The organism is Plantibacter sp. T3 (assembly GCF_902506515.1).
Classification (GTDB): Bacteria; Actinomycetota; Actinomycetes; order Actinomycetales; family Microbacteriaceae; genus Plantibacter; species Plantibacter auratus.
This window is the reverse complement of sequence record NZ_LR733286.1, coordinates 3781163-3896505: the sequence shown is the minus strand read 5'-3', so window position 1 is coordinate 3896505 and position 115343 is coordinate 3781163. Positions and strand designations below refer to the sequence as shown.

General features: G+C 70.3%; 94 protein-coding genes, 1 tRNA gene and 1 other RNA gene (1 of these 96 cut by a window edge). 62 read left to right on the top strand and 34 right to left on the bottom strand.

Going from position 1 to position 115343, the window contains the following annotated elements:
• The 4 genes from GV015_RS18235 to GV015_RS18220 all read left to right on the top strand — a co-directional run.
• Nucleotides 1-746, top strand: the 3' portion of a protein-coding gene (locus tag GV015_RS18235; protein WP_064295706.1) for a cystathionine beta-synthase. 619 nt of this gene lie to the left of the window's left edge; only the last 746 of its 1365 coding nucleotides appear in the window; its start codon lies off the left edge, out of view; it ends in the stop codon at nucleotides 744-746.
• A gap of 133 nt (nucleotides 747-879) precedes the next feature.
• Nucleotides 880-2058, top strand: a complete 1179-nt coding sequence (locus tag GV015_RS18230) for a cystathionine gamma-synthase (protein ID WP_137243873.1) — start codon at nucleotides 880-882, stop codon at nucleotides 2056-2058.
• Nucleotides 2059-2217: 159 nt separating this feature from the next.
• Nucleotides 2218-3723 (top strand): MFS transporter, encoded by a 1506-nt coding sequence (locus GV015_RS18225; RefSeq protein WP_236555537.1) that lies wholly within the window; start codon nucleotides 2218-2220, stop codon nucleotides 3721-3723.
• Nucleotides 3724-4005: 282 nt separating this feature from the next.
• Entirely contained in the window at nucleotides 4006-4893 is an 888-nt protein-coding gene (locus tag GV015_RS18220; protein ID WP_085512710.1) for a DarT ssDNA thymidine ADP-ribosyltransferase family protein, read from the top strand.
• Nucleotides 4894-5189: 296 nt separating this feature from the next.
• On the opposite strand, the gene GV015_RS18215 is transcribed toward GV015_RS18220, so the two are convergent.
• The 4 genes from GV015_RS18215 to GV015_RS18200 form a co-directional block, all read right to left on the bottom strand.
• On the bottom strand, nucleotides 5190-6239 hold the full coding sequence (locus tag GV015_RS18215; RefSeq protein ID WP_085512707.1) for a LacI family DNA-binding transcriptional regulator: 1050 nt from the start codon (nucleotides 6237-6239) through the stop codon (nucleotides 5190-5192).
• Nucleotides 6240-6298: 59 nt separating this feature from the next.
• Nucleotides 6299-7177, bottom strand: coding sequence for a sugar phosphate isomerase/epimerase (locus tag GV015_RS18210; RefSeq protein ID WP_236555536.1), 879 nt, complete (start codon nucleotides 7175-7177; stop codon nucleotides 6299-6301).
• A gap of 74 nt (nucleotides 7178-7251) precedes the next feature.
• Complete coding sequence (locus tag GV015_RS18205) at nucleotides 7252-8439, bottom strand: dihydrodipicolinate synthase family protein (protein WP_159879883.1); 1188 nt, start codon at nucleotides 8437-8439, stop codon at nucleotides 7252-7254.
• Nucleotides 8436-9605: a Gfo/Idh/MocA family protein gene (locus GV015_RS18200; RefSeq protein WP_124770000.1), complete on the bottom strand. Its 1170-nt coding sequence runs from the start codon at nucleotides 9603-9605 to the stop codon at nucleotides 8436-8438. Before GV015_RS18200 ends, GV015_RS18205 begins: the two co-directional genes overlap by 4 nt.
• A gap of 358 nt (nucleotides 9606-9963) precedes the next feature.
• On the opposite strand from GV015_RS18200, the gene GV015_RS18195 reads away from it, so the two are divergent.
• The 6 genes from GV015_RS18195 (at nucleotide 9964) to GV015_RS18170 (ending at nucleotide 17220) form a co-directional block, all read left to right on the top strand.
• Nucleotides 9964-10920, top strand: coding sequence for a carbohydrate ABC transporter permease (locus GV015_RS18195; RefSeq protein WP_371416579.1), 957 nt, complete (start codon nucleotides 9964-9966; stop codon nucleotides 10918-10920).
• The gene (locus tag GV015_RS18190; protein WP_079706749.1) at nucleotides 10913-11839 is read left to right on the top strand and encodes a carbohydrate ABC transporter permease; all 927 of its coding nucleotides are present in this window, start codon (nucleotides 10913-10915) and stop codon (nucleotides 11837-11839) included. Before GV015_RS18195 ends, GV015_RS18190 begins: the two co-directional genes overlap by 8 nt.
• Before the next feature lie 103 nt (nucleotides 11840-11942).
• Nucleotides 11943-13256, top strand: coding sequence for an ABC transporter substrate-binding protein (locus tag GV015_RS18185; RefSeq protein WP_124767322.1), 1314 nt, complete (start codon nucleotides 11943-11945; stop codon nucleotides 13254-13256).
• Nucleotides 13257-13349: 93 nt separating this feature from the next.
• Entirely contained in the window at nucleotides 13350-14360 is a 1011-nt protein-coding gene (locus GV015_RS18180; RefSeq protein WP_159879879.1) for a PmoA family protein, read from the top strand.
• Complete coding sequence (locus GV015_RS18175; protein WP_159879877.1) at nucleotides 14357-15718, top strand: Gfo/Idh/MocA family protein; 1362 nt, start codon at nucleotides 14357-14359, stop codon at nucleotides 15716-15718. The genes GV015_RS18180 and GV015_RS18175 overlap by 4 nt, the downstream gene beginning before the upstream one ends.
• A gap of 269 nt (nucleotides 15719-15987) precedes the next feature.
• On the top strand, nucleotides 15988-17220 hold the full coding sequence (locus tag GV015_RS18170) for a dienelactone hydrolase family protein (RefSeq protein ID WP_159879875.1): 1233 nt from the start codon (nucleotides 15988-15990) through the stop codon (nucleotides 17218-17220).
• Between the two features lie 493 nt (nucleotides 17221-17713).
• On the opposite strand, the gene GV015_RS18165 is transcribed toward GV015_RS18170, so the two are convergent.
• The 4 genes from GV015_RS18165 to GV015_RS18150 all read right to left on the bottom strand — a co-directional run bounded on the left by GV015_RS18165 (nucleotide 17714) and on the right by GV015_RS18150 (nucleotide 22537).
• Nucleotides 17714-19444: an aldehyde dehydrogenase (NADP(+)) gene (locus tag GV015_RS18165; protein ID WP_159879873.1), complete on the bottom strand. Its 1731-nt coding sequence runs from the start codon at nucleotides 19442-19444 to the stop codon at nucleotides 17714-17716.
• Nucleotides 19445-19515: 71 nt separating this feature from the next.
• Complete coding sequence (locus tag GV015_RS18160) at nucleotides 19516-20610, bottom strand: mandelate racemase/muconate lactonizing enzyme family protein (protein WP_159879871.1); 1095 nt, start codon at nucleotides 20608-20610, stop codon at nucleotides 19516-19518.
• Between the two features lie 2 nt (nucleotides 20611-20612).
• A complete protein-coding gene (locus tag GV015_RS18155) occupies nucleotides 20613-21554 on the bottom strand; it encodes a 5-dehydro-4-deoxyglucarate dehydratase (RefSeq protein ID WP_124769998.1) in 942 nt (313 codons plus the stop codon).
• A 14-nt stretch (nucleotides 21555-21568) separates the two neighbouring features.
• A complete protein-coding gene (locus GV015_RS18150; protein ID WP_159879869.1) occupies nucleotides 21569-22537 on the bottom strand; it encodes an NAD(P)-dependent oxidoreductase in 969 nt (322 codons plus the stop codon).
• 126 nt (nucleotides 22538-22663) lie between these two features.
• Here GV015_RS18150 and GV015_RS18145 point away from each other — a divergent pair, with 126 nt between their 5' ends.
• From GV015_RS18145 to GV015_RS18130, 4 genes are read left to right on the top strand one after another with little or no spacing between them, the layout of a single operon-like run.
• A complete protein-coding gene (locus GV015_RS18145) occupies nucleotides 22664-24685 on the top strand; it encodes a DUF6807 family protein (protein WP_159879867.1) in 2022 nt (673 codons plus the stop codon).
• Nucleotides 24682-25851, top strand: a complete 1170-nt coding sequence (locus GV015_RS18140) for a Gfo/Idh/MocA family protein (RefSeq protein ID WP_159879865.1) — start codon at nucleotides 24682-24684, stop codon at nucleotides 25849-25851. Before GV015_RS18145 ends, GV015_RS18140 begins: the two co-directional genes overlap by 4 nt.
• The gene (locus GV015_RS18135) at nucleotides 25848-26900 is read left to right on the top strand and encodes a Xaa-Pro peptidase family protein (RefSeq protein WP_236555535.1); all 1053 of its coding nucleotides are present in this window, start codon (nucleotides 25848-25850) and stop codon (nucleotides 26898-26900) included. Before GV015_RS18140 ends, GV015_RS18135 begins: the two co-directional genes overlap by 4 nt.
• A gap of 4 nt (nucleotides 26901-26904) precedes the next feature.
• On the top strand, nucleotides 26905-28017 hold the full coding sequence (locus GV015_RS18130) for a glycerate kinase (protein WP_159879863.1): 1113 nt from the start codon (nucleotides 26905-26907) through the stop codon (nucleotides 28015-28017).
• A gap of 25 nt (nucleotides 28018-28042) precedes the next feature.
• Here GV015_RS18130 and GV015_RS18125 read toward each other — a convergent pair whose 3' ends face one another.
• The 3 genes from GV015_RS18125 to xylA all read right to left on the bottom strand — a co-directional run bounded on the left by GV015_RS18125 (nucleotide 28043) and on the right by xylA (nucleotide 32227).
• Complete coding sequence (locus GV015_RS18125; protein ID WP_159879861.1) at nucleotides 28043-29086, bottom strand: NADPH:quinone reductase; 1044 nt, start codon at nucleotides 29084-29086, stop codon at nucleotides 28043-28045.
• A 387-nt stretch (nucleotides 29087-29473) separates the two neighbouring features.
• A complete protein-coding gene (xylB, locus tag GV015_RS18120; protein WP_159879859.1) occupies nucleotides 29474-30907 on the bottom strand; it encodes a xylulokinase in 1434 nt (477 codons plus the stop codon).
• A 129-nt stretch (nucleotides 30908-31036) separates the two neighbouring features.
• A complete protein-coding gene (gene xylA / locus GV015_RS18115; protein ID WP_159879857.1) occupies nucleotides 31037-32227 on the bottom strand; it encodes a xylose isomerase in 1191 nt (396 codons plus the stop codon).
• A gap of 187 nt (nucleotides 32228-32414) precedes the next feature.
• Here xylA and GV015_RS18110 point away from each other — a divergent pair, with 187 nt between their 5' ends.
• The 8 genes from GV015_RS18110 to GV015_RS18075 all read left to right on the top strand — a co-directional run bounded on the left by GV015_RS18110 (nucleotide 32415) and on the right by GV015_RS18075 (nucleotide 40843).
• Nucleotides 32415-33461 (top strand): LacI family DNA-binding transcriptional regulator, encoded by a 1047-nt coding sequence (locus tag GV015_RS18110; RefSeq protein WP_079706765.1) that lies wholly within the window; start codon nucleotides 32415-32417, stop codon nucleotides 33459-33461.
• Between the two features lie 219 nt (nucleotides 33462-33680).
• Nucleotides 33681-34871 (top strand): Gfo/Idh/MocA family protein, encoded by a 1191-nt coding sequence (locus GV015_RS18105; RefSeq protein ID WP_236555534.1) that lies wholly within the window; start codon nucleotides 33681-33683, stop codon nucleotides 34869-34871.
• A 50-nt stretch (nucleotides 34872-34921) separates the two neighbouring features.
• Complete coding sequence (locus GV015_RS18100) at nucleotides 34922-36232, top strand: extracellular solute-binding protein (protein WP_159879855.1); 1311 nt, start codon at nucleotides 34922-34924, stop codon at nucleotides 36230-36232.
• A gap of 7 nt (nucleotides 36233-36239) precedes the next feature.
• Complete coding sequence (locus tag GV015_RS18095) at nucleotides 36240-37166, top strand: carbohydrate ABC transporter permease (protein ID WP_071258845.1); 927 nt, start codon at nucleotides 36240-36242, stop codon at nucleotides 37164-37166.
• Nucleotides 37166-38119, top strand: a complete 954-nt coding sequence (locus GV015_RS18090) for a carbohydrate ABC transporter permease (RefSeq protein ID WP_159879853.1) — start codon at nucleotides 37166-37168, stop codon at nucleotides 38117-38119. The genes GV015_RS18095 and GV015_RS18090 overlap by 1 nt, the downstream gene beginning before the upstream one ends.
• A 49-nt stretch (nucleotides 38120-38168) precedes the next feature.
• Entirely contained in the window at nucleotides 38169-38864 is a 696-nt protein-coding gene (locus tag GV015_RS18085) for a ThuA domain-containing protein (protein WP_064295003.1), read from the top strand.
• Between the two features lie 82 nt (nucleotides 38865-38946).
• On the top strand, nucleotides 38947-40059 hold the full coding sequence (locus GV015_RS18080) for a Gfo/Idh/MocA family protein (protein WP_159879851.1): 1113 nt from the start codon (nucleotides 38947-38949) through the stop codon (nucleotides 40057-40059).
• 139 nt (nucleotides 40060-40198) lie between these two features.
• Nucleotides 40199-40843, top strand: coding sequence for a hypothetical protein (locus tag GV015_RS18075; protein ID WP_159879849.1), 645 nt, complete (start codon nucleotides 40199-40201; stop codon nucleotides 40841-40843).
• 6 nt (nucleotides 40844-40849) lie between these two features.
• Here the strand turns inward: GV015_RS18075 and GV015_RS18070 are convergent, their stop codons facing one another.
• On the bottom strand, nucleotides 40850-41353 hold the full coding sequence (locus tag GV015_RS18070) for a metallophosphoesterase (protein ID WP_159879847.1): 504 nt from the start codon (nucleotides 41351-41353) through the stop codon (nucleotides 40850-40852).
• A gap of 219 nt (nucleotides 41354-41572) precedes the next feature.
• Here GV015_RS18070 and GV015_RS18060 point away from each other — a divergent pair, with 219 nt between their 5' ends.
• Nucleotides 41573-42184: a hypothetical protein gene (locus tag GV015_RS18060; RefSeq protein ID WP_064295001.1), complete on the top strand. Its 612-nt coding sequence runs from the start codon at nucleotides 41573-41575 to the stop codon at nucleotides 42182-42184.
• A 137-nt stretch (nucleotides 42185-42321) separates the two neighbouring features.
• Here GV015_RS18060 and GV015_RS18055 read toward each other — a convergent pair whose 3' ends face one another.
• Entirely contained in the window at nucleotides 42322-42759 is a 438-nt protein-coding gene (locus GV015_RS18055; protein ID WP_159879843.1) for a GNAT family N-acetyltransferase, read from the bottom strand.
• Between the two features lie 90 nt (nucleotides 42760-42849).
• Here GV015_RS18055 and GV015_RS18050 point away from each other — a divergent pair, with 90 nt between their 5' ends.
• Entirely contained in the window at nucleotides 42850-44046 is a 1197-nt protein-coding gene (locus tag GV015_RS18050) for an ROK family protein (RefSeq protein ID WP_236555533.1), read from the top strand.
• Between the two features lie 227 nt (nucleotides 44047-44273).
• Here the strand turns inward: GV015_RS18050 and GV015_RS18045 are convergent, their stop codons facing one another.
• Nucleotides 44274-45293: a LacI family DNA-binding transcriptional regulator gene (locus GV015_RS18045; RefSeq protein WP_064294998.1), complete on the bottom strand. Its 1020-nt coding sequence runs from the start codon at nucleotides 45291-45293 to the stop codon at nucleotides 44274-44276.
• Between the two features lie 134 nt (nucleotides 45294-45427).
• On the opposite strand from GV015_RS18045, the gene GV015_RS18040 reads away from it, so the two are divergent.
• From GV015_RS18040 to GV015_RS17995, 10 genes are all read left to right on the top strand, one after another.
• A complete protein-coding gene (locus tag GV015_RS18040; RefSeq protein WP_085512643.1) occupies nucleotides 45428-46447 on the top strand; it encodes a serine hydrolase in 1020 nt (339 codons plus the stop codon).
• Between the two features lie 265 nt (nucleotides 46448-46712).
• Nucleotides 46713-46853, top strand: coding sequence for a hypothetical protein (locus GV015_RS18035; protein ID WP_158596666.1), 141 nt, complete (start codon nucleotides 46713-46715; stop codon nucleotides 46851-46853).
• Between the two features lie 107 nt (nucleotides 46854-46960).
• Nucleotides 46961-48073, top strand: a complete 1113-nt coding sequence (gene chvE, locus GV015_RS18030) for a multiple monosaccharide ABC transporter substrate-binding protein (protein WP_079706775.1) — start codon at nucleotides 46961-46963, stop codon at nucleotides 48071-48073.
• A gap of 137 nt (nucleotides 48074-48210) precedes the next feature.
• Nucleotides 48211-49719, top strand: coding sequence for a multiple monosaccharide ABC transporter ATP-binding protein (gene mmsA, locus GV015_RS18025; protein WP_064295024.1), 1509 nt, complete (start codon nucleotides 48211-48213; stop codon nucleotides 49717-49719).
• A gap of 32 nt (nucleotides 49720-49751) precedes the next feature.
• Nucleotides 49752-51005 (top strand): multiple monosaccharide ABC transporter permease, encoded by a 1254-nt coding sequence (gene mmsB / locus GV015_RS18020; protein WP_085512640.1) that lies wholly within the window; start codon nucleotides 49752-49754, stop codon nucleotides 51003-51005.
• A 41-nt stretch (nucleotides 51006-51046) separates the two neighbouring features.
• The gene (locus GV015_RS18015; RefSeq protein WP_159879841.1) at nucleotides 51047-52783 is read left to right on the top strand and encodes a hypothetical protein; all 1737 of its coding nucleotides are present in this window, start codon (nucleotides 51047-51049) and stop codon (nucleotides 52781-52783) included.
• 233 nt (nucleotides 52784-53016) lie between these two features.
• Nucleotides 53017-54714, top strand: a complete 1698-nt coding sequence (araB, locus tag GV015_RS18010) for a ribulokinase (RefSeq protein WP_371416587.1) — start codon at nucleotides 53017-53019, stop codon at nucleotides 54712-54714.
• Nucleotides 54711-55418, top strand: coding sequence for an L-ribulose-5-phosphate 4-epimerase (locus tag GV015_RS18005; protein WP_159879837.1), 708 nt, complete (start codon nucleotides 54711-54713; stop codon nucleotides 55416-55418). The genes araB and GV015_RS18005 overlap by 4 nt, the downstream gene beginning before the upstream one ends.
• Before the next feature lie 122 nt (nucleotides 55419-55540).
• On the top strand, nucleotides 55541-57058 hold the full coding sequence (gene araA, locus GV015_RS18000; RefSeq protein ID WP_159879835.1) for an L-arabinose isomerase: 1518 nt from the start codon (nucleotides 55541-55543) through the stop codon (nucleotides 57056-57058).
• 150 nt (nucleotides 57059-57208) lie between these two features.
• Nucleotides 57209-57529 (top strand): hypothetical protein, encoded by a 321-nt coding sequence (locus GV015_RS17995; protein WP_159879833.1) that lies wholly within the window; start codon nucleotides 57209-57211, stop codon nucleotides 57527-57529.
• Nucleotides 57530-57559: 30 nt separating this feature from the next.
• Here GV015_RS17995 and GV015_RS17990 read toward each other — a convergent pair whose 3' ends face one another.
• The 5 genes from GV015_RS17990 to GV015_RS17970 all read right to left on the bottom strand — a co-directional run bounded on the left by GV015_RS17990 (nucleotide 57560) and on the right by GV015_RS17970 (nucleotide 63137).
• The gene (locus tag GV015_RS17990; protein ID WP_159879831.1) at nucleotides 57560-58624 is read right to left on the bottom strand and encodes a hypothetical protein; all 1065 of its coding nucleotides are present in this window, start codon (nucleotides 58622-58624) and stop codon (nucleotides 57560-57562) included.
• A 64-nt stretch (nucleotides 58625-58688) separates the two neighbouring features.
• On the bottom strand, nucleotides 58689-60005 hold the full coding sequence (locus GV015_RS17985) for an alpha-L-fucosidase (RefSeq protein WP_236555532.1): 1317 nt from the start codon (nucleotides 60003-60005) through the stop codon (nucleotides 58689-58691).
• A complete protein-coding gene (locus tag GV015_RS17980; RefSeq protein WP_159879827.1) occupies nucleotides 60002-60880 on the bottom strand; it encodes a carbohydrate ABC transporter permease in 879 nt (292 codons plus the stop codon). Before GV015_RS17980 ends, GV015_RS17985 begins: the two co-directional genes overlap by 4 nt.
• Nucleotides 60877-61788, bottom strand: coding sequence for a carbohydrate ABC transporter permease (locus GV015_RS17975; protein ID WP_159879825.1), 912 nt, complete (start codon nucleotides 61786-61788; stop codon nucleotides 60877-60879). The genes GV015_RS17980 and GV015_RS17975 overlap by 4 nt, the downstream gene beginning before the upstream one ends.
• Nucleotides 61785-63137: an extracellular solute-binding protein gene (locus tag GV015_RS17970; protein ID WP_159879823.1), complete on the bottom strand. Its 1353-nt coding sequence runs from the start codon at nucleotides 63135-63137 to the stop codon at nucleotides 61785-61787. The genes GV015_RS17975 and GV015_RS17970 overlap by 4 nt, the downstream gene beginning before the upstream one ends.
• A gap of 225 nt (nucleotides 63138-63362) precedes the next feature.
• Here GV015_RS17970 and GV015_RS17965 point away from each other — a divergent pair, with 225 nt between their 5' ends.
• Nucleotides 63363-64343 (top strand): cyclase family protein, encoded by a 981-nt coding sequence (locus tag GV015_RS17965; RefSeq protein ID WP_159879821.1) that lies wholly within the window; start codon nucleotides 63363-63365, stop codon nucleotides 64341-64343.
• A 55-nt stretch (nucleotides 64344-64398) separates the two neighbouring features.
• Here the strand turns inward: GV015_RS17965 and GV015_RS17960 are convergent, their stop codons facing one another.
• Together GV015_RS17960 and GV015_RS17955 are read right to left on the bottom strand one after the other, a co-directional pair.
• Nucleotides 64399-67281 (bottom strand): hypothetical protein, encoded by a 2883-nt coding sequence (locus GV015_RS17960; protein ID WP_159879819.1) that lies wholly within the window; start codon nucleotides 67279-67281, stop codon nucleotides 64399-64401.
• A complete protein-coding gene (locus tag GV015_RS17955) occupies nucleotides 67278-69167 on the bottom strand; it encodes an HSP90 family protein (RefSeq protein WP_159879817.1) in 1890 nt (629 codons plus the stop codon). Before GV015_RS17955 ends, GV015_RS17960 begins: the two co-directional genes overlap by 4 nt.
• Nucleotides 69168-69495: 328 nt before the next feature.
• Between GV015_RS17955 and GV015_RS17950 the strand changes: the two genes are divergently transcribed.
• Nucleotides 69496-70737: a multidrug effflux MFS transporter gene (locus GV015_RS17950; protein WP_236555530.1), complete on the top strand. Its 1242-nt coding sequence runs from the start codon at nucleotides 69496-69498 to the stop codon at nucleotides 70735-70737.
• A gap of 22 nt (nucleotides 70738-70759) precedes the next feature.
• Here GV015_RS17950 and GV015_RS17945 read toward each other — a convergent pair whose 3' ends face one another.
• Nucleotides 70760-71182 carry a YchJ family protein gene (locus GV015_RS17945; RefSeq protein ID WP_159879815.1) on the bottom strand — a complete coding sequence of 141 codons (423 nt, stop codon included), beginning with the start codon at nucleotides 71180-71182 and terminating at the stop codon, nucleotides 70760-70762.
• A 152-nt stretch (nucleotides 71183-71334) separates the two neighbouring features.
• Between GV015_RS17945 and GV015_RS17940 the strand changes: the two genes are divergently transcribed.
• The 13 genes from GV015_RS17940 to GV015_RS17880 all read left to right on the top strand — a co-directional run bounded on the left by GV015_RS17940 (nucleotide 71335) and on the right by GV015_RS17880 (nucleotide 87684).
• Nucleotides 71335-72120, top strand: coding sequence for a phosphatase PAP2 family protein (locus tag GV015_RS17940; protein ID WP_236555529.1), 786 nt, complete (start codon nucleotides 71335-71337; stop codon nucleotides 72118-72120).
• Between the two features lie 102 nt (nucleotides 72121-72222).
• Nucleotides 72223-73275, top strand: a complete 1053-nt coding sequence (locus tag GV015_RS17935; protein WP_159879813.1) for a LacI family DNA-binding transcriptional regulator — start codon at nucleotides 72223-72225, stop codon at nucleotides 73273-73275.
• Between the two features lie 43 nt (nucleotides 73276-73318).
• Nucleotides 73319-74341, top strand: coding sequence for a LacI family DNA-binding transcriptional regulator (locus GV015_RS17930; RefSeq protein ID WP_159879811.1), 1023 nt, complete (start codon nucleotides 73319-73321; stop codon nucleotides 74339-74341).
• A 130-nt stretch (nucleotides 74342-74471) separates the two neighbouring features.
• Nucleotides 74472-75809: an extracellular solute-binding protein gene (locus tag GV015_RS17925; protein ID WP_159879809.1), complete on the top strand. Its 1338-nt coding sequence runs from the start codon at nucleotides 74472-74474 to the stop codon at nucleotides 75807-75809.
• Nucleotides 75810-75905: 96 nt separating this feature from the next.
• Nucleotides 75906-76862, top strand: a complete 957-nt coding sequence (locus GV015_RS17920; protein ID WP_159879807.1) for a carbohydrate ABC transporter permease — start codon at nucleotides 75906-75908, stop codon at nucleotides 76860-76862.
• Entirely contained in the window at nucleotides 76862-77782 is a 921-nt protein-coding gene (locus GV015_RS17915) for a carbohydrate ABC transporter permease (RefSeq protein ID WP_138945098.1), read from the top strand. Before GV015_RS17920 ends, GV015_RS17915 begins: the two co-directional genes overlap by 1 nt.
• A 145-nt stretch (nucleotides 77783-77927) precedes the next feature.
• Nucleotides 77928-79436, top strand: a complete 1509-nt coding sequence (locus tag GV015_RS17910; RefSeq protein ID WP_159879805.1) for an alpha-N-arabinofuranosidase — start codon at nucleotides 77928-77930, stop codon at nucleotides 79434-79436.
• Between the two features lie 209 nt (nucleotides 79437-79645).
• Entirely contained in the window at nucleotides 79646-80239 is a 594-nt protein-coding gene (locus tag GV015_RS17905) for a TetR/AcrR family transcriptional regulator (RefSeq protein ID WP_159879803.1), read from the top strand.
• A 304-nt stretch (nucleotides 80240-80543) separates the two neighbouring features.
• Nucleotides 80544-81905 (top strand): MFS transporter, encoded by a 1362-nt coding sequence (locus GV015_RS17900; protein WP_159879801.1) that lies wholly within the window; start codon nucleotides 80544-80546, stop codon nucleotides 81903-81905.
• An 88-nt stretch (nucleotides 81906-81993) separates the two neighbouring features.
• Nucleotides 81994-82836, top strand: a complete 843-nt coding sequence (locus GV015_RS17895) for a sugar phosphate isomerase/epimerase (protein ID WP_159879799.1) — start codon at nucleotides 81994-81996, stop codon at nucleotides 82834-82836.
• Entirely contained in the window at nucleotides 82836-83999 is a 1164-nt protein-coding gene (locus GV015_RS17890) for a Gfo/Idh/MocA family protein (protein ID WP_159879797.1), read from the top strand. Before GV015_RS17895 ends, GV015_RS17890 begins: the two co-directional genes overlap by 1 nt.
• Before the next feature lie 102 nt (nucleotides 84000-84101).
• Nucleotides 84102-85613 carry a cryptochrome/photolyase family protein gene (locus tag GV015_RS17885; protein WP_159879795.1) on the top strand — a complete coding sequence of 504 codons (1512 nt, stop codon included), beginning with the start codon at nucleotides 84102-84104 and terminating at the stop codon, nucleotides 85611-85613.
• 67 nt (nucleotides 85614-85680) lie between these two features.
• The gene (locus GV015_RS17880) at nucleotides 85681-87684 is read left to right on the top strand and encodes a helicase HerA-like domain-containing protein (RefSeq protein ID WP_159879793.1); all 2004 of its coding nucleotides are present in this window, start codon (nucleotides 85681-85683) and stop codon (nucleotides 87682-87684) included.
• Between the two features lie 98 nt (nucleotides 87685-87782).
• Here the strand turns inward: GV015_RS17880 and GV015_RS17875 are convergent, their stop codons facing one another.
• Nucleotides 87783-88658 carry an aminoglycoside phosphotransferase family protein gene (locus tag GV015_RS17875; RefSeq protein WP_236555528.1) on the bottom strand — a complete coding sequence of 292 codons (876 nt, stop codon included), beginning with the start codon at nucleotides 88656-88658 and terminating at the stop codon, nucleotides 87783-87785.
• 464 nt (nucleotides 88659-89122) lie between these two features.
• Here GV015_RS17875 and GV015_RS17870 point away from each other — a divergent pair, with 464 nt between their 5' ends.
• On the top strand, nucleotides 89123-89725 hold the full coding sequence (locus GV015_RS17870; protein WP_159879791.1) for an N-acetyltransferase: 603 nt from the start codon (nucleotides 89123-89125) through the stop codon (nucleotides 89723-89725).
• Nucleotides 89726-89813: 88 nt separating this feature from the next.
• Here GV015_RS17870 and GV015_RS17865 read toward each other — a convergent pair whose 3' ends face one another.
• Nucleotides 89814-90347, bottom strand: a complete 534-nt coding sequence (locus tag GV015_RS17865) for a hypothetical protein (protein ID WP_159879789.1) — start codon at nucleotides 90345-90347, stop codon at nucleotides 89814-89816.
• 179 nt (nucleotides 90348-90526) lie between these two features.
• Here GV015_RS17865 and GV015_RS17860 point away from each other — a divergent pair, with 179 nt between their 5' ends.
• The 5 genes from GV015_RS17860 (at nucleotide 90527) to GV015_RS17840 (ending at nucleotide 95811) form a co-directional block, all read left to right on the top strand.
• Nucleotides 90527-91195, top strand: a complete 669-nt coding sequence (locus GV015_RS17860) for a GntR family transcriptional regulator (protein WP_159879787.1) — start codon at nucleotides 90527-90529, stop codon at nucleotides 91193-91195.
• 66 nt (nucleotides 91196-91261) lie between these two features.
• Nucleotides 91262-92272: a 1-aminocyclopropane-1-carboxylate deaminase gene (locus tag GV015_RS17855; RefSeq protein WP_079706802.1), complete on the top strand. Its 1011-nt coding sequence runs from the start codon at nucleotides 91262-91264 to the stop codon at nucleotides 92270-92272.
• A gap of 328 nt (nucleotides 92273-92600) precedes the next feature.
• A complete protein-coding gene (locus tag GV015_RS17850; RefSeq protein ID WP_236555527.1) occupies nucleotides 92601-93623 on the top strand; it encodes an acyl-CoA dehydrogenase in 1023 nt (340 codons plus the stop codon).
• Complete coding sequence (locus GV015_RS17845) at nucleotides 93623-95083, top strand: bifunctional PIG-L family deacetylase/class I SAM-dependent methyltransferase (protein ID WP_159879785.1); 1461 nt, start codon at nucleotides 93623-93625, stop codon at nucleotides 95081-95083. The genes GV015_RS17850 and GV015_RS17845 overlap by 1 nt, the downstream gene beginning before the upstream one ends.
• A gap of 23 nt (nucleotides 95084-95106) precedes the next feature.
• The gene (locus GV015_RS17840) at nucleotides 95107-95811 is read left to right on the top strand and encodes a glycosyltransferase family 2 protein (protein WP_236555526.1); all 705 of its coding nucleotides are present in this window, start codon (nucleotides 95107-95109) and stop codon (nucleotides 95809-95811) included.
• Here the strand turns inward: GV015_RS17840 and GV015_RS17835 are convergent.
• Entirely contained in the window at nucleotides 95796-96560 is a 765-nt protein-coding gene (locus GV015_RS17835) for a DeoR/GlpR family DNA-binding transcription regulator (RefSeq protein WP_159879781.1), read from the bottom strand. The genes GV015_RS17840 and GV015_RS17835 overlap by 16 nt on opposite strands.
• A 56-nt stretch (nucleotides 96561-96616) precedes the next feature.
• On the opposite strand from GV015_RS17835, the gene GV015_RS17830 reads away from it, so the two are divergent.
• Together GV015_RS17830 and GV015_RS17825 are read left to right on the top strand one after the other, a co-directional pair.
• Entirely contained in the window at nucleotides 96617-96976 is a 360-nt protein-coding gene (locus tag GV015_RS17830; protein WP_159879779.1) for a DUF4406 domain-containing protein, read from the top strand.
• Nucleotides 96977-97022: 46 nt separating this feature from the next.
• A complete protein-coding gene (locus tag GV015_RS17825) occupies nucleotides 97023-97523 on the top strand; it encodes a GNAT family N-acetyltransferase (protein ID WP_159879777.1) in 501 nt (166 codons plus the stop codon).
• Nucleotides 97524-97732: 209 nt separating this feature from the next.
• Here GV015_RS17825 and GV015_RS17820 read toward each other — a convergent pair whose 3' ends face one another.
• The 8 genes from GV015_RS17820 to GV015_RS17785 all read right to left on the bottom strand — a co-directional run bounded on the left by GV015_RS17820 (nucleotide 97733) and on the right by GV015_RS17785 (nucleotide 107084).
• Nucleotides 97733-99247, bottom strand: coding sequence for an MATE family efflux transporter (locus GV015_RS17820; protein WP_159879775.1), 1515 nt, complete (start codon nucleotides 99245-99247; stop codon nucleotides 97733-97735).
• Between the two features lie 234 nt (nucleotides 99248-99481).
• Nucleotides 99482-99925: a MarR family winged helix-turn-helix transcriptional regulator gene (locus tag GV015_RS17815; protein WP_159879773.1), complete on the bottom strand. Its 444-nt coding sequence runs from the start codon at nucleotides 99923-99925 to the stop codon at nucleotides 99482-99484.
• Between the two features lie 277 nt (nucleotides 99926-100202).
• A tRNA-Ser gene (locus GV015_RS17810) sits at nucleotides 100203-100290 on the bottom strand.
• Between the two features lie 143 nt (nucleotides 100291-100433).
• Entirely contained in the window at nucleotides 100434-102923 is a 2490-nt protein-coding gene (locus GV015_RS17805; RefSeq protein ID WP_159879771.1) for a DUF3488 and transglutaminase-like domain-containing protein, read from the bottom strand.
• Nucleotides 102910-104295 (bottom strand): DUF58 domain-containing protein, encoded by a 1386-nt coding sequence (locus tag GV015_RS17800; RefSeq protein WP_159879769.1) that lies wholly within the window; start codon nucleotides 104293-104295, stop codon nucleotides 102910-102912. The genes GV015_RS17805 and GV015_RS17800 overlap by 14 nt, the downstream gene beginning before the upstream one ends.
• A 62-nt stretch (nucleotides 104296-104357) precedes the next feature.
• The gene (locus GV015_RS17795; protein WP_159879767.1) at nucleotides 104358-105401 is read right to left on the bottom strand and encodes a MoxR family ATPase; all 1044 of its coding nucleotides are present in this window, start codon (nucleotides 105399-105401) and stop codon (nucleotides 104358-104360) included.
• The gene (locus GV015_RS17790; RefSeq protein WP_159879765.1) at nucleotides 105398-106027 is read right to left on the bottom strand and encodes a hypothetical protein; all 630 of its coding nucleotides are present in this window, start codon (nucleotides 106025-106027) and stop codon (nucleotides 105398-105400) included. The genes GV015_RS17795 and GV015_RS17790 overlap by 4 nt, the downstream gene beginning before the upstream one ends.
• A gap of 406 nt (nucleotides 106028-106433) precedes the next feature.
• Complete coding sequence (locus GV015_RS17785; protein WP_159879763.1) at nucleotides 106434-107084, bottom strand: SDR family oxidoreductase; 651 nt, start codon at nucleotides 107082-107084, stop codon at nucleotides 106434-106436.
• A 154-nt stretch (nucleotides 107085-107238) separates the two neighbouring features.
• Between GV015_RS17785 and ffs the strand changes: the two genes are divergently transcribed.
• From ffs to GV015_RS17765, 4 genes are all read left to right on the top strand, one after another.
• An RNA gene (gene ffs, locus GV015_RS17780) (signal recognition particle sRNA small type) lies at nucleotides 107239-107335 on the top strand.
• Between the two features lie 191 nt (nucleotides 107336-107526).
• A complete protein-coding gene (pta, locus tag GV015_RS17775) occupies nucleotides 107527-109695 on the top strand; it encodes a phosphate acetyltransferase (protein ID WP_159879761.1) in 2169 nt (722 codons plus the stop codon).
• Nucleotides 109696-109707: 12 nt separating this feature from the next.
• A complete protein-coding gene (locus GV015_RS17770; protein ID WP_159879759.1) occupies nucleotides 109708-110931 on the top strand; it encodes an acetate/propionate family kinase in 1224 nt (407 codons plus the stop codon).
• A 509-nt stretch (nucleotides 110932-111440) separates the two neighbouring features.
• Entirely contained in the window at nucleotides 111441-112541 is a 1101-nt protein-coding gene (locus GV015_RS17765) for a hypothetical protein (protein WP_159879757.1), read from the top strand.
• Nucleotides 112542-113096: 555 nt separating this feature from the next.
• On the opposite strand, the gene GV015_RS17760 is transcribed toward GV015_RS17765, so the two are convergent.
• On the bottom strand, nucleotides 113097-114695 hold the full coding sequence (locus GV015_RS17760; protein ID WP_159879755.1) for an HNH endonuclease signature motif containing protein: 1599 nt from the start codon (nucleotides 114693-114695) through the stop codon (nucleotides 113097-113099).
• Between the two features lie 152 nt (nucleotides 114696-114847).
• On the opposite strand from GV015_RS17760, the gene GV015_RS17755 reads away from it, so the two are divergent.
• Nucleotides 114848-115201: a hypothetical protein gene (locus GV015_RS17755; protein ID WP_159879753.1), complete on the top strand. Its 354-nt coding sequence runs from the start codon at nucleotides 114848-114850 to the stop codon at nucleotides 115199-115201.
• Nucleotides 115202-115343: the final 142 nt, after the last annotated feature.

Genomic DNA, 115343 nt, shown 5'->3' with positions numbered 1-115343 from the left:
ACCCGGAGGGCTCGGTCTACTCGGGCGGCACCGGTCGCCCGTACCTCGTCGAGGGTGTCGGCGAGGACTTCTGGCCGACCGCATACGACCCCTCCATCCCCGACGAGATCATCGCCGTCACCGACGCCGAGTCGTTCGCGATGACGCGTCGCCTCGCCCGTGAGGAGGGACTGCTCGTGGGCGGCTCCAGCGGCATGGCGGTCCAGGCCGCTCTCGTCGCGGCGCGCGACCTCCCGGCGTCGGCCGTGGTCGTCGTCCTCCTGCCCGACGGCGGGCGCGGCTACCTCGGCAAGATCTTCAACGACTCCTGGCTGCAGTCCTACGGCTTCAGCGAGGTCGCCGACGACCGCACGGTGGGCGACATCCTCCGTGGCAAGGGCTCGGAGATGCCGGACCTCGTGCACGTGCACCCGAGCGACACCGTCCGCGACGTCGTCGACATCATGACCGAGTACGGCGTCTCGCAGCTCCCGGTGCTGAGCGCCGAGCCGCCCGTGGTGATGGGCGAGGTCGTCGGTGCGATCGACGAGGCCAGCCTCATGGACGCCGTCTTCAGCGGCGCGGCCAAGATGAACGACGCCGCGAGCGCGTTCGTCGGCGACCCGCTGCCGCTCATCGGTCTCGGTGAGTCCATCCCGGCGGCGCGCGCGGCACTCGGTTCCGCCCCGGCGTTCCTCGTCACCGACGGTGGCAAGCCGATCGGCGTCATCACGCGGCACGACCTCCTCACCTACCTGGCGGGTTGAGCGTGGGCGGCATGCAGGTCGTGTGGGCGGAGTCCGGGCGATGTCCCGACCACGCCCGACCCCGGTGACCGGGCCAGTCCGACCGGTCGCCCACCCCGACACCTCCCCGAATCCTGAACCGAAAGAGTCACCCATGAGCAAGCACGACCACGGCTTCGCCACCCGCAGCATCCACGCCGGACAGGAGTTCGACCCCACCACCGGGGCGATCATCCCGCCGATCTACCAGACGTCGACCTTCGTCCAGGACGGCGTCGGCGGGCTCCGCGGCGGCTACGAGTACAGCCGCTCCGCCAACCCGACCCGCACGGCGCTCGAGACGCAGCTCGCCGCGCTCGAGGGTGCGAAGCACGGCTTCTCCTTCGCCTCCGGCCTCGCCGCCGAGGACGCGCTCATCCGCACGGCCCTCCGCCCCGGCGACCACATCGTCATCGGCAACGACGTCTACGGCGGTACTTACCGGCTGATCAACCGGGTGCACGGCGCCTGGGGCATCGAGCACACGGTCGTGGACCTCGGCGACCTCGCGGCCGTCGAAGCGGCGATCATCCCGGGCCGCACGAAGCTGCTGTGGGTCGAGACGCCGAGCAACCCGCTCATGAAGATCAGCGACATCGCGGCACTCGCGGCCCTCGCGCACCGCCACGAGGTGCTCTCCGTCGTGGACAACACCTTCGCCTCGCCGGCGCTGCAGCAGCCGCTCTCGCTCGGGGCCGACATCGTCGTGCACTCGACGACCAAGTACCTCGGCGGTCACTCCGACGTCCTCGGTGGCGCCGTCATCATGAACGACGACGAGCTCGCCGAGCAGCTCGGCTTCGTGCAGTTCGCCGCCGGCGCGGTCTCGGCCCCGCTCGACGCGTGGCTCACGACCCGCGGCATCAAGACCCTCGCGGTGCGCATGCGCCAGCACAGCGCGAACGCGCAGGCGATCGCAGAGTTCCTCGACGGCCACGCCGCCGTCGAGCGCGTCTACTACCCGGGCCTCGAGAGCCACCCCGGTCACGAGCTCGCCGCCCGCCAGATGTCCGGGTTCGGCGGCATGCTGTCGCTCGCGCTCGTCGGTGGCCCGGCTGCAGCCACGCGCCTCGTCGAGAAGACGAAACTCTTCGCGCTCGCCGAGTCGCTCGGCGGCGTCGAGTCGCTCATCGGCCTGCCGGCGCAGATGACGCACGCCTCGGTGAAGGGCACGGAGCTGGCGGTCCCCGAGAACGTCGTCCGGCTGTCGGTCGGCATCGAGGACGTCGCCGACCTCATCGCCGACCTCGACCGCGCGCTCGCGAAGGTCCTGAAGGCGAGCGCCAAGCACTAGCGGGCGGTCCCGGCTCGTTCGCAATTCAGGAAGGCTGCGGCGCGTCCTGCGCCGAACCCGTCGATCGGCGACGGCGCGCCGGGCACGTCCTGAATGGTGAACGGGCAGGGGTTCGTCAGCGCTTGACCTCAAGTCACGTTGAGGTTCTAGGCTCGGATCGTGACCACAGCGACGACCCCCGAGCCCGTGACCGGAGCCGACACGACGCCCCGCGACCGTGGGATCTTCAGCCGCCGGTTCGTCCTCGTCACCATCGGTGCGTGCGCGCTCGTGTTCCTCGGCGCCTTCGAGTCCCTCGCCGTCACGACGATCATGCCGCTCGTGAGCGGGGAACTCGGCGGCGAGCAGCTCTACGCGCTCGCCTTCGCCGGCCCGCTCGCGGTCAGTGTCATCGGCATGGTCGCCGCGGGCTCGGTCGCCGACCGCATCGGTCCGGTCCAGCCGCTGCTCGCGTCAGTCGTCCTGTTCCTCATCGGTCTCCTCCTGGCCGGAACCGCGACCACCATGTGGGCCGTCGTCGCCGGACGCCTCGTCCAGAGCCTCGGTTCGGGAGCGATGACCGTCGCCCTGTACGTCCTCGTCGCCCGCATCTACCCACCGGCCCTGCACCCGCGGATCTTCGCAGGGTTCGCGGCCGCCTGGGTGGTCCCCTCCCTGATCGGGCCGTTCCTCGCCGGGGTGGTCGCCGAGCGGTTCAGCTGGCACTGGGTCTTCCTCGGGGTCGTCGGCCTCGTGGTCGTCGCGACGCTCCTCCTCCTGCCGGCCCTCCGGATGCTGCGCGCCTCCGCAACCGAACGCGCGGAGCGGCAGGCCGCCGAGGAGGAGTCGGCGAAGGAGAGCGGCGAGGTGGCCACCGTCGCGCGCACGGGCGCGGAGCTGCGTCGACTCGGGTGGGCGGTGCTCGTCGCGGCGGCGGTCCTCGCGGTCAACCTCTCGACGGAGTTCTCGGGATGGACCGCCTGGGCGCTCCCGGTCGTCGGTGCCGTGGTCGCGATCCTCGCCCTCCGCCCCCTGATTCCGCTCGGCACGCTCACCGCACGCCGCGGGCTCCCGACGGTCATCCTGGTGCGCGGACTGACCTCCGCCGCGTTCTTCGGCGCCGAGGTGTACGTGCCGTACCTGCTGACCCGCGAGCACGGGCTCACGCCGGCGCTCGCCGGACTCGCGCTCACCGGTGGGGCGATCGCGTGGTCGCTGTCGTCCTGGTTGCAGGGGCGCCTCGGGGACCGGCTGTCGAATGCGAACGCCGTGCAGATCGGGTCGTCACTCGTCACGGTCGCCGTCGCGATCGCCCTGTCGGCCGCCCTCGTCGGCCTGCCGCCGGTGGTGCCGATCGTCGCCTGGGTGGTGAGCGGCGGCGGCATGGGCCTCATGTTCCCGCGCCTCAGCGTCATGACGCTCGCCTACTCCGACGAGCGCTCGCAGGGGTTCAACAGCGCGGCGATGTCGATCGGCGACGCGATCGGCGGTGCTCTCGCCCTCGCGGCGACCGGGCTGGCGTTCACGGCACTCGACGGCTCCCGTATGTTCGCCGGGCTGGGCTGGATCGCTCCCGGCGGGGTCGCGTTCGCCGGATGCTTCGCGATCGCCCTGGTCGCCGGTGTCGTGGCGGTCGTCGTCGCGCGTCGGGTGAGCCGACCAGCGGAGCCAGGCGCGACCGGGTGAGCCGAGACGCCGTCGCCTGGGTAGTGCTGCGGTGCGTGGGGGGTAGCGTCGCCCACGCATCGCTGCAGTGTCCAGGCGGCGTCGGCTCCGTCACACCGTGCGCACCCGGGTCGGGCCCTCATCGCTCGATCCGGCGCAGCAGCCACGCGCGGAACCGACCTCACTCAGGTGCCCGCGTGCACGAGGGGTGCGGAAGCCGCGTACCCTTGATGCGTACGTCTCGGCTCGTCCCCCCAGTGACCCGCTCCTCGTGTCTCGGAGCCGGACTGCAGAAGGACTCTCTTGAGCGACGAATGCAAACACGGTTTCGACAACGGACTCTGCGCGACCTGCTTCCCGCCGCCGCCCCGCGAGGTGCCGGTCGCTGAACCACCCGCTCCCAAGGTCCGTCGGTCGACGGTCGCTCCCTCGCTCCGCGAGCCGGCCCCGACCCGCGTGCGGACCGCGGCCACCACGAAGACGGTGACGAAGGCGGCGGCAGCGCTGCCCGTGGTGCGCGTCGGCGAGCAGCGGCTGTACCACGTCACCCACATCCGCAACCTCGAGCGCATCCTCGAGACCGGTAGCATCCTGCCGGTGGCGTCACCGGCGCTCCCCGACGGGCCGGTCGTCGACATCGCCGCCGCGAGCCACCGCGAGGCGCGACGCACGATGGTGCTCGCCGGCACCGACGACCTCACGCCCGCCGACTTCGTCCCGTTCTTCCTGACCCCGGACGCCGACCTCTGGGCGGGCATCCGCGCGGGCGAGCACGACGTCCGTCTGTCCGCCGAGGCGTTCGCGTCATCGGTCAACGACTACGTCGTGCTCGTCACCACGATCGACGGCGCAGCCGTACACCCGGGCGAGTTCGACGCCGACACCGGCCGGCCCTCCCGCGCGCGGGTCGTGGTCGCCGACGGTGACGCCTCCCACGTGCTCACGAGCATCGGCGCGAACGCGATGACCGCCGACCGCATGGTGCAGCGCTTCGCGACCGACGAGGACCCCGCGGCCCTCCGACGCGCGGAGGTGCTCGTCGCCGACGCCGTGCCGTTCGACCGCGTCACCGTGATCGGTGTCGCGACGGTCAACGTCCGTGAGCACGTCAAGCGACTCGTCGCCGGCGCCGGCCACCGCACCAAGGTCGCCGCCTACACGCCGTGGTTCCAGGAGCACGTCGCCGAGTAGCAGCTGTCTCGCGTTCACAACTCCTGCTGGACGGCACCGGAACCCGGCTGCCGGCGCGGTGTCAGGCGGCCTTGCCGCCCTCAGCAGGAGTTGTGCGCGGGAACGAGTGCGCACCTCGGCTGTGTGGAGGTGAACGCGTCCCCTTCCGAGGACACCAGGCTCAGGGCGTGCTGCTGTCCGCAACTCCTGCTGCATGGCCCCAGGGCCACTGAGCCGGACGCTGCACACCCCGATCGGGGCGAGCTGCAGGAGTTGTGCCCCGGTGAACGCCCCGGGGGAGGAGACGGACTGGCGAGTCAGGCGCGCGGCGGCGTGCTCTCGCGGAGGAGGACCGTCGCGCCGACGGGCTCCGTCGTCGTGCTGTCCGTCGCCGGGTCGAGCGCCAGCCGCACGGCGTGCTCACCGACCGCCTCGAGCGGCACGGCGACCGTGGTGAGCGCCGGGGTGACGTCGCGGGAGGTCGCGATGTCGTCGTAGCCGGCGACCGCGAGGTCCTCGGGAAGGCGGAGTCCGGCCGCGCGGAACGCCGACATCGCCCCGATCGCCATCACATCGTTGACGGCGAAGACCAGGTCGACGTCGTCGAGTCCCAGCTGCAGGAGTTCGGCGGCACCCTGGCGCCCGCCGTCGCGGGTGAACTCGGCCCGGACGATCCTCGACGGATGGATCGCGATGCCGTGCTCGGCCAAACCCTCCGCGAACCCGCTCACCCGCTCGCGGGAGGTCAGCAGGCGGTCGTCTCCGGCGATGACGGCGAAGCGGCGGTACCCGGCACCGACGAGTTCCCGGGCCAGCTCGCGGGCACCGGTCGCGTTGCCGAGCTGCACCGTGGCGAACGGGAGCGTCCGCTGCGAGACGAGGACGACGCGTCCGCCCGTCGACTCGTAGGCCGCGAGCTCATCCGACAGCCGGTGCTCCGACGCGACCCCGTCCCAGCGACTGCCCGTCAGGATGATGGCGCGTGGCCGCTGCCCGCGGAGCACCCGCACGAGTTCGAGTTCACGCTCGTGGTCGCGGTGCGTGACGGCCATGGTCGTGGCGATGCGCTGCTCGTCGGCCGCGCGGATGGCCCCGGCCGCGATGGACGAGAAGTACGGGTCGGCGATGTCGCTCACGAGGAGCGAGATCGTCGACGACAGGCCCTTCGCGACCGCCTGGGCCGACAGGTTCGGCGTGTAGTTCAGCCGGAGCGCGGCGTCGAGGACCCGCCGACGGAACGTCTCGTTGACCGTCCGGGTGCTCCCGTTGAGCGCGCGCGACGCGGTGGCGAGGGAGACCCCCGCCTCACGGGCGACGTCGTGCAGCGTCGGTGGGACCGGCGTCGCCCGGTGCTCGTCGACCGACATGGCGCTCCTTCGTACTGGCGGCTGCTGAGACACACTCTGCCACAGGGCGGCCGCGGCGATCAGGGGTGGTGGATCGCGTCGTCGTGGTCGATGTGCGGGACGACCGTCGCCTGGAACGCGTCGACGGTGCGATCCACCACCTGCTGGAACGGGCTGTCCCAGATGTCCTGGTTGAAGAGCTCGACCTCGATGTCGCCGGTGTACCCCGCCGCCTCGACGGCACGGGTGAGCGAGCCGAAGTCGACGACGCCGTCGCCCGGATAGTGCCGGGAGAGGAGGACGTCCGCGGCGAGCGGCGTCGCCCAGTCGCACGCCTGGTAGCTGGAGATCCGACCGGTCGCGCCCGCGCGGGCGATCTGCTCGAGCACCTGCGGGTCCCACCAGATGTGGAAGGTGTCGACGACCACTCCGACGGCCTCCGGAGCGAACTGCTCGGCGATGTCGAGGGCCTGACCGAGCGTCGAGACGACCGCGCGGTCCGAGGCGTACATCGGATGCAACGGCTCGATGGCGAGCTGCACGCCGGACTCGAGCGCGTGGTCGGTGAGTTCACCGATCGCGTCTCGGACGAGTTCGCGGGCGCCGATGAGGTCACGGGATCCGGCCGGGAGGCCGCCGACCACGAGGACGAGGGCCGGTGCGCCGAGGGCGGCGGCCTCGTCGATCGCGGTCCGGTTGTCGTCGATCGACCTCCGGCGAGCCGGCCCCTCGGGCATGGTGAAGAAGCCACCACGGCACAGGCTCGAGACACGCAGGCCGCTGTCCGTGAGGAGGCTCGCCGAGGCTGCGACGCCGTACTCCTGAACCGGCTCGCGCCAGGCGCCGAAGCTCGTGACACCGGCCGCGGTGACGGCTGTGACCGCCTCCGGGAGGGTGGCGTACTTGATCGTGGCCTGGTTGACCGAGAGTCGCGGGTGCGGGGTGAGGTGGCCGCTCACCGCTCCCTGAGCTTGTCCCGCCGCTCCCTGAGCTTGTCCCGCCGGTCCCTGAGCCTGTCGAAGGGCGGTGGCGCTCATCGGGTTCCTCCCGCAGTGGTCAGCGTGCCGACGACACCGGCCGTGCGCAGCAGGCCCGTCCAGCGTTCGGCGGCGAGCTCCGGGTGCTCGAGTGCGCCGGCCGCGTCGGCGAGGCGCACGATCTCCGACAGGTGCGGCAGGCTCCGGGCAGCGTGCAAGCCGCCGACCATCGAGAACGCCGGCTGGTGGTCGTTCAACCAGCTGAGGAAGGCGATGCCCGTCTTGTAGAAGTAGGTCGGCGCGGCGAAGATCTGCCGCGACAGGGCCTCGGTCGGTCGGAGGATCCGCTCGTAGGCGGCCGGGTCGCCGGCGTCGAGCGCCTGGATCGCGGCGGACGCGGCCGGAGCGATCGCGGTGAACGCACCGAGCAGGGCGTCGGAGTGTCCGACCGTGTCTCCGGCGATGAGGTCGACGTAGTTGAAGTCGTCCCCGGTGAACATCGTCGTGCCGGCCGGGAGGCGACGTCGGACGGCGATCTCCGCGTCGGCGTCGAGGAGGCTCATCTTGACCCCGGCGACGTGGTCGACGTGGTCGGTCATGATGCGCAGCAGGGTATCCGAGGCCTCGGCGACGTCGCTTGCGCCGAAGTAGCCCTCCAGGCTCGGGTCGAACGCCGTGCCGAGCCAGTGCAGGACCACGGGCGACTGCGCGGCCGACAGGACCCGGTCGTAGACGCGACGGTAGTCGTCGGCGGACTGCGCGGCCCTCGCCAGGTGTCGGCTGGCCATGAGCACGGTCCCGGCGCCCGCGTCCTCGGCGAACGCGAGTTGTTCGAGGTAGGCGTCGGCGACCGCGTCGAGCGAGACGGTCTCGTCGGCGAGGTGGTCGGTGTTGACGCCGACGACGAGCGCGCCGCCGACGGAGGCGGCCTCGGCGGCGCTCCGGGTGATCAGCTCGCGCGTGGCGGCGGTGTCGAGCCCCATGTTCCGCTGGGCGGTGTCCATCGCGTCCGCGACGCCGAGGCCGTACGACCACACGTGGTGGCGGTAGGCGAGCGTCGCGTCCCAGTCGAGCTCGGCGGGCGCGCCCGGCACGTTGTCGCCCCAGGCCGTCGGGACGACGTGTGCCGCGGCGTAGGCGGTGCGGCTCGCCAGGGGCGTGGTCGGGCGCTCGGCCACGACGGGCTCGCGGAGCTCCTGCGCGGTGACCGTGCCGTCGGTCGAGAGCAGCGGGACGGACGTCATCGTGCGACCGAGGCCTCGAGCGACGCCAGCTCCTCGTCCGCGCCGGCGACGTCGCCCGCGCTTCCGAGCGTCACCTCGGGCAGGTCGAGGCGGCGACCGGTGCGCGAGCTCTCGAGGCCGAGCTCCGCGAGCAGGACGCCGCGCGCGCCGGCGAGCAGGTCGTACTCGTAGGGGCCGTCCTCGACGACGTGGAGGAGGAACTCCTCCCACTGCGTCTTGAACCCGTTCTCGAACACGTCGTTCGTCGGCACGTCCTGCCAGTCGCCCGCGTAGTCGTGGTCGTCGGCGAGGTCGGGGTTCCACACCGGCTTCGGGGTGACGTTCCGCGGCTGCACCTTGCAGCCGAAGAGGCCGGCGACGGCGGAGCCATGCGTGCCGTCGACCTGGAACTGCACGAGCTCGTCGCGGTCGACGCGCACCGTCCAGCTGGAGTTGAGCTGGGCGATGACGCCGCCCTCGAGCTCGAAGACCCCGTAGGCGGCGTCGTCGGCGGTGGCCGCGTAGGCCTCGCCCCGTTCGTCGAAGCGCTCGGGGATGTGCGTCGTCGCCTTCGCGTACACCGACTCGACCCGACCGAAGAGGTTCTCGAGCACGTAGCTCCAGTGCGGGAACATGTCGACGACGATGCCGCCGCCGTCCTCGGCCCGGTAGTTCCAGCTCGGGCGTTGCGCCGGCTGCCAGTCGCCCTCGAACACCCAGTAGCCGAACTCGCCACGGACGGAGAGGATCCGACCGAAGAAGCCCGAGTCGATGAGGCGCTTGAGCTTGCGCAGCCCCGGCAGGTAGAGCTTGTCGTGCACGACGCCGTTCTTCACGCCCGCCTCGGCGGCGAGGCGTGCGAGTTCCAGCGCCTCCTCGAAGGTCTCCGCCGTCGGCTTCTCGGTGTAGATGGTCTTGCCGGCCGCGATCGCCTTGCGCAGCGCGGTGGCGCGGGCCTTCGTGACGAGGAAGTCGGCGTAGATGTCCCAGCGGGGGTCGGCGAGGACCGCGTCGAGGTCGGTCGAGGTGTGCTCGATGCCATGACGCGTGGCGAGCTCGTCGAGGGTCGCCTGGTTGCGGCCGACGAGGATCAACTCGATCTGGCGTCGGGTGCCGTCGGACAGCTGCACACCGCCCTGCTCCTGGATGGCCAGCAGCGAGCGCACGAGGTGCTGCCGGTAGCCCATGCGCCCGGTGGCGCCGTTGACGATGATCCCGATGGTCTGCTCTGACACGGTGGCTCTTCCTCTGGTTCGTGTTCCGGTCCCGGCGGCCGCGGGCCATCCGGAAAGCGTTTACCGGGTCACTGTAGAACGGCGCGCGCGGTCAAGGCAAGCGTTCGAACCGATTCGGTCGCAGGTGATCACAGATCGGACACGGATGCGGATTGAATCGTTGCATCGTCCGACGGGGCCGTGATAGAACTTGATGCAGCTCAGCCGGGAAACGCTTTCCGGGAAGTCATCAACGACGATCGACAAGGAGGTCCGACGTGGTCCGTGCAACTCCAGGAGCGCCCAGGACGACACTCGCGAGGGGTGTTCGGTGAGCGCGCTCGGCGAGCTCCGCAAGCTCAGCGCCGGCAAGCGCCCGCAGACGGCGGCCGAGAAGGCCTTCATCAAGAAGGACAACCGCCGCGACAACAAGGCCGCCTACCTGTTCCTCCTCCCGTGGCTCATCGGACTCGCCGTCATCACCGTCGGCCCGATGGTCGCCTCGCTCGCGCTGTCCTTCACGAAGTACAACCTGCTGCAGGCGCCGAAGTTCATCGGCCTGGACAACTTCATCCGCATGGTGGGCGATGAGCGCCTCCACAACTCGCTCGGCGTCACCTTCGTGTACGTCTTCGTGTCGGTGCCGCTCCAGCTCGCCGCGGCACTGGCCCTGGCCGCTCTGCTCGACCGCGGTCTCCGCGGCCTCGCGATCTACCGGTCCGTGTACTACCTGCCGTCGCTCCTCGGCTCCTCCGTCGCCATCGCGGTGCTGTGGAAGCAGGTGTTCGGCGGCGAAGGCCTCGTGAACCAGTTCATCGCGATCTTCGGGATCGAGGGACGCAGCTGGATCGCCGACCCGTCGACCGCCCTCTCCACGCTCATCACGCTCAACGTGTGGACCTTCGGCGCACCGATGGTGATCTTCCTCGCCGGTCTCCGCCAGATCCCCGTCATGTACCACGAGGCGGCGCAGATGGACGGCGCGACGAAGTGGCAGCGCTTCACCAAGATCACCCTGCCGCTGCTCACGCCGATCATCTTCTTCAACCTCGTGCTGCAGATCATCCATGCGTTCCAGGCCTTCACGCAGGCCTTCATCGTGTCGGGCGGAACGGGCGGCCCGGCCGACTCGACGCTGTTCTACACGCTGTACCTCTACAACCGCGGATTCTCGAACTTCGACATGGGCTACGCCTCGGCCATGGCCTGGTTCCTGCTCCTCATCATCGGAGTCTTCACCGCGATCAACTTCTGGGCCTCGAAATACTGGGTGAACTACGATGACTGACACGCTGACCACACGGTCCATCACGACGGACAGCAAGAACCGCAGTCGCGAGGCCAAGGAGGCCGAACGCCAGTACCGCCGCGCTCGTGGGTGGTCGCCCTGGAAGTCGGTCCTGAAGCACATCGGCCTGATCCTCGTCGGCTTCATCATGCTCTACCCGGTGATCTGGCTCGTCGTCTCCTCGCTCCGCCCGACGGAGGAGATCTTCCGGAACCCCGGCATCGTCCTCGACAGCTTCGAGGTGAGCAACTACAGCGAGGGCTGGAACACCCTCTCCGAGCCGTTCCACGTGTTCCTGCTGAACTCCGTGCTCATCGTCCTCGGCTGCATCGTCGGCAACCTCGTGTCCTGCTCGATGGCCGCCTACGCCTTCGCCCGACTGAAGTTCAGCGGCAAGCGCTGGTGGTTCGCGGCGATGCTCATGACGCTCATGCTGCCGATCCACGTCATCATCGTGCCGCAGTACATCATGTTCTCCCAGCTCGGCTTCGTGAACACGTACCTGCCGCTGATCCTGCCGAAGATCCTCGCGACCGACGCGTTCTTCGTGTTCCTCATGGTGCAGTTCATCCGCGGCATCCCGAAGGAACTCGACGAGGCGGCGCGCATCGACGGCTGCGGTCACGCCCGCATCTTCGGGGTCATCATCCTGCCGCTCATGGTGCCGGCGCTCGCGACGACCGCCATCTTCACCTTCATCTGGACCTGGAACGACTTCTTCAGTCAGCTCCTGTACCTGACGAAACCGGAGATGTACACGGTGCCGCTCGCCCTCCGGGCGTTCATGGACGCGCAATCCTCCACCTCGTGGGGGCCGATGTTCGCGATGAGTGTCGTCTCGCTCCTGCCGATCTTCCTCGTCTTCCTGTTCGGTCAGCGGTTCCTGTTGAAGGGCATCGCGACGACCGGCGGCAAGTGAAGCCCGACCCACCGACCAGCACCACCGAAGCACCCGCACCAGACCCAGCACCACCGGATCCAGCAGCTCCGGATCCGGATCGATCGATTCGAAAGGGAACAGCATGAGCATCAGCAAGCACGGCAGAGCCGCCGGCTTCATCGCGACGGGAGCCGTCGCGGCCCTCCTCCTCGCCGGCTGCAGTGCCGGGGGCGACGCCGCCACCGAACTGTCCGACGAGCCCGTCACCCTCCGCTTCACCTGGTGGGGCAACGACGCCCGTACGGCGGCCACCCAGGAGGTCATCGCGGCCTTCGAGAAGGAGTATCCGAACATCACCATCGAGCCGCAGTTCACGGACTGGGCCGGCTACTGGGACAAGCTCGCCACCGAGACGGCGGCGAACGACACCCCCGACATCATCCAGATGGACGAGAAGTACATCGCCACCTACGGCGACCGGGGCGCGCTCCTCGACCTGAACACGGTCACCGACCAGCTCGACCTCGGTGACTTCCCCAAGGAGACGCTGACGTCCGGCACGGTCAACGACTCGCTCTACGGCGTCCCCTCGGGCATCACGAGCTACTCCTTCGTCGTGAACCCCGACCTGCTCGCCTCGGCCGGCATCGAGATGCCCGATGACGAGACCTGGACGTGGGACGACTTCACCGAGCTGAGCGAGCAGGTCTCGGCAGCCGGTGGCGGATCGATCTACGGCTTCCAGCCCTTCGGCTTCGAGGACGGCGGCCTGAACAACTGGGCCCGTCAGCACGGCGACGAGCTGTACAACGACAAGGGCGAGGTGTCCATCAAGCCGGAGACCCTGTCCTCCTGGTGGACCTACCTCCTCGACCTCGTGAACGCGGGAGCGACGCCGTCGCCCTCCGCGATCATCGAGAAGCAGGCCGGTGGGCTCGCCGAGTCCTTCACCGCGACCAACTCGGCCGCGTTCGCCCCCTGGTGGAACAGCCAGCTGACGGCCCTGACCGAGGCGAGCGGGTCGCCGCTCGAGCTCCTGCGGGTGCCGACGGTGGACGGCGGCGCCGATGGTTCCGCCTACTACAAGCCGTCGATGTACTGGTCGGCGTCCGCCCGGACCGAGCACCCCGCCGAGGCGGCGCTGTTCATCGACTTCCTCGCCAACAGCGAGACCGCGGCCGACTCGCTCCTCACCGAGCGCGGCGTCCCGGCCAACACGAAGATCCGCGAATACATCACGCCGAAGCTGGCCGAGACCGACCAGGCGGTCGTCGAGTTCCTCGACGGGCTCGCCGACGACATCGGTGAGCCGCCGACCGTCACGCCTGCCGGTGGCAGCGCGATCGAGGCGCTCGTCAAGCAGTACACCGAGCAGGTCCTCTTCGGGAAGAACACGCCCGACCAGGCCGCCGAGGGGTTCATCAAGGACCTCAAGGCCGCGGTCGCAGCCGGCTGATCCGGCCACAGCCTCTCGACCGGCTCGGGAACGACGTCCGTTCCCGAGCCGGTCGATCGGTAGCTCCACCACCGCTTCATCCGAGGGGATCCCGTGACCACCGACCACCGCCCCCGTCCGACCGGTCTCGCGCTGACGCACGAGGTCGGTTCGGCCATCACCGTGCACTTCGACGGGATCGACATCCTGCGGTACACCTACCGTCCGGACACGGTCCAGCGCGAGTCGCCGAAGCCGTACCTCCATCCGGTGCGGACGGCCGGTGGCGCACTCGTGACGCTGACCAGACCGCACGACCACGTCTGGCACACCGGGATCGCCTGGGCCCTCCCTCACGTCGGTGATGACAACTTCTGGGGCGGCCCGACCTTCACCGGGACCGCCTACGAACAACTCGCGAACAACGGTCGCTCCGAGCACGTCGCGGTCACGGACGCCCGTGCCGACCCGGGCGAGGTGCGGTTCGCGCACACGCTCAGGTGGATCACGGAGGACGGTCGGCACCTCGTCGACGAGGAGCGCGCGCTCACCGTGCGACCGGCCGCCGGCGACTGGACGCTGACCTTCGAGACCCGGATGCGCAACGTCTCCGGCCGGGACCTGTCGATCGGATCGCCCACGACGAAGGGGCGGGAGAACGCCGGCTACGGAGGGCTCTTCTGGCGCGGCCCGCGATCCTTCACCGGCGGCACCCTGCACACCCCCGACGGGAGCGGCGGTGAGGAGCTCCGCGGCACCCGCCACGCGTGGATGGGGTTCACCGGCCTCCACGACGGAACGGCCGCGGCGTCGAGCATCGTCATCGTCGACGACGTGCGGAACCCGGCGCACCCGCCGCAGTGGTTCGCGCGCACCGAGGAGTTCGCCGGCCTCTGCCCGGCCCCGTTCTTCAGTGAGGAACTGCCCTTCGGAGCCGGCGAGACCCTCGAGTTCCGCTACGCCGTCGTCGTCGCCGACGGTCCAGCCGGGGACGGCCGGGCCGCGGCGCTCGCCGCATCAGGTCGAGACGCGCTCGAACGGGCGCGTTCTGGCCGTGCCGATCACCACGACAGCGCGCCGACCACAGCGCCCGCCGCACCGACCCGGAAGGACCCACACGCATGACCACGACCCGCGAACGCTACGCCCTCATCGGCACCGGACACCGCTCGCAGATGTACCTCGACGCCATCGTCGGCCCGCACGCCGACGTCGCCGAGCTCGTCGCCTGGAGCGACAGCAACCCCGGCCGGCTCGACCACTACGAGGCGGTCCTCGCCGAGCAGGGTGTCGCGCTGCCGGCCCGATACGGCCCGGACGACGTCGAGCGGCTCATCGCCGAGCAACGCGTCGACCGGGTGATCGTGACGACCCCCGACTTCACGCACGCCGAGATCGTCTCACGCGCGCTCCTCGCCGGTGCCGACGTCGTCGTCGAGAAGCCGCTCACCATCGACCGTGAGGGCGTCGAGCGCATTGCAGCGGCCGTCGCCGAGAGCGGCCGGAACGTCGTGACGACCTTCAACTACCGCTACAGCCCGCGGAACTCGGAGCTGCGCCGCATCGTGCAGGACGGTGGGATCGGACGGGTGACGAGCGTGCACTTCGAGTGGGTGCTCGACACCGTGCACGGCGCCGACTACTTCCGTCGCTGGCACCGCGAGAAGGAGCACTCCGGCGGGCTCCTCATCCACAAGGCGTCGCATCACTTCGACCTCGTCAACTGGTGGATCGGGGCTCGGCCGGCCTCCGTCTACGCCACCGGAGGACTCCGCTTCTACGGTGACGCCAACGCGGCCGAGCGCGGGCTCGCGGCGCGTCCGGGGCGTGGATCGGTGCCGGACGACGCCGAGGCGGCGGTTCGCGGGCGTTCGACCGACCCGTTCGCCCTCGACCTGCGTGACGACCCGCGGCTCGAGTCGCTCTACCTGCGGGCCGAGCAGCACGACGGGTACCTGCGCGACCGCGACGTCTTCTCGCCCGGGATCGACATCGAGGACAACCTGTCCGTCCTCGTCGAGTACGACGGTGGCGCCTCGCTCAGCTACTCCCTGAACGCCCACGCGCCGTGGGAGGGGTATCGCGTCGCCATCAACGGGACGGAGGGCAGGGTCGAGCTCGAGGTCGTGGAGCGCGCCGCCGTGCTCGTGGGGGCCGACGGGCGCGTCGTCCTCGACCCGAGCCTGAGCGGCGACGGCGAGACCGCGGACGGCGCCGCGTCCGTCGCGCCGGTGCGCTCGCGCGGGGAACGCCTCGTGCTGCAACGCCATTGGGAGGACGCCCGCGAGATCGAGATCCCCGAGGGCGTCGGCGGACACGGCGGCGGCGACGCGTTCCTGCTGCGGCACCTCTTCGAGCGCGTCACCGAGGACGAACTGGGACGGCCTGCCGGCTACGATGACGGCGTCCGGGCGATCTCGGTCGGCATCGCCGGGAACGAGTCGCTGCTGACCGGGCGTCCGGTCGCGACGATCGCGCCGTGAGCTCCGGCCCGGATGCCGGCGCCGGCGCTGACTCGGACGTCGGGTCGACCCCGGCCACTGAGCCGGTGACCGAGCCCGCCCAGATCACCGAGTCTGTCCCGGCCGGTGAGACTGTTCCGGTCGCTGAGCCCGTCCCGGTCGCCGAGCCTGTTCCTGTCACCGAGCCTGTCGAGGTGCGGTCCCGGACAGGGTCAGTCCCGGCCCCGGATGCTGCCTTGCGGGACGGTCCCGTACCGGTCGGCGTCCCGGTCGCTAGCCACGTCCCGGTCGTGGACCATGTCCCGGTCACCGAGCCCGTCGGGGTGCGGTCCCGACCGGTCACACCTTCACCTGCGCGCGAATCCCGTCTGCGGGCGCTCGCCGCTCGCTTCCGCGCATCCCCGCACCAGAGCAACCCGGGCGACCGGTCGCTCGGCAGGACGCGCACGCGCCTCGACGAGATCCTCGGTGTCCTCCCGCGACCGGCGCAGACCGAGCCGCCCGAGGAGCTCGGCAGCTGGACCCGCGACGGCGTCGACGGGGTCGAACTCCGCTGGTCGACCGGGTTCGGCGCGTCAACGTCGGCGTGGCTCCTACGGCCGGCCGGCGAGACCGGCGTGCTCCCGGGTGCGCTGGCCCTGCACGACCACGGTGGGTTCACGCGCGTCGGGCGGGAGAAACTCGCGGACGGACCCGATGGTGTCCCCGCCACGTCGACCGTCACGCGCGAGGAGCTGCAGGCGTTCCGTGACCGTTACTACGGAGGCCGCGCCGTCGCGTCCGACCTCGCGCGCGACGGGTTCGCCGTGCTCGTCCACGATGTGTTCGGGTGGGGCTCCCGACGGATCCCGGACGAGGCCGTCGCCGAACGCTTCCATCGGACCGTCGACTTGCAGCTCGCCGGCCGTCGGGCTGCGTCGGTGCAGCGCGGGGAGGAGGCTACAGCGGTGTCGCCCGGGCAGCGGTCCGAGCTCCTCGCGGCGGCCAACGAGCCGCAGCTCGCGAAGGAGCTGGGCGTCCTGGGCACCTCGCTCGCTGGTCTCGTCCTCCGCGACGACCTCATCGCGCTCGACCAGCTGGCGGCCGCGCCCGGGGTCCGTTCCGGAGCCGTCGCGTGCTTCGGTCTCTCCGGTGGCGGCGCCCGGGCCGTTCTGCTCGCAGCCATGGACGACCGGATCCGTGCTGCCGGCGTGGTCGCGATGATGTCGACGTTCGACGGTGTGCTCGACGGGCACGCCGATCAGCACTCGTGGTCGTTCCTCTCACCGGGGCTGTCGCGGGTCGGTGACTGGCCGGAGCTCGCATCCCTGCGCCCCCGCTTGCCGCTGCTCGTCCAGTACGCCGAGCGCGACGAGCTCTTCGAGCCGGCGGGCATGCGTGAAGCGCACGCGATCCTCACGGAGCGGTACCGGGTCGGCGCCGAGCACTCGGCCTACACGGGCACCTTCCACGACGAACCGCACAGTTGGTCGGCACCGATGCAGGCCGAGCTGCGTGCCTGGCTCGCCGCCACCCTCGCCTGACTCGCCCTGGTCCCGTCCCCAACTCAGGAGATGTCCGGTGTGTCGTGCCCGGGCTGGAGCGGCGCGCCGGGGGAGTCCTGAGTTGGGGACTGTGGTCACGGTGTTCGCAACTCAGGACGGCTGCGGTGTGTCGGGCACGGGGCGGGTGCTGTGGCGCACGGCGCGCCGGGTGCGTCCTGAGTTGTGAACGTAGGCGGTGGAGTGTCCCCAATTCAGGAGACATCCGGTGTGTCGCGTCGCGGTTGCGGCGGCACGCCGGGGGAGTCCTGAGTTGGGGACGGTGGTCGCGGTGTTCGCAATTCAGGATGGTTGCGGTGTGTTGGGCCCGGGGCGGGTGCTGTGGCGCACGGCGCGCCGGGTGCGTCCTGAGTTGTGAACAGGGGTGGGTGTGGTTGGTCGGGGTGTCCCCAACTCAGGAGACCTCGGGTGTGTCGCGTCGCGGTTGCGGTGGCGCGCCGGGGGAGTCCTGAGTTGGGGACGGACCGGACGGTGGTCAGGCGCGGGCTGCGGCGGGGAGTTCGAGGACGCCGTCGACGCGGCGGGGGAGACGGAGTGGGTTCGCCTCGTGCAGGGCCTCGGGGAGCACACGCTCGGGTGCGTCCTGGTAGACGATCGGACGTTGGAAGCGGCGCACCGCCGACGCGCCCACCGAGGTGTGGAGCGAGGTCGTCGCCGGCCACGGTCCGCCGTGGTGCTGCGCCCAGCCCACCGCGACACCCGTCGGCCAGCCACCGAAGAGCACCCGGCCGGCGATCGGCTCGAGCCGTGACACGAGACCAGTGATGTCCTCACCGGGCGCCGCGTGCACGGTCGCCGTGAGCGCGCCACCGACCTCGGCCAGGACCGCGTGCAGCTCGGCATCGTCGGCGACCTCGATGACGAGCGTCGCCGGCCCGAAGATCTCCTCGAGCAGGACTTCTGGCGCGTCGAGCACCGTCGCGGCGGTGGTCGCGAGGACGGTCGGAACGCCAAAATCCGCAGCCGCCGTCTGGCCGCCGAGGAGCGTCCGCACCCCGGGATGGCCGGCGGCGCGAGCGGTGCCCGCGGCATACGCCTCGGCGATGCCCGGCGTGAGCATGCGCCCGGCGACGGCGTCGGACGCCGCCTGAGCGACGAGCTCGGCGAACCCGCTGCCGCTCGGTACGAGGACGAGACCAGGGTTCGTGCAGAACTGCCCCACACCGAGCGTGAACGACGCCGCCAGCCCACGCGCGAGGTCCGCCGCCGCCTCGCCCTGCAGTGCGGCCGCGGTGATGACGACCGGGTTCGTGCTGCCGAGCTCGCCGTAGAACGGGATCGGGGCCGGCCGCTGCGACGCCAGGTCGAACAGTGCGCGCCCGCCGGCGAGTGAGCCCGTGAACCCGACCGCGGTGATCGCAGGATGCTGCACGAGGGCGGTGCCCTGCTCGCGACCCTCGACGAGCGCGAACGTGCCGTCCGGGGCGCCGGCCGAGCGCAACGCATCGACCACGATCGCCGCGGTCAGCCGGGAGAGTCGCGGGTGGGCGGAGTGCGCTTTGACGATGACCGGACATCCGGCCGCCAGCGCCGACGCCGTGTCGCCGCCGGCGACCGAGAACGCGAACGGGAAGTTCGACGCGCTGAAGACCGCCACCGGTCCCGTCGGCCGGAGCATCCGTCGCAGCTCCGGCTTGGGCGGGGTGGCGGAGGCGTCGGCGTGGTCGATGACGACCTCGAGGAAGGCCCCGTCGCGGAGGACGGCGGCGAACAGTCGCAGCTGGCCTGTCGTCCGCGCGACCTCGCCAGTGAGGCGCGTGGTTCCGAGGTGGGACTCCTCGTCGGCGAGTGCGACGAGCTCGTCGACCCGGGCGTCGAGGGCGTCGGCGACGGCCTCGAGCCAGGCGGCCCGGGTCGAGGGCACCGTGGATGCGAGCTCGGAGGAGGCCGCGGCTGCTGCCGCGGCGACGTCGTCGACGGTCGGAACGGCGGCACGTCCGGCGCCGGACGCGGCGTCGCCAGCGTGACCTGCGGGCGTGACGGTGCCGCCGCCGGGGCCCACGCTGCTGCTGCTTCCGTTGCCGTTGCCGCGGCCGTCGGTACCGTTGTCGTTGCCGTCGTTGCCGTCGTTGCCGTCGTTGCCGTCGTTGCCGTCGTTGCCGTCGGTGTCGTCGATACGGCCGCCGACGCCGTTCGGGTCGTCGGTGCGCGCCCTGGCGGGGGTGGTGTGGTCGATCGTGCCGGTGCTGTGGTCGGTGTCGTGCATGGTGATGGCTCCTCGAGGATGCGGATGCGGCAGGTGATGATTTGGGCGTCTGGTCGGCCGATCAGACAACGTCAGTGGGCGTTGATAACGGTCTCGGTGATCCGGTCGCGGATCACGAAGCCGAGGCCGGGGCGCTGCTCGACCTGCACCAGGCCCTCCGCGATGGTGACCGGCCCGGGCGGGTCGATGGCGCCGATCGCGACGAAGCCCGCGTCCTCGACATCCTCGACCTCGGTGCGCTGCGGGAGGGCGAGGGCGAGCTGTCCGGAGAGGTCGGGGAGCAGGTGCGGCGCGAGCGTCAGCCCGGCGTCGTCGACGAGCGCGGCGATCGCGAGGAAGGGGGTGATGCCACCGACGCGGACCACGTTCGGTTGCAGGACGTCGGCGACGCCACGGTCGACGAGGTCGCGGAACCGGTGGATCGTGTGCACGTTCTCGCCCAGAGCGATCGGGATGTCGGTCGCCTGACGCAGCCGTTCGTATCCCGCGGTGTCGTCGGAGCGCAGCGGCTCCTCGATCCAGGCCGGGGCGACGACACCGAGCCGTTCCAGGGAGGAGACCGCTTGGTCGACGTCCCAGCGCTGGTTCGCGTCGATCATGAGCCGGCGGTCCGGTCCGAGCAGTTCGCGCACCATCGTCACGCGGTCGACGTCCTCGGCGAGGTCGGGCTTGCCGACCTTGATCTTGACGGCGTCGTAGCCCGCCGCGATCCACCGCTCGACCTGCGCGGCGAGCGAGGCGGCGTCGAGGTGGAGGTTCACCCCGCTGCCGTACGCCCGGACCGTGTCGCGTCGACGGCCGAGGAGGTCGGAGAGCCCGAGCCCGGCCCGTCGTCCACGGAGGTCCCAGAGCGCGGTGTCGAGCCCGGCAAGCGCGATCGTCGTGATCCCGCCGCCACCGGCCTCGTGCAGATGCGCCCACAACCGGGGCCACAGCGCTTCGGGGTCGGTCGTCGATCCGACGGCGGCGGCGGAGATGTCGTCGTCGAGCAACGCCCGGACGGCCGTGGCTCCGATGGTCGGCGTCCACGTGAAGCCCGACCCGGTCGCCCCCTCGTCGTCGACGACGTCCACGCGGATGAGATGCAGCCACGGGGCTTCGGGCACCCACGGGCGCGGCATGGCGAACCGGCCGAGCGAGGTGGTGATGGAGGCGATCCGGGTCATCGTCAGCGCCCTGCGGCCAGCGTCGCGTGCTCGGCGACGAGGTCGGCACCGGTTGCGAGGAGTGCCTCCAGGCGGTCGGTCTGCTCGGGGGTCGGATCGACGAAGGGCGACCGCACGGAACCGACCGGCAGGCCGCCGAGCCGGACGCCGGCCTTGATGAGCGACACGGCGAAGCCGGGGGTCTCGTCGCGGAGGGCGACCAGCGGCCGGTAGAACTCGCGGAGCAGGCGCTCGCGCAGCGGTTCGTCGTGCTCGGTGTACGCGCGGTAGAACAGCGTCGCGAGCTCGGGCAGCATGGCGAAGACGGCCGAGGAGTAGAGCGGGATGCCGATGCCGCGGTAGGCGGCCTGCGTGAGCTCGGCGGTGAGGAGGCCGTTGAAGAAGGCGAAGTCATCGCGTCCCTCCTCGTGCACCGCCAGCACGATGTCCTGGGCGGCCGCGACGTCGCCGACGCCGTCCTTGAAACCGACGACCTGCGGGTTGCGGGCGAGGTGGCGCATCGTCGCCGTCGTGTACCGGGCGTTGTTCCGGTGGTAGACGATCGCCGGGAGGCTCGTCGCCGAGAGGACGTCCTCGACGTACGCCTGCAGACCGGCCGCCGGCCCGGAGACGAGGTATGGGGGCATGAGCAGGATCGCGTCGGCTCCCGCCTCTTCGGCCGCCACCGCGAGTTCCTTGGCGGTCGCCACGCCTCCTCCGGCGCCACCGATGACCGGGACGGCGCCGTCGACGACCTCGACGGTCCGTCGGACGACGCGGGCGGCCTCCGACGGCGACATCGCGTGCAGCTCGCCGGTGCCGCAGGCGGGGAACACCCCACCGGGCCGGTGTTCGAGTCGCGACTCGAGGTGGGTGCCGAGGAGCCCAAGGTCGACCTCGCCCGCGGCGTCGAAGGGGGTGATCGGGAAGTACAGGACGCCGTCGAAGGCGAGCGGTGCTGGCATGGTGGAGGTCCTCGTCATCGTGGGGCTGGGGCTGGAACAGGAGTGGTGGCCGGCCGGCCGGTGTCGGCGGCGAGCAGATCGGTGAGCCGGGCCGCCTCGGCGGGGCTGAGTGCGGACCGCCAGTCGTGCTCCGGGCGCCACCCGAGGTGGGCGGTCGCCTTCGCGCTGCTGAAGGCGGCGGCTCGATCGACGAGTCCGTCGGCGAATCCGGCGGTGCTCGGGACCTGCGCGGGCAGCAGGGTGGACAGGGGTGCGAGGGCCAGGGCGTCGTCGGCGCCGACGAAGTACACCTCGCCGGAGTGTCGGGCTTCGGCACGATCGATCCAGGCGGCGACGAACCGGCCGGCGTCACGCGCGTCCACGTAGTTGTAGAGGGAGACGGCCGCGAGCGCGGGATCGGCGAGCCGGTCGACGATGGTGTGCCCCTGCTGCGTCGGCGCGCCCTCCCACTCCTCCGGGGAGACGACGAAGCACGGCCGGAACGCACCGGTCACGACGGCGTCGCCGTGGGCTCGGGCGAGCATCGCGACCGTCGACTCGATCGCGACCTTCGACAGCGCGTAGGCGTTCCACGGGGCGACCCGGTGCTCCTCGGTGATGGGGAGCGCCTCGGGCGTCCACCCGTGCGGGGCGCCGTAGCCGATGACGGTCGGGCTGCTCGCGGCCAGCAGCCTGGTCGCCCCGGCGGCGATCCCGGCGGTGAGGGCGGTGAAGGCGAGCGTCTGGTTGGTCGCCAGGATGACGTGCTCCGGCGCGCTGAACGGCACCGCGATCGCCGCCAGGTGCACGACGGCGTCGGGCCGCAGGGTGGCGAAGAGCTCGTGGGTCGCATCGTGGTCGAGGAGGTCTGCGGTCCGGCCCTCGACGCCGGGGAGTCCGGGGTCGGTCCGATCGACGGAGACGACCTCGTGGCCTGCTTGGGCGAGGGCGCTCGCGACGCTCCGCCCGAGTCGTCCTGCACCGCCGGTGACGATGATGCGCATCGGTGTCCTCTCTGACCACGTCCGGGTCGACCGGGTCGACCACGCAAACTGGGAAACCGGTTTCTCAGAGCGAGCCTATAGGATGATTGAGAACGGCACCACCCGTGACGAGTTGAACGAGGACGTATGAGCAACCGGTTCCCCAGTGCTGGCCCGACGCCGACGATCTCGGACGTCGCCGTGGAGGCGGGCGTCTCGAAGGCCACCGTGTCGCGGGTGCTCAACGGGAAGGCGACCGTCGACGCGGCGATCGCCGACCGCGTCCTCGCCGCGGTGGACGCACTCGGCTACCGCCCGAGCATGCTCGCCCGAAGCCTGTCGCTCGGCCGCACGAACACCATCGGGGTCGTCGTGCCCGACCTCGAGAACCCGATGTTCCAGGAGATCCTGCGCGGGGTCACCCGGGCCGCGGCGGCCGACGGCTACCGCGTCCTCGTGACCGACACCGAGGAGGACCCGACCGACGAGGCGGCGGCGGCCCGCGAAGCCCGCCGTCGCTGCGACGCGATCGTCCTCTGCTCACCCCGTCTGGCCGAGCCGGAGCTTCGAGCGCTGCTCGCCGAACTCCACCCGGTCGTGCTCGTCAACCGCGAGCTCGCCGACTCGCCCGTGCCGTCGGTGTCCATCGACTACGCCAGCGGCATGGAGCAGGTGCTCGCCGAGCTGCACGCGCTCGGGCACCGGCGCATCCTGTACCTCGCGGGTCCCACCGCGAGTCAGGGCGATCGCCTCCGACGGGTCGGCATCGCCCGCGCGTGCTCGGACCACGACGACCTCTCCGTCGACATCGTGACGGCCGGATCAGCGCTGGTGGACGGCGCGACGGTCGTCGACACGGTGGTGCAGCACGACGCGACCGCCGTGGTCGCCTTCAACGACCTCGTCGCCCTCGGGCTCGTCTCGGCGCTCCGCGGTGCCGGTGTGTCCGTCCCCTCGGCGCTCAGCGTGGTCGGCTTCGACGACATCCCGTTCGCGGCGTTCGCGGTGCCGGCGCTCAGCACGGTGTCCGTCCCGCGACGCGAGCTCGGCGCCGAGGCGTGGACCAGACTGCGCGACACGATCGGCGGTGCGGAGGGTGGACACCCGCTCGTCTTCCGGCCCCGGTTCGTCGCCAGGGAGAGCGCCGCCGCCCGCCCGGCCGCGAGTCCGCCCGTCTGGCGTGGAACCGACCACCCCATTTCACCGGAGCTGACCGCCCGGCTCGGCGACCGCGAGGTCCTCGTCCTCCACGACGGCAGCGGCCTCGAACCGACAGACGCCCCGCGACCGTTCGCACACCCCGTCACGTCGCTCGGCGGGACCGTCGTCACGGAATCCGCTCCCGAGGACCACCCCCACCATGTCGGACTCTCGATGGCCGTCGCCGACGTCGACGGCGTCTCCTACTGGGGCGGTCGCACCTACGTCGCCGGGCAGGGGTCGACGATGCTCGACAACCACGGTGTCCAGCGCGTCACCGAGACCGAGGTGGACGCCGGTGTGCTGCGTCAGTGGCTCGACTGGATCGGACGCGACGGGACGACGCAGCTGAGGGAGTCGCGCCGCACGGTCGTCGAGGAGTTCGCCGTGCCTGGCGTCGGGAGCGGGAGGTCGGCGCTCCGCGTCGCCGTCTCCAGTGTCTTCCGGACGACGGGATCGACGGTGACGATCGGATCGCCGGCCACCAACGGCCGCGAAGGTGCCGGCTACGGCGGATGGTTCTGGCGGTTGCCCGCGGACGCCCACCGGTCCGTCCTCAGCGCTGACGGACCGGGGGAGTCGACCGCGCACGGCTCGCGTGCGGCCTGGGTCGCCTTCGTCCTCGACGCCGACGGGAGCGCTGACACACAGACTGGCGACACCACCGGGCCCGCCCCGACGCCGCCTCGACGCCCCACCACGGTCCTGTTCCGACAGCCCGCAGCGAACGCCTTCCCCTGGTTCGTCCGCGCGGCCGAGTACCCGGGTATCGGGGTCTCGCTCGCCGCGACCAGCCGCACCACCATCACCGCCGACACCCCGCTCGTCACCGGTCTGGAGGCGGTCGTCGTCGACGGCGCTCTGGACGCGCAGCAGGCGGACGCCATCCACCGCGCGCTCCTCACCGCCGAGGAACGCAGCACCGAACCGCGCAGTACTGAACCGCGCAGCACAGGGAGTGACGCATGACCAGCACCGAGCACGCCACCGCCACCACCGCCCCGACCGTCGTGGTCGTCGGGATCCACGGCCATGGCGCCAGCCACGTGGCGGCAGCCAGGGCGCTCGCCGCGACCGGCGCGATCCGTCTCGTCGGACTCGTCGACCGGACCTTCACCGAGGAGGACCGCGCTGCCGGGGACGCGCCGCTCCGCGACTCGCTGGAGGAGTGCTTCGCCGCCGGGCGGGTGGACGTGGTCATCCTCTCGACCCCGATCCACACGCACCTGGACCTCGCCGTCGCCGCCCTCGAGCACGGCGCCGACGTGCTGCTCGAGAAGCCGCCGGTCACCTCGAACGACGAACTCGACCGGCTGCAGGCCACCGCCGCCCGGACCGGCGGGCTCGTCCAGGTCGGGTTCCAGAGCCTCGGATCGCACGCGATCGGTGAGATCGCCGAGGTCGTCGCCGGCGGGGAGATCGGGGCCGTGACGGCGCTCGAGGCGAGGGGCACCTGGGTCCGCACCGTCGGCTACTGGACGCGTGCCGCGTGGTCGGGCAGGCGCACGCTCGACGGCACACCCGTCGTGGACGGCGTCGTCACCAACCCCTTCGCGCACGCGGTCCAGACCATGCTCCGACTCGGCGGCACGACCGACCGCGCGGCGATCGCCACCATCGACCTCGACCAGTACCGGGCGAACGACATCGAGGCCGATGACACCTCGGTCGTCCGCATCACCCCACAGCGCGGTCCGATCATGACCGCGGCGCTCACCCTGTGCGCGCAGGAGACGACCGACCCGGTGGTCACGGTCCGCGGGGAGCTCGGCTCGATCCGGTTCCACTACACACGCGACGAGGTCGAGCTGGTCGTCGACGGCGTCACCCTGCGACGCTGGACGACGGGCCGGACCGACCTGCTCCCCGACCTCCTCCGCGCGCGCGAGGCGGTCCGGGCTGGTGAGGATGCCGCACTCGTCAGCTCCCTGGCCGACGCGTCCGCCTTCACCGCCGTCCTCGACGCGGTCCGGTCGGCCCCAGCGCCACACCGCATCCCCGCTGATCTCGTCGAGTGGCTCGGGGCGGGCGACGAGCGCCGCCCCGTCATTCCGAGGATCGAGGAGCTCGTCGCGGAAGCGGCCGCCACCGGCAGCACCTTCGCCGAGCTCGGGACCGATTGGGCCCGGCGATGAACCACGAGCGGCCCGGTCCGGACGAGGACGACCGCCGTCGCAAACACGCCCGACTCGCGTCGCTCCTGGAGGCCCGCGGAGCAGGCACGATCGTGCTGCGGTCCGCCGCAGCGGTCAGCTGGTACCTCGACGGCTCGCGCGTCCACGTGAGCCTCGCGGCCGACCCGATCGTCGCGGTCGTGGTCTCGCCGGGCGACGCGTGGCTCGTCGCGACCTCCAACGAGGTAGACCGGCTGCAGGCCGAGGAGCTGCCCGACATCCGCGTTCGGACGGTGCCGTGGCACACGCCGATCGACGCGGTGCTGCCGAGTGGGGACGGGGTGCTGCAGGAGGCCGACATCGCCGCCGAGCTGCGCGCCGCACGTGCGTCGCTCCTCCCGGCCGAACTCGCGCGCTTCCGTTCGCTCGGGCGGGAGACGACGTCGGCGCTCGAGACGCTCGTCGACGAGCTCGACCCCGCCCGGACGGAACGCGCGGTCGCTGCGGACCTCGCCGGGCGCCTCGTCGCAGCCGGTATCGACCCGCTCGTCCTCCTCGTCGCCGGGGAGGGCAGACTCGCCCACCGGCACCCGCTGCCGACCGAGGGGCGACTCGGTTCCCGGGCGATGCTCGTCGCCTGCGGCCGCCGCGACGGGCTCATCGTGAACCTCACGCGGTGGTTCGACGAGGGCGGCACCCCGGCGGAGCCGTTCGCCACGGACATGCAGCGCATCCGCGCCGTCGAACGCGCCTATCTCGACGCCACCGTGCCAGGTGCTTCGCTCGCCGACATCCTCCGCACGGGGAGTGCGGCCTACGCCGAGCAGGGCTTCGACGCCGACGAGTGGACGAGGCACCATCAGGGCGGTGCGGCCGGCTACGCGGGACGCGATCCGCGCGCCACGCCTGAGGCGACCGACGTCGTCCAGCTCTGGCAAGCCTTCGCCTGGAACCCGACCGCCCCCGGCGTGAAGGTCGAGGACACCGTCGTGGTCACGCCGGACGGTGTCGAGGTGCTCACGACGAGCACGGCCTCGACCCACCCGACCCCGTCCACCGTGGGAGGCTGAAGACATGACCCGGCACATCGTGATCGCACCGGACTCGTTCAAGGGCACGGCGACCGCCGCGGAGGTCGCCGAGGCGATCGCCGACGGGTGGCGGACCATTCGGCCCGACGATCTCCTGCACTCGCTCCCCATGGCCGACGGCGGCGAGGGCACGCTCGACGCCTTCGCGGCCGCCGTGCCCGGGGCGCGTCGGCACCCGATCACGGTCACCGGCCCGGTCGGCGACCCGGTGGACGCCGAGTGGCTCGAGCTGCCCGACGGTTCGGCGGTCGTGGAGCTCGCCCAGACGAGCGGGCTGACCCTGCTCGACCCCCTGCAGCCGTTCGCGGCGCACACCGTCGGCTTCGGTGAGGCCATCGCGGCCGCCCTGGACCACGGTGCGCGACGCCTCCTGCTCGCGATCGGGGGAAGCTCCAGCACGGACGGTGGAGCCGGGCTGCTCACCGCGCTCGGAGCGCGGCTGGTGGACGCCGACGGTGGACCGGTGGCGCCCGGCAACGCCGGACTCGCGACGCTCCGCGACATCGACACCGCCGGACTCCGCGCGCTGCCGCCGGACGGCGCGGTCATCCTCAGCGACGTGACCAACCCGCTGCTCGGCGACCGCGGTGCCGCTGCGGTCTTCGGCCCGCAGAAGGGCGCGACCACCGCCGACGTCGCGGTCCTCGACACCAACCTGGCCCGGTTCGTGAGCCGCGCTGCGGAGGTTTTCGGGACGGACCGTGCGGAACGCGCCGCGGCCGAACCCGGTGCCGGTGCCGCGGGCGGTGCGGGCTACGGCCTCCTGCTGTGGGGCGCCACCGCCACTTCGGGCGCGCGCGGTGTCGGCGAGGCGATCGCCCTCCCGGAAGCGGCCGCCACGGCGTCGATCGTGATCACGGGCGAGGGCCGCTTCGACGACCAGACGGCCGACGGCAAGGTCGCCTCCTGGGTCGCCGGGCTCGCGGCGGACCGGACCATGCTCGTCGCCGGGGCGATCCAGGCGCCCACCGAGGGGATCTTCCTCGCGGCGGCATCGCTCACGGCGCTGGCCGGCGGTGTCGAGGCGGCGATGGCCGAACCGCTCGTCCACCTGCGTGCGGCAGGGGCGGCACTGGCCACCCGGTACCGCCCCTGATCAGGTCACGTCGACGCGCCGGCGGTCATGCCGTGACGTCGATGAGGACCTTCCCGACCGTGTCGTCCTCGACGGCGGCGTGGGCCGCAGCCGTCTCAGCGAGCGGGAACACCGTCAGCGCTAGACCGTGGTCTTCGCCGACGGCGAGCGCGCCGTCCTCGATCGCTGCGGTGATGTCCTCGGCCGCGGCGTGGAGCGCAGCGTCACCGACCGTGTAGAGCAGCATGAACTGGAGCCGCGTGTTGAGCCCCATGTGCGGACGGATGTCGAGCGTGATCTGGTCACCGCCGTTGTTGGCGTAGCTGACGACCGTGCCGCGCGGGGCGAGGACCGCCTGGTCGAGGGGGAGGTTCTGCGCGATCGCGACCTCCACGACGAGGTCGACGCCGTCGGGTGCCACCTCGCGGATCGCCGCGGCGGTGTCGCCCTCGCGGTAGTTCACGACGTGGTGTGCTCCCGCGGCGGTCGCGAGGCGGGCCTTCTCGTCGCTGCTGATGGTGGTGATGACCGTCGCGCCGGCCCAGCGGGCGAGCTGGATCGCGGCGTTGCCGACGGCGCCGGCACCACCCTGGACGAGGACCGTCCGGCCGTCGAGGGCACCGGGGGAGAGCCGGGCCGGGCCGTCCTGCGCGACGGTGAGGGCGCGGTGCGCGGTCATCGCGGGGACACCGAGGCTGGCACCGAGTTCGAATGACGCGGCGTCGGGCAGGGGGACCACACGGGAGACGGGCTGCACCGTGAACTCCTGGGCCGTGCCCAGCGGGCTCTCGTGCGCCGCGAGGTACACCCAGACGCGGTCGCCGACGGCGAAGGTGGTTGTGGACACCGCGTCGCCGGCGGCCGGGCCGACCGCCTCGATCACGCCGGCGCCGTCGAGGTTCGGGACGACCTGGGGGAAGGGCATGCCACCCGAGGGGCCGCCGCCGCGCCTGGTCTTCCAGTCGGTCGGGTTGACGCCGGAGAACGCGAGCTTGATGCGGACCTCGCCGGGGCCGGGCTCGGGGAGCTCGCGCTCGACGAGGCGGAGGACGGACGGGTCACCGTTGGTGGAGTAGACGATCGATCGCATACCGGGGCCAACGTCTCCGCCGCGCGGAAGATTCCGCGGTGGCACTTCGACAGGCTCAGTGACCGGGAGGGGTTCGCTCAGTGACCGGGAGGGTTCGGCCCACCGACCGGGGAGGGGATACCCGTTCCCTGAGCTTGTCGAAGGGCCCCCGGGGTGACGTTGCGTCTCGGGAGGCTTCTGCGTGTGGCACTTCGACAGGCTCAGTGACCGGAGGATGTTCGCTCAGTGACCGGAGGATGTTCGCTCAGTGACCGGGTGGTGCTCGGTGACGGGGGAAGGGATGCCCGTTCCCTGAGCTTGTCGAAGGGCCCCCGGGGAGCGTTGTAGGTCGGGAGGCTCCGGTGTGTGGCACTTCGACAGGCTCAGTGACCGGCGACCGGTGCCGCCTCAGGCTCGGGCGGCGTACTGCTCCCGCGCGATCCCGGACGCGTCCGCAGCGAGAGTGTCCGCATGGTCGGTGCCGTCGCCGGCCCCCACTGCAGCCCACGCCGGGCGAGTGCCGCTGAGCGCCCAGGCCGCCTGGACGGCTGCGCCGTCCGCCACATACTCCCCGGGTGCCGGCACGACGACCGGCACGCCGAAGACCTCGCGAGCGATCGCCTGCACCGCCGGGTTCTGCGCCGCACCACCGATGAGGAGCACGCGCTCCGCCGTGACGCCCTGCGCGAGCACCGCGTCGAGGCCGTCGGCGAGTCCGCAGAGCAGCCCCTCGATCGCCGCTCGGGCGAGGCCCTCGCGCGTCGTCGACTCCAGGGTCATGCCGAAGAGGGTCGCCGTCGCGTCCGGCCGGTTCGGGGTGCGCTCGCCCTCGAAGTACGGCTGGAGCACGAGTCCCCGTGCCCCGGCCGGGGCCTCGAGCGCGAGTCGACCGAGTTCCGTGTGGTCGACGCCGAGCAGCGCGGCCACCGCGTCGAGGATCCGAGCGGCGTTGAGCGTCGCGATGAGCGGCAGGAACGCGCCGTCGGCCGAGGCGAACCCGGCGACGGTGCCCGAGCTGTCGCGGACCACGGCCGGCGTCACGGCGAACACCGTCCCGCTCGTGCCGATCGACACGACGACGTCGCCGGCCGTCGCCCCGAGCCCGAGGGCGGCTCCCGCGTTGTCGCCGGCGCCCGCCCCGATGACGGTGTCCGGCCCGATGAGGCCGCCGTCGACACCGGTCCCGGCGGGCTCCTCCGGCGCGAGCACGCGCGGGAGGATCGCATCGTGGCCGAGCGCTGCCACGAGCAGCTCGCGGTCGTACTCGCCGTCGGTGGGGGACCAGTACCCGGTGCCGGAGGCGTCGGAGCGGTCGGTCGTCAGCTCGGCGAGGTCCGCGCCGAGCGGGCTCTCGTCGGCCGGACCGAAGCCGCGCAGACGCCACGTCAGCCAGTCGTGGGGGAGTGCGACGGCGGCGACCTCGGCGGCGTTCTCGGGTTCGGTGTCGCGCAGCCAGCGCAGCTTCGTGATCGTGAAGGAGGCGACGGGGACGCACCCGGTCCGCTGGGCGAGTTCCGCAGCGCCGAACTCCGTGATGAGGTCAGACGCGGCCTGCGCGCTCCGGGTGTCGTTCCAGAGGAGTGCCGGACGGATGACGCGTCCGTCGACGTCGAGCGCGACCATGCCGTGCTGCTGGGCCGCGACCGACACCGCGGCGACATCGGCCAACCCGCCGGCGGCGGCGGCCGCCTCCTGCAGCGCCTGCCACCACGCGGCCGGGTCGACCTCGGTGCCGGCGGGGTGCGCCGCGCGTCCTTCGCGGACGAGCGCTCCGGTCTCGGCGTCGCGGATGACGACCTTGCAGCTCTGGGTGGACGAATCGATGCCGGCGACGAGCGTCATCGCTCTCCCTGTTCTCGGTGGTGGGCGGTCGGGTGACCGCCGGGTCTGCTGTGGGGTGGAACGCGGAACGGCGTTCCGCCCCCGATCCTCTCGGATCAGGAGACGGAACGCCAGGTTCGCAGGTGTCGGTTAGCGCGCACCCATGAGGTGGTCGACCGCCAGCTGCTGCAGGCGGACGAACCCGAAGCCCTTGCCGCCGAAGTAGGCGGCGGCGTCGAAGTCCTCGTACGACGAGCGGTCGGCGAGCAACTGCTCGACGGTCTCGCCGGGGTTGAGCGTCGGCTCGCGCAGCTCGGGCACGCGGGCGGCGGCCAGCGCCTCCTGCACCTCGGGGTCGGCGCGGAACGCCTCGGCGCGCTCCTTGAGCAGCAGGTACATGCGCATGTTGGCGGCTGCGGAGTCCCACACGCCCGTGATGTCCTCGGTGCGGCTCGGCTTGTAGTCGAAGTGACGCGGGCCGTCGTACGCGGGGCCGCCGTTCACGCCACCGTGCTCGAGGAGGTCGACGAGCGAGAACGCGTTCTGCAGGTCGCCGTGACCGAAGACGAGGTCCTGGTCGTACTTGATGCCCCGCTGGCCGTTGAGGTCGATGTGGTAGAGCTTGCCCTGGTAGAGCGCCTGGGCGATGCCGGCGGTGAAGTTGAGGCCCGCCATCTGCTCGTGGCCGACCTCGGGGTTGATGCCGACGAGCTCCGGGCGCTCGAGGGTCTCGATGAACGCCATCGCGTGGCCGAGCGTCGGGAGCAGGATGTCGCCGCGGGGCTCGTTGGGCTTCGGCTCGATCGCGAAGCGGATGTCGTAACCCTTGTCGGTCACGTAGTCACCGAGGAGGTTGACGGCCTCGCGGTAACGCTCGAGGGCCGCCTGCACGTCCTTCGCGGAGTCGTACTCGGCGCCCTCGCGGCCGCCCCACATGACGAAGGTCTTGGCGCCGAGCTCGGCGGCGAGGTCGAGGTTGCGGAGCACCTTGCGGAGGGCGAAGCGGCGGACGGCGCGATCATTCGAGGTGAAGCCGCCGTCCTTGAAGACGGGGGCGCTGAACAGGTTGGTGGTCACCATCGGCACGATCACGCCGGTGTCGGCGAGCGCCTGCTTGAGACGGTCGATCTGCTTCTGGCGTTCGGCGTCGGTCGAGCCGAAGGCGAAGAGGTCATCGTCGTGGAAGGTGAGGCCGTAGGCGCCGAGGTCGTTCAGGCGGGTGACGGCCTCGACCACGTCGAGGTCGGGGCGGGTGGGGCCACCGAACGGGTCGGTCCCGTTGTAGCCGATCGTCCAGAGGCCGAAAGAGAACCGATCGGCTTTGGTGGGGGTGAGGCTCATGCGTGCAGTCCTTCAACGTCGTTGGTGAGCGGATGATTTGTTGTTAACCACAACTTATGGTCGAGACTAGCAGATCGTCGGCCGCGCGTCACCGGTCGAGTGTCGCGAAATATTTCGTTAGCATGGGCAGAACTTCTCGCTGCAGAGACGGCCGTCCGGCCCGACGGAGCGGGATCGGAGGACTCGGATGAGCGACGACCCCGCGGCGCAGACCGCTGGACACGGTGCCGGTGGCGGGCGCGCGACCCTGTCGCGCATCGCCAGGGAGGCCTCCGTGTCGGTGTCGACCGCCTCGAAGGTGCTCAACGGGCGACCGGGGGTGTCGCCGGACACCCGGGAGATCGTCGAGCGACTCCTGGACCGCCACGGCTACAGTCGCCGCGGTGCCGAGCTCGCGCAAGGTTCGCTCATCGAGCTCGTCTTCGAGTACATCGACAGCTCCTGGTCGCTCGAGATCATCCGCGGTGTCGAGAAGGTCGCGCGTCAGCACGGCATGAGCGTCACCCTCACCGAGACGGGTGCCCGGCGGTCGACCGGCGAGGGTTGGGTCGAGAGCATCATCTCGCGGAAGCCGGTCGGGGTCATCCTCGTGTTCTCGGACATCGACCCGGCGTACCGGCGCCAGCTCCACACGCGCAACATCCCGGTCGTCGTGGTCGACCCGGCGGGGGACCCTGGCCCGGAGGTCGCCGCCATCGGCTCCACGAACTGGTCCGGCGGGATGGCCGCGACGCGCCACCTCATCGAGCTCGGACACCGCAGGATCGGGCTGATCTCGGGTCCGCAGGACCTCATGTGTTCGCGGGCGCGGGTCTCGGGCTACCGGTCCGCGCTCGAGGAGGCCGGGATCCCGCTCGACGAGACCATCCTGCGGCGCGGTGAGTTCATCCCGGAGGCCGGACGCGTCCTGGCGCTCGAACTGCTGCAGCTCGAGGACCGACCGACTGCGATCTTCGCCGGCAACGACATGCAGGCGTTCGGCGTCTACGAGGCGGCGCGCTCGCTCGGGATCTCGATCCCGGAGCAGCTGTCGGTCGTCGGGTACGACGACGTCCCGCCGGCCAAGTGGGTCGGCCCGGCCCTCACAACCATCCGGCAGCCGCTCATCGAGATGGCCGAGGAGGCGACCCGCCTGGTGCTGAAGCTCCGGTCCGAGACGGTCGACAACATCCGCCTCGACCTCGCCACCTCCCTCGTCGTCCGGGGTTCGACCGCAGCCCCGCCCACCCCGTAGCCCGCGAACTGTCACTCGCTGCTAGTCCGAGCGGCGGGGACCGTGCCGGAGTGACAGTTCGCGGGCAGGGGTGGGGGGTGCGGGCTCGTGCGAAAAGTTTCCAATGCGGGAGAGGGAAGTTGCGGGGAGACAGGCGGCGGGGCTAGCTTCAGGGCACCGCAGCGAAGCGATCCGGAACCCCGGGGCCGCAGCTGCGCGAGCATCTCGGGAGCGTTGCACATGGCGGGAAGCGGACGGCCGGAACTCCGGGTCGCGATGATCGGATACGGCTTCATGGGAGCCGCACACTCGCAGGCCTGGCGCACCGCACCGCGCTTCTTCGACCTCGACGCGGAACCGGTCATGGCGACGATCGTCGGCCGCAACGCCGAGGCACTCGAGGCAGCCCGCGTGAAGTTCGGCTGGGAGTCGGCCTCGACGGACTGGCGGAGCGTCATCGCCGACCCGTCCATCGACATCGTCGACGTCTGCACGCCCGGCTCCTCGCACGTCGAGATCGCGATCGCCGCCCTCGAAGCCGGCAAGCACGTCCTCTGCGAGAAGCCGCTCGCCAACAGCGTCGAGGAGGCGGAGCTGATGGTCGCCGCGGCCGAGGCGGCGAGGGCCCGCGGCGTCCGCTCCATGGTCGGCTTCAGCTACCGTCGCGTGCCCGCCATCGGGTATGCCCGTCAGCTCATCGCGGAGGGCGCGCTCGGGGACGTCCGCCAGATCCGCGCGCTCTACCTCCAGGACTGGCTGAGCGACGCCGAGGGTCCGATGACCTGGCGCCTCGACAAGGACCAGGCCGGTTCCGGCTCGCTCGGCGACATCGGCGCGCACGCCATCGACCTCGTGCAGCACCTGACCGGCGCCCGACTCGACACCGTCAGCGGGACGCTCGCGACCTTCGTCACCGAGCGACCGCTCCTCGGCGAGACCGTCGGCCTGAGCGGGACCGCCTCGGACGAACGCGGCGCGGTCACCGTCGACGACGCCGCCTGGTTCACCGCGAAGCTCACGGGCGGACTCGCGGACGGCGCCATCGGTGCCTTCGAAGCCACCCGCTACGCGACCGGCCGGAAGAACGCGCTCCGCATCGAGCTGAGCGGCTCCCGCGGAGCCATCGCCTTCGACCTCGAGCGGATGAACGAGCTCGAGGTGTACGACGCCACCGCTCCCGCCGGCAAGCAGGGCTTCACGCGCATCGTCGTGACCGAGCCGGAGCACCCGTACATGACCGCCTGGTGGCCGACCGGCCACGGGATCGGCTACGAGCACCCGTTCTCCCACCAGGTGCGGGACCTCGTCCAGGGCATCACCGGCGGCACCGATCCCGAACCGTCCTTCGCCGAAGGCCTGCAGGTCCAGCGGGTCCTGCGCGCCGTCGAGTCGAGCGCCGCGAACGGCAGCGCCTGGACGCCCACCGACTGACCCGACCACATCGCACCATCAGCAGCAGCACCCACCAAGGAGAGAACGCAATGACGCTTCGTACTTCATCCCGCCGACGGACCCGACTGGCCGCAGTCGCCCTCGGCGTCTCGGCCCTCATGCTCGGCGCGACCGCCTGCTCCAGCGGCGGTGGCGCCCCGAGTGGCAGCGCCACCCTCTGGGGCCTCACCGGCACCGACGAGGACACCGTCCTCGGCCCGTCGCTCAAGGAGTGGAACGGCGCCAACGCCGACGGCCAGGTCGCCGCGACCTACTTCCAGAACGACGCTTACAAGACCAAGATCCGCACGGCCGTCGGCGCGGGCAGCGCCCCGACCATCATCTACAGCTGGGCGGGCGGCACCCTGAACTCCTACGTGGACGCCGGCAAGGTCGCCGACATCACCTCGGAGACCGCGGACGCCAAGGGCAAGTTCCTCGAGTCCGTCTGGAACCAGGGCGTCATCGACGACAAGGTCTACGCGGTGCCGATGAACGCCACCACGCCGATCATGTTCTATTACAACAAGGACGTCCTGAAGGCCGCCGGCGTCGAGGTCCCGACGAACTTCGACGAGATCATCGACGCCATCCCCAAGCTCAAGGCCGCAGGCGTGGCCCCGTTCTCGCTCGCCGGTGCGTCCAAGTGGCCGTCGCTCATGTGGGAGGAGTACCTCGTCGACCGCGTCGCCGGCCCCGAGGCCTTCAACAAGATCATGGCCGGTGAAGCCGACGCGTGGAGCGACCCCGGCATCATCGAGGCGAACGAGAAGATCCAGGAGCTCGTGAAGGCCGGCGCGTTCGTCGACGGCTACGCCTCGGTCACCGCCGACAGCAACGCCGACGTCGCCCTGCTCTACACGGGCAAGGCCGCGATGATGCTCCAGGGCGCCTGGGTCATGACGACCTTCAAGCAGCAGGCGGCCGAGTTCGCCGAGAAGGGGCTCGGCTACACGACCTTCCCCGCCGTCACCGGTGGCAAGGGCGACCCGTCGAACATCGTCGGCAACCCGTCCGGGTACTTCTCCATCTCCGCCTCGGCGACGAAGGAGCAGAAGGCCAGCGCGCTGAAGTACCTCACCGAGGGCGTCTTCGACAAGGGCTACATCGACCGCATGGTGAAGGCCGGCCAGGTGCCGCCCATCACCGACATCGACGCGGAGATCGCGGACGCCGGCGGCGACTTCGGCACGACCGTCTACGACCTGACGAAGAACGCCAAGAACTTCCAGATGTCGTGGGACCAGGCGCTCCCGCCCGCACAGGCGACCGCGTTGCTGACGAACCTCGACCAGCTGTTCAACCTGCAGATCACCCCGCAGGAGTTCTCCGACAACATGAACAAGACGATCGGACAGTGATCTCCCGATGACCGTCACCCGTCCATTGAACGGGGCCCGAGGGGCCGGTGCGGCAGCGATGCGCCGCCGCACCGGCCCCAGCGGCTGGATGGTCGCGCCGGCGCTGGGCTTCTTCCTCGTCTTCGCGATCATCCCGCTCATCGTCGCCCTGTACCTGAGCTTCACCCGCTGGGACGCGATCACCGACCCCGCGTGGGTCGGCCTCGACAACTGGGCATCCGTCCTCGTCGACCCGGTCGCGATCGACGCCCTCGTCCTGACCCTCAAGGTCATCGTGATCTCCTGGATCGTCCAGACCCCGATCAGCCTGCTGCTCGGGACCTGGACCGCCGGCAAGCAGCGCAACCGGGCCGTCCTCGGCGCGATCTTCTTCCTGCCGCTGCTGCTGTCGTCGGCGGCAACCGCCATCGCGTTCAAGGCGATCCTGGACCCGAACTTCGGCCTGTCGGCGTCGCTCGGCATCCCGTTCCTCAAGCAGGACTGGCTCGGCAACCAGCAGCTCGTGCTCTTCGTCGTGATCTTCATCATCGCGTGGCAGTTCGTGCCCTTCCACACACTCCTGTTCCAGGGCGGCGTGCGGCAGATCCCGGCGTCACTCTACGAGGCGGCCGAGATCGACGGGGCCGGGACGGTCAAGCAGTTCTTCCACATCACGCTCCCGCAGCTGCGGTACACGCTCGTGACGTCGTCCACGCTCATGATCATCGGTTCGCTCACCTACTTCGACGTGATCTTCGTGCTCACCGGCGGCGTTCCGAGCGCCGGCACCCGCATCCTCCCGATCCTCATGTACGTGACGGGCTTCTCCGCGAGCCAGTTCGGGCAGGCGAGCGTCATGGCGATCATCCTGGCCGTCATCGGTCTCGCCATCGCCCTGCTGCTCACCAAGCTCAGCGGCTTCGCGAAGATGGACAGCCAACAGGAGGGCCTGTGATGTCAGCGACCAACCGACTCACCAAGCCCGGCACCCTGCCGACCGGGAGCCTCGACACCGTCAGCGTCTCGACCGCCGGGTCCAAGCGCGGACGCCCCGGCGAGCACGAGACGCGAGGCAAGCGCCCCCGCGGTGCCCGCCGCAAACCGAACATCCTCGGCGGGATCGGCGCCTGGATCTGGCTGCTCATCATCGTGCTGCCGATCTACTACATCGTCATCACGAGCGTGCGCCCGCAGGCCGGGTTCTTCTCGAGCAACCAGCTCATCCCGCCCACCGACCCGACCCTCGACGGCTACGCCCTCGTGCTACAGAGCGACTTCTTCCTCTACCTCGGCAACAGCGTCATCATCACCGTCGCGAGCGTCGCCGTCACCGTGTTCGTCTGTCTCATGGCGTCGTACGCGATCGTGCGCACCAACTCCCGGTTCACGCGGGGAGCGTTCTCGTTCTTCCTGCTCGGCCTCGCGATCCCGCTGCAGGCGACGATCATCCCGCTGTTCTACATGCTCAGCAAGGCGGGGCTCTACGACACCCTCCTGGCGCTGATCCTGCCGTCGATCGGCTTCGCGGTGCCCGTCACCGTGCTCATCCTGTCGAACTTCATCCGCGACATCCCCAAGGAGCTGTTCGAGTCGATGACCGTGGACGGGGCGTCGAGCTGGCGGACCCTCGTCTCGCTCGTCCTCCCGCTCGCCCGGCCGGCGATCGTCACCGTCGCGCTCTACAACGCGCTCAACGTGTGGAACGGCTTCCTGTTCCCACTCGTGCTCACGCAGTCGCCGAGCAACCGGGTGCTGCCGTTGTCGCTGTGGACGTTCCAAGGGTCGTTCAGCGTGAACGTGCCGGCCGTGCTCGCCGCCGTGGTGCTGTCGACCCTGCCGATCTTCATCCTGTACCTGTTCGGCCGACGCCAGCTGATCAGCGGCATGACCGCCGGCTTCAGCAAGTAGTGCCGGTCGCGACCCGACCGGACACCCGACCATCCCCTGAGAGGAACACATGACTGACAAGCAGGCGCTCGTGGTGCGAGGCGGCTGGGACGGGCACATGCCCGTCGAGACGACCGCGGCCTTTATCCCCTTCCTGGAGGCGAACGGGTTCACCGTCCGCGTCGAGGACGGGACCACCGTCTACACGGACACCGACTACCTCGACACGGTCGACCTCATCGTGCAGATCAACACGATGAACACCATCGAGCCGGAGGAGTTCGCCGGCCTGCAACGCGCCGTCCTGAACGGGACGGGCATGGCCGGTTGGCACGGCGGGATCGCGGACTCCTACCGCAACAACGCCGACTACCTCCACATGATCGGTGGCCAGTTCGCGCACCACGCCGGCAAGGACCCGGCCGAGCGGACGGGGGAGCAGTCCGACAACTACATCCCCTACACCGTCCACATCACCGAGTACGGCCGGACGCACCCCATCACGGAGGGGATCGAGGACTTCGACCTCGTCACCGAGCAGTACTGGGTGCTGAGCGACGAGTACAACGACGTCCTCGCGACGACGACGCAGGAGGTACGGCCCTGGGACGCATGGAACCGTCCCGTCACGGCGCCTGCCATCTGGACGCGGCAGTGGGGGAAGGGTCGGATCTTCGTGTCCGCTCCAGGTCACCGCATCGAGATCGTCGAGGACCCGAACGTCCGCACCATCATCGAAAGGGGCCTGCTGTGGGCAGCACGCTGAACGGGATCGTCGAAGACCGGTGCCAGAACGCCGGCCGCGCCATGATCGAAAGGGGGCTGCTGTGGGCAGCACGCTGAACGGAGTGTCCGAGACCACCGGAGGGTCCGTCCTCCGGGTCGGCGTCATCGGCGTCGGCAACATCTCGAAGCAGTACTTCGCCGAGTTCCCGAAGCTGCCGAACCTCGAGCTCGTCGTCGTCGCGGACCTCGACCTCGCCCGCGCCGCGGAGGTCGCCGCCGAACAGGGCGTGCGGTCGTCGAGCGTCGACGAGCTGCTCGCCGACCCCGAGGTCGACGTCGTCCTGAACCTGACCATCCCGGCCGCGCACGCCGAGGTCGCGCTCCGAGCCCTCGAGGCCGGCAAGCACGTTTACGGGGAGAAGCCGCTCGCGCTGTCGACCGCCGAGGCACGACCGGTGCTCGAGCTCGCGGCGGCGAAGGGCCTCCGCGTCGGCAGCGCGCCGGACACCGTCCTCGGGTCGGGCGTCCAGACGGCGCTCGCCGTGCTCGACAGCGGCGCCATCGGTCGGCCGATCGCCGCGGCGGTCGCCTGGAGCGCCCCCGGCCATGAGCTGTGGCACCCGGCCCCCGCGTTCTACTACCAGCCCGGTGGCGGGCCGCTCCTCGACATGGGGCCGTACTACCTGACGAGCCTCGTGTCGTTCTTCGGTCCCGTCGTGCGGGTGTCGGGGGCGGTCGCGCGGTCGGATCGCGAGCGGTCGGTCGCGACCGGAGCGCTGGCCGGGACGCCGATCCCGGTGCACGAGGAGGTCGACACGCACGTCACCGCGATCCTCGAGCACGAGAACGGGGTGGTCTCGACCGTGACGGTCTCGTTCGAGGTGTGGGCGAGCCGCGTGCCGCTCTTCGAGGTCTACGGGACGGGCGGGACGGTCGCCGTGCCCGACCCGAACCGGTTCTCGGACCCGGTGGAGATCGCGACGGCCGACGACCGCACCTGGCGTGCCGTCCCCGACAGCGCCGGCTTCGTCGACGCCGGCCGCGGCGTGGGCCTGTCCGATCTGGCCGAGGCCATCGAGCAGAACCGACCGCATCGGGCCTCGGGCGACCTCGCGTTCCACGTGTTGGAGATCATGGAGGCGATCATCGTCGCCGGTCGTGAGCACCGCGTCGTGGAACTGACCAGTACCGTCCCCCGCCCGGCACCGGTGCTGCAGCCCGCGACCGTCGCCTGAGTTCCTCCCCTGCCCGCGAACTGTCACTCGGCGCTGGTCCGGGCGGCTGGAACTGTGCCGGAGTGACAGTTCGCGGGCAGGCGCGGGGACCGGTCGGTGTGCGAGGATGGGCTGATCCGAGCACACATTTGGGGGAATGATGTCGTTCACACGAGCACACCGACGTCCGGTCGTCACCGTCCTGGCGCTCGCCGCAGCACTGGCGTTGGCCGGATGCTCGGGCGGCGCTGGGGCATCGACGCCCGCACCGACCGAGACCGCGATCACGACGGCCACGCCGACACCGTCGCCGACGCCGACACCCACCGGTCCCGACCTCGCCGATCCCGCGTCCTGGATCGTGTCGTTCACCGGGGTCGGCCCCATCGAGGTCGGCGCACCGATCGAGGGCACGGCGTCGTTCATGACCGCCTTCACCGTCGCGACGCAGGAGCCGTGCCCCTGGGTGACCGCCTACGCCGCCGACGGACTGCCCTCCGTCTGGCTCCCCGATCCGCAGAGCACCGGCGTCGTGAACCAGATCGTCCTGCAGGCGTGGGGCGGGCCGGCGTCTGCGGCGGTCTCCTCTTCGCCGATGACCGCTGAGGGCGTCGGCGTCGGATCCACCCTCGAGGAACTCCGGGCCGCCTACCCGGCGCTCACCGAGCAGCAGGGCAAGTACGCCATCTTCTACGCCGTCACCGACGACGCCGGACACTGGATCAACTTCTCCGTGACCGACGACCTCGTCGACGGCATCGTCGTCCGCGACGAAGCGAAGATCGACAGCGAATACTGCGGCTGATCCGCCTCAGCGGGCGATGGGGACGACCCGGACGTCGATGAGCGCGCCGTCTTCCACCCGAGCGGTCATCATCGTGCACTCCGGTTGACGACGGCGGTCCGTCGGCGACCCGGGGTTGAGCAGACGCAGACCGGCGGGGGAGACCGAGTCCCACGGGATGTGGCTGTGCCCGAAGACCAGGACGTCGGTGTCGGGGAAGGCCTCGTCGGCCCGTCGCTCGCGACCGGTCGCCGCCCCGGTCTCGTGGACGACAGCGAACCGCAGCCCGTCGAGCTCGAAGCGCGCGACCTCGGGAAGACGCGCGCGGAGGTCGGGGCCGTCGTTGTTGCCGAAGACGCCGACGAGGCGGGCGGCGCGGGCTTCGAGGGCGTCGAGGGTCGCCTCGTCGACCCAGTCACCGGCGTGGACGACGACGTCCGCTGCGTCGACGGCGGCCCAGACCGCGTCAGGCAGGACCTTCGCCCGCTTCGGCAGGTGGGTGTCGGCGAGGAGGAGCAGCGAGGTCGGCATGTTCCCACGGAAGCGGATCGCGCCGACGCCGTCAACCGGGTGGTGCTCCCGCGCCCGTCGACCCGCTCGGGACCGGCGCTGGTCGAGCGGCGCCTTTCGACAGGCTCAGGGACCGGACCGGACTCAGGGACAGGACCAGGGACAGGACCAGGCTCGGGGACCGGGCCGCGGACCGCCGTTCACGGACACTCACGCAGAGTGGGCGACTAGGGTGATCCCATGCCCGCAACCGACCTTCGTTTCTCCGGGAGGATCGCCGGCTACGGCACCACGGGCGGCGTCCGCATCGTCCTCGGGCTCTGGTCCACCTCGCCGTTCGGCTCCTTCGCCGACGCGATGATCGAGGACTCCCGCGGCAAACGCCTGTTGCTCGCGCCGACGCAGGAGATCGCCGACTTCATCTCCTCCACGTACACCTTCGACGACGTCGAGATCGGCACCGTCGGCTGGACGCGCCTGCCGACGGGGCTCCGCTTCGTGGGCGGTCCGCTCGACACGACCCTCCGCATCGGTGGGAGTTCGCCGCTCGGTCGTGCGCTCCGGGTCGTCCCCAAACCCGTGGCCGTGAACCCCGTCTGGCTGCAGACCATCGACCCCCTCGCCCGCGTGCTCCAACCCGGCGCCCGGACGGCGGGCTCCGCCGGCAACGGTCGACGCGAGTACTACGGCGTGACCGGCGCTCGCCGCATCACCGCCGCCACCGCGAGCTGGTCCGGTGCGGACCTCGGCACCCTCGCCAGACTCGACCCGCCCGTGCGCTTCGGCTTCGGCTCCGCGCCGGCCGACCCGCACCTCGTCGACATCGTCACCACGGTCCGCCAGCCGGCGTGAGCGGCTCCGGGGTCGCGCGGCTCACCCGCTAGCCGGTGCCGGCGTCGTGGCAGGAGGAGATCCGCTCGGTGGCAGGACGTTCCTCAGCCGGACGTCCTGCTGCGGTGCCGATCTCCTGCTGCCGTGCCGCTGGGTGTTCAGCCTCGGCGGACCATCCAGACGTCGACCTCGTCCTCACGTTCGAGCGTGAAGCCGTGGCGCTCGTAGAGGCGGCGGGCCGGGCTGCCCTGCAGCACGTTGAGACGGAACGGGCGCGGATCGCCGTCATCGGACAGGAGCTGCGAGAGCACTGCGGTGCCGAGGCCAGCGCCCTGGTGCTCGGGCGCCAGATAGAAGTGCTCCACCCACCGCTCGCGGGCTTCCGGACGGAGGGCGACCAGCCCGGCCGTGACGCCGTCGACCTCGATCACCGAGGTGTGCTCCGGGCGATATCCGTCGAGGAAGCGCTGGCGCACGCGGGTCTCGTCGTAGCGACCGAGGCGCTCGAGGTCGGGCCGCATGACGACGGCGCGCAACTCGGCCATCCAGGTCGAGTCGTCGATGGTGGCGGGGCGGAGTGTCCAGGCGGCGGGCATCCGTCCAGTCAACCATCCACGGCTGACGGCGGGTGAACCTGCGTGTGCCCGGATAGGGAACACTGGAGGGATCGAGCAGAGGGTGTGTGTGTGAGCGAGTCGACAGCGGTCGGGGCGGGTCCGGCGGGCGGATCCGGCATGGGGAGCGGACTCGACTCGGTGCGCCGTCGCAACCTCGGGCGGATCGTCGAGCTCGTGCACCAGGGCGGGGTGCAGTCGCGGTCGGCGCTCACGAGGACGACCGGCCTCAACCGGTCCACGGTCGCCGCGCTCGTCACGGAACTCGCCTCGATCGGCATCGTCACGGAGTCGGTCCCGGTCGGCGGACAGGGTGTCGGCCGGCCGTCGCCACTCGTTTCAGCCGGCCCGCGAGCCGTCGCCTTCGCGGCGAACCCGGAACTCGACGCGATCACGGTGGCGGCCGTGCGACTCGGCGGCGAGGTCCTCGAGCGCGTGCGTCGCGAGGTCGACATGACACCGACGGCGGCCGAGGCGACGGCGATCATCGCGGAGTTGGTCGAGGAACTCGCCGATCGACTGCCCGACGAAGCGCGCGGTGGCGGCGGGATCGGGCTCGCGATCCCCGGTCTCGTCCGGGACGCCGACGGCGTCGTCCGGCTCGCGCCGCACCTCGGGTGGGTCGACGAGCCCTTGGTCGAACGGCTGCGTGCCGCGACCGGTCGAGCGGTGTTCGCGGCCAACGACGCGAGTCTCGGCGCTCGGGCGGAGCGGACCTTCGGGGCGGGCCGCGGCATCGACGACCTCGTCTACCTGAACGGTGGCGCGAGCGGTATCGGTGGTGGCATCATCGCCGGTGGCCGACCCGTCGGTGGTGCGCGCGGGTACGCGGGGGAGTTCGGTCACACCTCGGCGACGGCCACCGGCAACGCGCTTGAAGACGCCGTCCGGCGCAGTGAGCTGCTGCACGTCGCCGGCCTCACCGCCGGGGACGACGCGGTCCTCGAAGCGGCGCTCGCCGAGGGCATCGCGGCCGATCCGGTTGGGGCGATGCGGGAGGAGGTCGTCCGGCAGGCCAGGACGCTTGGACGGGCGCTCGCCGGGACGGTGAACATCCTCGACCCCGAACTCGTCGTCCTCGGTGGGCATCTCGGGATCGTGCTCGAACTGGCATCGGAGGAGTTGCACGACGCGGTCCGTGAGCGGGCGCTCGTCCCGCCGTTCGAGGACGTCGCGATCGTGCGTGCGGCACTCGGCCAGGACCTCCTGCTCATCGGTGCCGCGGAACTCGCCTTCGATCGACTCATCGCGGACCCTGCCGCCTGGTGATCGTCGCCCTGGGTGCTGCTGTCGGCCTGGTCGTCAGCGCACCGCGCTGGCGTGAGACGTGGTCACCCGGCGTCGGCGCGGTGCGCTGACGCGAGATCGCCCGAATCGGCGTGGGTGCGGGGCATGGACGTCGGCGCGGGTCTCCGGAGGGTAGCGCTCACGCGTGTGACCCGCGCTCACGTCAGCGCACCGCGCTGGCGCCACCACCGGACCACGACCACGAGGGGTCAGAAGGCCGGGCGACCCGTCGACTTCCGCACGATGAGCTCCGGCTCGATCGTTCCGCGGTAGCCGACGGCGTCGACTTCGAGGTTGCCGAGCAATCGCGCGACACAGCGACGCCCCAGCTCGTCGAAGTCCTGCCGCACCGTCGTGAGCGGCGGCCAGAAGTGCGGTGCTTCCGGGATGTCGTCGAACCCCACGATCGACACGTCCCGGGGCACGTCGTACCCCTCGTCGCGGATCGCGTGGATGAGGCCGAGCGCCATCTGGTCGTTCGACGAGAAGATCGCCGTGAAGTCGCGCACCCGCATGAGTTCGATCCCGGCGCGATACCCGAAGTCGGCGGTCCAGTCACCGAGGATCGGCGCGGTCGTCGGCACGTCCTGCGCGCTCATCTCGGCGAGGAACCCGTGCATGCGCGCCTCCGCCTCGATCCAGTCCTGCGGGCCGGCGAGGTGGTAGATGTTCCGATGCCCGAGCTCGATGAGGTGCCGCGTCGCCAATCGTCCACCGGCGACCTGGTCGACGCCGATCGAGTGGTCGTCGAGGTCGCCGCCGGACTGCACCGCGATGAACGGCACCCGCACCTGCAGCTCCTCGATCGCCCGGAACACCCGGACCTGCGGCGCGATGACCACGATGCCGTCGACCGACTGCGCGAGCAGATGCTCGACGGCCGCGACGATCGACGCGTCGGAGACGTCGGGCAGGTTCGCCGTGCTGACGAGGTATCCGGCGTCCTTGCTCGCGTTCTCGATCGCCTGGATCATGCTCGCCGGACCGTACTGCGACCGCTGGCTCGCGAGCACGCCGATGGTCCGCGACCGACTCGTCACGAGCGCCCTGGCCGCGCGGTTCGGACGGTAGTTGACCTCGTCCATGACGGCGAGGACCCGGTCGCGGGTGGAGTCGCGGATGCTCGGGTGGTTGTTGAGCACTCGCGAGACCGTCTGGTGGGAGACCCCGGCCAGGCGCGCGACATCACGGATATTGGGGGCTCGCCCCCGTTCGGCGTCGTCGCTCACGGATTCCTCGGACCTCGATGTGCACGGTCACATTTCGTGCTGCACCCATTATGCACACGCCTCAGGCCCCCGACGGATCGGGTCCCTCGGGGTGCGTGGAGCCACGGAGGGGTCCGCGACGGTACCGTTGGGGGATGGATACCGAAAGCGTCGCCCGCGTCATCGAAGCCACCGACTTCTCGGGCGTCGTGCTCGTCAAGCGCGGTGACGAGACGCTCTTCGAGGCCGCCCGAGGCCTCGCCTCGCGGGAGCGCGACGAGCCCATCACGCTCGACACCCGCTTCGACACGGCGTCCATCACGAAGCTCTTCACCGCCGCCGCCGTGCTCCAGCAGGTCGACGCCGGACACATCGACCTCGACGAGTCGATCCACGAGTACGTCGACCTCGACGGCACCACCATCCGCCGCGACGTCCAGCTGCTCCACCTCCTCACCCACACCTCCGGCATCGCCGACGACGCCGACGAGACCGCCGGCGAGAGCTACGACGACCTCTGGGCCGAGCGCCCGGCCTCGTCCATCCGCGAGACCGCCGACCTCCTGCCGCTCTTCGCCGACAAGGAGCCGCTCGCGGCCCCTGGCGAGGAGGCGAACTACGTCAACGCGGGCTACGTGCTGCTCGGGCTCGCGCTCGAGGGCGTGACGGGGTTGCCCTACCGCCAGCTCATCGAGCAGCAGGTGTTCGCGTTGCTCGGCATGGACCACTCGGGCTTCGTCGACCGCCGGACGGGCGAGCCCGGCCTGGCCGAGGGCGGCGACGTCGACGACGACGGCGTCTGGCACTCGAACGCCGACGCCTTCCCGCCGCTCGGCGGCCCGGACGCCGGTGCGCAGTCCACCGCGGCCGACCTCATCACCTTCCTGCGCGCCGCCCGCGACGCGAAGATCCTCACCGCCGAGCTGACCGAGGAGTTCACCTCTCCGCAGATCGAGGTCGACGAGGAGATCTCCTACGGCTTCGGCTTCGAGTTCGACGTCGACGAGGACGGCCAGGTGCGATCGATGTACCTCGACGGTGTCAACCCCGGCGCGAGCGGCATCGTGCGCACCTACTTCGGCCCGACGGCCGCCGACGCCATCGACGTCGTCGTGCTGTCGAACTCCGAGGACGGCGCGTGGGACGTCATCCGCGCGATCGACGCCGAACTCTAGGCCCCTACTGGGATCGCCGGGGCACATCCCCGGGTTCCGGCCACGCCGATCGAGGCGTACCTGCGCCCCCGGCACGTGCCCGCACGGGCTCACTGAGAGCGCGACCATGCCCCGACAGTCGCCGGTTATGAAAATGAGACCCATCCCGACTTGACATCAGGTGGAGGTCTGGGGCTATCGTGTGACACACAATGTGAACGGTCACATTCGGAGTGACGAGGAAGTCGACGTGGGAACGAAGCGCAATGGAGCGAGCAGGTCGGCGATGAGCCGCCTCCCGATCCACGGCACCGATCGATCCGACCACAGCTCCCTCTCGGCCCGGCTCTCCGCCGGCCACCTCTCCCTGCACCCTCGCCGGCATCACGACGAGGCGTCCGCACCCGCACCCGCGAACGCCACGTAGTCGACGAGCGGCCTCGATGAGCTGGACACATCGAAGCCGACAGACCTGCGCATGACAATGACGTCCAAGCAACTCCCTAGGGAAGGAACCACACAGTGAAGAAGAGAATGCTCCTCGCCACGCTGGCCGCAGGCACGATGGTCGTGTCGCTCGCCGGCTGCTCCGGCGGCGCAAGCGGCGGATCGGGCGGCGGCGAAGGCGACGGCAAGCTCGTCGGCGTCGCGATGCCCACCAAGAGCTCCGAGCGCTGGATCCAGGACGGCAACGCCGTCAAGGAGCAGCTGGAGAAGGAGGGCTTCAAGGTCGACCTGCAGTACGCCGAGGACGACATCCCCACCCAGGTCTCGCAGATCGAGAACATGATCACCAAGGGCGCCTCCGTCCTGATCATCGCCTCGATCGACGGCACCACGCTCACGAGCGTGCTCCAGGAGGCCAAGGACGGCGACATCCCCGTCATCGCCTACGACCGCCTGATCCGCGACAGCGAGAACGTCGACTACTACGCGTCGTTCGACAACTACAAGGTCGGCGTGCAGCAGGCCAACTCGGTCCTCAACGGCCTCGGCCTCGTCGACCTCGAGGGCAAGCCCACCGAGGGCGCACCCGCCGGTCCGTTCAACATCGAGATGTTCGCCGGCTCGCCCGACGACAACAACGCCACGTTCTTCTGGGACGGCGCTCAGGACACCCTGAAGCCGTTCATCGACGCGGGCACCCTCAAGGTCGCCAGCGGCCAGACCTCCTTCGAGCAGGCTGCAACGCTCCGTTGGGACGGTGAGACCGCGCAGAAGCGCATGGAGAACATCCTCACGTCGACCTACTCCGACGGCAGCAAGGTCAATGCGGTCCTGTCGCCCTACGACGGCATCTCGCGAGGCATCATCTCGGCGCTGACCGACGCCGGCTACTCGGTGGGCGACGGCTGGCCCGTCATCTCCGGCCAGGACGCCGAGCTGGACTCGGTCAAGGCCATCGAGTCCGGCGAGCAGTACGCGACCATCTTCAAGGACACCCGCCAGCTGGCGAGCGAAGCCGTCAAGATGGCCGTCGCCGTGCTGAACGGTGAGAAGCCCGAGGTCAACAACACCGAGGACTACGACAACGGCAAGAAGGTCGTCCCGTCCTTCCTCCTCGAGTCGCAGATCGTCGTCAAGGACAACATCCAGGAGGTCCTCGTGGACTCCGGTTACTGGACCGAAGACGAGATCAAGGGCTAGTCAGTCCTGCAACACCCCTTTCGACAGGCTCAGGGAACGGAATCACTTCCGATCCCTGAGCCTGTCGGAGGGCCCGGTTCAACGACGATCACCTGTAAGGAGACACGGTGTCAGGCGAGACCACGAGCATCCTCGCGATGCGCAACATCATCAAGACCTTCCCCGGCGTCAAGGCCCTCTCGAACGTCACGCTCGATGTGCAGCGCGGTACCGTGCACGCCATCTGCGGTGAGAACGGCGCCGGCAAGTCGACGCTCATGAAGGTGTTGTCCGGCGTCTACCCGTTCGGCACCTACGAGGGCGACATCGTCTTCGAGGGCGAGACGATGGAGTTCAAGGACATCCGCGACTCGGAGTCCAAGGGCATCGTCATCATCCACCAGGAGCTGGCCCTCAGCCCCTACCTCTCCATCGCGGAGAACATCTTCCTCAACAACGAGCTGAAGGGGCCGCTCGGCCTCATCGACTGGAACCGCACCAACCAGGAGGCGGCAGCACTGCTCGCCCGGGTCGGTCTGCGGGAGAACCCGACGACCAAGATCCTCGAGATCGGCGTCGGCAAGCAGCAGCTCGTCGAGATCGCGAAGGCCCTCTCGAAGCGCGTGAAGCTCCTCATCCTCGACGAGCCGACGGCCGCACTGAACGACGAGGACTCCGACCACCTGCTCGACCTGATCCTGCACCTCAAGGAGCAGGGGATCACGTCGATCATCATCAGCCACAAGCTCAACGAGATCAAGAAGGTCGCCGACACCGTCACCGTCATCCGCGACGGCAAGACCATCGAGACGATCGTGAAGAACGACGTCACCGAAGAGCGCATCATCAAGGACATGGTCGGCCGCGACCTCGAGCACCGCTACCCGGACCACACGCCGAACATCGGCGAGGAGATCCTGCGCGTCGAGGACTGGACCGCCCACCACCCGCAGGACCCGACCCGCGTGATGGTCGACGCCGTCAACCTCAACGTCCGCGCCGGTGAGATCGTCGGCATCGCCGGCCTCATGGGCGCCGGACGCACCGAGTTCGCGATGAGCCTGTTCGGTCAGTCATACGGCAGCCGCATCAGCGGCAAGGTCTTCAAGAACGGCACCGAGATCCGCACCCGCACGGTGTCGGAGGCGATCGACAACGGCCTCGCGTACGCCACCGAGGACCGCAAGTACTACGGCCTCAACCTCATCGAGGACATCAAGCGGAACATCTCGATGGCCTCGCTGAAGAAGCTCGAACGCGGCGGACTCGTCAACGACAACGAGGAGTACAAGGTCGCTGAGGAGTACCGGAAGAGCATGAACATCAAGGCTCCGAACGTGCTCGCGAAGACCGGGAAGCTCTCGGGCGGCAACCAGCAGAAGGTCGTCCTCTCGAAGTGGATCTACTCCGACCCCGACGTCCTCATCCTCGATGAGCCCACCCGTGGCATCGACGTCGGTGCGAAGTACGAGATCTACACGATCATCAACCGCCTCGCCGCCGAGGGGAAGGGCGTCATCGTCATCTCCTCCGAGCTCCCCGAGCTCATCGGCATCTGCGACCGCATCTACGCCCTCAGCGAGGGCCGCATCACCGGCGAACTGCCGATCGAGGAAGCGAACCCCGAAGCGCTCCTCAAACTCATGACCATGGAGAAGCCCCGCTGACGCGGGCGCGGACGGATCGAAGGAGAACCGCAATGTCCGATCTGGACACCAAACCCACCGTCCCGGCAGGCGACGGCACCGCCGCCGGCGGCCTCGTCAACCCGGCCACCAACCGCTTCACGAGCTGGCTGACCCACATCCTCAGCGACCTCGGCAAGAACGGCATCTTCATCGCCCTCCTGCTCGTCGTCGTGTTCTTCGCCGTCATCACCGACGGCATCCTGCTGCGGCCGCAGAACATCTCCAACCTGATCGTGCAGAACGGGTACATCCTCGTCCTCGCGATCGGCATGGTGATGGTCATCATCGCCGGCCACATCGACCTGTCGGTCGGTTCCGTCGCGGCCTTCGTCGGTGCGGTCTCCGGTGTGTTCGCCGTGCAGATGCAGATGCCGTGGTGGATCGCGATCATCCTGTCGCTCGCCATCGGCGCGCTCGTCGGTGTCTGGCAGGGCTTCTGGATCGCCTACGTCGGGATCCCGGCGTTCATCGTGACGCTGGCCGGCATGCTCATCTTCCGCGGCCTCGCGCTCGTGGTGCTCGGCAACGCCAACATCGGTTCCTTCCCGGCGGAGTACCGCGCGCTCGGCAACGGCTTCCTGAACGACGTGTTCGGTGACTTCCCGATCGACCCGCTCACGCTCGGGATCGGCGTCATCGCCGTGGTCGGCCTCGTCGTGCAGCAGGTCCGTACGCGCCTCGGCCGTCAGAAGTACGGCCAGGACACCGAGCCGTTCCCGTGGTTCGTCGCCAAGCTCGTGCTCATCATCGCGGGCATCGGCTTCTTCGTGTACGCCCTCGCCGCGTACAAGGGCATCCCGGTCACGCTCATCGTGCTGGCCGTCCTCGTGCTCGTCTACGGCATCGTCATGAACCGCTCGGTCTTCGGCCGCCACATCTACGCGATCGGTGGCAACCGTCACGCCGCGGAGCTGTCCGGCATCAAGACCCGCAAGGTCGACTTCTTCCTGTTCGTCAACATGGGCTTCCTCGCGGCGCTCGCCGGCCTCATCTTCACGGCCCGCCTGAACCTCGCCGGTCCGAAGGCCGGTGACGGCTTCGAACTCGAGGCGATCTCCGCGGCCTTCATCGGTGGAGCCGCGGTGCAGGGTGGCGTCGGTACCATCGGCGGCGCGATCATCGGTGGTCTCATCATCGGTGTGCTGAACAACGGTATGTCGATCATCGGCCTCGGCATCGAGTGGCAGCAGGCCGTCAAGGGCCTCGTGCTGCTGCTGGCCGTCGCGTTCGACGTCTACAACAAGCGCCGCAGCGGCGGACGCTGATCCCGAGGTCCGCGACCGCGGAACCCGGATCGATCCGACGCATGGACATCCACCACGGAGGCGAGAGCACCGGCGACCTGGCCGGTGCCCTCGCCTCCGTGCGTGGTGGCGAAGCGACCGCTGAGCCCGACTCCTCGTCGGTCCCGCCGACGGCGCTCGCGATCCGGCGGGACGGCCGGCCGCTGCTCGAGGTGCCCTTCGGTACGGTGCACGCCGTGCTCGGACCGGTGCCGGTCCTCCGGCACCTGATCGCGCGGTTGTCCGGGACGTCCACCGGACCGCGCGGCGCGGCCAGGGTGTCCGGCTCCGAGACGGTGCTCGTCGACGGCAGGCCGGCGCGGTTGTCGTCACGGGCCGCGTCGAGTGCCTCCGGGGTGGCCGTCGTGACGGCCGGGCAGGCCATCAGCTGGTCGCAGACCATCGGTGAGAACGTGCTGCTCGGGTCCGAGCGTGGGGTGGGACTGCGGGAGGCGGTCATGCGGCTCCTCCGAGGGCCGCTCGCCGACCGGACGTCCTTGAGGCAGAGCGATGCCGAGCGGATCCACCGCGCCCTGGGCGTCGTCGGGCTCGACCGTTCACCCGCGGACTCCGCCGGTGTCCTGTCGGTCGTGGAGCGCCGGCTCGTGGAGCTCGCCAGGGCGGTCGCCGCGGAGGCGTCGCTCATCGTGATCGACGACAGTGGCCCCGCACTCCGAGCGGACGAGGTCGAGCGTTGGCGGCAGGCGATGGTCGAGGTGGCCCGAGCTCCTCGAACCGCCGACCCCGCACCCGGTGTCCTGCTCGCGACCGGGGCCGTGACCGGGCTGGCGAGCGTCGCATCGGCCGCGACCGTGATCGCCGTCGGTGGTGACCCGTCGCCCCCGATCCGGCTGTCGGCCGTGGACGGTGAACGCGAGGTGGTCGCCGCGTTGGCCGCCGGGGTGGGCGGCGTCGACGCGTTCCGTCCGCTTGCCGCCGGTTCATCGACGTCGGAGCGTGCCTCGTCGATCGCGTCCTCGGTGACGGCTGCCGGCCTCGCCGTCGAACACTGGACCGCGAGCCACCCGGCGGACCCCGAGCGGAACGTCGTCGACGACCTGTCCTTCACCTGCGCGCCGGGGGAGGTGCTCGGGCTGTTCGGGCCGCCCGACTCCGGTGCGGGGGAGGTGCTGCTGAGCGTCTTCGGACGGTCGTACGGCGCACGGACCCGTGGTTCGGTGGCGCTCGATGGCGCGGTGGTCGACGTCTCGACGACGGACCTGGCGCGCGCCGCGGGGGTCTTGTACACGACCGAGCATCCGATCCGCTTCGACCTCTCCTTCCTCGGCGGGGTGCCGTCGAGCGTTTCCCCGGACGCCCTCACGAGGATGGTCAGGCTCGGTGTGGCCGACCCGCGGCGCGACTACCGGGCGACCACCGTGCCGAGCGGCCTGGTCGCCGCGCTCCCCGGCGTGCACCGCGGGCCGGACGCCGACCAGTTCACCGAGTCGCTCCGGATCATCGCGGACACGCGGGCGCGCGCCGTGCTGCTCGCCGAACCGTTCGGTCGGGCGGGCGCCCCCGGCTCCGAGGACGGGCGTCGGCGGGCTGAGCGGTACGCCCTGATCCGATCGCTCGCGGCGTCCGGCCGGGCGGTCGTCGTCTCGAGCGAGGACCCTGCAGCGCTCGCGGCCGTCTGCGACCGGGTCGTCGCCGTCCGCGCGGGCCGGATCGTGGGGACCGTGGGCGCTGCTGAGGCGCCGGATCCCGAGCCGCTCGACACCCGCGCCGTCATCGAGGCGATGGGCGGTCTCGCATGACTCGAGATCGCATCGCCCTGTCCATGGCCACGGCAATATACAACGTTGTACACTGGAGCGCGGCCCAGCCCTGATCCACCCGGCCGAGCAGCCGCCCCCACCCGCTTGCACCACAGCATCGCGAATCAACCGAGCACCAGATCGACGAAGGAGTCCCACCGGTGAACACCGAGCAGAACCCGGCCGCCAGCGCCCCCGAGCAGGCGACAGCCACGCACGCAGAGACCTACACGATCGGTGTCGACTTCGGCACGCTGTCCGGCCGAGCCGTCGTCGTGCGTGTGTCCGACGGCGCCGAACTCGGGTCGGCGGTACTCGACTACCCGCACGCCGTCATGGATCGCGAGCTCGCCTCGACCGGCGCCGCGCTGCCGCCCGACTGGGCGCTGCAGGTGCCGGCCGACTACGTCGCCGTCATGCAGTCCGCCGTGCCGCGCGCCGTCGAGGCCGCCGGGATCGACCCCGCCGCCATCATCGGCATCGGCACCGACTTCACCGCCTGCACGATGGTCCCCGTCATCGCCGACGGGACGCCGCTCAACGAGCTGCCCGAGTACGCCGACCGCCCGCACGCCTATGTGAAGCTGTGGAAGCACCACTCCGCGCAGCCGCAGGCGGACCGCATCAACGAGCTCGCCGCCGAGCGGGGCGAGTCCTGGCTGCCGCGGTACGGCGGCCTCATCTCGAGCGAGTGGGAATTCGCCAAGGGACTCCAGCTCCTCGAGGAGGACCCCGAACTCTACGAGCGCATGGACCACTGGGTCGAGGCGGCCGACTGGATCATCTGGCAGCTCACCGGCACCTACGTGCGCAACGCGTGCACCGCCGGCTACAAGGGCATCTACCAGGACGGTGCCTACCCGAGCCACGAGTTCCTCGCGGCGCTCAACCCCGCGTTCGAGCGGTTCGCCGACGTCAAGGTCGCGCACGAGATCGGTGAACTGGGCGCCGCCGCCGGCACCCTGTCGGCCGAGGCCGCAGCGTGGACCGGTCTCCGCGAGGGCATCGCGGTCGCGGTCGGGAACGTCGACGCGCACGTCGCAGCACCCGCGGCGCAGGCCGTCTCGCCCGGCCAGATGGTCGCGATCATGGGCACCTCCACCTGCCACGTCATGAACGGCGACGTCCTCCGCGAGGTCCCGGGCATGTGCGGCGTCGTCGACGGCGGCATCATCGCCGGCCTCTACGGCTACGAGGCCGGGCAGTCGGGCGTCGGCGACATCTTCGCCTGGTACGTCGCGAACCAGGTCCCCGCCCGGTACACCGAGGAGGCTGCGGCGCGTGGTGTCAGCATCCACGAGTACCTCACCTCGCTCATCCAGGACCAGCCCGTCGGCGCGCACGGGCTCGTCGCCCTCGACTGGCACTCGGGCAACCGCTCGGTCCTCGTCGACCACGAGCTCTCCGGCACGGTCCTCGGCCTGACACTCACGACCCGCACCGAGGAGGTCTACCGCGCATTGTTCGAGGCGACCGCGTTCGGCACCCGGAAGATCGTCGAGACGTTCAACGCCTCGGGCGTCCCCGTCACCGAGTTCATCGTCGCCGGCGGTCTGCAGCGGAACCCCTTCCTCATGCAGACGTACTCCGACATCCTGCGCCTGCCGATCTCGATCACCGCGAGCGACCAGGGGCCGGCGCTCGGCTCGGCCATCCACGCCGCCGTCGCCGCGGGTGCCTACCCGGACGTCCCGGCCGCCAGTGCCGCGATGGGCAAGGTGAACCGCGCCGTCTACACGCCGAACGAGGCCGCGGCCGACGCGTACGACCTGCTCTACGCGGAGTACGCGACGCTCCACGACTACTTCGGTCGTGGCGCCAACGACGTCATGAAGCGCCTGAAGCGCATCCGCCGAGCCGCCCTCGGTGGCGGCGTCGACAGCCTGCCGACCGACACCGAGACCACCGCCCTCGAAGGAGCAACCGCGTGAACACCTACTCGCCCGAGATCGAGGTCGCGATCGCGCGCGTCCGGTCCGACGTCGCCAAGCTGCACGGGGAGCTCGTCCGGTACGGGCTCGTCATCTGGACCGGCGGCAACGTCTCCGGTCGGGTGCCGGGAGCCGACCTCTTCGTCATCAAGCCCTCCGGCGTCGACTACGACGACCTCGCGCCCGAGAACATGATCCTCTGCGACCTCGACGGCAAGGTCATCCCGGGCACGCCCGGTGCTGAGCGGTCGCCGTCGAGCGACACCGCGGCACACGCATACGTCTACCGGCATATGCCCGAGGTCGGCGGCGTCGTTCACACCCACTCCACCTACGCGGTGGCCTGGGCGGCACGCGCCGAGCCCATCCCGTGCGTCATCACGGCGATGGCCGACGAGTTCGGCGGGGAGGTCCCGATCGGTCCGTTCTCGATCATCGGCGACGACTCGATCGGACGCGGCATCGTCGAGACGCTCACCGGTCACCGGTCGCGCGCGGTGCTCATGCAGAACCACGGTCCGTTCACGATCGGGAAGGACGCCCGCGACGCCGTGAAGGCCGCGGTCATGGTCGAGGACGTCGCCCGCACCGTGCACATCTCGCGTCAGCTCGGCGAGCCGAAGCCCATGCCGACCGAGGCGATCGACGCCCTGTTCGACCGCTACCAGAACGTCTACGGCCAGGCGCCGCAGGGCGCGCTCTAACCCGACTGACCTCCGGTCCCTGACACCCTCCCGGTCCCTGAGCTTGTCGAAGGGCCACCCCACCACGGTCCCGCCCTTCGACAGGCTCAGGGACCGAAACGACCTCAAGAAAGAACCCACCCATGCCGAAGCCCACCACCACGCTCGACCACTACACCGTCTGGTTCCTCACCGGCAGCCAGAACCTCTACGGCGAGGAGACCCTCCGTCAGGTCGCCGAGCAGTCCCAGGCCATCGCCGCCGAGCTCGGCGCCGCCGCCGACGTCCCCGTGCGGATCGAGTGGAAGCCCGTCCTCAAGGACTCCGAGTCGATCCGTCGCGCGATGCTCGACGCGAACGCCGACGACAGCGTCATCGGTCTCGTCACCTGGATGCACACCTTCAGCCCGGCCAAGATGTGGATCGCCGGGCTTGACGCGCTGCAGAAGCCGCTGCTCCACCTCCACACGCAGGCGAACGTCGAGCTGCCGTGGTCGGAGATCGACTTCGACTTCATGAACCTCAACCAGGCCGCGCACGGCGACCGCGAGTTCGGGTACATCCAGACGCGTCTGGGCGTCGCCCGCAAGACGGTCGTCGGCCACGTCTCCGACCCGCGCGTTCAGCGTGAGGTCGGCATCTGGCAGCGCGCCGCTGCGGGGTGGGCGGCCACGCACGAGCTCAAGCTCGCGCGCTTCGGCGACAACATGCGCTACGTCGCCGTCACCGAGGGCGACAAGACCGAGGCCGAGCTGCGCTTCGGAGTGCAGGTCAACACGTGGAGCGTCAACGAGCTGGCCGAGGCCGTGCACGCGTCGACGGACGCCGACATCGACGCCCTCGTCGCCGAGTACGAGGAGCTGTACGACGTCGTCCCCGAGCTGCGGAAGGGTGGCGAGCGGCACGAGTCGCTCCGCTACGGTGCCGCGATCGAACTGGGCCTGCGCTCCTTCCTCGAGGCCGGCGACTTCGCCGCGTTCACGACGAGCTTCGAAGACCTCGGTGAGCTGCGTCAGCTGCCGGGCCTCGCCGTCCAGCGCCTCATGGCCGACGGCTACGGCTTCGGTGCGGAGGGCGACTGGAAGACCGCCGTCCTCGTGCGCGCCGCGTCCGTCATGGGTGCCGGCCTCCCCGGTGGCGCGTCGCTCATGGAGGACTACACGTACCACATGGAGCCCGGCAACGAGCTCATCCTCGGGGCGCACATGCTCGAGGTCAGCCCGACGCTCTCTTCGGCTCGTGCCACCCTCGAGGTGCACCCGCTCGGCATCGGCGGCAAGGAGGACCCGGTGCGCCTGGTCTTCACGGCCGACTCCGGCCCCGCCGTGGTCGTCGCGATGAGCGACATGCGCGACCGCTTCCGGCTGACGGCGAACGTCGTCGAGGTCGTCCAGCCCATCGAGGCCCTGCCGAAGCTGCCCGTCGGGCGCGCCGTGTGGAAGCCGGCTCCGGACTTCGCGACGTCTGCCGCCGCTTGGCTGACCGCCGGTGCCGCGCACCACACCGTCATGTCGACCGCCGTGGGGGTCGAGGTGTTCGCCGACTTCGCGGAGATCGCCAAGACCGAGCTCCTCGTGATCGACGAGTCGACCACCACGCGCGACTTCCAGCGTGAGGTGCGCTGGAACAACGCGTACTACCGCCTCGCCCAGGGGTTCTAACCCCGGGACGATCCGATCGAGACGGCCTCCCGCCCACCGGCGGGAGGCCGTCTCGTGTCGTGGTGTCGTCGATCGTGCGGTGCGACGACGGCGCTTGCTAGCCTGGGGCGACGTGCCGGGGGTGGTGCGCTGAGCGACGGGGGTTGACCGATGACGGATGTGTTCACGCAGACGGAGCAGCACGAGCCGGGCGATGAGGGGACGGCCGAGCCGACGAGGCTCGGGTGGAAGCTCGCGATCGGTGGGACCGTCCTCGTCGCCGGCGTCGGAGCGGTCCTCGCGATCGTCGCAGCGACCGGCGGGCTCACCGCCGCCGACCCAGCGGCCGCCGAGCGGGCGATGGAACGGTGCATCGAGGAGCAGTCGAGCCGCATCGTCGACGCCGGCGACCGCACCCCGGCGGAGGCCGCCGCCGAGGGATGTGCGCTCGATGCCGAGTCGGACACCTTCCTCGACGAGTACGGCGACTGACCCGGATCGGTTCGGGAGCGTTCGAGCGCGCTACCGGAGCCCGATGATCGTGCCGACGACGAACAGCCCGAGCGCGCTCCACATGAGGATGTCGTCGACGCTCATCCGGACGCTGAGGCGCCGACCACGGGTGCTGACGCGGCCGGCCGCCGCGGTCGAGGCCGACTCGTCCGTCTTGGCGCTTCGCCGGTCACCTCGGGTCTCCCGCCACCGTGCCCAGCGTTCGACGCGGTCGTCCACGGCGTCGACAGCGGCGGCGATGTCCTGCCAATCGTCGACCTTCGTCGTGACGAGATCGTCGCTGGTCACGAGCAGGAGCCAGTCGTCGACGATCTCCACGTCGAAGCCGCGCACGTGGTCGAGCAGTCGGGCCATCACGTCGGGCGTGAACAGATAGAGGGCATCGGCCTCGTAGCCGACCGGGCAGTACAGCTGGAAGTGGCGGTCGAACCCGCCCTCGAGGCTGAGCCGCTGCGCATCGGCCGGGGCGCCGGCGCCAGTCATCCCTCGGCGGCGGCCGTCCTGGGCGCGGAGCAGGATGTGGGGGAGGGCGACGGGCATCCGGAGTGCGCAGTAGCCACCGAAGGGGGCCGCGAGGTTCTTGCGGTTGCCGATGACCTCGTAGTCGGCGATCTCGATGCCGCGCGGCTCCCGGCTCCGGAGGACTCGGTGGAGGTTCACCGACCCGCGGCTCCGCCAGGGCATGTCGCGCTGGAGGGCGATGGGACCGACGCGGTAGTCGAACCCGTTGGCCTCGGCGAAGCTGGCGAGGCGGAGGTGTGTGCGCCGCAGGGTCCTACGCGACCAGACCCGGATCGTCATGCGGACGAGGATCACGGCGAGGAGGATCATGACCACCACGAGCGTGCCCATGCCGAAGGCGATCCCTCCCGCGTTCCTGCCGCCTTGAGCGTAGGCGAGCAGGCCGACCAGGCCGAAGAAGAAGATGCCGAACAGTCCGCCGATCGCGCCGAGGGTGGTGGTGAGCCGTCGGACTCGCCCGATGCGATCGCGGGCGCCGGGGTCCTCCCTGACGAAGGCTCGCCACTGCTCGTGAACCTCGTGTCGGGGAAGCGGCCGGGTGAGCGCACTCATGTCGAGTGGTTCGGGAAGCGCCTGCACGCCCTCCAGCCTAGTTCCGCGTCGAGGCGCGGCCGGCTCAGTCGGGGGCCTCCGTCGGAGCCTCGTACCCGACCGGCAGCTCGGGGACGGTGCTCGAGCCAGTGTGGAACGCGGTGACCGCGAGGAGCATCGGTGTCGGCGCTTCCGCAGAGCGGCCCGCCTCATCGACGACGTCGGGGACGAGCCCGATCGTCAACCGATCGGTCGTGACCGGTTCGAACACGTGCACCCTCGAGACGCCGACGGAACCGGCTTCGACGAGCGTGCGGCCGTCCGGTGTCCGGACCTCGTGGCGGTCGGTCAGCTGCCCGGCGGTGAGGTTCTCGTGCAGCCGGAGGTGATCGATGGTGACCGGCTCCGCGAACGTGACGGTGACCGTCGACCCGTCGGCGGTCAGGGTTCCCGGGATCGGCCGCGCGAAGCGGCGGTCGCGCTCCGCGGCCCAGGCGGTCACGCGTTCCACATCGGCGTCGGGGAGGAGCCCGCGGGTGTCGGGTGGGAGGTTGAGGAGCAGGTTCGCTCCGAGTCCGACGGACCGGTAGAAGATCGCGAGCAGATGCTCCATCGACTTCGGCTCGTCGTCCGGGTGCCAGAACCAGCCGCGGCGGATCGAGACGTCGCACTCCGGCGGCAGGTACAGGGCCTCCTCGAACCGGCTGGTGACGACGGTGTAGTTGCTGAAGTCGGTGTGGTCGACGACGTACCGCACCGGGTCTTCGGCGAGACCGTTCTCGTTACCCACCCAGCGGATCGTCGGGGCGCCCATGTTGAACACCATCGCCTGCGGCTGGAGTCGTTCGATGATGGCGGTGATGCCGGGCCAGTCGTAGGTGTACCCCTCGGACCCGGCGCCGTCGAACCACAGCTCGACGAGCTCGCCGTAGTTCGTGCACAGTTCGGTGAGCTGCCGGGCGTACACCTCGGCGTAGCGCGCCTCGTCGGCGTACTCGGGAGCGTGGCGATCCCACGGCGAGAGGTACAGCCCTAGTCCGAGACCCGCTTCGCGACAGGCTGCTGCGAGCTCGGCCACGATGTCGCCGTGGCCGTCCCGCCACGGTGAGGATGCGACGCTGTAGTCGGTCGTCGTGGTCGGCCAGAGACAGAACCCGTCGTGATGCTTCGCGGTGAGGATGACGTATCCGGCGCCGATCGAGGCCGCGACGCGCACCCACTGCCGCACATCGAGGTCGCTCGGATCGAAGCTCGAGGCGGGCAGGGTGCCGTCGCTCCATTCCTTGCCGGCGAAGGTGTTGACCCCGAAGTGGAAGAACACGCCGAAGCCGTCCTGTTGCCAACGCAACTGGCCCTCGGTCGGGACGGGACGATGCTCGTGGTGGTGCGGCTGTCGACTCACTTGACTCCTCCTGCTGCGACGCCTCGGTGGAACCATCGTTGCAGCACGATGAACACCACGAGGACGGGGACGACGGCGATGATGGATCCGGCCATCACGACCCTGGGGTCGAACCCGAACGACGACGCCGAAAGTCGTGCGAGTCCGAGCGAGACGGTGAACGACGACTCGCTCCGCAGGACGAGGAGCGGCCAGAGGAAGTCGTCCCACGCGGTGATGAACGAGTTGACGACGACGACCAGCATCGCGCCGATGGACGACGGCCGGAACAGGGCGGTGAACCGCTGCCACTCCGAGGCTCCGTCGAGGAACGCGGCGTCTTCGATCTCGTCGGGCACCGCCGTGAATGAGGCCCGCATGATGAGGACGTTCATCGCGGAGACCGCACCGGGGAGCCACGCGCCGACGAGGGTGTCGAGCAGACCGAGCTCCTGGGTCATGAGGAAGAGCGACACCATGATCGACTCGAACGGCACGACCATCGACACGATCAGCACGGTGAAGGCGACCCGCCGCCCGCGCCAGCCGCGTCGGGAGAGCATGTACCCGGCTGCGGTCGGCAGCACCACCTGGGAGGCGATGGTGAGCGCGCAGACGATCGCGCTGTTCGTCAGGTAGGCGTCCATCGGGATCTGCCGGAAGATCGTGACGTAGGCGTCGAACGTCGGCAGCTGTGGGAACAGGGTGGCGTCGCGCCCGAAGAGTGCTTCGCCGGAGCCCTTGAGCGACGACAGGAACTGCCACAGCAGCGGGCCGACGGAGATGACGAGGACGAGGAGCAGGAGCGCGTACCGCGCCGGTGTCGTCCTCGACCAGCGCCGACGCCGACGCCGCAGGAGCGGTCGTGCGGGCGACTGCTCGATGCGCGCGCTCATGCGTCCCGCTCCCCGCCGAAGCGCTGCGCCAGCACGGCGAACACCGCGGTGAGGGCGAAGAGTGCCACGCTCGCGGCCGCACCGTAGCCCGCGTTCCCGGTGATCGGGTCGAGCGCTGCGTCGCGGATGAAGAAGGGGAGTGTCCGTGCCTCGCCTCCCGGACCACCGGTGGCGCCGCCGAGCAGGTAGACCTCGCTGAACACGCGGAGCGACCCGATGCCGGCGAGGAGCCCGACGAGGAGCATCGTGAGGCGGGTGCCCGGCACCGTGATGGTGAGGAACCGTCGCGTCGGGCCGGCGCCGTCGAGCTCGGCCGCCTCGTACAACTCGCGAGGGATGTTCGAGAGCGCCGCCAGGTAGAAGATCAGGTACCACCCGAGCCCACGCCACACCGTGAGGGCGATGGCGCTGAGCAGGATGAGCGACCCCTCGGAGAGGAACGGCACCGCCTGCTGGATGAGACCGACCCGCTGGAGCACCGTGTTGACGGGCCCTTGTTCACAGAGGAGGTTCTGCCAGACCAGCCCGACCGCGACCACGGACGCCACGATCGGAGCCGCGTAGGCGGAGCGGAAGAACCCCATCCCGGGGAGTCGGGTGTGGACGAGCTGCGCGAGCAGCAACGGGAGGACGACCAGCAGGGGGACGGCGATGATCGTGTACAGCACGCTGTTGCCGGTCGCGGACCAGAACGCGGGGTCCTGCAGGATCGAGCGGTAGTTGTCGAGGCCGACGAACGCTCCACCCATGCCGAGCGGGGAGGTGTCGGTGAACGACAGCGCGATGGTCCCGATGAAGGGCCCGACGCTCCAGATCGTGATCATGAGCAGCGCGGGTGCGCACCACAGCAGCGGCACCCAGGGCGGTCGATAGCGGGCCGCCCCGTTGAGGTGGATCGCGGTCGTCATCGAGCATCGGCTCCGATGACCCGGTTGGCCGCGTCCTGGGCGGCCTGGAGTGCCTCACGCGGCGCCTTCTTCCCGGTGAGCGCCAGCTGGAGCTCGGCGTTGACCGCGTTCGCGACCGCGTCGCTCCACTGCACGATGGTGACGATCTCCGCTTCGTCGGCGAGGTCGACGGCGAGACGGTTCGCCTCATCGATGGGTGCGGTACCGGTGATGTCCGTGAGTTTCGGGATGCCGAGCGACTCGGTGGTGCTCGGGAAGTTCTGGATGCGTGGGTCGCTGATGAAGCGGCTCTGTTGCTCGGCGGCGAGGAGGAACCGCGCGAAAGCGATGGCGGTGGCCGGGTTGGTGCTCGTGCTCGGGACACCGATGGTCTGCACCTCGGCGATCGCGGTGCCGCGGCGGTCGAGGAGGGACGAGACGCCCACGTGCTCGTACACGCCCGGGTTGCCCTCCTGCACGTACCGGAGCGACGAGGCGTTCGGTGAGCCCCAGACGGTCGCGCCCTGGGTGAACAGGGCGGTGGGCTCGTCGTCGGACGCGATCGAGTCCTTCGGGATGCCGCCGGCCAGCGCGAGTCGCGTCATGCGCTCGGTCCACTCCTGCACGGCCGGATCGTCGGCGAAGACGAACGCCGAACCGTCGTCGGCGATGACCTCGGCCTCCTGCAGCTGCCACTCGAGCGGGAGTCGCAGACCGAGACTCGCGGAGAAGGCACTGAACTCGCCGTTCGACCGTTCGGCGACCTGATCGGCCGCGTCGAAGAGTTCCTCGAAGGTGGTCGGCGGCTGCTCCGGGTCGAGCCCGGCGCGCTGCATGAGCTCGGTGTTGTACGTCTGGAGGCCGATGAGGCCCCAGTGCCAGGGGAGCACGTAGTGGTGGTCGTCGCCGGGGAGGACCAGACTGTCCCACAGGCTCGGGATGAAGTCGTCGCCGATGCCCGGTGACGCGGCGTCGAGGTCGGCGAGGAAGCCCTGTTCGCGGAGCCCGCCGGCGGTGGCGAGCGGCATGTTCACGACATCTGCCAGCGAGCACGCCTGCGCGTCCGCGACGAGCCGGGTGGCGAAGCTGCCGTCGCCAGGGTCGTCCTCCCAGGTGACGGTCGTGCCGGGGTAGGCGGCCTCGAAGTCCTCGATGAGTTCGGTGAAGTACTCGGAGAACGAGGCCTTCAGTGCGGTGGTCTGGAAGGTGATCTCGCCGGACGGCGTCGCGTCGACCGGCGTGCCAGCGGCGAACTCGTCTGCGATCGCGCAGCGACCGACACGCTCGCCCCCGGCGTCGCCCGTGCACGCGGAGAGCACGGCCAGCGTGGCGGCTGCAGCGGCGATCGACAGGGTTCGTTGGTGCTTCATGGGGGCTCTCCTCGTCCGCGGACGGGTTCGTCAACCGTCCTTGCATATCGAGGATAAGCATGAGGTATGTGATATGCAAGCCCTGTGTACAAAAGCCTCATGAGGGCTGCTTGTGGAGTGCACTCAGCCGTCCAGTCGACGGAACCCCATGGTCATGGCCGGATATCGGTGGCCCATGGCCGGGAATCCCTCGGCAGGGTTCGCAGCACCCGTCAGAATGAGGGCATGACCGAACAACGCGCCGTCCTCGATGCCACCGTCAGCTTCCTGAACGGCGGCGGTCTCGCCGTCGAGGACTTCCGTCTCGACCTGCCGCCCGCCATCGCGCAGGCGAAGGGGAAGGCGCAGCAGCAGGAGGTCGGTCGGCTGCTCGTCACGCACCTCGGTCTCGCGATGGTCGGCGAGATCCGGATCACCAAGCTCGAGATCGTGCGCGAGCAGCACAAGGGCTCCCGCGGGATCCTGGCGGCGGCAGCGGCAGCCGGACTCGAAATGCCGGACGCCGCAGCGGATGCGGACGCCGTGCGCCCCCGTCCGGAGGGCGCGCTCGTCGAACTCAGCCACCCGATCCGTGCCGGCCTCCGCACCTACCCGGGGCTGCCGGAGCCGGTGATCCGTCCGTTCCTCACGCGTGAGGACTCGCGCCCGAAGTACGCCGAGGGCACCGAGTTCGCGATGGACATCATCGAGATGGTCGGCAACACCGGCACCTACCTCGACAGCCCGTACCACCGCTACGCCGGCGGCGGCGACCTCGCGAGCCTGACGCTCGAGCAGCTCGTCGACCTCCCGGCCGAGGTGTTCCACCTCCAGGACTCCACCGAACGCGGCATCGGCGCGAACGTCTTCCTCGAGCGCGAGCTGCGCGGGACCGCCGTCCTCCTGCACACCGGGTGGGACCGCCACTTCGCGACCGAGGCCTACACGAAGGACGCTCCCTACCTCGCCGAGGACGGGGTGCGGTACCTCGTCGAGCAGGGCGTGGTGCTCGTCGGCATCGACTCCATCAACATCGACGACACCGAGCCGGGATCCGGTGGCGCGCGTCCGGCCCACTCGCTGCTCCTCGAAGCCGGGATCCAGGTGGTCGAGCACCTCACCGGCCTCGAGCAGCTCCCCGCGAGCGGCGCCGCCTTCACCGCGACGCCGCCGCTCGTCGAGGACTTCGCGACCTTCCCCGTCCGCGCCTTCGCGCGACTGCCCTAGGCGCGGTCGGAAGACCGTCCTCGCGGTGCCGTCGGCGCGCTGAGGACGGTCCCGATCACTCCTCGATCTCGGCCCGCAGCAGTGCCGCGTCAGTGTGCTGCTCCAAGCGCTCGTGCGCGTCCGCGAGTTCGGCCGTGACCGTCGTCCAATCGGGCGAGCCGGCAGGCAGGCGTCCGCGAGCCGAACGGAACAGGTCGACGGCAGCGGCGTGGTCGTCGACGGCGACCCGCGACCTCGCCGCGAACACCTCGGCCACCGCCGCGCCGTTCTCGTCGCCGGCGGCCACGAACCCCGCAGCGGCGAGCCGAGCGGTCGCCGTCGCGTCGTCGGCGCGTCCGAGCGCACCGAGCGAGCGGGCCTCCGAATCGGTGATGTCGGCCACGAGCCACGCGGCCTCGTGCGCCGAGGCGATGTCACGAGCCTCCGAGTAGAGCGGCAGCCCGGTGTCGTCGCCGAAGGCCGCCCGTGCGCTCGCCGCACGCTGGAGTGCCTGGACGAGGAGCTGCGGGTCGCCCAGCCGGCGAGCGGCGGCGAGGGCCTGGTCGATGACCTCGATCGCGTCGTCGTCCTCGAACTGGACGAGGAGCGTGCTCAACCCGAAGCCGGTGCGGATGACCACCTGGTCGTTCCCGACGGACGCGGCGTCGTCGATCGCTGCGCGCCACACGCCGTACGCCATGCCGTGTTCGCCGATCATGCGCGCGGCCTCGCCCATGTTGGCGAGCAGGTCCGCGAGCTCACCCGGCGCGGCGTGCTCGCGCTTCGCCTGGTAGACCTCGTCGTAGTGCTCGAGCGCCGTGGCGGCATCGCCCGCGAACTGGAGGTACCGCGCGAGTTGGAGGGTGAGCGAGTCGAGGTCGTCGTACTCCGCCCGCTTCGCGTGGGTGATCGCCAGCTGCATGCGGGCCGCGGCCTCGCGGTCACGGTCGGCGTCGCTCAGGAGTGCCGCCGAGAGGGAGCACGCCTGGATGATGCCGAGCCGGTTGCCGAGGAGTGTCTGGAGGGCGACGAGTTCGTCGGCGAGCGCGACCCCTTCGGCGAAGGCCCCGGCCCCGCCGAGCATCCGGGTGCGGAGCGTCAGCGCGGGGAGGCGGACCGACGCCCGCTGCCCGGGCTCGAGGAGTGGGTCGAGAAGCTCTGCCGCCTCCTCGATCCGGCCGGTCACGGCGAAGAGGTGCGCGTGCAGGAGACGGGCCGGCGGGCCTGCCTCGCCCGGGTCGTCGACCGCGGCGGCGAGCACGGCCTCACCGGCGAGCCGGTCGGCGATCCCCATGAACCGTTCCGCGGACTCCTGCTCGGTCTGCGCTCCCGCCAGCTCGAACGCATGGCGTGCGGTGACGACGAGCGTGTGGATGAGCCGGTCCGCGTCGACGGGGACGAGACGGGCGTCGTCGAGCTCGGCGAGCAGGAGGGTGAGCCGGTCCTCGGTCGCCGTGCCGAGGAGGGCCACACCGAAGCGTGCCTCGACGTCGGCGACCGCGATGCGTCCTGCCGCACGGAGCGCGGTGTCGCGGTCGGCCCAGGCCCCGCTCGCGCGGTCGTCGTCACCCTCGATGACCGCTGCCTGCGCGATCGCGCCGAGGAGCCCGGCGCGGAGGTTCTCGTCGGGATCCGCGTCGTCCGCGAGGAGCGCGAGGCCCTGCTCGGCGGCGACGATCGCACCGCGTGGGTCGGCGCTCTGCAGGAGCGCGGAGGTCCGTTCGCGCCACTCGGCGGCCGTGGTCGCCGGTTCCGGCTCGGCGACCGGGGCTGCGAACCCCTCGACCGACAGCGGGAGGTCCCAGTGCTCCGTCGCGAGTGCCCGCGCGGCCTCGAGCCGCTCGGTGCGGAAGCCGTTGCCGTTGCGTTCGTCGAAGGCACGGGTCAGGTGCTCGGCTGCTGCCCAGGCGCGCGCCGCGACCGCGCTGACGGTCCAGTCGGCGGCGTCGGTCGACTCGGTGCCGAGGTACCGGGCAAGGTCCGGGGCGTCGGCACCGCGGACGGGCAGATCACCGTGACCGGCTCGGGCGACGGCATCCAGCAGGACGCCGACCGCGATGAGCCCGTCGGCGTGCCCGGACAGGTTGATGGGGTCGTTGACGAGGGCCGGCAGGTGGCGTTCGAGCATCGCCAGGCCGCGCGCCTCGTTGCCCGTGACGGCGCAGAACACGAGGTGGTCGGCGATGATGCCGAACCCGTCGGCGTTGGAACGGGCGACCCGGTAGCTGCGCTGGTGCGCCGCCTTGGCATCGTCGAACCGGCCGGCGCGGAGGTAGGGGAGGAGCGCCTGTGCCTCGCTCGTCTCCGGCTCCTCGCCACAGCTCATGCGGTTCTCGAACATCTCGTCGTAGATCCGGATCGCGTCGTCGTCGTGCCCGCGGAGCTGGTGGAACCAGGCGTCCTCATTGCGCACGCACGCTTCGCAGTGGCTGTAGCGGTCGTCCTCGATGGTCGAGCGGCGTTCCAGGAACGCGGCGGCCTCGTCGAGGCGACCGGTCACCGTCGCGATGTGGAACTGCGACTGCACCACGCCGCTCATCGTGGCGCCCGCTGCCGCGTACCTCGCCCGCATGTCCTCGTGCATCGCCTCGATCTGCGCGAGCGAGAACGTCGGGTTCGTCGACAGCCGGCCGGCCATCCACTTGTACTGGAACAGCAGGTCGCAGCCGTCGACCGTGATCGGGAAGCGCTCCGGGTCCGCGTCGTGCTTGCCGACGCACCAGCCGAAGGAGCTGAACATGGCGTCGGTGTCGCCCGTCATGTGTGCCGACTGGGTCAACCGCATGCGGGTCGCGTACGCGGCCTCCTCGTCGCCGGCGGCCTCAGCTCGCCGGAGTGCCTCGTCGAGCAGGGCGCGCTCGGCGGGACCACACGGCAGGGTGTCGGCCTCCTCGAGGAGGTCCTGGACGCTCGCCTCGGGGTCGATGTCGTTCACAGGGGTGTCGGTGGTGTCGGTCATCGGAGTTCCTTGTCGTCGAGACCGACACTGAGGCCGATCAGGTCGGTCATGGCTGCGTCGAGCATGCGGCGGTCGCGTGCTTCGAGGGGGCGGTGCCCGGCGAGGAGCGCCTGGACGTAGAGCAGTTGGATGCTGCGCTCGAACACGAGGTCGTCGTCGAGGGTCGCCAAGCGGCGGACGAGCGCCGCGTTCCAGTTGAGGCAGAGCCGGGCCGCGGTGTCGGCCTCAATGCCTCCCGGGCCGGCGTCGGCGAGGAAGGAGTCGACGGCCCCGACGACCTGCGACCAGATACCCGGCGCGACCGAGGCGGCCCGGTGCCGCTCGAGCCGTCGGAGTACGGACGGGTCGGCGACGTACAGCGCGGCGAGGTCGTCCGGCCGGTACCGGCGCACCGAGACCCGGCACTCGACCTCGGCGAGCACGCGGCTGGCGCGGTCCTCGAGTGCCGTCGTCGCGGCGAGGTCGTCCAGGTGCGGCGGCTCGAGGTTGTCGAGCTCGTCGGCGACCGTCACCCGTTCGACCCGAACGCCGTCGATCAGGTGGGGCAGCCGCTCCAGGATCTCCTGGTCGTACACGTACCCGCCGTTGACGATCGGTGAGGCCGGATCGACGACTGCGGCGATCTGACGGAACTCGTCACGGGATGCCGTGTACCGGATGACGCCGGTCTGCGACAGATGTTCGTCGATGGTCATCGTGCCGGCGGAGGTCTCGATCGGGAGCCACCGGACGACGGCGCTCGCGAGGTCGTCGTCGTGCGCGGCGATCGCCTTGATGCCGAGCTGGTGGACGCCGATGAACTCCTGGAGTCGGTGCGGCCGTTGGCGGGCGAGGTCGAGGATCCACCGTCGCAGGGTTGCTCCGATGGCCTCGCGGGTGAACTCCAACGCGTCGTCCTGCACGAGCTGCTCGCGCGACGCCGTCGGTCGGAGTCCTGTCGTGTCGACGATGCAGCGCACGAAGAACGCCCACTCGGGAAGCAGGTCGTCGATCTGTTCGCTCAGCAGCATGCCGCCGAGGTAGACCCGGCTCGCCTGCCGGGCGCCCGGCGGAGGTGGCGAGGGGAGGACGAAGGCGGTGCCGCGGGTGCCGGTGCCTGGCACCACGATCTCGACGGCGTCGAACGGGCGCGTCCCGAGGAGGTCCTCCCCGAACGCCAGAAGTGCCTCGCGAGTGGTCGCTTCAGCCGTCCGGAACACCGGGTCGACGTTGATGCGCACCGGGTGGTCGGGTGCGGAGGGATCGACCACCTCGACGTCGAGGTCGAGGAACCGTCCGAAGGTGCTGGCGAGGCCGAGCACCGTGCCGTGCCCGAGCAGACTGCCGTCGTGCAGTGGGCCGTCGATGCGCGGGTCGAGTACGACCTCCGAGCCGATCGGCATGGCGGCGGTCGTGGCGTCGTCGAGTTCTCGGATCGTGAACGTGCCGTCGGCGTCGCCGATCCACTCGATGGCCGGACCGCCACGAGCCGAGCGGCTGCGGACGGTGATGGTGTCGGCGACCATGAAGCAGCTCAGCAGCCCGATGCCGAACCGGCCGAGGTAGTCGCCGCGCTGGAGTTCGTCGAGGTCGCCGCGCTTGGAGCTGCGGCCGACCGTCGCCAGCAGCTCGGCGGCTTCGTCGCGGGTGAGCCCGACACCGTCGTCGCGGAATCGGAACGGCGTACCCGCCTCCGAGCCGGACGGTGGCACGTGCGGGGTGATGAGGAGTCTGCCGGGAGGCGCCGTCGGGTCGTCGGCGCGACGGGCTGCGACGGCGTCGCGTCCGTTCTGCAGGAGCTCGCGGAGGTAGACGCGCGGTCCCGAGTAGATGTGGCGGCTGAGCAGGTCGACGACTCCGCGAAGATCGACCTGGAACGGCAGCGGGGCTCGGGAGTGGTCTGGCATGGCTCTCTTCCGTCGGCGGCTACGGGGCCTGCATCGGGGGTACATGCAGGGTGGATCGGGCTCCAGGCAGGCGGACCGCGACCGGTTCGTCTGCAGCCGGATCAGCCTAGCGAACGTCGTGAAACGGATGCTGGGCGGTCGCCTGGGGGTCGTCGAGGCGAGGCTGCTCCCCAGGGGCTGTGGAGCGAGGTCGACGCCGATCGGTCGTCCGGGGGTGTCGCGAAAACGCGTCCCCGACTGCTAGCCTTGACGCCGCTTCTCGAATCGATTCGACATCGATTCGGACCACTCCTCCCACCCCCGCACCTCGCTAGGAATCCGTTCACCAGTGCACACCGCAGGAATCACCGTCGTCCACCCAGGGGACTCGCTCTCGGGCAGGCAGCGCCTCGTCTACATCCTCGTGCTCGGCGCGCTCACCGCGCTCGGGCCGTTCACCATCGACCTCTACCTGCCGGCGTTCCCGATCCTCGAACAGGACCTCGACGTCCCGGTCAGCCTCATCCAGCTCACCCTCACCGGGACCACGATCGGCTTCGCGGTGGGTCAGCTCTTCATGGGGCCCTGGAGCGACAAGGTCGGCAGGCGTCTCCCGCTCATCCTCGCGACGAGCATCCACATCCTGGCCTCGGTCGGCGCCGCGTTCGCGCCCGACATCGGGTGGCTCATGGTGTTCCGCGTGCTGCAGGGTGCCGGTGCGGCGGCCGGTGGTGTCGTCGCGATGGCGATGGTCCGCGACCTCTTCGGCGGGAAGCCGCTCGTGCGGATGCTGTCGCGACTCGCGCTCGTCAACGGCCTCGCGCCGATCGCCGCCCCCGTCATCGGGTCGCAGCTCCTCCTCGTCCTCGACTGGCGCGGACTCTTCGTGTTCCTCGCCGCCTACGGGCTGTTCGTCGTCATCGCGGTGTCGCTCTGGATCGTCGAGACCCTGCCGCCCGCGCGGCGTCGCGACGCCGGGCACAGCACCGTCCGCGACCGCTACCGCTCGGTGTTCAGCGACCGCGTGTTCGTCGGTGTCGCCCTCATCGGTGGCATGAGCTTCTCGGGCCTGTTCGCCTACCTCTCGAGCTCGTCGTTCCTCTTCCAGGAGGTCTACGACTTCGACGCACAGCAGTACGGTCTCCTGTTCGCGGTGAACTCGCTCGGCATCGTCGCCGGGGTGCAGATCTCGTCGCGCCTCATGCGCTGGTATGGGCCGCAGTGGATCCTCGCGTGCACGACCATCGTGCAGCTCATCTCCGCAGTGACGATCGTCGCGCTGACGATGGCCGACGTCGGGCTGTTCGGTGTGCTGGTGCCGCTGTTCTTCTTCATCCTGTCGTGTGGCTTCGGCTTCCCGGCGGTGCAGGTGCTCGCCCTCGCGAACCACGGGCACGAGGCCGGGACTGCGGCGTCGCTCCTCGGGGCGCTCAACTTCGGGCTTGCGGGACTCATCTCGCCCATCGTCGGTGTGCTCGGGATCGGTACCGCGATCCCCATGGGTGCCGTGATGGCCGCGACCTCGGTCGTGTCGGTGTGTGCGCTCTGGTTCATCGTGCAACCGAAGAAGGTCCCGGCCCTCGCCGGCTGACCTGGTGGCTCGCGCCGTCAGGTCACCGGTCCACGCAGTCGAGGTACGTCCACGCGCCGGTGTCCTTCGAGAACCGACTCCGTTCGTGCTGGCTCCCCGCCGAGCCCCGCACGCCGGGAACCTTGTGGTGTGCGACGAACTCGACCATCCCCTCGGTGTCGAGCAGCCCACCGCGGGAGGTCGCGAGGATGTCGAGCCGATACCAGCGGAGCGAGCCGTCCAGCTCGAGCGACGCCGGCCTGGTCGACGGATGCCAGGTGCGCAGCAGGTACTCCGCGTCGCCGACCGCGAAGGCCGAGAATCGCGACCGCATGAGCGCCTCCGCGGTGGCCGCCGACGACTCACCTCGGTGCAGGCGCCCGCAGCAGGCGCCGTACGTCTCGCCGGACAGGCAGGGGCACCGCGCGTCGTCGGCGAGGGGAGCGGTGCGGGCGTCGTGGGTCACTGCTCCAGTATCGCCCGCCAGGCCCGCAGGTCGTGCTCGTCGGCCGTCGGTCGCCAGCGCATATCCGGCGGCGCATCGGCGCGGCGATCAACGCGTCATCCTCCTGGCGCAAGCCCACGCGTGAGACATACCCGACACGGCATGATGGGACGATGACGGCACCCGACGACCACGACGACCCAGCAGCTGCACCGGCTCCCGAGGTGCACAAGGCGGTCTCGCCAGCCCTCGACGAGTCGGGTGCGCTCGCGATGGATCCGGACCCGGCGTCGATCCGGCCCGATCCGAAGCTCGCTGCGAAGGTCTCCCGGCGGTGGCCGTTGATCAGCGGCGCGATCGCCGTGGTCCTCGTCCTCCTGCTCGGCGTGCTGCTCTTCCAGCGCGGCCCGAACGCCCCGTTCGGGTTCGACGAGGAGTGGATGCAGGAGGTCCTCGAGGAGCGGTCGCCGTGGCTCGTCCAGGCTGCGCTCGTGATGAACTGGCTCGGCGGCGGGGTCGTCGCGATCTTCGTCGTACCGCTGCTCGGGATCGCCGTCCTGCTGTTGTTGCGCCGTCCATGGGCCGCCCTGTACTTCGCGATCGTCTCCGCCCTGAGCGCCGGAGCGGTGCAGATCATCAAGAACATCGTCGGTCGATCGCGGCCCGAGGACATCCTGGTCCACGCGGACTTCGGTTCCTTCCCCTCGGGGCACAGTGCGAACGCGGCGACCATCGCCGTCGCGTTCGGGATCATCTTCCCGCGGGTCTGGGTGTGGCTGATCGGTGTCGCCTACACGCTGCTGATGATGCTGTCGCGGACCTATCTCGGCGCCCACTGGGTGAGCGACACGATCGGTGGGCTGCTGCTCGGTGCCGGTGTCGCGCTCATCATCGCGGTGCCGTTGCTGCACCGGATGTCGACCGAACCGAAGAAACGGGTCCCGCTGACCGACGGCTGATCGACGCGCTCGCGTCAGCGCACCGCGCTGGCGGCCACGACACCCCGTGCCGGCGGAGCGGTAGTCTGCTGACAGCCGGGAGCCGGCCGGGGGAGGAGACGCGTGTCGATCACGATGCACGACGTCGCCGCACGCGCGGGCGTCTCGATCAAGACCGTCTCGAACGTCGTCAACGACTACCCGCACGTGAGCGATGCGACCCGCTCCAAGGTCGAGCGCGCGATCGCCGAGCTCGGCTACCGCCCCAACCTCTCGGCCCGGAGCCTCCGCTCCGGCCGGTCCGGCGTGATCAGCCTCATCATCCCCGACCTCCGCAACGCCTACTTCGCGGAGCTCGCGGACGCGGTCATGCGTCAGGCTCGTGCGCGCGGGCTCTCGGTGCTCATCGAGCAGGTGGCCGGCGGTCGCGACGTCGAGCTCGAGATCCTTCGCGGGCCGCGCATGCAGCTCGTCGACGGCATCCTCTACAGTCCGCTCAGCCTCGACCGCGACGACAGTGCGCTCCTCCCGGACGGGCCCATGGTGATCCTCGGCGAGCAATTGTTCGACGGCGACCGCGACCACGTGACGATGGCCAACGTCGACGGCGCCCGCGCGGCGACCGAACACCTGCTCGCGCAGGGCAGACGCCGCATCGTCGCACTCGGCACCGACCCGCACGACACCCTCGGGCCGGCCGCCCTCCGTCTCCAGGGGTATCGCGAGGCGCTCGAAGCCGCGGGCATCCCGGCCGATCCCGCCTACGTCAGCACCGTCGTCAGCTGGCACCGTAGCGACGGGGCGAACGCGATGCGCGAGGTCATCGCCGCGGGCCTGCCGTTCGACGGCGTCGTCGCCTTCAACGATGCGATGGCCCTCGGTGCCATGCGCGTCCTCCAGGACGCCGGGCTCCGCATCCCCGACGACGTCGCGATCATCGGCTTCGACGACCTGGACGAGACGCGCTACGCCCTCCCGACCCTGTCCACGGTCGACATCGGCCGGGAGGAGATCGCGGAGCGCGCCGTCGAGCTCCTGATCGAGCGGATCGCCGCACCCGGGCAGCCGGAGGCACCGCGCGCGATCGTCAGTGGCTTCCGCGTCGTCCCGAGGGAGTCCACCGGCTCCGTGATCGCCCACACGCCCGGATCCAGGGCCGCTCCTTCAACGTTGTAGAGTGCGTACAGGGCGGCCGGGCATGCCGCCGCCGAGGAGGATCATGGCGACCACCCTGCACGACGTGGCGAAGCTCGCCGGGGTGTCCGCCAAGACCGTCTCGAACGTCGTCAACGACTACCCCCACATCAAGCAGGCCACCAAGGAGCGGGTGCTCGCGGCGATCGCCGAGCTCGGCTACCGCCCGAACCTCTCCGCACGCGGGCTCCGCTCCGGCCGGTCCGGCGTCATCAGCCTGATCATCCCCGACCTCCGGAACTCCTACTTCGCCGAGCTCGCCGACGCCGTCATGCACGCCGCGGCGCAGCGTGGTCTGTACGTGCTCATCGAGCAGACCGGTGGCGACCGCGAGCGCGAGGCGGCGCTCGTCCGTGGTCCGCGGACGCAGCTCGTCGACGGCATCCTGTACTCCGCGCTCGAGCTGGGGGAGGAGGACGTCGACATCCTCGCCGAGGTGCGCACACCGATGGTCCTCCTCGGCGAACGGATCTTCAACGCTCCGAACGACCACGTCACGATGCAGAACACCGAGGGTGTCCGGGCGGCGACGGAGCACCTGATCGCTTCGGGGCGCCGACGGATCGTGGCGTTCGGTGCACACCCGGGGGAGGAGATCGGTTCGGCCGGGCTGCGCCTCGTCGGCTACCGTGAAGCGCTCGACGCCGCGGGGCTGCCGTACGACGCGTCCCTCGTGCGGGAGGTCGAGATCTGGCATCGCCTGGACGGCGCGGTCGCGATGCGTGCGATGCTCGACGAGGGAGTGCGGTTCGACGGTATCGTCGCCTTCAACGACGCCCTCGCCCTCGGCGCGATGCGCGTGCTGAGTGAGCGTGGCATCCGCATGCCGGAGCAGGTGGCGATCATCGGCTTCGACGACATCGACGAGGGACGCTACTCCCTGCCGTCGCTGTCGACGATCGCGCCGGGGCGCGACCAGATCGCCGAGACGGCCGTGGATCTGCTGCTGGAGCGCATCGAGCGGCGCGACGAGTCCTTCCCGCCGCGCCTCGTGCTCGCTGACTTCGAGCTCGTCCAGCGGGAGTCCACCGCGCTCCCAGCCGTCTGATCCACCACTTCGATTCGTCCTTGACATCGCTGGAACCACCCGGCATCATGCTTTTACAACGTTTACCTTCAACGTTGTAAAACCCGGCACGATGACAATGAAGTTCCATCTCCGAGAGGACAGCACCCACATGAAGTCACGAGTTCTCGCAGCAGTCGGCACGGTCGCCGTTGCAGCGATGGCCCTCACCGGATGCTCCACCGGTGGCGCAAGCGGAGGCGGCGAAGCCTCCTGCACCAACACCATCACCAAGAAGGACGTGCCGCAGGTCACCGTCTGGGCTTGGTTCCCCGCCTTCGAGCAGGTCGTCGACCTCTTCAACGAGACGCACGACGACGTCCAGGTCTGCTGGACGAACGCCGGCCAGGGCAACGACGAGTACACGAAGTTCTCCACCGCCATCGAGGCGAAGTCCGGCGCACCCGACGTCATCATGCTCGAGTCCGAGGTCATCTCCAGCTTCACGATCCGCAAGGCGCTCGTCGACATCGGCGAGCTGGGCGCGAACGAGGTCAAGGACAAGTACACCGAGGGCGCGTGGAACGACGTCACGAGCGGTGATTCGGTGTACGCGATCCCGGTCGACAGCGGCCCGATGGGCATGCTCTACCGCCAGGACCTCTTCGACAAGGCCGGCATCGCCGTCCCGACCACCTGGGACGAGTTCGCCGCCGCCGCGAAGCAGCTGAAGGACGCTGGCACGGGTGTCCTCGCCAACTTCCCGACGAACGGCCGGGCCTTCAACCAGGCGTTGTTCGCGCAGGCCGGCTCCAAGCCGTTCGAGTACGACAAGACGAAGCCCACCGAGGTGTCGATCGACGTGAACGACGACGCGTCCAAGCGGGTCCTCAACTACTGGGACGGCCTCGTGAAGGAGGGACTCGTCACCACCGACGACGCCTTCACCGCCGACTACAACACGAGCCTCGTCGACGGCACCTACGCCGTCTACCTCGCGGCCGCGTGGGGCCCGGGCTACCTGCAGGGCCTCTCCGACGCCGACGACACCGCCGTGTGGCGCGCCGCCCCGCTCCCGCAGTGGGACGCGGCGAACCCCGTCCAGGTGAACTGGGGCGGTTCCACCTTCGCCGTGACCGAGCAGGCGAAGGACAAGAAACTCGCCGCCGAGGTCGCGAAGGACATCTTCGGCACCGACGAGGCGTGGAAGATCGGCATCGAGCAGGGTGCGCTGTTCCCGACGTACAAGCCGATCCTGGAGTCCGACTACTTCACGAACCTCGAGTACCCGTTCTTCGGTGGTCAGAAGATCAACAAGGACGTCTTCCTCGCCGCGGCGGCCGGCTACAGCGGCTTCACGTTCAGTCCGTTCCAGAACTACGCGTTCGACCAGTTGACCGAGCAGCAGTACGCGATGGTCCAGGGGGAGAAGACCGCCGACGAGGCGCTCGACGACCTCCAGGCGAGCCTCGAGAAGTACGCCACCGAGCAGGGCTTCACCTCGAAGTAGCCCGCCGGGGCGGCCGCGACGCCGCCCCGCACGTCCTCCGTCACCGGGGCGGCGCAGTCGCCGCCCCGGTGGTCCCCACGACTCGAAAGCAGCATCATGGCACTCACCACCGGATCGGCCTCCACCGCCGCGTCGGCCGCCAGGATCGTCCGTCCGCGACGAGGCGGCATCGGCGCGATCGACCGGCGACGGCAACGCTGGGGCTGGCTCTTCGTCGCCCCCTTCGCCGTGGTCTTCGCGGCCTTCCTCATCTTCCCGCTCTGCTACGCGTTCTGGATGAGCCTCCAGACCTCCACCCTCGCGACCGGTACCGAGTTCACGGGCCTCGCGAACTACGCGAAGGCCTTCACCGACCCGATCTTCCTCAGCGGGCTCGCGCGGGTGGCGATGTTCGCCCTCGTCATGATCCCCGCACAGATGCTCGTCGCGCTCGTCGCAGCCCTCGTGCTCGACAACCTGGCGACCGTCCTGTCGAAGTTCTCACGACTCATGATCTTCGTCCCGTACGCCATCCCCGTGGTCATCGGCGCGCTCATGTGGGGCTTCCTCTACAGCCCCCGCTTCGGTCCGGCGACCGACGTCTTCGCGCTCTTCGGGGCCACGGCGCCGTCCTTCCTCGACCAGAGCAGCATCTTCGGCAGCCTCGTCAACATCGTGACCTGGCAGTGGTCGGGCTACTACATGATCATCATCTACGCGGCGCTCCGCGGCATCGACCCGTCCATCTACGAAGCCGCCCGCATCGACGGCGCGAACGCGTTCCAGACCGCGCTGCGCATCAAGGTGCCGATGATCTCCTCGTCGATGGTCATGGTGCTCATCTTCGCCATGATCGGCACGCTGCAGTTCTTCACCGAACCGCAGGTGCTGCGCGGGGTCGCCCAAGGTGCCATCCCCATCTCGTACACACCGAACATGTACGCGTACTCCCTCGCCTTCTCGTACAGCCAGTTCAACTACGCCTCCGCGATCTCCTTCGCGCTCGGGATCATCGTGTTCATCGGCTCGTACGTCTTCCTCTTCCTCACGCGCAAGCAGAGCGGACTCAAATGATGAGCGCTACCACCGCCATCCCGGCCGTCAACCCGAAGGCCGGACGACGACGTCAGGGTCCCGAGGCCCGTACCGGTGGCCGACGCGTCGGCTCGCACCTCTTCCTCCTCGCCCTCGTCATCTACTTCATCCTCCCGCTGTGGTGGTTGATCGTCGCAGCCACGAAGGACACCTCCGGGCTCTTCACCGGCTCCGGCGGGCCGCTCTGGTTCGACGGTGAGTTCAACTTCTTCGACAACGTCGCCGAGCTCTCCACCCACCAGGGCGGCATCTACTGGCGCTGGCTCGGGAACTCCTTCCTGTACGCGTTCTCGGGCGGGATCGGTGCCACGGTCCTCGCGGTGCTCGCCGGATACGGCTTCGCCAAGTACCGGTTCCGTGGTCGCTCCCTGTTCTTCAACCTGCTGCTCGGCGCGGTCATGGTCCCGCTCACGGCCCTGGTCATCCCGACCTTCGTCCTGCTCAGCCAGGTCGGGCTCGTCAACACGATCTGGGCCGTGATCCTCCCGTCGCTGCTCAGCCCGTTCGGCGTCTACCTCATGCGCATCTACACCCAGGACGCCATCCCGGACGAGATCCTCGACGCCGCGCGGGTCGACGGCGCAGGGGAGCTGCGGACGTTCTTCCAGGTCGCGCTCCCGCTGCTGCGACCGGCGATCGTCACGGTGCTGCTGCTCTCGATCGTCGGCACGTGGAACAACTTCTTCCTGCCGCTGGCGGTGCTCAGCGACCCGAACCTGCTTCCCGTGACGGTCGGACTGAACAACTGGACGGCGCTGTCGAACGCGGGCGCCGGCGGCGAGCAGGTGTGGAACCTCATCGTCACCGGGGCGTTCATCTCGATCGTGCCGCTCATCATCGCCTTCCTCTCCCTGCAGCGGTACTGGCAGGGCGGGCTCTCCCTCGGCAGCGTGAAGTGAGTCGCTCCACAGACGCGCCGCCGCGGCGTCGCCCCGACCGGGCACTCCACGACATCATCGACACCACGACCGCCCACGCAACGCACGAACGACCAGCACTGCACGCCACGGCCGACTCCGGCCCGAACGAAGGACACCTCCCGTCATGACCACCGCACGCATCACCATCGACCCGAACGTCACGGTCGCCCCCGTCAACCGCCGGATCTTCGGCTCGTTCGTGGAGCACCTGGGCCGCTGCGTCTACGACGGCATCTACGAGCCCGGCCACCCCACCGCCGACGCCGACGGCTTCCGCGGCGATGTGGTGGACCTCGTCACGGAGCTCGGTACGAGCACCATCCGCTACCCCGGCGGCAACTTCGTCTCCGGCTACCGCTGGGAGGACGGCGTCGGGCCGCGCGAGGACCGCCCCGTGCGCCGCGACCTTGCCTGGCACTCGCTCGAGACCAACCAGGTCGGCGTCGACGAGTTCGCCAAGTGGTGCAAGCTCACCGGCAGCGAGATGATGATGGCCGTCAACCTCGGCACGCGCGGGGTGCTCGAAGCGCTCGACCTCCTCGAGTACACGAACCACCCGAGCGGCACCGCGCTGTCCGACCAGCGGATCGCGAACGGCGCACCAGAGCCCTACGGCATCAGCATGTGGTGTCTCGGCAACGAGATGGACGGGCCGTGGCAGGTCGGCGCGATGTCGGCCGACGACTACGGCAAGCTGGCCGCCCGCACTGCGTCGGCGATGAAGATGGTCGACCCGAAGCTCGAACTCGTCGTCTGCGGATCGTCGAGTTCCTCGATGCCGACCTTCGGCGACTGGGAGCGCACCGTCCTCGAGCACAGCTTCGACTCGGTGGACTACATCTCCTGCCACGCGTACTACCAGGAGCGCGATGGCGACCTCGGGTCGTTCCTCGCCTCGTCGCTCAACATGGAGTACTTCATCCGCACGGTCGTCGCGGCCGCCGACCACGTGCAGCACAAGCGTCACTCCGACAAGCAGATCCAGCTCTCGTTCGACGAGTGGAACGTCTGGTACCTCGACGAGTGGAACGCGATCGAGGGCACGATCGAGGAGTGGGCCTACGCGCCCCGCCTCATCGAGGACGTCTACTCGGTCGCCGATGCGGTCGTGTTCGGCAACCTGCTGATGACGCTCCTCAAGCACAGCGACCGCGTCGGTTCCGCGAGCCTCGCGCAGCTCGTGAACGTCATCGCCCCGATCATGACCGAGCCGGGCGGTGGGGCCTGGCGGCAGACGACGTTCTTCCCGTTCTCGGTCACCAGCCGGCTCGCGTCGGGTGTCGTGATCGCGCCGCGCATCGAGGTCGGCAGCTACACCACGAAGGTCCACGGCGACGCACCGCTCGTCGACTCGGTCGCGACCTACGACGCCGAGGCCGGGACCGCGGCCGTGTTCCTCGTGAACCGCCACCAGGACGAGGCGATCACGGTGACCGTCGACGTCTCGGCGCTCGGCGTCGGTTCGATCGTCGAGGCGAACGGTATCCACGACGAGGACGTCTACGCGAAGAACACGATCGACGACCGCGAGCGCGTCGGTCTCGTCGCGAACGAGAGCGCGTCGCTCGCCGACGGCACCCTCACGATCACGCTCCCGCCCGTGTCGTGGACGGCGGTCGCACTCGGCGCCTGAGTCGGGAAGGGGGAAGCGGGCTGCGGGAAGCGGACTGCGAGCCAGGGGTCTCGACGTTCGCAACTCAGGACGATCGCGGCGAGTCTGCCTCGCTCGCGGCGATCGCGGGACGGCGCGCCGGACCCGTCCTGAGTGATGCACGTATCGGCGTCGGCGGTGGGTGGGGGAATCCACCCACCGCCGACGCCGTGCGGCCCTACAATCGGCACATGACGGCACGGGGCTCCTACGCGAAAGGTGTTGCGCGCCGCGAGGAGATCCTGCGCGTCGCGCTCGCGGTGTTCGCGCGCGAGGGGTATCGCGGCACGTCGCTCCGTGAGGTCGCGCGTGAGGTCGGCGTCAGCCTGCCGGGGCTCATGCACTACTTCGAATCCAAGGAGCACCTGTTCGCGGCGATCCTGCGGGAGCGCGACGCCGTCGACTACGAGGAGTTCGCCGCGGCCGGCTCCCAGGACGCGATCGAGGGTCTGGTCGCTGTCATGCGCCACAACAGTGATGTCCCTGGGCTCGTCGAGTTGTACCTGACCATGGCTGCCGCCGCCGGTGATGCGGAGCACCCGGTGCGCGGGTTCTTCGTCGATCACGTCACGGCGGTGCGCCGGAGCATCGCCGACGTCGTCCGGGATCGCCAGGCTTCCGGGCGGGTCGCGACGGGCATCGACCCCGATCACGTGGCGCGCGTCATGGTCGCCCTCGCCGACGGGCTGCAGGTGCAGTGGACGCTCGACCCCTCCGTCGACATGGCCGGCGACCTCGAGCGCGCCTGGGCCCTCCTCGTCGGTGACGCCGGCGCGGTGCGCTGACCCGAGCGCGGGTCTGTGGGGCCCGGCGCGGTGCGGTGACGCGAGCGCTGGGGAATCGGCGTGGGTGCGCCCCGGGCGCGTGAGCGCGACCCTCTGGAGACCCGCGCTCACGCGGCTGGGGTGCGCTCGCGTCAGCGCACCGCGCTGGCAGCAGCCACACCGACAGGTTTCGTGAAAACCTATTGACCACTCGGGTTTCGCGCCTATACTCAAAGCCGTGCAGTGATCGGTTTCCCGGGCCTGCCGGGACAGCACCACCCGCGGGCCAGAGCCGGTCCGCAGCTCAGCGTTGAGAGGAACTCGGATGTCCAACCCACCCCGCCGCCCCAAACCCACCGGTCAGCGTGCCTCGAGCGGCCCATACGTCAGCCTCGTCACCGGCCCGTCGGGACCGACGGAACGAGCATCGAAGCGTGTCGTCACCACCATGGCGCTCGCCCAGTTCGGTCTGTTCGTGGCCCTGCTCGCCCCGGTCACCGTGAGCCTGGCCCTCAAGACGCAGCAGCTCGTCCCCGGTGACCAGGCAGCGGTCGTCAACGGCAACGTCCTCTCCATCGCCGCCCTGTTCGCCCTCGTCGCGAACCCGGTGATCGGCCGCCTGTCCGACATCACGCTCTCGCGCTTCGGTCGCCGCCGCCCGTGGATGTTCCTCGGCGCCATCGGCTTCGTCGCCTCGCTCACGATCGTCGCGTTCGCTCCGAACGTCCCGGTCCTCATCGCCGGTTGGTGCCTCGCACAACTCACCGGCAACGCCATCCTCGGCCCGCTGCTCGCGACCATCGCCGACCAGGTCCCGCCGGAACAGCGCGGGAGTGTCTCCGCGAACGTCGGCGTCATGCAGAACGTCGGCATCCTCGCTGCGGCCTTCGTGGCCAGCTGGTTCGTCACCGACATGCTGCTCCTCTTCGTCGCTCCGGCCGTCTTCGCACTCATCACCGTGTGGCTGTACTGCTTCGTCCTGCCCGACCGCGCGATCACCACCCGTGCGGACGTCGGCGGATGGAAGGGTCTGCTCTTCACCTTCTGGGTGAACCCGCTCAAGCACCCGGACTTCGGTTGGGTCTGGCTCTCACGGTTCCTGTTGACGCTCGCCTCGTTCCTCTTCGTCGCGTTCCGCCTGTTCTTCCTGCAGGAGGAGGTCGGGCTGTCGCAGCAGGGCGCGGTCGACACCCTGACCATGGGTGTGCTGATCTACACGATCGCGCTCGTCATCACCGCGAAGCTCGGCGGTTGGCTGTCGGACCGGATGCTCAACCGCAAGGTGTTCGTCATCGGGTCGACGGCGGTGTTCGCGGTCGGACTCATCCTGCTCGCCCACACCACGACGGTGCCCATGTTCTACGTCGTCGAGGCGATCATGGGGGCGGCGTACGGCGTGTACGTCGCGGTGGACACCGCCCTCGTCGTGGACGTCCTGCCGAACCCGGACGACGCGGCGAAGGACCTCGGTGTCCTCAACATCGCGAACGCCCTGCCGCAGTCGCTCGCCGGCGCGGTGGGCGCGTTCCTCCTCGGACTCGGCGCGGTCGGCAACAACTACACGGCCCTGTTCTGGGGCGCCGGGGTGATCGCCGTGCTCGGCGCGCTGACGATCCTGCCGGTCCGACACCGCATGACCCGGAACGCCGACGGGACGATCACCGGATCGATCGCGACCCGGGGGTGATCCCGGTCGCGCCTCTCGCACCCCGATCACCAGCTCCACTCCATCACCCAGCGACGCCAAGGACGGCGTCAGAACGGACGGCAACACCATGACCGCACCAGCGCTCTCCGTGCAGCTCTACAGCATCAAGGAGCACCTCGACCAGGGCCTCGACGACGCCCTCGCCCGGCTCGCCGGTATGGGCCTGCGCGAGGTCGAAGCCTTCGACTTCGTCTCCCGCGCGCCCGAGCTCCGCGAGGCCTTCGACCGCCACGGTCTCGCCGCCCGCACCGGCCACGCGACCCTCCTCTCCGACGAGATCCGCTTCGGCGACCAGGTCATGCCGGTCGCCCCGCAGGAGGAGGTATTCGCCGCCGCGAACACACTCGGCCTCGAGATCGTCATCGACGCGTTCGTCAGCCCCGACCGGTGGCTCGACGAAGCCGCCGTCGCCGACACGGCCGCCCGCCTGAACGCCGCAGCGGAGCGCGCCGCCGACCACGGTCTCCGCGTCGGCTATCACAACCACTCCCAGGAGTTCGTCGCATCGTTCGGCGGACGCAGCGCGTTCGAGGTCTTCGTCGACCAGCTGCGTGACGACGTCGCGCTCGAGGTCGACCTGTTCTGGGCGGCGACCGCCGGTCAGGACGTGCCCGCGCTGCTCGGCCGCCTCGGCGACCGCGTCCAGGCGCTCCACGTCAAGGACGGCCTGCTGCCCGCCGACCCGTTCGCACCGGGCGCCGCCCCCTTCGTGCCGACGAGTCTCGACCAGCGACCGTTCGGGCAGGGCGAGGTCCCGCTGCGTGAGTCCCTCGCCGCAGCGCCCTCGGCGCGGTTCGCGATCATCGAGTTCGACCACTACGGCGCCGGCGACATCTTCGACGGCATCCAGGCGAGCGTCGACGCGCTCGTCGCCGAACAGCTCGTCTCGACCGAAGCGGTGGTCCGCTGATGCCCGCGGCAGCGCAGGGCACGACAGCACGCGCACCGCAGGGCAGCGGCCCGGTCGGCGTCGGGTTCATCGGCACCGGCATGATCAGCGACACCTACCTCGAGCACCTCACCGCGTTCCCCGACGTCCACGTCGTGATCCTCGGCGACCTCGACGTCGACCGCGCGAAGGCCCAGGCCGAGAAGTGGGGCGTCGGCGAGTGGGGGACCGCCGACGACGTCCTCGCGCACCCGGACGTCGAGCTCGTCGTGAACCTCACGATCCCCGCCGTCCACGCGCAGGTCGCGTCGCAGGTGCTCGCCGCCGGGAAGCACGTGTGGACGGAGAAGCCGATCAGCGTCGACCGTGCGAGCGGGCTCGCGCTCCTCGAGCAGGCCGACGCCGCAGGACTCCTCGTCGGCATCGCGCCTGACACCGTCCTCGGCCCGGGCGTCCAGTCCGCGCGTCGCGCCATCGCCCGCGGAGACATCGGTCAGCCGCTCACCGCCCAGACCGTCATGCAGTACGCCGGCCCGGACATCTTCCACCCGAACCCGGAGTTCCTCTTCGCGAAGGGCGGCGGGCCGCTGTTCGACATGGGGCCGTACTATCTGACGACGCTCGTGCAGGTGTTCGGTTCGGTCGCCTCGGTGTCGGCGGCCGGCTCCCGCGGGCGTGCGACGCGGACGATCCAGCAGGGCGACCGCGTCGGCACGGAGTTCGCCGTCGAGGTGCCGACGCACGTCAGCGCCATCGCCCGCTTCGTGGACGGCGGCGTGAGCCAGAGCGTCTTCAGCTTCGAGTCGCCGCTCGCGAAGATGGGCGTCGTCGAGATCACCGGCACCGAGGGGACGCTCGTGATCCCCGACCCGAACATGTTCACGGGCGAGGTGCGGATCACCCGCGCCGCTCCCATCGAGCGGATGCAGCAGGACCCGGAGTGGGAGGTCGTGCCGACCGAGGGTGTCCTCGCCGGCCGCGGGACCGGGGTCCTCGACCTCGCCCGGGCGATCCGTTCCGGCGGCACGCCGCTCGCCTCGGGTGCCCTCGGCTACCACGTGCTCGACACGCTCGTCTCGATCGACGAGTCCGTGGTGTCCGGCCAGACCGTCGACGTGGCGAGCCGGGTCGCGCCGGTCCCGCTCGTCGCCGAGGACTGGGACCCGTTCGCCGCGACGCTCTGAGCGTTGTGAACCGAACGGGGCACCGCCGAACAGAACCGAGCAGCATCGGAGCAGGCTGAGCAAGCCCCCGGTGGTGTCCGTCGCCCCACGTACGCTGAGGCGATGGACACCACCGGCCGGAGCGCCGCCGAGCACCCCGATGAAGCGGCCGCTCGCCGGCGATGGATCCTCACCGGCCAGCTCGGCCCGGCGTTCGACGACGGCGGACCGATCCTGCTCATCGAATCGAAGTCCACCTTCACGAAGCGCCCGATGCACCGGGCGAAGGCGCACCTCTTCCTCTCGGCCATCCGACATCGAGCGGCGGAACTCGGCGACCGGGCGGAGTTCCACCAGGTCGACCGCTACGAGGAGGTCGTCGAGGTCGGCGCCGACCTCGAGGTGATCGACCCACCCTCGTGGACGGCTCGGCGCTTCGTCCGCGAGCGTGGCCTCCGGGTGCTCCCGAGCCGCGGCTTCGTGACGTCGGAACCGGACTTCGCAGCCTGGGCGTCGACGCGGGACGGCAAGCGGCTCCTCCTGGAGGACTTCTACCGCACGGTGCGGGAGCGGACCGGGATCCTCATGCACGGCGACCAGCCGGAGGGTGGCCGCTGGAACTTCGACCACGACAACCGGAACCCGCCGCCGAAGGGTGCCGCCCGGCTCGGTCTGCCCGAGCCGCTCTGGCCCGAGGAGGACGACATCGACGCGGAGGTCCGGGAGGACCTCGACCGGTGGCAGCGCGACGGACTGGTCCAGCTGGTCGGTGATGACGGGCCCCGACGCTTCGCGGCCACGGCGGCCGAGGCGGAGGCGGCGCTCGCGGACTTCATCGAGACGAGGCTCGGCGACTTCGGCCCGTTCGAGGACGCCATGCTCGGCGGTGACTGGACGATGGCGCACTCGCTGTTGAGCGCGCCGCTCAACCTCGGCCTGCTCGACCCGCGCGACGCCGTCGAGACCGTGGTCGCCGAGTACCACGCCGGTCGCGCACCGCTGTCGAGTGTCGAGGGCTTCACCCGCCAGATCATCGGCTGGCGCGACTACGTCTGGCATCTCTACTGGCACCTCGGCGAGCCGTACCGGACGAGTCACAACGCCCTCGGAGCACACGAGCCGCTCCCGCGCCAGTTCCGCGAACTCGACGCCGCCGCCATCCAGTCCAACTGTCTCCGCGAGACGATCGACGGGATGCGTCGCCACGGTTGGGCGCATCACATCCAGCGGCTCATGGTGCTCGGCAACTGGGCCCTGCAGCATGGATACGACCCGGTCGCACTCAACGACTGGTTCATCGACATGTTCGTCGACGGCACCCCCTGGGTGATGCCCGCGAACGTCATCGGCATGTCGCAGCACGCGGACGGCGGCATCGTCGCGACGAAGCCCTACGCCTCGGGTGGCGCGTACATCGACAAGATGTCCGACTACTGCGGTGGGTGCGTCTTCAATCCCAAGGTGCGGCTGGGCGAGGACGCCTGCCCCTTCACCGCCGGGTACTGGGCCTTCCTCGACCGCGTGGAACCGCGCATCCGGCACAACACCCGTATGGCGCAACCGCTGGCCGGGATGCGCCGACTGTCCGACCTGCGCGCCGTCGTCGACCAGGAGCACACCCGCGAACAGTGGTGATCGGAGCAGTCGTCCAGCCCTCGCACGACCCCTCGACCGGTGGGGAACGCGTCGCTAGGCTCGGCACATGACGCCCAGTGATGCAGCATCCGACCCGCAGATCGCCGCACTCCAGGCTGCCGCCGCCCAAGCCCAGGCCGAGCTCGAAGCCGCCCAGGCGCAGGCGGCACTCGCCGCAGCCAAAGTGAAGGCGGCCGAGGCGGCAGCGGCGCTCGCCGGGGCCGGGATCACGGCGTCGGGCGGGGCCACCGGAGCAGCGTCACCGGTCGAGCCGGTGGACCCCGGTTCCGCGGGTGATGCGCCGGCCGCCGAGGCCCCAGCCGACGTCCCAACCGACGACGCGGTCGGTGCCGACACCAGCACCGTCGGCACTGGCACTGCCGACACCAGCAGCTCCGACGAGCTCAGCGCCGACACCATCGGTCCGGGCCCGCTCGGCCTCGACGACGTGCTGAAGATCCGCGGCGGCTACCTCGTGCACGGCCCGGCGCTCGAGATGGGTGCCCTGGTCAACGGGGAACCGCTGCCGGGGGTGCAGGTCCGCATCCCGCTCAGTGTCATGAACCGGCACGGACTCGTCGCCGGCGCCACCGGAACCGGGAAGACCCGCACGCTCCAGGGCCTCGTCGAGCAGCTCTCGGCCGCCGGCGTCCCCGTGTTCGCCGCGGACATCAAGGGTGACCTCTCGGGCATCGCGACCCCGGGGGAGTCGAACGAGAAGCTCCTCGACCGCACCCGCGGCATCGGTCAGGACTGGACGCCGGCCGCCACCCCGACGGAGTACTTCGCGCTCGGCGGCGTCGGCAAGGGCGTCCCGATCCGCGCCACCATCGCCGCCTTCGGCCCGCTGCTGCTGAGCAAGGTCCTCGGCCTCAACGCCACGCAGGAGTCCAGCCTCGGTCTCGTCTTCCACTACGCCGACAAGGCGGGCCTGCCGCTCCTCGACCTGAGCGACCTGCGCGCGGTCCTCACCTACCTCGCGAGCGACGACGGCAAGGGTGAGCTGCAGGAGCTCGGCGGGCTGTCGGGCGCCACCGTCGGGGTGATCCTGCGGGAGCTCATCACCTTCGCCGACCAGGGCGCCGACGTCTTCTTCGGCGAACCCGAGATCGACACCGCCGACTTCATCCGCCTCGACCCCAGCGGGAAGGGCATCGTCAGCCTGCTCGAGGTGCCGGGCGTCCAGAACCAGCCGGCCCTCTACTCGACGTTCCTCATGTGGTTGCTCGCCGACCTCTTCAACACCCTCCCCGAGGTGGGCGACCCCGAGAAGCCGAAGCTCGTGTTCTTCTTCGACGAGGCGCACCTGCTGTTCCGCGACGCGTCGAAGGACTTCCTCGCGCAGATCACGCAGACGGTCCGGCTCATCCGGTCGAAGGGTGTCGGCATCTTCTTCGTCACGCAGACGCCGAAGGACGTCCCGGGCGAGGTGCTCGCGCAGCTCGGTTCGCGCGTCCAGCACGCCCTCCGCGCCTTCACCCCGGACGACGCGAAAGCACTCAAGGCGACCGTGTCGACCTATCCGACCTCCGGCTACGAGCTCGGCGAGGTCCTCACCTCCCTCGGCACCGGTGAAGCGGTCGTCACCGTGATGAACGAGAAAGGGGCGCCGTCGCCGGTCGCGTGGACGAGACTGCGGGCGCCGCAGGGACTCATGTCGCCCAGTGCCGACACCGCGATCGACGCGGCGATCGCGGCGTCACCGTTGCTCGCGCGGTACGGAACGCCCGTCGACCGTGAGTCGGCGAGGGAGATCCTGACGGCGAAGCTCGAGGAGGCCAACCAGGCCGCGCTCGCCGCCGAGGCCGAACTCGAGCGGCAGCGCATCGCGGCGGAACTCGCGAAGCAGCAGGCCGCCGCCGACAAGGCCCAGGCCGCAGCACAGAAGCAGGCCGACGCCGAGTACGAACGGTTGCTCCGGAAGACCGCGGGCACGACCCGCCGGACGTCGACGAGATCGTCGTCGACGTCCTCGAAGAGTCCGCTCGAGGAGATCCTCGGGTCGAAGGCGACACGGTCGATCCTCACCGGCGTCGTCGAGGGCATCTTCGGGACGCGTCGCCGCCGCTGAGCTGCCGCTCCGGTCTTCATGCGGTGTCCCGTTCCCCTGAGCGGTTCCCCGGTCCCTGAGCGGTTTCCCGTTCCCTGAGCTTGTCGAAGGGCGCGAACCTACCGGAGGCCGTCCTCGGCGAGGCGACCGACCTCGACGGTGGCGCGGGCGTCGTCGAGCAGCCCGTCCTGCAGCGACCACACGGCGGACAGCGCGGAGCGCGCGACCACCCACTCGAGGAGCTCGGTTCGTGACAGGCCGAGCGATCGACTCACCAGGCCCACCCGCTCGGCGAACAGCCGCGGGTTCCGCGCCGTCGCTGGATCGGGGTTGCTGAACAGCGCTGTGGCGTCGAAGGCGCGGTGGCCCACGATGCCCTTGGGATCGATCGCCCGCCAGTCGCCGGGTGCGAACTCGAGCACGTTCAGGTGGTGGAGGTCGCCGTGCAGCACGACGACGTCGGCAGGCATCGTGGTGTCGAGCAGCCGACCGGCGAGTTCCCGCCCGCGCTCGAGGAACGCGGCGCTCGCCGGATCGCCGAGGAGGGTGCCGAGGGCGGATGCGTCGTCGGCGAGCAGTTCACGGAACCACCGGCGGAGCGTTGGGAGTTCGGCGATGACATCACCGGCATCGGTCGGCGCCGGGGTGGGGATCGCCGCGTGCAGGGTGTCGAGCACGGAGCACAGGATCGCGACGGCTCCGAGGTCGTCACCTGCGCGGGTCAGTGAGGCGAGATCACGGCCGCCCGTCGCGCGTTCCAGGACGATCGCGTGGTCATCGCCCGCGAACACCGCTGCACATCCGGCGCCGTCCCACGCCGCGAGCAGCTGACCGCCGAGCGCCTCCTCGTGGACGAGCGGCACCTTGAGCATCGCCGGTCGACCGTGGTGCGTCACGGGGAGCAGCCGGCTCGACGGCGTCACGATGAGCTCGCCGTCGGGCACCAGCCGCCACTGCTCGACGGCCGCGTCGATGCCCCCTGGTCGCCATGTCACGGGACTCAGCCTAGGCACCCCGGTCGGACGGGTGCCTGGGTCGCGCCTCGGTCCCTGGATGGCACCGCGGTCGGTGCCTGAGTCGCGCCTCGGTCGGGCCCTTTGGTCACGCCTCGGTCTCCGTCTCCAGGTCACGCCTCGGTCCTTTGGTCGCCCTTCGGTCGGTCCCTGAGCTTGTCGAAGGGCACACGGGCGAACATCGCCCTTCGACAGGCTCAGGAACCGGGAGGGTGGTGGACGGGCACACGAAGGAGCGTCGCCCTTCGACAGGCTCAGGGACCGGGGAGTGTGGGGCTCAGGGACCGGGAGGGTGGAGCTCAGGGACCGACCGAAGGGCGACCAAAGGACCGAGGCGTGACCTGGAGACGGAGACCGAGGCGTGACCAAAGGGCCCGACCGAGGCGCGACTCAGGCACCGACCGCGGTGCCATCCAGGGACCGGGAACGCCGGTTAGGCTGGCGCGGTGACCGACATCCGCGCGTACCGACCGTCCGACCGCGCCGCCGTGGCGGCGATCTGCACCCGAACGGGCGACTCGGGGGCGGACGCGACCGGACAGTTCAGCACGGACGACCTCCTACCCGACATCTATGCCTTGCCCTACGTCGAGCACGAGCCCGAGTTGGCGCTGCTCGTCGACGCCGGTGCGGGCCCGATCGGGTACATCCTGGGCACGGCGGACACGACCGCCTTCGACCGCTGGTTCGTCGAGCGCTGGTGGCCGACCGTCGAGGGGAAGTACGCGGCGGCCGCGGCCTCTGGTGCCGCGTCGGAGGGCGAACGCGGCATCGTCCGATCCGCTACCGTTCGCGGCGGGCTGTCCCTTGAACTCCTCGCGCAGTACCCGGCGCATCTGCACATCGACCTGCTGCCGGAGACGCAGGGGATGGGTGTCGGCAGACGGCTCATCGACGCGTTCTGCGAGCTCCTCGCGGAGCGCGGCGTCCCGGGCGTGCACCTCGGCGTCGGCGTCGCGAACACCGGGGCGCAGCAGTTCTACCAGCGGACGGGATTCACCCGGGTGGACGGCGACCCCGGGGCCCACTGGTACGCCAAGACGCTCTGACTCGAGCTGCATCCCACCCGAGCCCGATGCCGCGTGGTGCGACGACGCTCTCGCGCTCCAGTGCAGTAGCCGGTGCAAGACGTGTCGGCTAGAGCAGTTCGGCGCGCGCCCAGCGCAGACGCTCGAGCGGGGTGAGCAGGTCGGGGTGGTCCTCGCGGAGGTCGTCGAGCGAGACCGGCTGGCGAGGTCGCTCCACCGGGCCGTCGTAGGCGGCGACGACGGCCGCGATGCTGTCCGTGCTCCATCGGTTGCTCCGCATGCGCAGGAGTGGGCGGTTCTCCGAGTCACAGACGAAGAACTGCGAGCTCGCTTGCAGCCCCCGACCTCGGAACTCGAAGAGCAGGCTGCGGCCGATCGCCTCCCGCGGAACGAACCGTTGCCGCCCGACGATGGGCTGCTCGATGAACCCGTCACGACACACGACGATCCGTTGGCGCCGAGACAGGACGGCCACGCCGAGCAGCACGACCATGCCGATGATGCCGAGCGTGATGACCCACGTGCGCTCGATGCTCTGGGTCGGGCCGACGAGCCAGAGTGAGACGCCCCACACGGGGAGGACGACGATTGCGGCGCTCAGAACGGCGCTCCAGAGCACGCGCGGATGCGGTCTGACCGTCACCGGTTCATCACCCCGTCGCACCACGCACTCACCCCCGCAGATCATCGTGGCCTGCTTTCAGTGGGTGGACAATCCGCCATCTGGGGGACAAGTAGGACGAATACCCCACTCTGCGAGCCGGTCCGACCGGTTGCGCCGGTACGCTTGACTTCTCGGTCCTGCGATGTGCAATATATTGCATGCCCGCTCCCGCTCAAGCCAACCCGCAGCGCCGAGCGCTCCTCCGCGACGACGTCTATCAGTCGCTCCGCAACGCGATCGTCGACGGGACGTTCACCCCGGGCGAGAAACTCGTCGACACCGAACTCGAACGCTGGCTTGGCGTGAGCCGCACGCCCATCCGCGAGGCCGTCCTGCGTCTCGCCCGGAGTGGGCTCGTCATTGCGAAACCCGGACGGTCGACCGTCGTCGCCCCGCTCGACAGCCGGGCGACGTTGCAGGCTCAGGCGGTCGCCGCCGCCATGCACGAACTCGCCGTCCGTGAGGCGGTGCCGCACCTGAGCGCGGCCGACCTCGATCGCATGCGCGCGGCGAACCGTGACTTCGCAGCCGCGCTGCAACGTGACGATGCCGACGCCGCGCTCGCAGCGGACGACGCCTTCCATGCCGTGGCCGTGGAGGTCGCCGGGAATCCGTTCATCCGTGATGCGCTCGAGGCGGTCACGCCGTTGCTGCGCCGGATCGAACGGCTGCGGTTCTCCTCGGTCGCCGCACGCGGGTCGATCGCGCAGCACGACGCCGTCATCGAGCGCTGTGCGGCGGGGGACGTCGATGCGGCGGCCGCGCTCGTCCGAGGCAACTGGACGACCCTCGCCGACCTCGTCCTCGCCCACCTCGACGAGGACTGAGCAGCGCCCACCACCCGCCCCATTCCCCGACATTCCGCCGCACCACCGAGACCCAGGAGCCACCACATGTCCCTCAGCGACTTCTCCCGCTACCCGCTCACCTTCGGACCGAGTCCCGTCCACGAACTCAACCGCCTCACCGCCCACCTCGGTGGCGCGACGATCTGGGCCAAGCGCGAGGACGTCAACAGCGGTCTCGCCTATGGCGGCAACAAGACCCGCAAGCTGGAGTACCTCATCCCCGACGCGATCGCGCAGGGTGCCGACACGCTCGTGTCGATCGGCGGCTACCAGTCCAACCACACGCGTCAGGTCGCGGCGGTTGCGGCGAAGCTCGGGATGCAGGCCGTCCTCGTGCAGGAGAACTGGGTGGACTGGCCCGACTCCGTGAACGACCGGGTCGGCAACATCATGCTGTCGCGGATCATGGGGGCCGAGGTCCGTCTCGATCCAGCGGGCTTCGGCATCGGCTTCAAGTCGAGCTGGGAACGTGCCCTCGACGACGTGCGCGAACGCGGCGGCACCCCGTACGCGATCCCGGCCGGGGCGTCGGACCACCGGCTCGGTGGTCTCGGGTTCGCGAACTGGGCCGCGGAGGTCGAGCAGCAGGAGCGTGAACTCGGCGTGTTCTTCGACACGATCGTCGTGTGCAGCGTCACCGGGTCCACGCACGCCGGCATGATCGCCGGGTTCGCCGGCCAGGACCGACCGCGCCGGGTGATCGGCATCGACGCGTCGGCGAAGATCCAGGAGACCCGCGACCAGGTCGCGCGCATCGCCCGCAACACGGCGGAGCTCATCGGCCTTGAACGCGAGCTCCGCGACGACGAGATCACGGTGTTGGAGGGGTGGGCCGGCGACCTCTACGGGATCCCGGTCGAGTCGACGATGGAGGCGATCCGCCTGACCGGTCGGCTCGAGGGCGTCATCATCGACCCGGTCTACGAGGGGAAGTCGATGGCGGGACTCATCGACCTCGTGACGAGCGGTGACATCCCGGCGTCCAGCAACGTCCTCTATGCACACCTCGGTGGGCAGCCGGCGATCAACGCGTACAGCGCCCTCTTCCGCGACTGAGTCCGTGCCCGGTGTCCCGCCCGAGCGGGGTGCCGGCGCGGTGCGCTGAGCCGAGTCGCCGGAAACCGGTGCCGGCGCGGTGCGCTGACGCGAACCCGAGGGAACCGGTGTGAGCGCGGGTCAGTCGACCGAGCGCGCCCCTCCGGAGACCCGCGCCCACGTCGCTGACCCGCGCTCGCGCCAGCGCACCGCGCTGACCCACTACCAGGGTCGATGGTCGTGGTCCAGGGGCGGGCGGTCGCGAGCGGCGGTGCGAGACTTGGACCTCCACGACGCGAGGAGGTCGCATGCGCGCACCGATGGAACCCCGACACCAGACGCGGATCGCATGATCCGTCTGCAGTCCACCGCCTGGCCCACCAGCGGCACCTCCCTCGACCTCGGCGCCCTGCACGACGCGGCGTCAGGTGCGTTGGCGAGCATCGAGTCGCGTCTGGCGTTCACCTCCACAGCCGTGCGACTCGTCGGTCCGCTCGAGCAGCAGACCGCCGGGCGGGTCTTCGCGGGACTCGGCGCGATCGCCGCGGTCGACGTCACACTCGCTCGGGTCGTCGAACCGCACCTCGACGCGCTCGCCATCCTGCATCAGGCCGACCTCGAACCACCGGCCGTCTCCACTTGGGGCGTCTTCGCGGCCGAGGCACCCGGGCTGCGTCTCGACGCGACCCTGGTCGACGACGCCTGGCAGCTGACCGGTACCAAGCCGTGGTGCTCCCTCGCGTCCCACCTGAGCGACGCCCTCGTCACCGCCCACACCGCGCCGGGGGAGCGGCGGCTGTTCGCCGTCGCACTCACCGATCCCGGGGTCACGACCGACGACAGCGCGTGGCTCGCCCGCGGACTGCCGCTCGTCCCGAGTGGCCCGGTCGGCTTCGACGGGGTCCCTGCTTCACCGGTCGGCGACGACGGGTGGTATCTGCGACGCCCCGGATTCTCCTGGGGCGGGATCGGCGTCGCCGCCTGCTGGTGGGGCGGCGCGGTCACGCTCGTCGACCGCTTGCTCGCCGCGGCACGCACCCGACCCGACGCAGACCTCCTCCTCCGTACGCTCGGCGCCGCGGCCATCGACCTCTCGATCGCCGAGCAGGCGATCGCCGACGCGGCCCAGGCCATCGAGCACGGTCACGCCGACGACGTGGCCGGTCCGCGCCTCGCCCAGCGTGTGCGGTCGACGGTCCGCGGCCGGGTCGACGCCATCCGCGCCGGGGTGCTCGGAGCGCTCGGCCCCGGCCCACTCACCTCCGAGCCCGCCTACCTCGCGCGGATGTCCGACCTCGAGCTCTACGTCCAGCAGGACCACGGCGACCGCGACCTCGCGCGCTACGGCCGCATGCTGGTGGAGGCCGACTGATGCCGGCCTTCGACCACCGCGACCCCGGCACGTCGGCAGCCGCCTGGGCGACCCGCTTGCACGAGCTCGACCTGCCCGTCTGGGACGGCTGGCGGCACGCCACCGGCGTCGTCGTCCTGTCGCCGCACCCCGACGACGAGTCACTCGGAGCCGGTGGGCTGATCGCGGCCGCCGCAGCCGCCGGGATCCCGGTCGAGGTCCTCCTCGTGACCCTCGGCGAGGGATCGCACCCCGACTCACCGACCACCACGCCCGAGGAACTCGCCCCGCGCCGGGAGGCCGAGTTCATCGATGCCGTCGGTCGTCTCCACCCGACGGTCGGGTACGAGGTCCTGCACATCCCGGACGGCGGCCTCGACGCCGAACGCGCGGGCATCGCGGAGCGACTGCGTGCAGCCGTCGCCACCGCCGGATCGCGACCGCTCATCGTCGCCCCCTGGCGCGGAGACGGGCACCGCGACCACCGGATCGCGGGCGAACTCGCCACGGCCCTCGCGACCGAGCTCGACCTCGCGCTCGTGGAGTTCCCCATCTGGCTCTGGCACTGGGCCGACACCGACGACGCGACCCTGCCGTGGGCCGAGGCGCGGATCGTGCCGCTCGACGCGGCGGCGCACGCGGCGAAGATCGCCGCGATGGACGCCTACCCCTCGCAGACGGAGCCCCTCTCGGACGCGCCGGGCGACGAGGCGATCGTCGACCACCACCACCTGCAGCACTACGCGCGGCGGTTCGAGGTGCTCTTCCCGAACGGCCGTGCGCTGGGCCTCGCGGAGGGATCCGACACGGATGCAGGTGCGGCGGCGAACTCCGACACCGGCACCGCCGCCGGCACCGGCACGGACACCGTCGCGACGGCCGATGCGACCTCGCGCTCGAAGGAGTCGTTCGAGGACCACTACCGCGATCACCCCGACGGCTGGGACTTCGGCTCCTGGTACGAGGAGCGCAAACGTCGGGTCCTCCTCGCCGCCCTGCCCCGCCAGCGCTACGGCTCGGTGCTCGAACTCGGGTGCGCGACGGGTGTGCTCACGGAGCGGCTCGCGGACCGCAGCGACGACGTGCTCGGTGTCGACATCGCCGAAGCGCCCCTCGAGATCGCCCGTCGCCGGGTGCCTGCCGCCCGGTTCGAACGCGGCACGCTCCCCGACGACTGGCCGAGTGGTGCCTTCGACCTCGTGGTGATGTCGGAGGTCGGCTACTACCTGTCGGCGACCGACCTCGACCGGGTGATCGACCGCCTCGTCGGCTCGCTCACGCCCGGCGGGAGCATCGTCGCGTGTCACTGGCGGCACCCGGACGACCACGCCACGACCTCGGCCGAGTTCGTCCATCGCCGCCTGCTCGAACGCTGGCCCGGCCGTCGGTCGATCCAGCACGTCGAGGACGACTTCCTGCTCGACGTCCTCGTGCCTGCCGATGAGGCGAGCATCGCTGCGGTGGACGGTCTGACGGGCTGATGCTGCGACGGATCGATGCCGTCGTGCCCGCGCACGACGAGGAGGAGCTGATCGGGGCATGCCTCGACGCGCTACTCGTCGCGCGTGCCGCCGTGCTGCGTCGTCGTCCCGAGCTGCAGGTGGGGATCGTCGTGGTGCTCGACGACTGCCGCGACGACACGGCGCGGATCGTGCGGGAGCGGTTGGCGGGCTTCGATTCTGACGAGATGGTCACCGTCGTCATCGACGAGCGCAGTGTCGGGGCGGCCCGACGGGCGGGTGTCGCGGCCGCAATGGGATCGGGTATTGGGGGAGCGGGCGCTGCCGACGTCTCAGAACGGTGGATCGCAAACACCGACGCCGACTCGCGCGTTCCTGAGGACTGGTTCTCCGTGCACGCCGATGCCTTCGACGACGGTGTCGACGTCCTCCTGGGGACCGTCCGTCCCGACTTCACGGACTTCTCCGAGGACGACGTGGAGCGGTGGTCGCTGACCCACCCGCCCGGACATCTGCCGGGCAACGTGCATGGGGCCAATCTGGGTGTCCGGGCCGATCGGCTCGACGAACTCGGCGGCTTCCGTGAGCTGCCCGAGCATGAGGACGTCGAGCTCGTCGAGCGCGCCCGGGCGGCGGGTCTCCGGGTCGTGCCGACGCTGGATGCGCCCGTCGAGACCTCGGGTCGGCGACGTGGCCGGACCCCGGGTGGCTACGCCGCGTTCCTCGCCGAGACCTACCCGCGATCCTGACGGTCCAGCGCGTCTGAACCCCCGGCCTGTGTCGACGGGTCGCGTGCATCCGTCTGTGGATCGACGATGACCTCGGTGACCTCGCCGAGGTCGAGCACCGGGTACCGGGAGACGGCTCCGACCTTCTCCTCGCTCGCGAGGACGTAGACGTCGGTGCTGCGCTCGGCGAGGGCGCGCTTCGTCGCGGCGTCGTCGAGGTCGCCGGTGGTGAGGCCGTGTTCGGGATGGAAGCCCGTGACGCCGAGGAAGCAGGCGTCGGCGCTCAGGTGACGGATGGCTTCTGCGGCGAGGGCGCCGCCCGCGACCATCGAGTGACGTCCGAGTTCGCCCCCGATCATGATGACGCGCCCAGGCGAGTGCTCCGCCACGGCGAGGGCGACCGCCGGGCTCGGGGTGATGACGGTGAGGGTCGGATCGTCCGGGAGGAGTCGCGCGAGCGCGAGCGCGGTGGTGCCGGCGTCGATGATGATGGTGCTGCCTGGTCGGATCCGCTCGGCGGCGATGCGGGCGACGCGCTCCTTGCTCGCCGTTCCGAGGGACAGCCGATCCCGGAACGGGCGGTCGGCCGCGGGGACCGGGAGTGCGCCGCCGTAGACGCGGACGCAGAGGCCGGCTTCGGCCAGCTCGCGGAGGTCTCGGCGGATCGAGTCCTCCGAGAGTCCGAGCGCAGCGGCGGCGTCCTTCGCGACGATGCGGCCGTCGCGGTCGAGGAGGTCGAGCAGGTGTGATCGTCGTTGTGCGCTCAACATGCGTGCTCCTTCATGATCTTGCACGATCGTGCACGCTTAACGCTACAGTGCTGGACATGACAACGCCACTCCTCATCCTCATCGCCGGCCCCTACCGCTCCGGGACCGGCGGTGATCCCGACGCCATCGCCCGCAACCTGGAACGACTCGAAGCCGCAGCGGCGCCCATCTTCGCGCTCGGTCACCTCCCGATGATCGGGGAGTGGGTCGCGCTGCCGATCCTGCGCGGGATCGACACCGCGTCGGGCGACGGCGACGTCATGTACGAGACGGCGAGGCGGTTGCTCCAGCACTGCGACGCCGTGCTCCGGTTGCCGGGGGAGTCGTCCGGTGCCGACACCGACGTCGCGATCGCCCGTGAGCGCGGGATCCCCGTGTACACCGACCTGTCGGAGATCCCGGCGCTCGAGGGCTGAGGTCGCTTGCCCGCGGTGTCCCGGCGCTCCGGCTAGGCTGGCGCGCGTGCTCGACGACCTCCGGATCCGCCGCTACTGCGACACCGATGCGCGGGTGACCAGGTCGATCTTCGAGCGCGCGGTGCGGGTGACCGCTGCCGCCGACTACACGGCCGAGCAGCTCGCGGCCTGGGTGCCGGAGGACCGGGCAGACACCGTGCTGGACGACTGGGCCGCCCGACGTACCGCGGTCACGACGTGGGTGGCCGAGCTCGACGACTCGGTGGTCGGATTCACCGACCTGGACGTCAAGATCGGCTACCTCGACATGCTGTTCGTCGATCCGGACGTGGGACGAGGCGGCGTCGGGTCCGCGCTCATCCGTCACGTGCTCGACGAAGCCCGAGCGGTGGGGCTCCGGGAGGTGACCGTGCAGGTGAGTCGGACGGCGCAGCCGGTGTTCGCGCGCCACGGCTTCGTCGTGGTCCGCGAGCAGCGGGTCGAGCGTCGTGGGGTGCTCATCGAGAACGCGGTGATGCGGATGCCCCTGGACGCTTCAGCCGGGTGATGCTCCCGGGACGTCCCGCGCGCCCGGCGGGGTGTCGCCAGCGCGGTGCGCCGACCCGAGCGCGGTGGTGTGGGTGCCGGCGCGGTGCGGCGACGTGAGATCGCTGCAATCGGCGTGAGCGCGGGGCATAGACGTGGGCGCGGCCCTCCGGAGACCCGCGCCCGCGCGTGTGACCCGCGCTCACGTCAGCGCACCGCGCTGGCAGTCCGTCAGGCGTCGGCGAGTTGGGCGTCGGCTCGCTCCGGGGAACCGGCTGCGAGGCCACGGTCGATGGCACGTCGCGAGCCGAGCCAGAGCAGGACACCGACCAGGAAGACGATGACCTCCGTCACGGTGAGCGACCAGACGATGCCACCGAGTCCGAACCACAGGTTGCCGAGGAGGACGATCGGGACGAACAGCACGCCCTGGGTGACCGCCATGACCGCCGCGGGGAGTGCTCGACCGGTCGCTTGGAAGAGCGAAGTGATGAGCCCGGTGAACCCGTTGGCGATCATCGCGGTGAGCTGCGCGACGAGGATCGTGACGCCGAGACCGAGGACGGCGGGGTCGGCGATGAACGCGGAGACGATCGGCTCACGCAGGACGAAGACGACACCGGCGAAGAGGACCGAGATCCCACCGACCGTGAGCGCCGAGGCTCGGAGAGCGGACCGGAGGCGCGCGCCGTCGCCCTTGCCGAACGCGTAGGCGAGCAGCGGGAGCACGCCGAAGGTGACGCCCATGACCAGGAACTCGGGCACCTGGGCGATCCGGACCGCGACGCCCATGGCCGCGAGTGGGGCGTCTCCGTAGGCCGCGGCCAGCGTGTTCAACACGAGCGCGGTGACGATGAGGAACCCCGACTGCAGGAGGGTGCTGACGCCGACGCCGAGGACCGGCTTGAGGATGGTCGGCGACAGCGTGAACCAGCGCGGTGCCAGGCTGACGTGCTCGCTGTTGCGCTGCAACCACGCCACGAAGTAGACGAGGACACCGAGGTTCGCCAGACCCATCGCGAGCGCTGCACCGGCGACGCCCCACCCGAACCCGAGGATGAAGACGAGATCGAGGACGAGGTTCGCCACGGCCGACGCGATGAGGGCGATCATCACCTGACGGGCGGCACCCTCGGCCCGCACGAGCTGTTCCAGACAGAACGCGGTCGCCATGACGGGGACGAACGCGAGCATGACACCGATGAACGCCGAGGTCGCCGGCGCGGTGACCGCGTCCGCCCCGAGCAGTGACACGAGTGGGCCGAGGAACACGAGGCCGATCCCGCCCAGGACGGCGCCCGTCAGGAACGCGCCCCAGACGGAGAAGGAAGCGGCCCGTTTGATGTCCCCGGCCTGTGCCGGGTCGTGTTCGGAGGCGCCGAGGAGTCTGGAGATGAGCGCGCCGCCACCGACGCCGAACAGGTCGCCGATGGCCATGATCAGTCCGAGGATCGGGGCTCCGAGGGTGATCGCGGCGAGCAGGGTGGTGTCGTGCAGTGAGCCGACGACGCCCGCGTTGATGAGGTTGTAGACGGCGCTGACGACGAGGGCCGCTGCCATCGGGATGCACAGATGGATCAGTGCCCGGATGATCGGGGCGGTCGACAGGTACCAGCGGTTGCTGCCGACCGTGTCGGCTGCGGTCGAGGGTGTGGTGTCGGTCGACGGAGCGGTGGCCGTCGATGGTGCGGTGCCACTCGGGACGGGTGTTCCGGTTGCGGGATCGGTGTGGTGTTCGGGGTGCATGGCAGGCTCCGTTTCGGGCAGGTTCCGGGCGCGACGATGAGCGCCGGCGCGGCGAAGGTTCGATGATGAGGTGGTCGTCCGGCGCGGCCTGAGCGGACGGGCTCAGCAGGCGTTCGGGCGCGACGGACAGCGCCGTCGTGGCGTTCGCGGTCGCCATCGTGTGCGGCGGTCGGTGAGTGACGCGGCGAGTGGTCTCGGCGCGTGGTCAGGGAGCTCGGGTTCCCCGAGCGGTGATCAGCGGGTCGGCTGTGGCAGGTATGCCGTGAGCTTCGTGAGCAGAGCGTGCAGCGTGTCGCGTTCGCTCCGGTCCAACGGGGTGAGGATGATGTCGTCGGCCTCGGCCATCGCGGTCTCGAACCCGGCGATGAGGTCGGTGCCGAGCGCGGTGGCGTAGACGCGCTTGGTGCGTGCGTTGCCGTCCTCCGTGCGGCGTTCGACGAGGTCCCGACGTTCGAGTCCCTGCAGGAGGCTCGAGACGCTGGCTGCGCTCGTCCGGCTCACCTCGGCGATGTCGCGTTGGCTCGATCCTGGATGCCGGACGAGGTGGCCGAGGACGAAGGCCTGTTCGTGACTGAGCTCGCGGGCTCGGATCCAGTCCTCGCCGGCCTTGCGCTGTGCCCACCCGATCCAGCGGACCAGTTCGAGTGTGCTGCTGAGGGTAGGTGTCTCGTCGTCCATGGTTAGAACGCTAACGCTTTGAGTTCTAACTGTCAACCCTCGAATAATCGACTCGCTCAGCGCGGTGCGCTGACGTGAGATGTGCGGACTCGGTGCCAGCGCGGTGCGCTGGCGCGAAACCGACGAGTTCGGCGTGGGCGCGGGTCGTAGCCCTGAGCGCGACCCTCCGGAGACCCGCGCTCACGCCAGCGCACCGCGCTGGCAACCTGAGGACACGTCGCCGGGGTACCCCGGAAACGCAGAACGCCCCGCGCGAGGCGGGGCGTTCTGGCGAAGCTGGCGGAGAATGGGGGATTCGAACCCCCGAGGGCGTTAACCCAACACGCTTTCCAAGCGTGCGCCATAGGCCACTAGGCGAATTCTCCATGGCTGTTTGTGAAAAACGGCCAGATAGCAGCATACCTGGTTCCCGGACCGCCGCGCGCCACCCGGACCCGCCGCCGCGCTCCGAGCCCGGCCGAGCACGAACGCCCACGGTCGGAGACATCGGCACGAACCGCCGCACGCCTCAGCTCGCGGCAGGCGGCCGCCAGTCCACCCGTTGATCACGCCGCAGCACGAGCGACCGGGGGATGACGACCGCGAGGGCGCGTTCGAGCGGTTGACTCGCCGACCGCAGGGCCGCCTTCGCCTCAGCCAACGCCGCGTCGACCGAACCGGCGCTCGCCGCACCACCAGCGCTCGGCGCATAGCTCTCCCGCTCGACCGCCGCCACGAGTCGGTCGACGGCCGGCGACTCGATCCGGAACTGCCCGCGCAGCCGCGACGCGAACCCACGTGGTGACTCTGCCGACGTCACGGGGAAGCCGAGGTCGCGGGCGGTGTCGAGGAACTCCGCCCAGGCCCAGCCCGCCGAGGTCCCCTCGGCGAGGGCACGCCGACGCCCGGCCGAACGCCGGAGCCCCCGGGCGATCGACGGGGTGGCGAGCAGCACGAGCACGCCGAGCAGGATCGCGAGCGGGACGAGAGCGGCGGTGAAGGCCCCGCCGGACCGGGTCGAGGTCGGTCCGCCGAGCGCGTCCGCGGTGGGCGTGGGCGTCGACGCCGCGGTCGGAGCCGGACGGCTGTCGGGGCTCACCGATCCGCTGCCGGGCGTCGCCGTGCTCGCGTCGTTGAACTGCGTCACGACCCCACGGCTGGCCGTCGGCTCGAACGGCACCCAGCCCACACCCTCGAAGTACAGCTCCGGCCAGGCGTGCAATTGGTCCGAGGTGACGATGTAGGTGTCGCGGTTCGCCGGGGTGTTGTCGATCGTCGTGCCCGGCAGGTACCCGATGGCGATGCGCGCGGGGATGCCGAGGACGCGCGACATCACGGCCATCGCGGACGAGAAGTGGATGCAGTAGCCGGCCTTGCGCTCCAGGAACGTCGCGATGACCTCGGCTCCGCTGCCGTCGAAGCCCTCCTCGACGGGTGCCGACTCCGAGTACTCGAACGTGCTGCGGAAGTATCGCTGCAGGGCGATCGCGCGGTCGTAGTCGGTGGAGGCGGTCGCCGTGACGTCGGCGGCCGTGTCACGGATGATCTGCGGCAGGTCGTCGGGCAGCTCGAGGTACGGGGCGGCTGACGCCGGGTCGGCGACCGGCGGGACGTCGCGCATCTGCTGCGCGGTCGGCAGGATCGCGGTGCTCGTCGCCGTGTACGTCTGCCCGCGGGTGGATCCACGCTCCGCCATCGCCGTCAGCCCGGCGGCCTCGAACCGCCAGTCGCCGCGGAGCCCGTCGACCTTCTGTGTCGGATACGGCAGCGGGAGCCAGGGGCTCGACAGCGAGTCCACCGTGACCGTCGTCTCGAAGGTCTCCACCGGGATCGCCTCGCTGAGCCCGGCCGGCGCGGGGAAGGCGTCGAGCGTGTTGCCGTCGTTGTAGCCCGAGTTGTCCGGTCCCCAGACGGTGCCGGTGAACTCGTTGAGGTCGGTGACCTTGAGGTACGGCGGTTCGTCGGCGGTGGTCGTGTACTCGAGGGCGGTCGTGTTCGCTGGGCGCCGCAGGCTCTGGCCGAGTGAGATGAGCGGGTTGATGCCGTTCACGAACGGACCGCTGCCACGGGCACCGGCGGTCACGTCCCGGACGGCGAGGTCGGGGAGCACCGCCGGCGTGAGGAGGGCGACCACCACCGCGACGGCACTGACGAGGACGGCCGGACCGAGACCTCCGAAGCGGCCGACACCGGTCATCGCCGACGGTCCGGCGCCGCGTCCGTCGCCGGCAGCCCGGGCCGAGGCGAGCGCTCGCAGCAACTCGCGGCGCCGGACGTCCTCGCGGAGCAGCCAGAGGAAGGAGAGGGCGACGAACGCGAACACCCACGGATCGAGGGGGAACGACACGGCGACCGTCGGCCCGGCGTACACGGCGAAGACCAGGACTGCCGCGAGCACCGGTGCGTGGCGGCCGAGCACGAGCCAGGCGACCGCCAGCGCGACGAGCCCGCCGCCCGCGGCCATGACGAAGACCACGCCGGCGTCGGTGTCGAGTGGGGCTGAGCCGTCGTGGAAGGTCTGGAACCCGGCGTCGCGCAACCGCTCGAAGGCGCCGAGCGTCGTCGGGGTCGGCACGATGCCGATGATCGCCGTCTCACTGGCGAAGAACAGCGTGATCGTCAGCAGCCATGCGATGCCGGCGCCGAGCCACACGAACACCGCCGGCAGTCTCGTGCGCCGGAGGAGGATGGCCGTGGCGAGGACGATCGCGATGACGAGGTTCGTGACGAACCACCAGTCGAGCGCGTCGAGCACCCGGCCGAACCCGAGGCCACCCGTCGCGAGGAGCAGGAAGGCGGCGAGGCCGAGACGCAGGTCGCCGACGTTCGCGGTGTCGCGTGGGTCCTCCCGGCGTCCGCCGGCGCTTCCCGACCACGACCCGCCGCTGGTTCCGCCGCCGGACGGACGTCGGGGGTTCGACGAGCCGGCACCAGGACGGACGCCCGATGGCACGCCTCCGCGAGACGACACTCGGCCACGGGCGGCGGCGGCCGCGCGGCGTTCCTCAGCGACGGACATACGCACCTCCGGCACCCCGACGGCCGCCCCGACCGCCGCGGCCGGCCGACTGCGGCACTAGCGTTGTGGTCGCCGGACCGCTCGTGCCGGACCACAGGGCCTGGAACGATGCGCCGCGCTCGCCGACGTGGCAGCGCCACCCGGCCGACTCCAGGAGCTCGATGGACCGACGCCGCGCGCCGGCCGGGAGGAGTGCGACGGGGAGTGGTGAGAGGTGCGCGACCGCGGTCAGCTCACCGAGATCGCCCTCCTCGACGTCGCCGAGGATCGCGATGACCGGTTGCGAACGGCGCGCGGCGATGACGGGTGAGAGGTCGAGGAACCGATCGGGCCGGACCGACGGACGCAGGAGGGCCAGGTCGAGCAGGGCCGCATCGAGGTCGTCTTCCTCGAGATGCTGGCCGCCGCGGGCGAGCGCGTCGCCCATGTCGCCGACGGGGCTGGACCGCAGGCCACCGGCCGCGGATCTCGCACTGATCTCCCGGGAGAGCTCCTCGGTGCCGGCACCGACCAGGTTGACCCGGTAGTCGGCGTCGACGAGGTGGGCGGTGATCGAGGCCGCCAGCGACACGGCCTGCTCGAACGCCGGCAGGTACGACGGATCGTCGTCGGGCCAGGCCCAGTGGGCTGCGGCGGTGTCGAGGAGGACGGTCGCCTCGGGGTCGTTGCGCTGCTCCTCCTGCCGCACCATCAGTTCACCGTGGTGCGCGCTCGCCCGCCAGTGCAGTCGGCGGATCGCGTCCCCCGGCAGGTAGGGGCGGGCGATGATGTCGTCCTCGCCGGCGCCGACATGCAGCGACGACGGGCGCGTGGAACCGTCGCGGCTGGCCGTGAGTGCGGGGATCTCCGGCAGAACCACGACCTCCGGCAGGACGACGACCGCATGCGTCCCGCCCACGTCGCGACGACGGACGACGAGCCCGAACGGGTCGCTCACGGTGAGTCCGAGCGGACCGAGCTCGTGTTCCCCGCGACGCAGCGCCGTCACGGTGTACTCGGCGGTCCGGCGGCGAGAACCGATGCCGGCGACGCCGGTACTCGGCAGGGTCCCCTCGGCGCTGCCGGCGAGCCCGGCCGGCACGCGGTCCTTCCACTCCGTGTGGACGTGGGGGAGCGCGCTCGTCTCGGCGATCGTGACCTCGACGGAGATCCGGCCGCCGACCGCGACGAGGTCGGGCCGGGTGGTGCGATCGACCCGGAGCGACGGTCGCTCGAGGTAGACCGCGCCGAAGCTGGCGGCGACGAGCGCGACGAGCAGGCCGGCCGCTGCGAGCAACTCCGGCGAGCCGATCCCGCGCGCGAAGATCAGGCACACGCCGGCCGCGATGAGCACGCCGACCGCGCGTCTCGTCAACGGCACGCGACGCTTCATGGGCTCAGGACCTCCGGTGCCGGATCACGGCGATCCGGCGGTCGCGGTGCGGGGCCATCGGATCAGGACCTCAGCTCGGTGCGCCCGGAGTGCGGCACGGGTGTCCGCTCCAGCAGCTCGACGAGCACCTCGGAGACCGCCTGCACGCCGGAGCGGTCGTGGGCGCTCACCGCGCGGCGGGTGGGGATGAGCCGGTGGGCGAGGACCGGGCCCAGCAGCTGGTCGATGTCGTCGGGGAGGACGAACTCGCGGCCGTCGAGCGCGGCGAGCACCTTGGCCGCGCGGACGAGCTGCAGGGTGGCGCGCGGGCTCGCGCCGAGCCGGAGTTCGGGGTGCACGCGGGTCGCCTGCACGAGCGAGACGCAGTACTGCTCGACGATCGGCGACACGAAGACACCGCGGGCCCAGGCGATGAGGCGCTCGACGTCGCCGCGTGAGGCGACCGGTCCGATGGTGTCGAGCGGGTTGACCGTGTCACGCTGGCGGAGCATCGCGAGTTCCGCTGACGCGTCGGGGTACCCCATCGAGATGCGTGCCATGAAGCGGTCGCGCTGGGCCTCCGGCAGGGCGTAGGTGCCCTCCATCTCGAGCGGGTTCTGCGTGGCGACGACCGTGAACGGCGACGGCAGGGCGTGCGTCTCGCCGTCGACCGTGACCTGACGCTCCTCCATCGACTCGAGCAGCGCCGACTGGGTCTTCGGCGAGGAGCGGTTGATCTCGTCGGCGATGACGATGTTCGCGAACACCGCTCCGGGCTTGAACTCGAACTCGCGGTCGACCTGGTTGAAGATCGAGACGCCGGTGACGTCCGACGGGAGCAGGTCGGGCGTGAACTGGATGCGGCGGACGGTACTGCCGACGGAAGCGGCGAGGGCCTTCGCGAGGACCGTCTTGCCGACGCCGGGGACGTCCTCGATGAGCAGGTGACCCTCGGCGAGCATCACGATGAGGGCCATCCGGGCAGCGAAAGGCTTGCCGTCGAGGACGCGCTCGACGTTGTCGAGGATGCGCTCGGCCAGTACCTGGAACTCCTCGGCGTTCAGCGCGGGCTTCAGCTCGGCGACGGTGTCCCGCGGGGCGCGGCTGGTGTTGCTCTGCTCGGTCATGGTCGGCTCCTGCGGTCGTGGTCGAGCATGCGCTTGAACAGCAGCGCGACGATGGTGGCGAGGCCGATCGTGATGAGGGTCGGGGCGAGTGCTCCGAGGAACTGCATCCAGAGGTAGTTGTCGGTCGGGCCGCTGTCGCCGACGAACCCGCGGTAGAGCAGGGTGAACGACTGCCACAGCCCCACGCCGCCGCCGAGCGCGAAGACGACACCGACGATCCAGAGGACCCGTTCCCAGACGACGGCCCGGACCCGGTGGGCTTCGGCGGCGTCGAGGTACTCGTCGTACCGCTCCTGGTCGAGCTGGGTGAGCTGCGCGTCGGGACCTGCCGCGCCAGGCTGATCGGCGACCGCCGCGGTGTCGCCGGTCCGGGCTTCGAACGGGTGGACGCGACGGTCTGCCTGCGACGGCATGCCTCGGGACGGCTGGGCGCGCGGGCCGTCGTCGAACCGGTCGTCGGTCGGCGGGCGGACGGGGCGACCGTCGGTGGGCGGCTGGATGAGTTGCGGGGCGATCTCCTCGAGCGAGGCGAGGTGGCTGCGGCGGCCGGTGTCGGAGGCGTTCGGGCGCGTGCGCTCGTCGGTGTGTCCGCGCTGGAACGCGGGGTCGTAGCGTTGGTCCATCATCGGCCTCCGTCGCGCTGCGTACATCGTCCGGGCCGGAACCCGTTGCCCGATCCTAGGACTGATAACGAACAGGTAACACCCCTGGACGTGTCGCCCACAGGAACTCCATATGTGCGCCAGGTTGCGCGCACACGATGCCGGTGCGGGTCAGAGAACTCTTCGGAGCCGTCGTGGGCATCGGTTGTGTGGACCCGAGCACTGAGCACGTACCCGGTCGGTGAGACGTTTTCCGGTCCCTGAAACCCTCTCCGGTCCCTGAAACCCTCTCCGGTCCCTGAAACCCTCTCCGGTCCCTGAGGCCCTCTCCGGTCCCTGAGCTTGTCGAAGGGTGCGGTGTCCCGTGTGCACTTCGACAGGCTCAGTGACCGGTGTTCGCTGCCCGTCCCCGCTCAGGGACCGGACTGACTTACAGTGCCGCGAGCGCCTCGCGGATCGGGGTCTCGCCGCCGATGACCTCGAACTGCGTGCGGGACGCCGCGCCCGACTCGATGAGCGCGAACAGCACGGCGGCGACGTCGGCGCGCGGGATCGAGCCGCGGTCGGTGGTCGTCGCGGCGGTGATCGTGCCGGTCGGGGCGTCGTCCGTCAGGCCGCCCGGACGGACGATCGTCCAGTCGAGGTCGCGCCCGCGGAGGTCGGCGTCGGCCTCGGACTTCGCCCGCAGGTAGACCTGGAACACGTCGTCCGACTCCGGGTCGAAGTCGTCGGTGCTCATCGCCGACACCATGAGGTAGCGGGAGACCTGGGCGAGCTCGGCCGCCTCGGCGAGGAGGATGGCGCCGTCGCGGTCGAGGGTCAGCTTGCGGTCGGCGCCGCTGTTCGGGCCGGCTCCCGCCGCGAACACGACGACGTCGGCTCCGGCGAGTTCGTCGGCCAGTTCGGCTGCCGAGGAGTGCTCGAGGTCGAGGACGATGGCTCGGGAACCGATGCCCTGGAGTTCGCCGACCTGTTCGGGGTTGCGGATGATGCCGGCGGGGGAGTGTCCTGCTTCGGCGAGCAGTCGCTGCAGGTGCAGGGCGATCTGTCCGTGTCCTCCGGCGATGACGACGTCGGTCATGTGAGTCCTCTCGTTCGATGCGGTCCCGATCGGTGCGCCGTCCGTTCGTGGGGACGGCGGTCGACCGGTGCTCTGGGTCCAGTGGTCCCAGATCCGCCAGTCAACGCCTCAACCGGGGCGTACGCAACCCGGTCGCGGCTCGGGTACACTAGGTGACGGCTCCCCGCGTGGCGCCATCCAGGCCAACTCCCCCAGGGCGGAAACGCAGCAAGGGTAACCGGGCTCTGGCGGGTGCGCGGGGAGTCTTTTCGTGCCCGCGGTGCCTGCTCCCGCTCCCTGCCCGCCCGCGCCGCAGCAGGACATCCGCCCCACAGCAGGACATCCGGCGCCGCTTCCTCCTGCTCTCGCGCCGATCTCCTGCGCTCGCGCCCGTCCGCCAGAGCGCCACGACATTGTGCGCTTACCCAGCCCCCGCCGAGCCCGCCCCCGTAGGCTGGAAACCGTGGCGCGAAGCATTTACATCATCTCTGCCGAAGGACACTCCGGGAAGTCGACGGTGGCCCTCGGGGTCCTCGACACCCTGAGCCATCAGATCGAGCGGATCGGGGTGTTCCGCCCCATCGCACGGTCCACGACGAAACCCGACTACGTGCTGCAGCTGCTGCTCGAGCACGACGGCGTCGACCTCGCCTACGAGGACTGCATCGGCGTCAGCTACGACGACGTGCACACCGATCCCGAGGCGGCGCTCTCGCGCATCGTCCAGCGGTACAAGCACATCGAGGCGCAGTGCGACGCGGTCGTGATCCTCGGCTCCGACTACACCGACGTCGGCAGCCCGACGGAGCTCGGCTACAACGCGCGGATCGCCACCAACCTCGGTGCCCCAGTCCTCCTCGTGCTCGGCGGCCGCGCCGGCCAGGGTGCGGGGGAGCAGCTCGGCCAGTCCGTCGCCCGCACACCCGACGACATGCGCAACATCGCCGAACTCGCCCTGGGCGAGCTCGCAGACGCCCACGCCCAGCTGCTCGCGGTCGTCGCGAACCGCGCCGATCCCGACAATCTCCTCGAGATCACCGCAGCGATCAGCGACGCCATCCACCCGAACGGCTCTGCGAACGGTTCTGTCGTCGCCCCGGCCGGCCACGCCGCCGGTGCCGCGATGGTCCCCGTCTGGGCCATCCCTGAAGACACCTTCCTCATCGCGCCGACCATGGACAGCATCCTCGAGGCCGTCGACGGCACCCTCGTGAAGGGCAGCGAGGAGCTGCTCACGCGCGAGGCGCTCGGCGTCGTCGTGGCGGGCATGTCCATGGTGAACGTGCTCCCGCGCATCACCGAGGGATCCGTCATCGTGATCCCGGCAGACCGCACCGAGGTGCTGCTCGCCGCGCTCATGGCCAACGCCTCCGGCACGTTCCCGTCCATCGCGGGCATCGTGCTCAACGGTGGGTTCCCGCTGCCCGAGGTCGTGGAGGAACTCATCTCCGGTCTCGGCGAGATCCCGCCGATCGTCAGCACCGACCTCGGCACCTACGACACCGCGGTCCGCGTCATGAACACCCGTGGTCGTCTGGCCGCCGACTCGCAGCGCAAGTACGACACCGCTCTCGCTCTGTTCGAGCAGAACGTCGACGCACCGCTCCTGCTCGAGCTGCTCAACGTGGCGCGCGCCGACGTCGTGACGCCCCTCATGTTCGAGTACGGCCTGCTGGAGCGCGCGCGGTCGAACCGCAAGCACATCGTGCTGCCGGAGGGCGACGACGACCGCATCCTCCGCGCGGCCGGCACTCTGCTCGCTCGCGAGGTCGCCGACCTCACCATCCTCGGTGAGGAGATCGAGGTACGGTCGCGGGCCATCGAGCTCGGCATCGACCTCAGCAAGGCGACCATCGTCAGCCCCTTCGACGCGGTGCTGCGCCTCAAGTTCGCCGAGGAGTACGCCAGGTTGCGGGCCCACAAGGGCGTCACGATCGACATGGCGAGCGACGCCGTCACCGACGTCTCCTACTTCGGCACGATGATGGTGCACCTCGGGCTCGCCGACGGCATGGTCTCGGGCGCCGCCCACACGACGGCCCACACCATCCGGCCGTCGTTCGAGATCATCAAGACGAAGCCCGGTGTCTCCGTGGTGTCGAGCGTGTTCCTCATGGCGCTCGCCGACCGCGTGCTCGTCTACGGCGACTGCGCGGTGAACCCCGACCCGACCGACGCCCAGCTCGCCGACATCGCGATCTCCTCGGCCGAGACGGCGGAGCAGTTCGGGATCGAGCAGCGCATCGCGATGCTGTCGTACTCCACCGGTGACTCCGGTGCGGGTGCCGACGTCGAGAAGGTCCGCTCAGCGACCCGGCAGGTGCGCGAGCGTCGGCCCGACCTCCTCGTCGAGGGTCCGATCCAGTACGACGCCGCTGCCGATGCCGCGGTCGCCGCGACGAAGATGCCCGACTCGCAGGTCGCCGGCCGCGCGACCGTGTTCATCTTCCCCGACCTCAACACCGGCAACAACACGTACAAGGCGGTGCAGCGTTCCGCGGGTGCCGTCGCGATCGGTCCGGTGCTGCAGGGGCTCAACAAGCCGATCAACGACCTGTCGCGCGGCGCGCTCGTGCAGGACATCGTCAACACCGTCGCGATCACCGCCATCCAGGCGCAGGAACAGGAATAGGTCCAGACACACATGCCCACCGTCCTCGTGGTGAACTCCGGTTCCTCGTCGTTCAAGTACCAGCTCATCGATGTCGAGACGGAGCGGACGCTCGTCAGCGGGCTCGTCGAACGCATCGGCGACGCGACGGGTGCCGCCGAGCACCGGTCCTACCTGCCGGACGCCGCCGGGAGCACGACGCCGCCCATCGAGGAGCGCTGGGTCATCGAGCGTGAGATCCCCGACCACACGGCCGGGTTCCGGGTGATGCTCGACGCGTTCGCCGAGCACGGGCCGTCACTCGACGAGCATGCGCCGATCGCGGTCGGCCACCGGGTGGTGCACGGTGGAAAGCGCTTCTTCGAGCCGACCGTGGTGACGGACCTCGTGAAGATCAACATCGAGGACATCTCCGAGCTCGCTCCGCTGCACAACCCGGCGAACCTGCAGGGCATCAACGCGGCGCAGGTCGCGTTCCCCGACGTCCCGCACGTGGCGGTGTTCGACACGGCGTTCCACCAGACCATCCCGGCCGCGGCGTACACCTACGCGATCGATGCGGAGCTCGCCGCGAAGCACCGCGTCCGTCGGTACGGCTTCCACGGCACCTCGCACAAGTTCGTGTCGGAGGCTGCGGCGGCCTTCCTCGACCGCCCGCTCGGTGAGCTGAAGCAGATCGTCTTCCACCTCGGCAACGGAGCGTCGGCGTGCGCGATCGACGGCGGCCGATCGGTCGACACCTCGATGGGCATGACGCCGCTCGAAGGACTCGTCATGGGCACGCGCTCCGGCGACCTCGACCCCGCGGTGCTGTTCCACTTGCATCGCAAGGCGGGGCTCGGGTTCGACGAGCTCGACACGTTGCTCAACCGCCGCAGCGGTCTGCTGGGGCTGTCGGGTACCGGAGACATGCGCGACGTCACCGAGTCCGCGTCGAAGGGTGACGAAGCGGCGCAGCTCGCACTCGACGTGACCGTCCATCGCCTGCGGCACTACCTCGGGGCGTACCTCGCGGTCCTCGGCGGTCTCGACGTGGTGGTGTTCACGGCGGGCGTCGGCGAGAACGCGCCGCTCATCCGTGCGGCTGCGGTGCAGGGGCTCGAGGGGCTCGGCATCATCCTCGACGAGGATCGTAACGCCGAGCGGTCGCGTGGCATCAGGGTGATCTCGACGGACGACTCCCCGGTGACCGTTCTCGTCGTCCCCACGAACGAGGAACTCGAGATCGCCCGCCAGACGGTCGCCGCCCTGGCGTAGCTGCGAGTCGCCGACCCTTCGGTCCCTGAGCACCTCTGCCGGTCTCTGAGCACCTCTGCCGGTCCCTGAGCTTGTCGAAGGGTCCACGGGCGAGCTGTTCGATCGGCGGATTTTGCGCGCGCACTTCGACAGGCTCAGTGACCGAAGTCGTCCTGAGTACCTCTGCCGGTCCCGGAGCACCTGTGCCGGTCCCTGAGCTTGTCGAAGGGCCCACGGGCGACCTGTTCGATCGGCGGATTTCGCGCGCGCACTTCGACAGGCTCAGTGACCGAAGTCGTCCTGAATACCTCTGCCGGTCCCTGAGCACCCCTTCCGGTCCCTGAGCACCCCTTCCGGTCCCTGAGCTTGTCGAAGGGCACCACGGGCGACTTTTGCTCCGATGTCCCCTGTGCGGAGGACAAAAGAATCAGTGGTTCCCCCTATTAACTTTCCCTGAGAATCCGCTTAGTCTCAGAAAACCAACAGGTACGTCGCGCCTGTCGGACCCCTAGACGAAAGTACTCACCTCAGTGAATTTGAAGACGTCACGCCGCACTGCGGCTCTCGCCACCGGCCTCGCAGTTGTCGCCGGATCCACCCTCCTCATCGCCGGACCCGCGTCCGCTGAAGACTTCCAGGTCACCGCCGACCAGATCGCTGCTGACGAGACCGTCTACGCAGGCTGGCACGAGGGCTACGGAGCCGACGAGCTCGGAGCTCCTGCCGTCCTCAGCGAGGCTGGCTTGACCATGACCGGTCGCTCGCAGATCATCTACGGCTTCAACAACGACGGCGGTCTCCCGATCGACGGCACGACCGTGACCTTCGCGTCGCTGGTCGAGACGGCCGACTTCTCCTCGGCCTCCGACGCGCTCGTGTACCAGATCCCGGTCTTCGTCGATGGTGTCGACTCGGCCTTCAGCACGCTGCGCCCGGTCAACGCCGGCGCGGCGGGCATCGACGGACTGTGGCAGGCGAGCAACGCGAACGTTCCCGGTATCGCTGCCAACACTCCGGTGACGGTGGATGAGATCTCGGCTGCTCTCGGTGGCTTCCAGCTCCTCGCGTTCGGCGTCGTCGCGATCGACGGCCAGACCGATGTTCTGCAGTCCGTGACCTTCAACGGCGACACCCACAACTTCGCCGCTCCGGTCGTTGCTCCGGACAAGCCGTCCGTCGCCATCGACCCGGAGACGATCTACTTCTCCGACGTCCGTCCCGGCGGAGCCGGCTTCACGGTGACCATCGCGGGCTTCACCCCGGGCGACACGCTGTCGATCGCGGTCACCGACCCGAATGGCGAGATCTTCGGTGCTGCTGATGGCGGGAACACCTTCATCGCCGACGAGAATGGCGGCGCCGTTCTGCCGGGCCTCACCCTGCAGGGCGAGGGCATTCAGGTTGGTACCTACACGTTCACTGTGACCGACACTGCGGGTGTCCCCGCAGCTGACTCCATCGCCGTCATCGCCGACCCGGTCGCCGCTGGCGCCCCGGTCGTCCCGACGCTGGCTGACACCGGCTCGGACTCGGGCGTCCTCGTCGGTGGCGCTGCCGCGCTGCTGCTCCTCGGTGCTGCCGGCATGCTGTTCGCAGCAGCTCGCCGCAAGGGCGCGCAGGTCACGGCCTAGTCTCACCCTGCGAAGCCCCGTCCTCGACTCCGGTCGAGGGCGGGGCTTCGTGCTGTCGCCGGGGTGCTGCCACGTCGACAGGCTCAGTGACCGATAGCCCCCGTTCCCTGAGCTTGTCGAGGGGAGAGGTTTCTCGTGTGCATTTCGACAGGCTCAATGACCGGGTCTCCGTTCCGGATCACTTCCCCTCGGTCCCCTGAGTGCTTCCCCCGGTCCCTGAGTGCTTCCCCCGGTCCCTGAGCGCTCCCTCGGTCCCTGAGCTTATCGAAGGGTCGTCCGTGGCGCATTTCGACAGGCTCAGTGACCGATACCACCCCGTTCCCTGAGCGTGTCGAACCCGGTTCGAGCTCCGCGGGGGAGGAAGGCGGAGCGGCAGCCCCATTGCTGCACTCCGCCCGGTCGCATGTGCCGGGACTGCTTGGCCCAGGCCATGCGCGCCGGCCATTTGCGCGTTCGGGTAACGAAAATGACCGGAACCCATACTTCGGAGCACTCCGCAGACCGGTTTGGGTCGGAATCGACGCCCGGGTTCGCCCTAGGAGTGCGACGGTGTTGTCAGGCGGCGCGCAACCTCGGCTTGCCGCCGCGGCGTGGAATGCGATGCGGATCGATATGCGCGGGCGGGATGAACCAGGGCACGTGGTCGCGCACGATGACCTCCCATCCGTCGTTGTGGATGCGATGGTGATGGAAACTGCAGAGCAGGATGCCGTTGGACAGGTCGGTCGGTCCGCCTCGAGACCACCAGACGAGGTGATGAGCCTCGGTATACGACGGTGGATGGGTACAGCCGGTCCAGGCGCAGCCGCCATCACGCTCGGCGAGGGCCATCTTCTGCCCCTTGGTGAACAACCGTGTGCCAACTCCGAGGTCGAGCACCTGTGACGGCCCGCCGAGCACCATCGGGATGATCCGGCCATCGGCCGCCATGCACCGTGCGGTGCCGGCGGAGATCGGTTCGGAGACGCCGTCGATGTAGGCCTTGCCGTCGGACCACTGGCCGTCGTCGGCCAGATCGGGTTCGTCCATGCGGATGATGAGGGAGACGGGCGCGAGTTCCATGACCGCCGACTCGCAACCTGCGGCGTGACGGAAGACCCCGACGAGGGCTTCCACCCGGCGTTCGTCCATCGTGCGGGTGTCTGGCATCTCTGCGGCCGGAACGTAGGCGTCGTCGAGGGGATCCGCGGAGGGCAGCTCACTGCTGGTCACTGCCGCCGCGGCCGCTTCATCGGATGGATCGACGAACCGGACCTGCCGCAGCTGCTTGCCGACGACGGCGTCCATCGTCGCGCGGACCCATCCCGCCGCCTCGGGTGCGAGGAAGGCGCGGAGCTCGGTCATGCCGTCGGGGAGTTCGCGGAGGGTGCAGCGCTGCTGCTTCCGGAGCGCGATCTCCCGTGGCACAGGGCCGTCTTGGTCGAGGCTGGTGCGGACGAGCTTGGCGAGGCTGCTGACCTCGGCGAGCGGCGCACCGTCGCAGTGCTCGATGCCGGCGCTGACGGCACGGTGGATGCGTTCGTCGTCGACACCGGAGCCCACCAACCGCAGCTCGCGCAGCAGGATGCCCGCGCCCTCGACGCTGAGCGTGGACCGGACGAAGCCGGATGGGGTGGTCGCTTCGTCGTGGTCGACCGTGCACGTCGGGTTGTCGCCCTCGGACAGCGGCACGCAGGGGGCGTCAGTGGCGAGCCGGGGTTCGATGGCGGCGGCGATCTCGGGGCGGTCGCACTCGATGACGTCGCCGGTGAGGGCGAGCTTGGGGGTGATCGCCTGGGCGACCGAGGTGATCGTGGCGGCGCGTCCGCGCGGGATACGCCACCGTTCCGAGAGCATGACGGCCGGCGTCGCATACCCGTGGCGGCGGGCCAACGGGTCGTGGCCGACGATGCCGCCGCGGGAACGCTCCGACACCGAGCCCATGACGCGCGCGGCCAGGACCTCGACCACGTGCTGCACAGCACCCAGCTGGTCGAGGACGCGGACCACGCCGGCGTCGTTCATGCCGGCGAGCTGCTCGATGGCGTCGTCGCCTGGCCGGATCGGGTCGAGCGCGCCCGACCACGTGCGGAGGAGCTCGGAGACCGCCTCGCTCAGCGTGCCCAAGGGGTCGGTGGAGACCGGACCGAGGGGAACGCGTGGGCTGCTGGACATAGGACCATCCAAACATGAGCCACTGACATTCGAACCTGGAACGATTCTCGCGCTGATCTGGGATATTTAGCCACCATCTGTTGCGCGCGAGTGCCTCTCCAGGCCCTGCGAGCGGTGAGCGACTTCCCGCGTGGCCCGCGTACACTCGCCATATGCGCCCCCTCTCCGTCCGCGAGCGCGACCTCCTGGTCGCCATGGTCGCCCGTGGTACGGAGGACGGTGTTGATCGGGTGATCGCCGCCTCCGATCGGGAACGATGGGCGGGACAACTCGCAGACATCTCGGTGCACGGGACGTGCGGTTGCGGCAGCTGTCCCTCGATCGACCTTGTCCCTGAGAGCGACGACCGGCCCTCCACGGCGCGACAGACCGTCCTCGAAGCGAGTACCTCGACCGCGAGCCTGCTCCTCTTCATCGAGGGCGATTGTCTGACGTACCTGGAACTCGCCCCGTGGGGTGATGAGTCGATCACCGAGTTCCCGCTGGTGGCGGACGTCGAGTTCTGAGGTCGCACCTCGACGGGGGTCGCCACCCTTCGACAAGCTCAGGGACCGGGAAAGGTACTCAGAGACCGAGTGGGGTGCTCGGGGACCGGGAAGGGTGCGCCGGGACTGGGTGGGGTGCGCAGGGATCCGGAGGGGTGCTCGG

Coding starts and splice junctions, on each gene's coding strand:
- GV015_RS18230 (WP_137243873.1), top strand. CDS start 880: ATGAGCAAGCACGACCACGGCTTCGCCACCCGCAGCATCCACGCCGGA.
- GV015_RS18215 (WP_085512707.1), bottom strand. CDS start 6,239: ATGTCGGTCGACGAGCACCGGGCGACGCCGGTCCCACCGACGCTGCAC.
- GV015_RS18205 (WP_159879883.1), bottom strand. CDS start 8,439: ATGACGTCCGTCCCGCTGCTCTCGACCGACGGCACGGTCACCGCGCAG.
- GV015_RS18200 (WP_124770000.1), bottom strand. CDS start 9,605: ATGGGCTACCGGCAGCACCTCGTGCGCTCGCTGCTGGCCATCCAGGAG.
- GV015_RS18190 (WP_079706749.1), top strand. CDS start 10,913: ATGACTGACACGCTGACCACACGGTCCATCACGACGGACAGCAAGAAC.
- GV015_RS18185 (WP_124767322.1), top strand. CDS start 11,943: ATGAGCATCAGCAAGCACGGCAGAGCCGCCGGCTTCATCGCGACGGGA.
- GV015_RS18175 (WP_159879877.1), top strand. CDS start 14,357: ATGACCACGACCCGCGAACGCTACGCCCTCATCGGCACCGGACACCGC.
- GV015_RS18165 (WP_159879873.1), bottom strand. CDS start 19,444: ATGCACGACACCGACCACAGCACCGGCACGATCGACCACACCACCCCC.
- GV015_RS18160 (WP_159879871.1), bottom strand. CDS start 20,610: ATGACCCGGATCGCCTCCATCACCACCTCGCTCGGCCGGTTCGCCATG.
- GV015_RS18155 (WP_124769998.1), bottom strand. CDS start 21,554: ATGCCAGCACCGCTCGCCTTCGACGGCGTCCTGTACTTCCCGATCACC.
- GV015_RS18150 (WP_159879869.1), bottom strand. CDS start 22,537: ATGCGCATCATCGTCACCGGCGGTGCAGGACGACTCGGGCGGAGCGTC.
- GV015_RS18145 (WP_159879867.1), top strand. CDS start 22,664: ATGAGCAACCGGTTCCCCAGTGCTGGCCCGACGCCGACGATCTCGGAC.
- GV015_RS18140 (WP_159879865.1), top strand. CDS start 24,682: ATGACCAGCACCGAGCACGCCACCGCCACCACCGCCCCGACCGTCGTG.
- GV015_RS18135 (WP_236555535.1), top strand. CDS start 25,848: ATGAACCACGAGCGGCCCGGTCCGGACGAGGACGACCGCCGTCGCAAA.
- GV015_RS18130 (WP_159879863.1), top strand. CDS start 26,905: ATGACCCGGCACATCGTGATCGCACCGGACTCGTTCAAGGGCACGGCG.
- GV015_RS18125 (WP_159879861.1), bottom strand. CDS start 29,086: ATGCGATCGATCGTCTACTCCACCAACGGTGACCCGTCCGTCCTCCGC.
- xylB (WP_159879859.1), bottom strand. CDS start 30,907: ATGACGCTCGTCGCCGGCATCGATTCGTCCACCCAGAGCTGCAAGGTC.
- xylA (WP_159879857.1), bottom strand. CDS start 32,227: ATGAGCCTCACCCCCACCAAAGCCGATCGGTTCTCTTTCGGCCTCTGG.
- GV015_RS18110 (WP_079706765.1), top strand. CDS start 32,415: ATGAGCGACGACCCCGCGGCGCAGACCGCTGGACACGGTGCCGGTGGC.
- GV015_RS18105 (WP_236555534.1), top strand. CDS start 33,681: ATGGCGGGAAGCGGACGGCCGGAACTCCGGGTCGCGATGATCGGATAC.
- GV015_RS18100 (WP_159879855.1), top strand. CDS start 34,922: ATGACGCTTCGTACTTCATCCCGCCGACGGACCCGACTGGCCGCAGTC.
- GV015_RS18095 (WP_071258845.1), top strand. CDS start 36,240: ATGACCGTCACCCGTCCATTGAACGGGGCCCGAGGGGCCGGTGCGGCA.
- GV015_RS18090 (WP_159879853.1), top strand. CDS start 37,166: ATGTCAGCGACCAACCGACTCACCAAGCCCGGCACCCTGCCGACCGGG.
- GV015_RS18085 (WP_064295003.1), top strand. CDS start 38,169: ATGACTGACAAGCAGGCGCTCGTGGTGCGAGGCGGCTGGGACGGGCAC.
- GV015_RS18075 (WP_159879849.1), top strand. CDS start 40,199: ATGTCGTTCACACGAGCACACCGACGTCCGGTCGTCACCGTCCTGGCG.
- GV015_RS18070 (WP_159879847.1), bottom strand. CDS start 41,353: ATGCCGACCTCGCTGCTCCTCCTCGCCGACACCCACCTGCCGAAGCGG.
- GV015_RS18060 (WP_064295001.1), top strand. CDS start 41,573: ATGCCCGCAACCGACCTTCGTTTCTCCGGGAGGATCGCCGGCTACGGC.
- GV015_RS18055 (WP_159879843.1), bottom strand. CDS start 42,759: ATGCCCGCCGCCTGGACACTCCGCCCCGCCACCATCGACGACTCGACC.
- GV015_RS18040 (WP_085512643.1), top strand. CDS start 45,428: ATGGATACCGAAAGCGTCGCCCGCGTCATCGAAGCCACCGACTTCTCG.
- GV015_RS18035 (WP_158596666.1), top strand. CDS start 46,713: ATGAGCCGCCTCCCGATCCACGGCACCGATCGATCCGACCACAGCTCC.
- chvE (WP_079706775.1), top strand. CDS start 46,961: ATGCTCCTCGCCACGCTGGCCGCAGGCACGATGGTCGTGTCGCTCGCC.
- mmsA (WP_064295024.1), top strand. CDS start 48,211: ATGCGCAACATCATCAAGACCTTCCCCGGCGTCAAGGCCCTCTCGAAC.
- mmsB (WP_085512640.1), top strand. CDS start 49,752: ATGTCCGATCTGGACACCAAACCCACCGTCCCGGCAGGCGACGGCACC.
- GV015_RS18015 (WP_159879841.1), top strand. CDS start 51,047: ATGGACATCCACCACGGAGGCGAGAGCACCGGCGACCTGGCCGGTGCC.
- araA (WP_159879835.1), top strand. CDS start 55,541: ATGCCGAAGCCCACCACCACGCTCGACCACTACACCGTCTGGTTCCTC.
- GV015_RS17995 (WP_159879833.1), top strand. CDS start 57,209: ATGACGGATGTGTTCACGCAGACGGAGCAGCACGAGCCGGGCGATGAG.
- GV015_RS17990 (WP_159879831.1), bottom strand. CDS start 58,624: ATGAGTGCGCTCACCCGGCCGCTTCCCCGACACGAGGTTCACGAGCAG.
- GV015_RS17980 (WP_159879827.1), bottom strand. CDS start 60,880: ATGAGCGCGCGCATCGAGCAGTCGCCCGCACGACCGCTCCTGCGGCGT.
- GV015_RS17975 (WP_159879825.1), bottom strand. CDS start 61,788: ATGACGACCGCGATCCACCTCAACGGGGCGGCCCGCTATCGACCGCCC.
- GV015_RS17970 (WP_159879823.1), bottom strand. CDS start 63,137: ATGAAGCACCAACGAACCCTGTCGATCGCCGCTGCAGCCGCCACGCTG.
- GV015_RS17965 (WP_159879821.1), top strand. CDS start 63,363: ATGACCGAACAACGCGCCGTCCTCGATGCCACCGTCAGCTTCCTGAAC.
- GV015_RS17960 (WP_159879819.1), bottom strand. CDS start 67,281: ATGACCGACACCACCGACACCCCTGTGAACGACATCGACCCCGAGGCG.
- GV015_RS17955 (WP_159879817.1), bottom strand. CDS start 69,167: ATGCCAGACCACTCCCGAGCCCCGCTGCCGTTCCAGGTCGATCTTCGC.
- GV015_RS17940 (WP_236555529.1), top strand. CDS start 71,335: ATGACGGCACCCGACGACCACGACGACCCAGCAGCTGCACCGGCTCCC.
- GV015_RS17930 (WP_159879811.1), top strand. CDS start 73,319: ATGGCGACCACCCTGCACGACGTGGCGAAGCTCGCCGGGGTGTCCGCC.
- GV015_RS17925 (WP_159879809.1), top strand. CDS start 74,472: ATGAAGTCACGAGTTCTCGCAGCAGTCGGCACGGTCGCCGTTGCAGCG.
- GV015_RS17920 (WP_159879807.1), top strand. CDS start 75,906: ATGGCACTCACCACCGGATCGGCCTCCACCGCCGCGTCGGCCGCCAGG.
- GV015_RS17915 (WP_138945098.1), top strand. CDS start 76,862: ATGAGCGCTACCACCGCCATCCCGGCCGTCAACCCGAAGGCCGGACGA.
- GV015_RS17910 (WP_159879805.1), top strand. CDS start 77,928: ATGACCACCGCACGCATCACCATCGACCCGAACGTCACGGTCGCCCCC.
- GV015_RS17905 (WP_159879803.1), top strand. CDS start 79,646: ATGACGGCACGGGGCTCCTACGCGAAAGGTGTTGCGCGCCGCGAGGAG.
- GV015_RS17900 (WP_159879801.1), top strand. CDS start 80,544: ATGTCCAACCCACCCCGCCGCCCCAAACCCACCGGTCAGCGTGCCTCG.
- GV015_RS17895 (WP_159879799.1), top strand. CDS start 81,994: ATGACCGCACCAGCGCTCTCCGTGCAGCTCTACAGCATCAAGGAGCAC.
- GV015_RS17890 (WP_159879797.1), top strand. CDS start 82,836: ATGCCCGCGGCAGCGCAGGGCACGACAGCACGCGCACCGCAGGGCAGC.
- GV015_RS17885 (WP_159879795.1), top strand. CDS start 84,102: ATGGACACCACCGGCCGGAGCGCCGCCGAGCACCCCGATGAAGCGGCC.
- GV015_RS17880 (WP_159879793.1), top strand. CDS start 85,681: ATGACGCCCAGTGATGCAGCATCCGACCCGCAGATCGCCGCACTCCAG.
- GV015_RS17860 (WP_159879787.1), top strand. CDS start 90,527: ATGCCCGCTCCCGCTCAAGCCAACCCGCAGCGCCGAGCGCTCCTCCGC.
- GV015_RS17855 (WP_079706802.1), top strand. CDS start 91,262: ATGTCCCTCAGCGACTTCTCCCGCTACCCGCTCACCTTCGGACCGAGT.
- GV015_RS17850 (WP_236555527.1), top strand. CDS start 92,601: ATGATCCGTCTGCAGTCCACCGCCTGGCCCACCAGCGGCACCTCCCTC.
- GV015_RS17845 (WP_159879785.1), top strand. CDS start 93,623: ATGCCGGCCTTCGACCACCGCGACCCCGGCACGTCGGCAGCCGCCTGG.
- GV015_RS17835 (WP_159879781.1), bottom strand. CDS start 96,560: ATGTTGAGCGCACAACGACGATCACACCTGCTCGACCTCCTCGACCGC.
- GV015_RS17830 (WP_159879779.1), top strand. CDS start 96,617: ATGACAACGCCACTCCTCATCCTCATCGCCGGCCCCTACCGCTCCGGG.
- GV015_RS17820 (WP_159879775.1), bottom strand. CDS start 99,247: ATGCACCCCGAACACCACACCGATCCCGCAACCGGAACACCCGTCCCG.
- GV015_RS17815 (WP_159879773.1), bottom strand. CDS start 99,925: ATGGACGACGAGACACCTACCCTCAGCAGCACACTCGAACTGGTCCGC.
- GV015_RS17805 (WP_159879771.1), bottom strand. CDS start 102,923: ATGTCCGTCGCTGAGGAACGCCGCGCGGCCGCCGCCGCCCGTGGCCGA.
- GV015_RS17800 (WP_159879769.1), bottom strand. CDS start 104,295: ATGAAGCGTCGCGTGCCGTTGACGAGACGCGCGGTCGGCGTGCTCATC.
- GV015_RS17795 (WP_159879767.1), bottom strand. CDS start 105,401: ATGACCGAGCAGAGCAACACCAGCCGCGCCCCGCGGGACACCGTCGCC.
- GV015_RS17790 (WP_159879765.1), bottom strand. CDS start 106,027: ATGATGGACCAACGCTACGACCCCGCGTTCCAGCGCGGACACACCGAC.
- GV015_RS17785 (WP_159879763.1), bottom strand. CDS start 107,084: ATGACCGACGTCGTCATCGCCGGAGGACACGGACAGATCGCCCTGCAC.
- GV015_RS17770 (WP_159879759.1), top strand. CDS start 109,708: ATGCCCACCGTCCTCGTGGTGAACTCCGGTTCCTCGTCGTTCAAGTAC.
- GV015_RS17760 (WP_159879755.1), bottom strand. CDS start 114,695: ATGTCCAGCAGCCCACGCGTTCCCCTCGGTCCGGTCTCCACCGACCCC.
- GV015_RS17755 (WP_159879753.1), top strand. CDS start 114,848: ATGCGCCCCCTCTCCGTCCGCGAGCGCGACCTCCTGGTCGCCATGGTC.